The 112662-nt window shown below is 72.5% G+C and carries 101 protein-coding genes (1 of these 101 only partly in view); 64 read left to right on the top strand and 37 right to left on the bottom strand.

Annotated features, from left to right (window positions below; genetic code table 11):
* Together IEZ03_RS26905 and IEZ03_RS26900 are read left to right on the top strand one after the other, a co-directional pair.
* Positions 1–57, top strand: the 3' portion of a protein-coding gene (locus IEZ03_RS26905) for a hypothetical protein (protein ID WP_184879932.1). 381 nt of this gene lie to the left of the window's left edge; 57 of the gene's 438 nt are visible here — the last part of the coding sequence; the start codon falls outside the window, past its left edge; its stop codon occupies positions 55–57.
* A gap of 245 nt (positions 58–302) precedes the next feature.
* Positions 303–1103, top strand: a complete 801-nt coding sequence (locus IEZ03_RS26900; protein WP_184879934.1) for an SAM-dependent methyltransferase — start codon at positions 303–305, stop codon at positions 1101–1103.
* A gap of 33 nt (positions 1104–1136) precedes the next feature.
* Here IEZ03_RS26900 and IEZ03_RS26895 read toward each other — a convergent pair whose 3' ends face one another.
* Positions 1137–2318, bottom strand: coding sequence for a cytochrome P450 (locus tag IEZ03_RS26895; RefSeq protein WP_184879936.1), 1182 nt, complete (start codon positions 2316–2318; stop codon positions 1137–1139).
* A 164-nt stretch (positions 2319–2482) separates the two neighbouring features.
* On the opposite strand from IEZ03_RS26895, the gene IEZ03_RS26890 reads away from it, so the two are divergent.
* Entirely contained in the window at positions 2483–3148 is a 666-nt protein-coding gene (locus IEZ03_RS26890) for a dienelactone hydrolase family protein (protein ID WP_184879938.1), read from the top strand.
* On the opposite strand, the gene IEZ03_RS26885 is transcribed toward IEZ03_RS26890, so the two are convergent.
* A complete protein-coding gene (locus IEZ03_RS26885; RefSeq protein ID WP_184879940.1) occupies positions 3143–4669 on the bottom strand; it encodes a long-chain-fatty-acid--CoA ligase in 1527 nt (508 codons plus the stop codon). The genes IEZ03_RS26890 and IEZ03_RS26885 overlap by 6 nt on opposite strands.
* A complete protein-coding gene (locus IEZ03_RS26880) occupies positions 4656–6014 on the bottom strand; it encodes a PucR family transcriptional regulator (RefSeq protein WP_184879942.1) in 1359 nt (452 codons plus the stop codon). Before IEZ03_RS26880 ends, IEZ03_RS26885 begins: the two co-directional genes overlap by 14 nt.
* Positions 6015–6233: 219 nt before the next feature.
* Between IEZ03_RS26880 and IEZ03_RS26875 the strand changes: the two genes are divergently transcribed.
* The 6 genes from IEZ03_RS26875 to IEZ03_RS26855 all read left to right on the top strand — a co-directional run bounded on the left by IEZ03_RS26875 (position 6234) and on the right by IEZ03_RS26855 (position 11296).
* Positions 6234–6992: an ABC transporter ATP-binding protein gene (locus IEZ03_RS26875; RefSeq protein WP_184879944.1), complete on the top strand. Its 759-nt coding sequence runs from the start codon at positions 6234–6236 to the stop codon at positions 6990–6992.
* Positions 6993–7113: 121 nt separating this feature from the next.
* On the top strand, positions 7114–7242 hold the full coding sequence (locus IEZ03_RS38640; RefSeq protein ID WP_268248562.1) for a hypothetical protein: 129 nt from the start codon (positions 7114–7116) through the stop codon (positions 7240–7242).
* Entirely contained in the window at positions 7239–8024 is a 786-nt protein-coding gene (locus IEZ03_RS26870) for an ABC transporter ATP-binding protein (protein WP_184879946.1), read from the top strand. Before IEZ03_RS38640 ends, IEZ03_RS26870 begins: the two co-directional genes overlap by 4 nt.
* Before the next feature lie 2 nt (positions 8025–8026).
* Positions 8027–8908, top strand: coding sequence for a branched-chain amino acid ABC transporter permease (locus IEZ03_RS26865; protein ID WP_184879948.1), 882 nt, complete (start codon positions 8027–8029; stop codon positions 8906–8908).
* Positions 8905–9975 carry a branched-chain amino acid ABC transporter permease gene (locus tag IEZ03_RS26860; RefSeq protein WP_229808602.1) on the top strand — a complete coding sequence of 357 codons (1071 nt, stop codon included), beginning with the start codon at positions 8905–8907 and terminating at the stop codon, positions 9973–9975. Before IEZ03_RS26865 ends, IEZ03_RS26860 begins: the two co-directional genes overlap by 4 nt.
* Positions 9976–9979: 4 nt before the next feature.
* Positions 9980–11296 (top strand): ABC transporter substrate-binding protein, encoded by a 1317-nt coding sequence (locus IEZ03_RS26855; protein ID WP_184879950.1) that lies wholly within the window; start codon positions 9980–9982, stop codon positions 11294–11296.
* Between the two features lie 94 nt (positions 11297–11390).
* On the opposite strand, the gene IEZ03_RS26850 is transcribed toward IEZ03_RS26855, so the two are convergent.
* From IEZ03_RS26850 to IEZ03_RS26835, 5 genes are all read right to left on the bottom strand, one after another.
* Positions 11391–12998 carry a right-handed parallel beta-helix repeat-containing protein gene (locus IEZ03_RS26850; RefSeq protein ID WP_221480544.1) on the bottom strand — a complete coding sequence of 536 codons (1608 nt, stop codon included), beginning with the start codon at positions 12996–12998 and terminating at the stop codon, positions 11391–11393.
* Positions 12999–13077: 79 nt separating this feature from the next.
* Positions 13078–13959, bottom strand: coding sequence for an oxygenase MpaB family protein (locus IEZ03_RS26845; RefSeq protein WP_229808624.1), 882 nt, complete (start codon positions 13957–13959; stop codon positions 13078–13080).
* A 232-nt stretch (positions 13960–14191) separates the two neighbouring features.
* Positions 14192–15256 (bottom strand): hypothetical protein, encoded by a 1065-nt coding sequence (locus IEZ03_RS38190; protein WP_229808601.1) that lies wholly within the window; start codon positions 15254–15256, stop codon positions 14192–14194.
* 131 nt (positions 15257–15387) lie between these two features.
* Positions 15388–17247 (bottom strand): hydroxysqualene dehydroxylase, encoded by a 1860-nt coding sequence (locus tag IEZ03_RS26840; RefSeq protein WP_184879952.1) that lies wholly within the window; start codon positions 17245–17247, stop codon positions 15388–15390.
* Positions 17248–17373: 126 nt separating this feature from the next.
* On the bottom strand, positions 17374–17961 hold the full coding sequence (locus IEZ03_RS26835) for a TetR/AcrR family transcriptional regulator (RefSeq protein ID WP_184879955.1): 588 nt from the start codon (positions 17959–17961) through the stop codon (positions 17374–17376).
* 156 nt (positions 17962–18117) lie between these two features.
* Here IEZ03_RS26835 and IEZ03_RS26830 point away from each other — a divergent pair, with 156 nt between their 5' ends.
* From IEZ03_RS26830 to IEZ03_RS26805, 6 genes are all read left to right on the top strand, one after another.
* Positions 18118–19590 (top strand): flavin-containing monooxygenase, encoded by a 1473-nt coding sequence (locus tag IEZ03_RS26830; RefSeq protein ID WP_184879957.1) that lies wholly within the window; start codon positions 18118–18120, stop codon positions 19588–19590.
* Positions 19591–19649: 59 nt separating this feature from the next.
* Positions 19650–20732 carry a maleylacetate reductase gene (locus IEZ03_RS26825; protein WP_184879959.1) on the top strand — a complete coding sequence of 361 codons (1083 nt, stop codon included), beginning with the start codon at positions 19650–19652 and terminating at the stop codon, positions 20730–20732.
* Between the two features lie 127 nt (positions 20733–20859).
* Positions 20860–21777, top strand: coding sequence for a phospholipase A2 (locus IEZ03_RS26820; RefSeq protein WP_184879961.1), 918 nt, complete (start codon positions 20860–20862; stop codon positions 21775–21777).
* Positions 21774–22223 (top strand): hypothetical protein, encoded by a 450-nt coding sequence (locus IEZ03_RS26815; protein WP_184879963.1) that lies wholly within the window; start codon positions 21774–21776, stop codon positions 22221–22223. Before IEZ03_RS26820 ends, IEZ03_RS26815 begins: the two co-directional genes overlap by 4 nt.
* Positions 22224–22266: 43 nt before the next feature.
* Complete coding sequence (gene lhgD / locus IEZ03_RS26810) at positions 22267–23466, top strand: L-2-hydroxyglutarate dehydrogenase (protein WP_184879965.1); 1200 nt, start codon at positions 22267–22269, stop codon at positions 23464–23466.
* The gene (locus IEZ03_RS26805; RefSeq protein ID WP_184879967.1) at positions 23463–24386 is read left to right on the top strand and encodes a DUF6282 family protein; all 924 of its coding nucleotides are present in this window, start codon (positions 23463–23465) and stop codon (positions 24384–24386) included. Before lhgD ends, IEZ03_RS26805 begins: the two co-directional genes overlap by 4 nt.
* Positions 24387–24407: 21 nt before the next feature.
* Here IEZ03_RS26805 and IEZ03_RS26800 read toward each other — a convergent pair whose 3' ends face one another.
* Entirely contained in the window at positions 24408–25421 is a 1014-nt protein-coding gene (locus IEZ03_RS26800; protein WP_184879969.1) for a LacI family DNA-binding transcriptional regulator, read from the bottom strand.
* 168 nt (positions 25422–25589) lie between these two features.
* On the opposite strand from IEZ03_RS26800, the gene IEZ03_RS26795 reads away from it, so the two are divergent.
* The 5 genes from IEZ03_RS26795 (at position 25590) to IEZ03_RS26775 (ending at position 31446) form a co-directional block, all read left to right on the top strand.
* The gene (locus IEZ03_RS26795) at positions 25590–26600 is read left to right on the top strand and encodes a zinc-dependent alcohol dehydrogenase (protein WP_184879971.1); all 1011 of its coding nucleotides are present in this window, start codon (positions 25590–25592) and stop codon (positions 26598–26600) included.
* Positions 26597–27151 (top strand): TRAP transporter small permease, encoded by a 555-nt coding sequence (locus tag IEZ03_RS26790; RefSeq protein WP_184879973.1) that lies wholly within the window; start codon positions 26597–26599, stop codon positions 27149–27151. The genes IEZ03_RS26795 and IEZ03_RS26790 overlap by 4 nt, the downstream gene beginning before the upstream one ends.
* A complete protein-coding gene (locus IEZ03_RS26785; RefSeq protein WP_184879975.1) occupies positions 27148–28422 on the top strand; it encodes a TRAP transporter large permease in 1275 nt (424 codons plus the stop codon). The genes IEZ03_RS26790 and IEZ03_RS26785 overlap by 4 nt, the downstream gene beginning before the upstream one ends.
* Positions 28423–28482: 60 nt before the next feature.
* The gene (locus IEZ03_RS26780) at positions 28483–29490 is read left to right on the top strand and encodes a DctP family TRAP transporter solute-binding subunit (protein WP_184879977.1); all 1008 of its coding nucleotides are present in this window, start codon (positions 28483–28485) and stop codon (positions 29488–29490) included.
* 105 nt (positions 29491–29595) lie between these two features.
* Entirely contained in the window at positions 29596–31446 is a 1851-nt protein-coding gene (locus tag IEZ03_RS26775; RefSeq protein ID WP_184879979.1) for a bifunctional sugar phosphate isomerase/epimerase/4-hydroxyphenylpyruvate dioxygenase family protein, read from the top strand.
* Here IEZ03_RS26775 and IEZ03_RS26770 read toward each other — a convergent pair.
* Together IEZ03_RS26770 and IEZ03_RS26765 are read right to left on the bottom strand one after the other, a co-directional pair.
* Positions 31436–32995, bottom strand: a complete 1560-nt coding sequence (locus tag IEZ03_RS26770) for an FAD-binding oxidoreductase (protein WP_184879981.1) — start codon at positions 32993–32995, stop codon at positions 31436–31438. The two genes, IEZ03_RS26775 and IEZ03_RS26770, sit on opposite strands and share 11 nt — an antisense overlap.
* A 127-nt stretch (positions 32996–33122) precedes the next feature.
* Positions 33123–34019: a hydroxymethylglutaryl-CoA lyase gene (locus IEZ03_RS26765; RefSeq protein ID WP_184879983.1), complete on the bottom strand. Its 897-nt coding sequence runs from the start codon at positions 34017–34019 to the stop codon at positions 33123–33125.
* A gap of 116 nt (positions 34020–34135) precedes the next feature.
* Between IEZ03_RS26765 and IEZ03_RS26760 the strand changes: the two genes are divergently transcribed.
* The 11 genes from IEZ03_RS26760 (at position 34136) to paaE (ending at position 46923) form a co-directional block, all read left to right on the top strand.
* The gene (locus tag IEZ03_RS26760) at positions 34136–34816 is read left to right on the top strand and encodes a GntR family transcriptional regulator (protein ID WP_184879984.1); all 681 of its coding nucleotides are present in this window, start codon (positions 34136–34138) and stop codon (positions 34814–34816) included.
* 25 nt (positions 34817–34841) lie between these two features.
* Positions 34842–36065 carry a CaiB/BaiF CoA transferase family protein gene (locus IEZ03_RS26755; RefSeq protein ID WP_184879986.1) on the top strand — a complete coding sequence of 408 codons (1224 nt, stop codon included), beginning with the start codon at positions 34842–34844 and terminating at the stop codon, positions 36063–36065.
* 30 nt (positions 36066–36095) lie between these two features.
* On the top strand, positions 36096–38156 hold the full coding sequence (locus IEZ03_RS26750; protein WP_184879988.1) for a hydantoinase/oxoprolinase family protein: 2061 nt from the start codon (positions 36096–36098) through the stop codon (positions 38154–38156).
* Positions 38156–40054, top strand: a complete 1899-nt coding sequence (locus IEZ03_RS26745; RefSeq protein ID WP_184879991.1) for a hydantoinase B/oxoprolinase family protein — start codon at positions 38156–38158, stop codon at positions 40052–40054. Before IEZ03_RS26750 ends, IEZ03_RS26745 begins: the two co-directional genes overlap by 1 nt.
* On the top strand, positions 40051–40716 hold the full coding sequence (locus IEZ03_RS26740) for an isochorismatase family protein (RefSeq protein WP_184879992.1): 666 nt from the start codon (positions 40051–40053) through the stop codon (positions 40714–40716). The genes IEZ03_RS26745 and IEZ03_RS26740 overlap by 4 nt, the downstream gene beginning before the upstream one ends.
* 138 nt (positions 40717–40854) lie before the next feature.
* Positions 40855–42969, top strand: coding sequence for an MMPL family transporter (locus IEZ03_RS26735; RefSeq protein WP_184879994.1), 2115 nt, complete (start codon positions 40855–40857; stop codon positions 42967–42969).
* A 128-nt stretch (positions 42970–43097) separates the two neighbouring features.
* The gene (gene paaA, locus IEZ03_RS26730; protein ID WP_184879996.1) at positions 43098–44060 is read left to right on the top strand and encodes a 1,2-phenylacetyl-CoA epoxidase subunit PaaA; all 963 of its coding nucleotides are present in this window, start codon (positions 43098–43100) and stop codon (positions 44058–44060) included.
* Complete coding sequence (gene paaB / locus IEZ03_RS26725; protein WP_132046850.1) at positions 44057–44365, top strand: 1,2-phenylacetyl-CoA epoxidase subunit PaaB; 309 nt, start codon at positions 44057–44059, stop codon at positions 44363–44365. Before paaA ends, paaB begins: the two co-directional genes overlap by 4 nt.
* Before the next feature lie 16 nt (positions 44366–44381).
* Entirely contained in the window at positions 44382–45320 is a 939-nt protein-coding gene (paaC, locus tag IEZ03_RS26720) for a 1,2-phenylacetyl-CoA epoxidase subunit PaaC (protein WP_184879998.1), read from the top strand.
* The gene (paaD, locus tag IEZ03_RS26715) at positions 45314–45841 is read left to right on the top strand and encodes a 1,2-phenylacetyl-CoA epoxidase subunit PaaD (RefSeq protein ID WP_184880000.1); all 528 of its coding nucleotides are present in this window, start codon (positions 45314–45316) and stop codon (positions 45839–45841) included. The genes paaC and paaD overlap by 7 nt, the downstream gene beginning before the upstream one ends.
* Positions 45841–46923, top strand: a complete 1083-nt coding sequence (gene paaE, locus IEZ03_RS26710; RefSeq protein ID WP_184880002.1) for a 1,2-phenylacetyl-CoA epoxidase subunit PaaE — start codon at positions 45841–45843, stop codon at positions 46921–46923. Before paaD ends, paaE begins: the two co-directional genes overlap by 1 nt.
* Here the strand turns inward: paaE and IEZ03_RS26705 are convergent.
* Complete coding sequence (locus IEZ03_RS26705; protein ID WP_184880004.1) at positions 46911–47549, bottom strand: TetR/AcrR family transcriptional regulator; 639 nt, start codon at positions 47547–47549, stop codon at positions 46911–46913. The genes paaE and IEZ03_RS26705 overlap by 13 nt on opposite strands.
* A 219-nt stretch (positions 47550–47768) precedes the next feature.
* Between IEZ03_RS26705 and IEZ03_RS26700 the strand changes: the two genes are divergently transcribed.
* A complete protein-coding gene (locus IEZ03_RS26700) occupies positions 47769–48332 on the top strand; it encodes a DoxX family membrane protein (RefSeq protein ID WP_184880006.1) in 564 nt (187 codons plus the stop codon).
* 66 nt (positions 48333–48398) lie between these two features.
* On the opposite strand, the gene IEZ03_RS26695 is transcribed toward IEZ03_RS26700, so the two are convergent.
* From IEZ03_RS26695 to IEZ03_RS26680, 4 genes are read right to left on the bottom strand one after another with little or no spacing between them, the layout of a single operon-like run.
* Entirely contained in the window at positions 48399–49517 is a 1119-nt protein-coding gene (locus IEZ03_RS26695; protein ID WP_229808600.1) for a class I tRNA ligase family protein, read from the bottom strand.
* Between the two features lie 42 nt (positions 49518–49559).
* A complete protein-coding gene (locus tag IEZ03_RS26690) occupies positions 49560–50615 on the bottom strand; it encodes an ABC transporter ATP-binding protein (protein ID WP_184880008.1) in 1056 nt (351 codons plus the stop codon).
* Positions 50612–52123: an ABC transporter permease gene (locus tag IEZ03_RS26685; protein WP_184880010.1), complete on the bottom strand. Its 1512-nt coding sequence runs from the start codon at positions 52121–52123 to the stop codon at positions 50612–50614. Before IEZ03_RS26685 ends, IEZ03_RS26690 begins: the two co-directional genes overlap by 4 nt.
* A gap of 4 nt (positions 52124–52127) precedes the next feature.
* Entirely contained in the window at positions 52128–53162 is a 1035-nt protein-coding gene (locus IEZ03_RS26680; RefSeq protein ID WP_184880012.1) for an iron ABC transporter substrate-binding protein, read from the bottom strand.
* A 152-nt stretch (positions 53163–53314) separates the two neighbouring features.
* Between IEZ03_RS26680 and IEZ03_RS26675 the strand changes: the two genes are divergently transcribed.
* The 5 genes from IEZ03_RS26675 (at position 53315) to katG (ending at position 59892) form a co-directional block, all read left to right on the top strand.
* Positions 53315–54256, top strand: coding sequence for a pirin family protein (locus tag IEZ03_RS26675; protein WP_184880014.1), 942 nt, complete (start codon positions 53315–53317; stop codon positions 54254–54256).
* 30 nt (positions 54257–54286) lie between these two features.
* The gene (gene nhaA / locus IEZ03_RS26670; RefSeq protein ID WP_221480546.1) at positions 54287–56209 is read left to right on the top strand and encodes a Na+/H+ antiporter NhaA; all 1923 of its coding nucleotides are present in this window, start codon (positions 54287–54289) and stop codon (positions 56207–56209) included.
* A 136-nt stretch (positions 56210–56345) separates the two neighbouring features.
* The gene (locus tag IEZ03_RS26665) at positions 56346–56993 is read left to right on the top strand and encodes a lytic polysaccharide monooxygenase auxiliary activity family 9 protein (RefSeq protein WP_229808599.1); all 648 of its coding nucleotides are present in this window, start codon (positions 56346–56348) and stop codon (positions 56991–56993) included.
* A gap of 203 nt (positions 56994–57196) precedes the next feature.
* The gene (locus tag IEZ03_RS26660) at positions 57197–57628 is read left to right on the top strand and encodes a Fur family transcriptional regulator (RefSeq protein WP_184880020.1); all 432 of its coding nucleotides are present in this window, start codon (positions 57197–57199) and stop codon (positions 57626–57628) included.
* Positions 57629–57660: 32 nt separating this feature from the next.
* Positions 57661–59892 (top strand): catalase/peroxidase HPI, encoded by a 2232-nt coding sequence (gene katG, locus IEZ03_RS26655; protein WP_184880022.1) that lies wholly within the window; start codon positions 57661–57663, stop codon positions 59890–59892.
* Positions 59893–59987: 95 nt separating this feature from the next.
* On the opposite strand, the gene IEZ03_RS26650 is transcribed toward katG, so the two are convergent.
* Positions 59988–60413, bottom strand: coding sequence for a Fur family transcriptional regulator (locus IEZ03_RS26650; RefSeq protein WP_184880024.1), 426 nt, complete (start codon positions 60411–60413; stop codon positions 59988–59990).
* A gap of 489 nt (positions 60414–60902) precedes the next feature.
* Between IEZ03_RS26650 and xynA the strand changes: the two genes are divergently transcribed.
* Positions 60903–61913, top strand: coding sequence for an endo-1,4-beta-xylanase XynA (gene xynA, locus IEZ03_RS26645; RefSeq protein ID WP_184880026.1), 1011 nt, complete (start codon positions 60903–60905; stop codon positions 61911–61913).
* Positions 61914–62074: 161 nt separating this feature from the next.
* Here xynA and cynS read toward each other — a convergent pair whose 3' ends face one another.
* Positions 62075–62524, bottom strand: coding sequence for a cyanase (gene cynS, locus IEZ03_RS26640; protein WP_184880028.1), 450 nt, complete (start codon positions 62522–62524; stop codon positions 62075–62077).
* A 297-nt stretch (positions 62525–62821) separates the two neighbouring features.
* Here cynS and IEZ03_RS26635 point away from each other — a divergent pair, with 297 nt between their 5' ends.
* Together IEZ03_RS26635 and IEZ03_RS26630 are read left to right on the top strand one after the other, a co-directional pair.
* Positions 62822–63700 carry a formate/nitrite transporter family protein gene (locus IEZ03_RS26635; RefSeq protein WP_184880030.1) on the top strand — a complete coding sequence of 293 codons (879 nt, stop codon included), beginning with the start codon at positions 62822–62824 and terminating at the stop codon, positions 63698–63700.
* A 106-nt stretch (positions 63701–63806) separates the two neighbouring features.
* Positions 63807–65255, top strand: a complete 1449-nt coding sequence (locus tag IEZ03_RS26630) for an MDR family MFS transporter (protein ID WP_184880032.1) — start codon at positions 63807–63809, stop codon at positions 65253–65255.
* A 39-nt stretch (positions 65256–65294) separates the two neighbouring features.
* Here IEZ03_RS26630 and IEZ03_RS26625 read toward each other — a convergent pair whose 3' ends face one another.
* Entirely contained in the window at positions 65295–66293 is a 999-nt protein-coding gene (locus IEZ03_RS26625) for a sulfotransferase family protein (RefSeq protein WP_184880034.1), read from the bottom strand.
* A 169-nt stretch (positions 66294–66462) separates the two neighbouring features.
* Complete coding sequence (locus IEZ03_RS26620; protein WP_229808598.1) at positions 66463–67809, bottom strand: LVIVD repeat-containing protein; 1347 nt, start codon at positions 67807–67809, stop codon at positions 66463–66465.
* Positions 67810–68069: 260 nt separating this feature from the next.
* Between IEZ03_RS26620 and IEZ03_RS26615 the strand changes: the two genes are divergently transcribed.
* Entirely contained in the window at positions 68070–68708 is a 639-nt protein-coding gene (locus IEZ03_RS26615) for a DUF305 domain-containing protein (RefSeq protein WP_184880038.1), read from the top strand.
* A gap of 9 nt (positions 68709–68717) precedes the next feature.
* On the opposite strand, the gene IEZ03_RS26610 is transcribed toward IEZ03_RS26615, so the two are convergent.
* The 3 genes from IEZ03_RS26610 to IEZ03_RS26600 form a co-directional block, all read right to left on the bottom strand.
* Positions 68718–69233, bottom strand: coding sequence for a flavin reductase family protein (locus IEZ03_RS26610; RefSeq protein WP_131986166.1), 516 nt, complete (start codon positions 69231–69233; stop codon positions 68718–68720).
* A gap of 122 nt (positions 69234–69355) precedes the next feature.
* Positions 69356–69988 (bottom strand): TetR/AcrR family transcriptional regulator, encoded by a 633-nt coding sequence (locus IEZ03_RS26605; RefSeq protein WP_207929243.1) that lies wholly within the window; start codon positions 69986–69988, stop codon positions 69356–69358.
* Complete coding sequence (locus IEZ03_RS26600) at positions 69985–70620, bottom strand: TetR/AcrR family transcriptional regulator (RefSeq protein ID WP_131986164.1); 636 nt, start codon at positions 70618–70620, stop codon at positions 69985–69987. The genes IEZ03_RS26605 and IEZ03_RS26600 overlap by 4 nt, the downstream gene beginning before the upstream one ends.
* A gap of 188 nt (positions 70621–70808) precedes the next feature.
* Between IEZ03_RS26600 and IEZ03_RS26595 the strand changes: the two genes are divergently transcribed.
* The 7 genes from IEZ03_RS26595 to IEZ03_RS26565 all read left to right on the top strand — a co-directional run bounded on the left by IEZ03_RS26595 (position 70809) and on the right by IEZ03_RS26565 (position 78700).
* Positions 70809–72128 (top strand): ABC transporter substrate-binding protein, encoded by a 1320-nt coding sequence (locus tag IEZ03_RS26595; protein ID WP_184880040.1) that lies wholly within the window; start codon positions 70809–70811, stop codon positions 72126–72128.
* An 82-nt stretch (positions 72129–72210) separates the two neighbouring features.
* Entirely contained in the window at positions 72211–73125 is a 915-nt protein-coding gene (locus tag IEZ03_RS26590) for a branched-chain amino acid ABC transporter permease (protein ID WP_184880042.1), read from the top strand.
* Positions 73126–73129: 4 nt separating this feature from the next.
* Positions 73130–74815, top strand: coding sequence for a branched-chain amino acid ABC transporter ATP-binding protein/permease (locus IEZ03_RS26585; protein WP_184880044.1), 1686 nt, complete (start codon positions 73130–73132; stop codon positions 74813–74815).
* Positions 74816–74828: 13 nt separating this feature from the next.
* The gene (locus tag IEZ03_RS26580; RefSeq protein ID WP_184880046.1) at positions 74829–75542 is read left to right on the top strand and encodes an ABC transporter ATP-binding protein; all 714 of its coding nucleotides are present in this window, start codon (positions 74829–74831) and stop codon (positions 75540–75542) included.
* Between the two features lie 94 nt (positions 75543–75636).
* Complete coding sequence (locus tag IEZ03_RS26575; RefSeq protein ID WP_184880048.1) at positions 75637–76164, top strand: PadR family transcriptional regulator; 528 nt, start codon at positions 75637–75639, stop codon at positions 76162–76164.
* Positions 76161–76901 carry an ABC transporter ATP-binding protein gene (locus IEZ03_RS26570; RefSeq protein WP_184880050.1) on the top strand — a complete coding sequence of 247 codons (741 nt, stop codon included), beginning with the start codon at positions 76161–76163 and terminating at the stop codon, positions 76899–76901. The genes IEZ03_RS26575 and IEZ03_RS26570 overlap by 4 nt, the downstream gene beginning before the upstream one ends.
* A 5-nt stretch (positions 76902–76906) precedes the next feature.
* Positions 76907–78700 (top strand): FtsX-like permease family protein, encoded by a 1794-nt coding sequence (locus IEZ03_RS26565; RefSeq protein ID WP_184880052.1) that lies wholly within the window; start codon positions 76907–76909, stop codon positions 78698–78700.
* A 132-nt stretch (positions 78701–78832) separates the two neighbouring features.
* Here the strand turns inward: IEZ03_RS26565 and IEZ03_RS26560 are convergent, their stop codons facing one another.
* Positions 78833–80620, bottom strand: coding sequence for an FAD-dependent oxidoreductase (locus IEZ03_RS26560; protein WP_221480547.1), 1788 nt, complete (start codon positions 80618–80620; stop codon positions 78833–78835).
* A gap of 322 nt (positions 80621–80942) precedes the next feature.
* Between IEZ03_RS26560 and IEZ03_RS26555 the strand changes: the two genes are divergently transcribed.
* A complete protein-coding gene (locus IEZ03_RS26555) occupies positions 80943–81824 on the top strand; it encodes a barstar family protein (protein ID WP_184880056.1) in 882 nt (293 codons plus the stop codon).
* Between the two features lie 89 nt (positions 81825–81913).
* Here the strand turns inward: IEZ03_RS26555 and IEZ03_RS26550 are convergent, their stop codons facing one another.
* Positions 81914–82198: a PDDEXK family nuclease gene (locus IEZ03_RS26550; protein WP_184880058.1), complete on the bottom strand. Its 285-nt coding sequence runs from the start codon at positions 82196–82198 to the stop codon at positions 81914–81916.
* Here IEZ03_RS26550 and IEZ03_RS26545 point away from each other — a divergent pair.
* Entirely contained in the window at positions 82101–82343 is a 243-nt protein-coding gene (locus IEZ03_RS26545; protein ID WP_344205582.1) for an ATP-binding protein, read from the top strand. The genes IEZ03_RS26550 and IEZ03_RS26545 overlap by 98 nt on opposite strands.
* A gap of 149 nt (positions 82344–82492) precedes the next feature.
* On the opposite strand, the gene IEZ03_RS26540 is transcribed toward IEZ03_RS26545, so the two are convergent.
* The 7 genes from IEZ03_RS26540 to IEZ03_RS26510 all read right to left on the bottom strand — a co-directional run bounded on the left by IEZ03_RS26540 (position 82493) and on the right by IEZ03_RS26510 (position 89303).
* Positions 82493–82951, bottom strand: coding sequence for a GNAT family N-acetyltransferase (locus IEZ03_RS26540; protein WP_184880062.1), 459 nt, complete (start codon positions 82949–82951; stop codon positions 82493–82495).
* Between the two features lie 543 nt (positions 82952–83494).
* A complete protein-coding gene (locus IEZ03_RS26535; protein ID WP_229808597.1) occupies positions 83495–84331 on the bottom strand; it encodes a fumarylacetoacetate hydrolase family protein in 837 nt (278 codons plus the stop codon).
* A 5-nt stretch (positions 84332–84336) separates the two neighbouring features.
* Positions 84337–85188 carry an alpha/beta fold hydrolase gene (locus IEZ03_RS26530; protein WP_184880067.1) on the bottom strand — a complete coding sequence of 284 codons (852 nt, stop codon included), beginning with the start codon at positions 85186–85188 and terminating at the stop codon, positions 84337–84339.
* Positions 85185–86360 (bottom strand): acyl-CoA dehydrogenase family protein, encoded by a 1176-nt coding sequence (locus IEZ03_RS26525; protein ID WP_184880069.1) that lies wholly within the window; start codon positions 86358–86360, stop codon positions 85185–85187. The genes IEZ03_RS26530 and IEZ03_RS26525 overlap by 4 nt, the downstream gene beginning before the upstream one ends.
* A complete protein-coding gene (locus tag IEZ03_RS26520) occupies positions 86357–87211 on the bottom strand; it encodes an alpha/beta fold hydrolase (RefSeq protein WP_131980731.1) in 855 nt (284 codons plus the stop codon). The genes IEZ03_RS26525 and IEZ03_RS26520 overlap by 4 nt, the downstream gene beginning before the upstream one ends.
* Positions 87208–88131, bottom strand: coding sequence for a VOC family protein (locus IEZ03_RS26515; RefSeq protein WP_131980733.1), 924 nt, complete (start codon positions 88129–88131; stop codon positions 87208–87210). Before IEZ03_RS26515 ends, IEZ03_RS26520 begins: the two co-directional genes overlap by 4 nt.
* A complete protein-coding gene (locus IEZ03_RS26510) occupies positions 88128–89303 on the bottom strand; it encodes an acyl-CoA dehydrogenase family protein (protein WP_184880071.1) in 1176 nt (391 codons plus the stop codon). The genes IEZ03_RS26515 and IEZ03_RS26510 overlap by 4 nt, the downstream gene beginning before the upstream one ends.
* Positions 89304–89540: 237 nt before the next feature.
* Here IEZ03_RS26510 and IEZ03_RS26505 point away from each other — a divergent pair, with 237 nt between their 5' ends.
* Genes IEZ03_RS26505 through IEZ03_RS26475 form a run of 7 tightly spaced genes read left to right on the top strand, consistent with a single transcriptional unit; the run spans position 89541 to position 96988 of the window.
* Positions 89541–90557, top strand: coding sequence for an isocitrate lyase/PEP mutase family protein (locus IEZ03_RS26505; RefSeq protein ID WP_184880073.1), 1017 nt, complete (start codon positions 89541–89543; stop codon positions 90555–90557).
* Positions 90554–91972 carry an FAD-dependent oxidoreductase gene (locus IEZ03_RS26500; RefSeq protein ID WP_184880075.1) on the top strand — a complete coding sequence of 473 codons (1419 nt, stop codon included), beginning with the start codon at positions 90554–90556 and terminating at the stop codon, positions 91970–91972. Before IEZ03_RS26505 ends, IEZ03_RS26500 begins: the two co-directional genes overlap by 4 nt.
* On the top strand, positions 91966–92742 hold the full coding sequence (locus IEZ03_RS26495; RefSeq protein WP_184880078.1) for an SDR family oxidoreductase: 777 nt from the start codon (positions 91966–91968) through the stop codon (positions 92740–92742). The genes IEZ03_RS26500 and IEZ03_RS26495 overlap by 7 nt, the downstream gene beginning before the upstream one ends.
* 40 nt (positions 92743–92782) lie before the next feature.
* A complete protein-coding gene (locus IEZ03_RS26490) occupies positions 92783–93370 on the top strand; it encodes a cysteine hydrolase family protein (RefSeq protein ID WP_131980743.1) in 588 nt (195 codons plus the stop codon).
* An 11-nt stretch (positions 93371–93381) separates the two neighbouring features.
* The gene (locus IEZ03_RS26485; RefSeq protein ID WP_131980745.1) at positions 93382–94848 is read left to right on the top strand and encodes an FAD-dependent oxidoreductase; all 1467 of its coding nucleotides are present in this window, start codon (positions 93382–93384) and stop codon (positions 94846–94848) included.
* Between the two features lie 2 nt (positions 94849–94850).
* The gene (locus IEZ03_RS26480) at positions 94851–95654 is read left to right on the top strand and encodes an aspartate/glutamate racemase family protein (protein WP_131980747.1); all 804 of its coding nucleotides are present in this window, start codon (positions 94851–94853) and stop codon (positions 95652–95654) included.
* Positions 95651–96988, top strand: coding sequence for an FAD-dependent oxidoreductase (locus IEZ03_RS26475; RefSeq protein WP_184880080.1), 1338 nt, complete (start codon positions 95651–95653; stop codon positions 96986–96988). Before IEZ03_RS26480 ends, IEZ03_RS26475 begins: the two co-directional genes overlap by 4 nt.
* Before the next feature lie 123 nt (positions 96989–97111).
* Here IEZ03_RS26475 and IEZ03_RS26470 read toward each other — a convergent pair whose 3' ends face one another.
* On the bottom strand, positions 97112–98365 hold the full coding sequence (locus IEZ03_RS26470) for an oxygenase MpaB family protein (RefSeq protein ID WP_184880082.1): 1254 nt from the start codon (positions 98363–98365) through the stop codon (positions 97112–97114).
* Between the two features lie 172 nt (positions 98366–98537).
* Between IEZ03_RS26470 and IEZ03_RS26465 the strand changes: the two genes are divergently transcribed.
* Positions 98538–99236: a TetR/AcrR family transcriptional regulator gene (locus IEZ03_RS26465; protein WP_184880084.1), complete on the top strand. Its 699-nt coding sequence runs from the start codon at positions 98538–98540 to the stop codon at positions 99234–99236.
* Between the two features lie 22 nt (positions 99237–99258).
* Here IEZ03_RS26465 and IEZ03_RS26460 read toward each other — a convergent pair whose 3' ends face one another.
* On the bottom strand, positions 99259–99939 hold the full coding sequence (locus tag IEZ03_RS26460) for a TetR/AcrR family transcriptional regulator (protein WP_184880086.1): 681 nt from the start codon (positions 99937–99939) through the stop codon (positions 99259–99261).
* 122 nt (positions 99940–100061) lie between these two features.
* On the opposite strand from IEZ03_RS26460, the gene IEZ03_RS26455 reads away from it, so the two are divergent.
* From IEZ03_RS26455 to IEZ03_RS26445, 3 genes are all read left to right on the top strand, one after another.
* Positions 100062–101864 carry an ABC transporter ATP-binding protein gene (locus IEZ03_RS26455; protein ID WP_184880088.1) on the top strand — a complete coding sequence of 601 codons (1803 nt, stop codon included), beginning with the start codon at positions 100062–100064 and terminating at the stop codon, positions 101862–101864.
* A complete protein-coding gene (locus IEZ03_RS26450) occupies positions 101861–103600 on the top strand; it encodes an ABC transporter ATP-binding protein (RefSeq protein ID WP_184880090.1) in 1740 nt (579 codons plus the stop codon). The genes IEZ03_RS26455 and IEZ03_RS26450 overlap by 4 nt, the downstream gene beginning before the upstream one ends.
* 130 nt (positions 103601–103730) lie before the next feature.
* Positions 103731–105083, top strand: a complete 1353-nt coding sequence (locus IEZ03_RS26445; protein WP_229808596.1) for an MFS transporter — start codon at positions 103731–103733, stop codon at positions 105081–105083.
* A gap of 29 nt (positions 105084–105112) precedes the next feature.
* Here IEZ03_RS26445 and IEZ03_RS26440 read toward each other — a convergent pair whose 3' ends face one another.
* Entirely contained in the window at positions 105113–106435 is a 1323-nt protein-coding gene (locus tag IEZ03_RS26440; RefSeq protein WP_184880093.1) for a metal-dependent hydrolase family protein, read from the bottom strand.
* Between the two features lie 162 nt (positions 106436–106597).
* Between IEZ03_RS26440 and IEZ03_RS26435 the strand changes: the two genes are divergently transcribed.
* The 3 genes from IEZ03_RS26435 (at position 106598) to IEZ03_RS26425 (ending at position 108950) form a co-directional block, all read left to right on the top strand.
* Entirely contained in the window at positions 106598–107329 is a 732-nt protein-coding gene (locus IEZ03_RS26435; protein ID WP_184880095.1) for a helix-turn-helix domain-containing protein, read from the top strand.
* A gap of 53 nt (positions 107330–107382) precedes the next feature.
* The gene (locus IEZ03_RS26430) at positions 107383–107934 is read left to right on the top strand and encodes a hypothetical protein (protein ID WP_184880097.1); all 552 of its coding nucleotides are present in this window, start codon (positions 107383–107385) and stop codon (positions 107932–107934) included.
* Between the two features lie 185 nt (positions 107935–108119).
* Entirely contained in the window at positions 108120–108950 is an 831-nt protein-coding gene (locus tag IEZ03_RS26425; RefSeq protein ID WP_184880099.1) for an SAM-dependent methyltransferase, read from the top strand.
* Here the strand turns inward: IEZ03_RS26425 and IEZ03_RS26420 are convergent.
* Positions 108947–111004, bottom strand: a complete 2058-nt coding sequence (locus IEZ03_RS26420; protein WP_184880101.1) for an AMP-binding protein — start codon at positions 111002–111004, stop codon at positions 108947–108949. The genes IEZ03_RS26425 and IEZ03_RS26420 overlap by 4 nt on opposite strands.
* Positions 110985–112475 carry an APC family permease gene (locus IEZ03_RS26415; protein WP_184880103.1) on the bottom strand — a complete coding sequence of 497 codons (1491 nt, stop codon included), beginning with the start codon at positions 112473–112475 and terminating at the stop codon, positions 110985–110987. The genes IEZ03_RS26420 and IEZ03_RS26415 overlap by 20 nt, the downstream gene beginning before the upstream one ends.
* Positions 112476–112662: the final 187 nt, after the last annotated feature.

Below are 112662 nucleotides of genomic sequence, written 5' to 3'. Positions count from 1 at the left end.
TTCACCGTGCGGCGATCTAGGGAGAGCGAGCACGAGGCCGACAACGTCTACTCCTAGTGGCGCTCGCTTTGACGGATTCCGGCAATTGACGGCGCCCGCATTTGGCAGCGGCTGCATTCGACGCGGCGTCCGCCCCGGGGGTGGCGGGCGCTCCCGTGGGCGGTCCCGGCTCAGGTCAAGGGAGCCGGGACCACCCGTTTCCACCGAATGCGCGGCCGGAATGGGCCGTTTCGGTATTGTGGTGGAGCGGTGTTCCGGCTGGGGATACTGTGGCGTTCTCCTTCCGGGATCACGGAGACTTCGTGCAACTGAATTTGGAACCCGGCGTCCCCAACATCGCGCGGATCTATGACGCCATGCTCGGCGGCAAGGACAATTTCGCCGCCGACAGGGAGGCCGTCGCGCGGCTGACCGAGGTCGAGCCGCTGTCGCCGCTGTACGCGCGCAACCACCGCGAGTACATCGGGCGGGCCGTGCAGCTGGTGGCCGGCTACGGGGTCCGCCAGTTCCTCGACGTCGGCACCGGTCTCCCCACCATGGACAACGTCCACCAGATCGCGTACCGGCACGCGCCGGGCTCGCGGGTCGTGTACGTCGACAACGACCCGACGGTCTGCGCCCACGCCCGCGCATTGCTCACCGGCGATCCCGGCGCGGTCGCGGTCGTCGCGGAGGACCTGCGGCGGCCGGAGCGCATCCTGGAGCACCCCGAGACCCGCCGCCTGATCGACTTCGACGAGCCGCTGTGCGTGCTCGTCACGGGCGTCCTGCATTTCATTCCTGACGAGGACGATCCGCACGCGGCCGTGCGGGTGCTCACCGACGCCATGGGCCCGGGCAGTCATCTGGTCATCTCGCACATAACCGACGAAGAGGTGCGCCGGACGCGGCCCGACGACAACCGCTCGGGAATGGACGTGTTCGCGAAAAGCAACGCCCCCATGCACCCCAGGGCCCGTCGCGATATCGAACGGTTCTTCGACGGCCTGGTCCCGGTCGATCCGGGTCTGGCGTGCATTTCGGAATGGCACGCGCCGGACCCCTCGGACATCCGCGAGGACCTGCGCAACGTCTGGCTCGGCGCGGTGGCCCGCAAACCCTGACCGGCGGCCCGCGACCCCCGGTCCGCTAGCCGGTCAGCGGGTCGTCACCGTCATGGGCAGGGACGCGAACCCCCTGATGTAGATGGACTGGCGGCGCGACCCGGCCGCCGGGTCCAGGTCGTAGCCGGCCACCCGCTCCACCAGCTCCGACAGCACGGCCCGCGCCTCCATGCGGGCCAGTGCGGCGCCGAGGCAGAAGTGCGGGCCGCTGCCGAAGCTCACCAGCTCGCTCGTGTCCCGGTCCAGGTCGTACTCCTCCGCCCGGTCGAAGACCCGCGGGTCCCGGTTGGCCGCGCCGGGCAGCAGCATGACCCGGGCGCCGGCCGGCATCCGGGTCCCGTGCAGCTCGACGTCCTCGGTGAGGGTGCGCAGCTGGGTCGGCGCGGCGGTGTCGTAGCGCTGCGTCTCCTCCACCCACGCGGCGATCCGGCCCCCGAACGCCCTGGCGCGCTGCTCCGGGTGCCGCCAGGCCCAGTAGGCGGCGTTGCCGATGAGGTTCGTGGTCGTCTCGTTCCCCGCCCCGACCAGCAGATGCAGGAACGCGATGATCTCCTCGTCGGTCAGCGGGTCCTCGTCCGCGGCGGCGTCGAGCAGCGCGGACGTGAGGTCGTCGCGCCGCTCCCGGCGCCGGTCGGCCACCAGCGCCGCGAAGTGCCCGACGAGTTCCAGCAGGGCGGCGGCGCCCTCCCGGCTGATCTCCTGCGTGCCCGGCTCCCGGTGCAGCGCGGCGTCGCCGAGCCGGCGCAGCTCGGCGCGGTCGGCCTCGGGGACGCCCGCCAGTTCGGAGATGACGTCGGTGGGCACCGGCGCGGCGATGTCGCGGATCAGGTCGAACCCGCCGCGCTCCAGCGCCGCCGCGACGTGCCGCCGGGCGATCTCGCGGATCCGGCCCTCCAGCTCCGCGATCCGCCGGGGCGTGAACGCGCGGGACACCAGCCGGCGCATCCGGGTGTGCTCGGGCGGGTCCATCGCGATGAACGACATCGCCTTGCGCGCCTGCGGCCCCCAGGCGCGCCGCTCCAGCAGCGGCCCGTTGGCGGAGGAGAACCGGGCCGCGTCGCGGAACGCGGCGACGACGTCGGCGTGGCGGGACAGCGCCCAGAAGTCCAGCTCCTCGTTGCGGTAGACCGGCGCCTCCTCGCGCAGCCGCGCGTACACCGGATACGGGTCCGCGTCGACCTCGTGAAAGTCGTAGGGGTTGAACGTCACGCCCATCTCCGGCCTCCCTGCCGCCTGGGATGCCCAGGTTTTCCCAATTCGTCCCCGCGTTGCCCGCTCATGATCGTCCGCGGCCGATAGCGGTCACCGGCGCCCGGCTCGCGGGGCACGGGCAACGTCGCCCGCGGCATGGGCACCCGGGGGACGGGTACGCCCGCGGCATGGACATCGCCGAGGTCACCATCGATCTTGCGGACGCGTCGCTGCCCGGCGACCTGGCGCTGCCGGACGAGCCGGCCGGCGTGGTGCTGTTCGCGCACGGCAGCGGAAGCTCCCGGCACAGCCCGCGGAACCGGGCCGTCGCCGCCGGCCTCAACGACGCGGGCATCGGGACGCTGCTGATCGACCTGCTCACCGCCCGGGAGGGCGAGCTCGACGCCGGCACCGGCGAGCTGCGCTTCGACATCGGGCTGCTGACCGGGCGGCTGGCGGGGGCGATCGACTGGCTCGCCGCCGCGCCCCCGACGGCGGGCCGCCCGGTCGGGCTGTTCGGCGCGAGCACCGGCGCGGCGGCGGCGCTGGCCGCGGCGGCGGAACGCCCCGGACGCGTCGCGGCCGTCGTGTCCCGCGGCGGCCGCCCGGACCTCGCCGGGGACGCGCTGGAACGGGTCACCGCACCGGTGCTGCTGATCGTCGGCGCCCGGGACCCTCAGGTGCTGCGGCTCAACGACGACGCGGCGGGCCGGATGCGCGCCGCCGAGCACCGGCTGGAGGTCGTCCCGCACGCCTCGCACCTGTTCGAGGAGCCCGGCACGCTGGAGCAGGTGACGGCCATGGCCGCCCGGTGGTTCGACCGGTACCTGCACCAGGGTGCCGCGGTGTCATGACGGCTGGTTCCGGGCCTGGGCGAGCGGGCCGCCGGCGTCGTCCGGCACGGTGAACGTCAGCCCGAGTGCGCGTTTGAGGATCTTGCCGGTGGGGCTGGTCGGCATCTCGTCCACGAACCGGACCCGCCGCGGGTACTTGTACGCGGCGACCCGCTCCTTCACCCACAGGCGCAGGTCCTCCGCGCTAGCCGGGGCGCGCAGCACCACCACCGCGCCGATCTCCTCGCCGACCTCCGGGTGCCGGAACCCGACGACGGCGGCCTGGCGGACCGCGGGATGCTCGTACAGGACCTCCTCGACCTCCCGCGGGTACACCGTGTAGCCCGCCCGGATGATCACGTCGCGGCGGCGGTCGACGAGGAAGAAGAACCCGTCGTCGTCCTCGCGGCCAAGGTCGCCGGTGTGGAACCAGCCGTCGCGGACCGCCTCCGCGGTCGCCGCCGGGTCGTTCCAGTACCCCTTCATCACGTTGGGCCCGCGCACGACGATCTCCCCGATCTCGCCGTGCGGCAGCTCGCGGCCGTCGTCGCCGACCACCCGCATCTCCACCTCGCGGACCGGCCGGCCGATCGACCCCACCCGCCGGCCGGCGCCGCCGCGGTTGGACGCCGACAGCGGGGAGGTCTCCGACAGCCCGTAGCCCTCGATGATCGGGCAGCCGTACCGGGTCTCGTACGCGCGCAGCACGTCCAGCGGCAGCGCCGCGCCGCCGGACGCGCAGACCCGCAGCAGCGACAGGTCGGACACGCCCGGCTGGTCGAGCAGCGCGATGTACATCGCCGGGACGCCGTGGAACACCGTCACGCCGTCCCGCCGGATGACCTCCAGCGCCCGGCCCGCCTCGAACCGGGGGAGCAGGGTGAGCCTGCCGCCCGCCCAGATCGTGGCGTTGAGCGCGCAGGTCTGGCCGAACGCGTGGTACAGCGGCAGCGCCCCGAGCACGACGTCGTCCACCCCGAGCGCGAGCATCCGCGCCGCCGTATCCGCGTTGCTGCCGAGGTTGGCGTGGGTTAACTCGATGCCCTTGGCCCGGCCCGTCGTCCCGGCGCTGTAGAGGATCACCGCGGTGTCGTCCGCGGCCCGGACGGCGGCGTCGTGGTCGGGCGGCATCGTGCGCAGCAGCCTGCGGAACTCGCCGGGCACCACGAACATGTAGTCGGCGCGCGTCCCGGCCGTCCCCGCCTCGACGGTCTCGGCGTACGCGTGCCAGGCGATCACGAGCCGGGCCGCGCTGTCGTCGAGGTAGGCGGCGATCTCCCGCCGCTTCAGCAGCGGATCGAGCGGGACGACCACCGCCCCCATCCGCAGGGCCCCGTAGTACACGACGGCGAACTCGGGCACGTTCGGGAGCATCACCGCGACCCGGTCGCCGGGCCGGATCCCGCGCCGCCGCAGCAGCACACCCATCCGCGCGCTCATCACCTCCAGCGCCCGGTAGCTGAGCTCCTCCCGGTCAAGCGTGAGAACCGTGCGCCCGCCGAGCCGTTCGGCGGCGGCGCGGAGCCGCTCAGCGAGGTTCATGGGCCGACGGTACGTCGGCGGTCCCGTCCGTCTCATTGGTCGCGGAGACCAGTCTTTTTCGCCCGGGATTGTTGGCCGGTGGCAACACGTCCTGGAGGGCGATGGCGACCAGCAGATCCACGAGATCGGTGAAGTGCCGGAGGTTGCGCCCGGTCCGCTCTTGGATGCGGCGGAGCCGGTACTGGGCGGTGTTGTGGTGGATCTGCAGCCGCTCGGCGGCGGCGCGCAGGTTCAGGTCCGCGGCGGCGAACGCGCGGATCGTCGCGGTCAGCACGCCCCCGCGCATCCGGTCCTCCGCGAGCAGGTCGCTGACCCGCGGGTCGACCAGGTGCCGGGCGGTGTCGTCGGCGCGCAGCGCCATGTACTCGAACGGGGAGATCCGCGGCAGTGCCGCCACGCCGCCGTCCTCGGGCAGGTACTCCAGCACGCCCCGGGCCTCCTCGTAGGCGCGGGGGAGCTGCGCCATGGCCTCGACCACGGTGCTGATGCCCATCGCCAGCACGATGCCCTCGGCGAGGAGGTTCTCCTGGACGGACTGGAGCCGGTCGCACAGCCGCTCCGGGTCGCCGCCGGGGCCGAGCGCCGGCACGGCCACGATCTCCGACTGCCGGACGACCGCGAGCGTGCGGTGCTTGCTGATCCCGGACCGGGCGATCGCCGCGCACGCGGCGTGCCGGGCGTCCGCCTTGACGTCCGGCCCGACCAGCACGGCCGCCACCACGACCAGCGGGGAGCGCGAGTCGGGGTTCAGGCCGTGCGCGAGCGCGGTCGCGAGCTGCGGCCCGCGGGTGGGGGCCTCACCGCAGAGCAGCAGCTCCACCAGGTCGCGGCTCTCCCGGACGCTCTCCGCGGCGGCGTACTGCTGGAACTCCGCGTACGCGTTGGCGGCGTGGGTGCTGGCGAAGTCGCAGTACCGCATCAGCGGCGACGCCATCGTCAGCGCCGCCTCGTGCCCGGCGTACGACCGGCCGGCGTGCTCGACCACCGCCTCCCAGAAGACCTGCTGCCCGACCCGGAAGGCGTTGATGTAGTCGGCCAGGTCGAACCCGGACTGGGCGCGGCGCATCGACGCGCGGCGCGTGAAGGCGATGTCCTCGAAGGTGACCGTGCGCTCCTCCATGAGCACGGCGAGCTTGGTGCGGTAGTGCCGGCCCACCTGCTCCCGCACGTCGGCGCGGAACTCCGAGCCCCTCGCCTCGTAGGCGGGGATCTCCCTCCGCATGGTCTCGACGGCCCTGTCCGCCAGTTCGTCGACTGCGTCGAGCAGCTCGGCGAGTATTCGTGCGCGTTCGGTACGGAGGTTCTCCGTATCGCTGAGCGTTCCCGTGCTGAATGCAGCGGACATGTCCGGATGATTGCTGGCTATCCTCCCAGCGTCAACGGTCCGTAACACGTCCGAGACGGACGCTGTGCGGTGCGGACAATACCCAGGTCACATCTTGGGTTCCCGTGCCCAATGTGCGCGCTGAGCGGCGGATTTTACGGTGAGGGCCCCTGCTCCAGAACACCGTTCTGTGGTGACCGCCCGCGGCGCCACCGACGCACCCCGCGCTCAGGAGGCCGGATGCTGGAGGTTCACGATCTTACCGTCCGCTTCGGCGGCATCACCGCACTGGGGGGTGTCGGCTTCGAGGTGCGCGGCGGCGAGATGGTCGGGCTGATCGGACCGAACGGCGCCGGCAAGACCACCCTGTTCAACTGCCTGACCCGCCGCTACGAGGCGGACGCGGGCAGCGTGGCCTACGAGGGCCGGGACCTGCTCGCCGTGCCCCCGCACGCGATCGCGGCGCTCGGCATCGCCCGCACCTTCCAGAACCTCGGGCTCTTCCCGCGGATGTCCGTGCGGGACAACGTCATGGTCGGCGCGCACCACCACGGCCGGGCCGGGTTCGTCAGCGCGAGCCTGCGGCTGCCGTCCGTCCGGAGCGAGGAGCGCAGGCTGCGCGACGAGGCCGACGAGCTGCTCAAGCGGCTGGAGCTCTCGGACGTCGCCGCCCACCCGGCCGCCGGGCTCCCGTTCGGCACCCTCAAGCGGGTCGAGCTGGCCCGCGCGCTGGCCGCCCGGCCGCGGCTGCTCCTCCTGGACGAACCCGTCAACGGCCTCAGCCACGGCGAGATCGACGAGTTCGCCGGCTGGCTCCAGTCGATCCGCACCGACTTCGACGTCACCGTGATCGTCGTCGAGCACCACATGGGGTTCGTGATGGGGACCTGCGACCGGGTCATCTGCCTGGACTTCGGCAAGAAGATCGCCGAGGGCTCGCCCGAGGACGTCCAGCGCGACCCCGCCGTCATCGAGGCCTACCTGGGGACCGCCGCATGAGCGAGCCGGAGGGGCGCGGCGTCGCCTGGACTGAGGAGCGCAGGGAGCGAGGGACGAGCGACCGGAGCGACGAGGGAAGGCGGCGCCGAGAGGCGCCCCGGAGGCTCGCGGGAGGCACGGCATGAGCGAGCCGGAGGGGCGCGGCGTCGCCTGGACTGAGGAGCGCAGGGAGCGGGGGACGAGCGACCGGAGCGACGAGGGAAGGCGGCGCCGGGAGGCGCCCCGGAGGCTCGCGGGAGGCACGGCATGAGCGAGCCGGAGAACGGCCCGAAGGCCGAGGAGGAGCAGGGCGCGGTCAGCGCGGCGGGAGGCGACCGGGACTTTCTGGTGGTGGACGACCTGCACGCCGGCTACGGCGCCGTGCGGGTGCTGCACGGGGTGAGCCTGCGGGTCGGCGAGGGTGAGATCTGCGCGATCCTCGGCCCGAACGGGGCGGGCAAGACGACGCTGCTGCGGGCGCTGTGCGGGATGGTCCGCGGGCGCGGCTCCGTCCGGCTCGACGGGACGACGCTGTCGGGGCGCTCCCCGGACACCGTCGCGCGGCGCGGGGTGGCGCACGTCCCCGAGGGCCGCGGCACGTTCATGCCGCTGACGGTCGAGGAGAACCTGCGGCTCGGCGCGTACGCGCGGCGGAACCGGGCCGAGGTCCAGGCCGACCTGGAACGGGTGTACGGCCACTTCCCGGTGCTGAAGGAGCGGGTCAAGCAGGCGGCGGGCAGCCTCAGCGGCGGCGAGCAGCAGATGCTCGCGATCGGGCGGGCGCTGATGTCGCGGCCCCGGGTCCTGCTGCTGGACGAGCCGTCCCTCGGCCTGGCCCCCATGGTGACCAGGGAGCTGTTCGGCATCGTCCGATCGATCAACCAGGAGGAGCGGACCACCGTGGTCGTCGTGGAACAGAACGCCCATCTCGCCCTGGACATCGCCGGGCAGGCGCACGTCCTGGAGAGCGGCCGGATCGTGCTGTCGGGGTCGGCGGGCGAGATCAAGGCCGACGAGCAGGTCGCCCAGTCCTACCTCGGATACCGGATCTAGCCATGGCCGACTTCGTGCAGCAGTTCGTCGGGGGCCTGGGCGCCGGCGCGATCTACGCGAGCCTGGCGCTCGCGCTCGTGCTGATCTACCAGTTCACCGGCATCGTCAACTTCGCGCAGGGCGAGCTGGCCATGTTCGCGACCTATATCGCGTGGACGTTCATCGACGCGGGCCTGCCGTTCTGGCTCGCGCTGGTGCTGACGCTGGCGATCTCGTTCGTCGGCGGCATGCTGATCGAACGGGTGATCATCCGGCCGGTCGAGGGGGCGCCCGAGCTGACCCTGGTGATCGTGACCGTGGGCCTGTTCATCTTCGTCAACGCCGCGGCCGGCTGGATCTGGTCGTTCCTGATCAAGGACTTTCCGAATCCGTTCCCGGGCGGCGCGCTCCAGGCCGGCGGCGTCAGCCTCGCCTACTCCACGCTCGGCGTCCTCGCCGTGGTGGGCGGCGTGATGGGCCTGCTGTACCTGATGTTCCGCTACACCAAGATCGGCCTCGGGATGCGGGCGGTCGCCACGAACCCCGAGTCGGCCCGGCTGGTCGGCATCCGCGTCGGCTGGACGCTGGCGTTCGGCTGGGGCCTCGCCGCCCTGGTCGGCGCCGTCTCGGGGGTCCTCGTCGCGCCGCTGCTGTTCCTGGAGCCCAACATGATGGGCGGCGTCCTGATCTACGCGTTCGCCGCGGCCACCCTCGGCGGGTTCGACAGCCCGCTGGGCGCGGTGGTCGGCGGCCTGATCGTCGGCGTGGCCGAGACCCTGGCCGGTTCCTACGTGGACTTCATCGGCTCCGATCTGAAGATCGGCGTCCCGCTGGCCATCATCCTCGGCGTCCTTCTGCTGCGCCCCCAAGGCCTGTTCGGACGAGCGGTGGTGGAGCGAGCATGAGTGAGTCCACGGACACTACGGAGACCACGGAAGCCGCGGGGGCCGCAGAGGCCGTCAAGGGGGGCTCCGGTACGCCGCCGGGAGTGGCGGGGTACGCCGTGCGGAACTGGCGGATGCTCGCGCTCGGGGCGCTGCTGCTGCTGGCCGTGGCGGCGCCGTTCCAGCTGGTGCCGTTCCGGGTCTTCCAGCTCACGATGGTGATGGTCTACGCGGTCGCGCTGGTCGGGCTGAACCTGCTGGTCGGCCATGCCGGGCAGATCTCCCTGGGGCACGGGGCGTTCTTCGCGGTCGGCGCGTACTCGACGGCCGTCATGATGTACCACTGGGACCTGCCCTACCCGGTGACGTTCCCGCTCGCGGCCGCGGTGGCGTTCGTGCTCGGGTACGCCTTCGGGGTGCCCGCGACCCGGCTGCGCGGGCTCTACCTGGCGCTGGTGACGCTGGCGATAGCGATCTTCCTCGTCCCGCTGCTCAAGCGGTTCGAGTCGGTGACCGGCGGCTCGATGGGGCTGACCCTGGAGAAGCCGGAGCCCCCGGCGTGGACGGGCCTCGCCCAGGACCAGTGGCTGTACTTCCTGGCGCTGGCCGGGACGGTCCTGGCGTTCCTGGTGGTGCACTACCTGCTGCGCTCCCGGGTCGGCCGGGCGATGCACTCCGTCCGCGACAACGAGACGGCGGCGGAGGTCATGGGCGTGCGGCCGGCCTCCTACAAGCGGCGCGCGTTCGCGTGGAGCTCGATGATCGCGGGCGCGGCCGGCTGCCTCTACACGTGGACGATCGGGTTCGTGTCCCCCGACTCGTTCACCGTCAACCTCTCGATCACGCTGCTTGCCGGGATCGTGGTCGGCGGGCTGGGGTCGACGTGGGGACCGCTGCTCGGCGGGCTGTTCGTGATGTTCGTGCCGAGCTGGTCCCAGGACATCAACAAGGCGGCGCCGGGGGTCATCTTCGGGCTGCTGATCATCGCGGTGATGTACGTCGCCCCGACCGGGCTCGCCGGGCTGGCGGGGCGTGCCGCGCACTGGTTCAACAAGACCCGCTCTAACAGGATCCTCCGGAAGGGGTAAGGGCATGCGTCGACCATTGGGAAGCGGCCGATCAGGAAACGGCGGCAGGCTGCGGCGGGGGACGGCGGTGTCGGCGGCCGTGCTGCTGGCGGCGACCACCGCGGCGGCCTGCGGCGGACGGGACGACGGTGACGACGGCGGCACCGCCACCGGCGCGTGCGAGGGCCAGCAGACGACCGGCATCACCGACTCGTCGCTGAAGCTCGGCGGCATCTACCCGCTGTCCGGCCCGGCCTCCGCGTACGGCGCCATTCCGAAGGGCATCAAGGCGTACTTCGACTACGTCAACAAGGAGAAGGGCGGCGTCGACGGCCGGCAGGTGGAGTTCGTCGTCCGCGACGACGGCTACCAGCCGCCGAAGGCCGTGGAGGAGGCGCGCCGGCTGGTCGAGCAGGAGCAGGTGTTCGCGCTGTTCCAGACGCTCGGCACCCCCTCGACGACGGCGACGTGGGACTACACCAGCCAGCGGAAGGTGCCGCAGATCTTCGTGGCCACCGGCGCCAGCAAGTGGGGCACCGACGACAAGCACCCGTGGACGATCGGCTGGCAGCCCAACTACGTCTCCGAGGCCCGGGTGTACGCCCAGCACCTCAAGCAGGAGAAGCCGAAGGCGAAGGTCGCGGTCCTGTTCCAGAACGACGACTTCGGCAAGGACCTGCTGGACGGCTTCAAGAAGGCGATCGAGGGCAGCGAGATCAAGATCGTCCAGGAGGAGAGCTACGAGGTCACCGACCCGAGCGTGGAGGCGCAGATGCGCGACCTCGCGGGTTCGGGCGCCGACGTGTTCCTCAACGTCACGACGCCGAAGTTCGGCTCGCAGGCGCTGGCCGCGGACGCGAAGATCACGGACTGGAACCCGCTGCACATCCTGAACAACGTCGCCGCGTCCGTCACGGTGCTGGAGCCGGTCGGGTTCAAGAACGTGCAGGGCGTCGTGTCGTCCACGTACTACAAGGACCCGAACGACCCGCAGTGGGCGGACGACGCCGAGATGAAGCTCTACCGGGACAAGATGAAGCAGTACTCGCCGGGCGCCGACCCGAACGTCCCGTACCACGCGTTCGGCTGGGCGGTGGCGACCAGCTTCCACAAGACGCTGGAGGCCGCCGAGTGCAAGACCCGCGAGGGCCTGCGCGACTCGATGCGCAACCTCAAGGACGTCGAGGTGCCGATGCTGCTGCCCGGCGTGAAGATGAGCACCGGCCCCGATGACGGCTTCCCGATCGAGGCGATGCAGATGATGAAGTTCGAGGGTGAGCGCTGGACGCTGACCGGCGAGGTCATCGACACCCGCAAGGTCTTCGGCCCCCTCGGAGACTGATCCCTCCCGTCCCGCCCCGTCCCACCCCCGGCACCGGCCCGGCCGCCCCGCGCGGCCGGGCCGGTGCGCTATTCCTGGCTGGATTAGGTCCTTGTCACGGGGTGGGGCGCGGGGGTGTGTCGAACCAGTCGCAGCCTTCGGGGCGGGGCTTGTCGCGGCCGTACTCGGAGCAGGGGAGGGCGGCCAGGACCTTCAGGAGGTTGCCGAAGGGGGAGAAGATCGTCCAGCCGGACGGATGGGCGCAGTCCGGGAGGGTGGCCGGGTCGGATCTGACCGTGCCCCAGGACGAGGTGTTGCCCTGCCAGCAGTTGCCGTCGCCCTGCTCGTCCCACCAGACGTCCAGGCCGTTGGGCAGGACCCTTCCGTCCGGCGCGACGCCGAAGGCGTTGCCGGTGTAGCGGTTGCGGTGCGAGGTGTCGCGGAACTTCAGCAGGTCGTTCTCGCCGCGGAGCGGGGCCGGCACCCAGATCTGCCGGAAGCCGCTGCGCCAGTTGTCGTACAGGCGGTTGTGGGCGTAGTTGTTGTCGTTGCCGCCGCCCAGCAGGAGGCCGGTGCCGACCGGGACCGGCGGGGCGGGGCACACGACGCCGCGTTCGTGGCCGCGGTCCCGGGGGAGCTTGGCGCAGGTGCCGTCCCAGACGTTGCCGTAGTAGTTGACGTTGTTGCTGTAGATCAGGTTGTTCTCGAACGTCGCGTGGTTCTGCGGCAGGCCGGGGTGGCCGGGGAAGGCGCTGTCCATCGAGACGCCCGCCGAGTTGTGGTGGAACGTGTTGTCGTGCGCGTAGACGGAGTCCCCGGCGGTGCCGGAGTAGCCGAGCGCGTTGTGGTGGGAGTCGCAGCGCTGGATCTCGATGGAGTGGCGGCGGCCGTTGAGCGGTGAGGCCGACCCCGGGTAGATGCCGGCGTCGCCGTTGCCGTGGCCTTCGCAGTCGGTGTAGAGGCCGTGGTCGCTGGCGAAGGTGAGGAAGCCGTACTCCTCGTTCCACCGGGCCAGCGCGCGGTCGATCACGAAGCCGTCCTGCTCCAGGATGTACACCCCGTTGAACTCGAACAGCTGGGTGGTGATGTTGCGCAGGTAGAAGCCGTCGGCGCGGTCGGCGCGGATTCCGTTGAGCTTCGCCCACGTCCCGTCGGACTGGAACCCGCCCTCGATGACGACGTCGGTCATCTCGCGGCCGGTGCCCTCCAGCTGGAGGTCGCAGCGGGGGCTGTCGCACGTGCGGTCGTCGTCGCCCGGCGTCTCGTCCCCGAAGACGGCGACGAGCTGCTGGAGGTTGGGGCAGGCGTACTGCTCGGCGTAGCTGAGCAGGTCCTTCCCTTCCAGCGGGGCGCACTCCGGGCTCGGTTCGGCGCGGCTCGGCTCCTCGCGGTACGTGCCGGGCAGCACGTAGATCGTCGTGCCGCGCTCGGTGACGTCGTTCACCGCGGCCTGGATGTGCCGGTACGAGCACTCGGCGAGGAGGCGTTCGTTGAGCGTCCGCAACCACCCCGAATAGCTCTCGATCAGCCCGGCGGACTCCGGTTTGCACACCACCAGCCTTGGCGATGCCGGCGCCGTGCGGTACGTCGGGACCTTGCCCGTCCCCGCCGGGAATCTGACCTCGCGCTCGGCGTGGCCGAGGGCCGGGGCCGCCATCAGCCCCAGGGCCACGGCGAACGCGAGTGCGGCGACTGCGGTGCGCGAGACGCGCTTGCCCATCATGACCGGGAATATGAACGCCTTTCGGGATCTTGCCCAGACCCATCCGACCCATCGGCCACATCGGGCCACCGGCGCGACGTCAGGCGCCCTTGAGGGCCCGGCCCCCGGGACTGCGGCCGTCCATGCGGCTGTGGGTGCGGTCGCCGTGCTGTTCCAGCAGCATGCGCCGGATGAGCGCGGTGCGGCGGCGCTGCCCGATGCGTTCGCTCAACCGGGTGGCCGCGGGCACCACCCGCCGGACGCTCTCCAGGGCGAAGACCGCGGTGGAGGTGCCGAGGACGGCGGCCCGGTACGCCTTCTGGTCGGGCGCCCCCAGGAAGTCGGCGTTGCGTTTGCCGAGGACGATGCGGCTGTAGGAGAACAGGTAGTTCGTCAGCAGGCGCTGGGCGAGGGGGGAGTCCTTCAGGCGGGGCGGGAGCAGCAGCGGGGCCGCCGCGTCCCGCAGCGACCGGGCGAGCCGCCGCGAGTCGTCGTCCGGCATGAACTCGGTGGCGCCCTCCAGCCAGAGCAGCCGCCAAGCGTCGGCCTCCGTGGCGGGGAGCAGGTCGTGGTGGACGCCCATGAGGTGGCCCACGTAGCGCCACAGGTGCATGGCCGCGGCCCGGTCGGCTGCGGAGAACTGGAGCCCGAGGGCGCGCGAGCCGAGCAGCATCACCAGGGAGAACAGCAGCAGTGTCCCGGCCATCTGGACCTGGTTGATGGGCGCGTCCCACGCCTCCTGGTCCCAGTCGTCGCGCCGCCGCATCGCGGCGCGCACCTGCGCGTGCATGATGCGGACCCGGAGTGTCTGCTTGAAGCCGGTGTCGAACCTGCCGAGCCCGCCGGGGGTGGTGACGTCCACCCACCAGCTCGCCGTCTCGGCCAGCCGGCGCGGCGCCATGGAGTCGAGGTCGCCGGTGCGGACGAGGGTCTTGTTGGCGCGGGAGGCCAGGTAGCCCCCGTAGAGGGACGTGCACGGCATCACCATCGCGAGCCCTAGCAGGCCGGTGCGGGCGATGACCCTGGCGCCGCGTTCGAGCCGGTCGGCGTCCACCCAGTACGGGACGGCGTCGACCTCGGCGAAGAAGGCCACCAGCTCGCGCGGCGGGTCGTCGACGGCGTCGATGCCCTCGTGCAGGGCGCGTTCGAACAGCCGCCGGCCGGTGCCGCCGGGGAGTCTCGCGATCATCTCCGCGACCGCGTCCGCCGGCGGGTCACCCGCCTCGGCGAACGACCGGAACACCGTGAGCTGCGCGGGAGTCGCCCGGATGTCCCCAGAGGCCAGATGACGCAGGACGAGGGGCCACGGAGGTTTCGACATCCAGGCGGGGTGCTGCAGGCGCTGCTGGTGGTCCATGCGGTCCATGCGTTCCTTCCGGTCGTTCGGCCGAATCTCGGACGGCGGTGTCTCGGGGTGCGGTGTCTCGGGGTTCGTGGTGCGGGACGGCGGCGATGGCCAGGATCGTCAGCGCCAGGGCCAGTGCCGCTCGGTCGCCTTCGGAAGGCCACGGGTCCCCGTAGAGGGGTGTGGCCAGGAGGAGCAGGTAGGTCTTCGCCGTCGCGGTGGCGACGAGCCCCACGACCACCAGGCGGCTGCGCTGCAGCGCGATCTGGAGCTGGCCCATCGCCAGCGGCGCCGCGACCGCGAAGATGTACAGGTAGGGAGTCCCGGCAAGGGCGCCGGGACCGTCGGTGAGGGGTGCGGCCCCCCGCAGCATCAGCTCGTTGGTTCCGGTGAGCAGCCCCACGTTGATGGCGAGCGCGACCCCCGTCAGCGGCCGGGCGTGGGCGCCTCTGCGGGCCCGGTCGCTCGCCAGGAACATGATGCAGGGCACCAGCAGCGAGGGCAGGGCGACGGCCACGACCAGCGGCGCCGGAGGCGTTTCGCCGCCGGCCGCGGCGTCGCCCCCCGGGGTGGCGCTCAGGAGCAGGACGGCCGCCGCGGCCAGCAGCCCCGCGCAGCCCCATTCGCGCGCGGTGAGCCGTTCGCCGAGGACCAGTACGGCGAGGGCGACCAGCACGCCCAGCCCGGCCAGGAACAGCGGCAGCGCCTCGGACAGCGACAGGCCGGTCAGCGCCGCCACCTGGACGGCGGCTCCGGCGCCGAGCACGGCCGCGCCGGTGACCCAGGCCCCGCTGGTGAGCAGGGTCCGGGCCAGGTGCCACGGACGGCTCCCCTGGAGGGGAGGCATCTCGGCCGCGGCCTTCTTGAAGAAGGCCAGCCCGGCGAAGTAGACGCCGGTGGAGAGGAACGCGAGGAGCTGGTACTGGACGGACATGGCGAAGCCCTCCGTGCCGCCCGCGGCCCGGCCGGTTGGCGCGCGGAGCCGGGCCGCGGGCGGCGGCATCGGGTGGGGTGGGGTGGGGGTGCCGGTGACCGGCCGGGTGGCGGGTCAGGGCTTGCCGGGGATCACGGCTTGACCGGGTCCCAGAGGTCGAACGCGTTGGCCTCGCCGCGGTCGAAGCGGCGGTCGTCGTCGTCGTAGAAGCCCTTGAACTCGTTGGGCAGGTACATCTTGAAGAGCTTGGCGGGGGTCTCGTTGACTCCGGACGCCTCCAGGATTCCGTTGGCGGCCTTGCGTCCGGCCTCGTTGGCGCCCTCCATGGTCGCCAGGTTGATGTCGGCCTTCACGTAGTCGGAGGCCAGGAACAGGTTGGGCAGGGCGGTGGTGGCCTCGGGGCGGTGGTTCCAGGAGCCGGGCTTATTGATCAGCAGCGGCTCCTCGTTGGCGACGTTCGGGGTGCCGTTGCCGGTGATGGCCGGGTCGATGAAGTACGAGTGGATGTTGAAGTCGTTGAGGACGATCGGGCCCCACGGGATGGCCGCGCGGAGCTGGGCCTTGACCTCGTTGAAGATCTGCTCGTGGGTGCACTCGCGGGCCGGCTTGCCGTAGAGGATGCCGGGGACGTCCCAGGCCGAGATGCACATCGACAGGATGTCGTTGACCTCGCCGTTGCCGTAGGTGCGGCTGATGTTCGTGTTCTTCCAGAACTGCCCCTGGTTGATCGAGGTCAGCGCCCAGGGCTGGGCGGCGTAGGCGACATGGCCTCTGCCGAGGTTGATCGGCTGCCGCAGGTAGAACATGATGCCGTTCATCCAGTCGGTCGTCAGCTCGCGCAGCGACCGCAGCGACGGGTCGACGGCCATGACGTCGTCGTTGAGCAGCGGGAGCGCGCGTTCGAGCGGCACCGCCAGCACGTAGTAGTCGGCCTGGACGTCGACGACGCCGCTCGCCCCCCGGACCCGGGCACCGGCGATCTGCCGGTCCTGGACGGTGAGCTGCTCCAGCGTCGCGTCGATCTGGAAGGTGACGCCCAGCGAACGCAGGTAGTTCATCCACGGGTCGATGAGCGACTCGTTGGTGGGGGCGTTGAGGAGCCGGTCGGGCTCCTTGTAGCCGCCGAGGCCCAGGGTGCTGTAGACCCAGGCCTCCGCCATCTTGCCCATGGTGTGGGCGCCGGCCTTGTCGGCCTTGGCGGCGACGAGGGTGCCGGTGAACATGTCGACCAGCAGCTCGTTGTAGGGCTTGGACATCTTCTGGGCGTTGACGAACTGGGAGAAGCTCATGTACTCCCACTGCTGGAACCGGCGCTTCGGACCGCTGGTGACGAAGGCGATCATCTTCTGCAGGAAGTAGCCGACCTCCCAGGCCGGGACCTTGCCGAGCACGTTGATCCCGGTGCTGAGGAAGTTCAGCAGCGACTCGGGGCTGAGCGTGCCGATGATGCTGCCGGCGGCGGGCAGGACGACCTTGGTCCCGTTGTAGTAGGCGCTGACCTCCTTGCCCGCCACCAGGTTCTGGGCGACGTTGCCGCCGCCGGGCAGCGGGATGCGGCTCATGGTGTCGGGCAGGTTCTGGTAGAAGCCCGGGAAGAACCGGAACCCGTGCTCGCCCGGGAGGTCCTTGCGGCCTCCCGTGCCGGTGTTCGGCACGGGGATGCTGCGGTTCTTGCCGCCCCACGCCTTGCGTTCGTAGACGGTGACCTGGAATCCGCGCTCGGCGAGCTCCTGGGCGGCGCTGAGCCCGCCCATGCCGCCGCCGAAGATCGCGACGCGGCGGCCGGCGGCGAATCTGCGTGTTCGCCCGGCGTGCTGGGCGGCGGGGGCGGCCGCGTGCGCGGTGCCTCCGCCCAGCGCCCCGCTCGCCGCGACCGCGCCGGCCGCCGCGATCGCTCCGGTGACGAACTCGCGGCGGCCGACGCCGCTCCCGCCGCTGTTCTCTTTCGGCTCGGGCTGCGATTCGGGCTGCGATGGGGTCCTGTCCTCCACGGCGCACTCCTCACGGGGTGGGGGTTAACCGACACTCGTGTCGGTTACGAGTGGACCCCAACTATGCGGAAGCCACCGGGGGGCGTCAAGCCCCGCGGTGGCCGGAAGATGCCAGAAGTGCCCGCGCTATTCGGCGTTGCCGAGACCCGTCCAGAGGACGCGCATCGCCCCTTCGACCAGCGTCGATCTGGGCATGTCCGGGTGGCGTTCCCACCATTGGGCGACGCCGTCGAGACCGGTGATGAGAAGTTCCACCATCGCCTCGGCGATCGGCTCGTGCGGGTCCCGGCCGACCGTCGTGCGGATGTCGTTGCCGAGCAGGGCCGTCACCGCCCTGGTCCGCGCCTCCCGGATGCCCTGCCGGACGGTGGTGATCTCCGGATCGTCCTCGTTCGCGCGGTCGAACAGCAGCTTGCGCGCGGCGGGCCTGCTCTGCGCGAAGCTGAAGTAGGCGTCGATGGTCGACCGCATCCGCTCCCGGGGCGGGCCGGCGCCGGTGATCCGCGCGCCCACGTACTCGACCAGCGCGGTGTTCTGCTCCTGCACGACCGCCAGCAGCAGCACCCGCTTGGACGGGAAATGGTCGTACAGCACCGTCCGCGCCACGCCCGCCGCCTTCGCGATCTCGCCGAGCGAGGTGGCGTGGTAGCCCTTGTCTGCGAATATCTCCAGCGCGGCCTCGGTGATGAGCGCCTTGCGGGCCGGGCCGCGCATTCTCGTTTTGGGATTTGTTTCCGCCACCGTCTTGACTCCCTCTCGCCTTGCCTTCACTCTAACCGACAGAAGTGTCGGTTATCGGCGTGCGCCGGTGCGGCCTGCCGCGCCGGCGCGGGCGCCCGCCGGCGAGCCGGGAAGAGCAGGGAGCCGCGCATGGGACGCAGGGAACCGTCCATCGCCATCGTCGGGAGCGGGTTCAGCGGGATCGGCCTGGCCATCGGCCTGCGCAGGGCGGGCTTCACCGACATCACCGTGTTCGAGAAGGCCGACGACCTCGGCGGCGTCTGGCGCGACAACACCTACCCCGGTGCCGCCTGCGACGCCCCGTCCCACCTGTACTCCTTCTCCTTCGAGCCCAAGCCCGACTGGTCCCGCCGCTTCGCCGAGCAGCCGGAGATCCTCGGCTACCTGCGGCACTGCGCCGTCAAGTACGGCATCCTCCCGCACATCCGGTTCCGTGCCGAGGTCGCGCACGCGGAATACGTGCCGGGAGCGGGGAACTGGCGCGTGCACCTGCGCGACGGGGCGTGGCACGACTTCGACCTCCTGGTCGCGGCGTGCGGGCAGCTCAGCAACCCCGCCGTCCCCGAGCCGCCCGGCCTGGACTCCTTCGCCGGCACCGTCTTCCACTCCGCCCGCTGGGACCATGGCCACGACCTGCGCGGGAAGCGGGTCGCGGTCGTCGGCAACGGCGCGAGCGCCATCCAGTTCGTGCCGCTCATCGCCCCGGACGCGGCCGAGACGACGATCTTCCAGCTGGAATCCCACTGGATCAGCCGCAAGCCCGACCGCGTCTACCCGCGCTGGCGGCGCGCCCTGAACCACCGCCTCCCGGCCGTGCAGAAGCTCTCCCGGCTGGGCATCTTCCTGTGGTTCGAGCTGCTGCTCAACCCCGCGCTGGTCGCGCCGCGCGGCCGCCGCCTGCTGTCCGCGCACATCCGCGCGATGTGCGGGTTCGCGCTCCTGTCGGTGCGCGACCGGGGCCTGCGCGAACGGCTGCGGCCCCGCTACGAGCCCGGCTGCAAGCGGATCCTGACCTCCAGCGACTACTACGCGACCCTCAACCGGCCCGACGTGCGGGTCGTCGACAGCCCCATCACCGAGGTGGCGCCGGACGGCCTCCGCACGGGGGACGGCGGGCACCATCCCGCCGACACCCTCATCTGGGCGACCGGGTTCCGCTCCCAGGACTTCGTCGCGCCCATGCGCGTCATCGGCCTGCACGGCCAGGAACTGAACGCGGCCTGGAAGGACGGCGCCCGCGCCTACCTCGGCATGGCCGTCACCGGCTTCCCCAACTTCTTCCTCATGTACGGGCCCAACACGAACGTCGGCTCCGGCTCCATCGTCCACATGCTCGAAAGCCAGATGGCCTACATCGTCCAGGCCGCCCGCCTGCTCGCGGACGGCGCCAAGTCGCTGGAGGTCCGCGCCGACGTCCTGGACGGGTTCGACTCCGCCGCGCAGCGCAGCCTCAGCACGTCGGTGTGGAACCAGGGCGGCTGCGACAGCTGGTACCTCGACGCCGACCGCCGCAACACCAACAACTGGCCCGGCTTCATGACCGGCTACCGCCGCCGCACCCGCCGCCTCGCCCCGTCCGACTACCACGTGGAGCCGGTGTGAGGGGCCGGTGCGTGGGGGCCGACTGGACGGGGCGGTGCGGCGGCGGATAGGAGGGACACATGTCCCTTCCCCGTTCGCGAAGTGCCACCGATCGCGCTGACGTCCAGGTGCGCGTCCACGAGATGCTTCCGGCCCGTGTGCTGGTCGGGCCGGGCGCCGTCCGGCTCGTCGGCGGCGAGGTGGAACGGCTCGGGGCGCGGCGGGCGCTGCTCGTCGCGACCCCGTCCGCGTCCGCGCCCGCCGGGGAGATCGCCGGGGACCTCGGCCCGCGGCTGGCGGCGCGGTTCGACCGGCCCGCGCCGCACACGCCGGTGGCCGTGACGGCGGAGGCCATGGCGGTCGTCGAGGAGGCGAGCGCGGACTGCGTCGTCGCGATCGGCGGCGGGTCCGCGATCGGCCTGGCGAAGGCGGTGTCGGCGCGGACGGGGATGCCGCAGGTCGCGGTGCCGACGACGTACGCCGGCTCGGAGATGACCCCGGTCCTCGGCGAGACCGAGGACGGGGTGAAGACCACCCGCCGGGACCCCGCCCTCGCGCCCGGGACGGTCGTCTACGACCCCGCCCTGACGCTCGGGATGCCGCGCGGCCTGACCCGGACCAGCGCCATGAACGCGCTCGCCCACGCCGTCGAGGCGCTGTGGGCCCCGGACGCCACGATGGTCAGCGACGCGCTGGCCACGGAGTCCGTCACCGGCATCCTGGCCGCGCTGCCGGAGGTCCTGGACGATCCGTCCGGGACGGAGGCCAGGGCGCGCCTCCAGTCGGCCGCGTGGCTGGCGGGGATCTGCCTGGCGCGGACGCGGATGGGCCTGCACCACCAGCTCGCGCACGTCCTGGGCGGCGCGTTCGACCTCCCGCACGCCGAACTGCACACGATGCTCCTGGCGCACGTGATGGCGTTCAACCTGCCGGCCGCGCCCGCCGCCGCGTCCAGACTCAGCCGGATCACCGGGACCGGGGACCCGGCCGCGATGGTCGCGGAGCTGGCCCGCGCCTACGAAGGCCCGACCCGCCTCTCCGAGCTGGGCGTGCCCCGGGCCGGGCTGCCCGGCGTCGCCGAGCGGGTCGCGGCCGCCCCGTATCCGAACCCCCGCCCGCCGACCGCGGCCGAGGTGCAGGACCTCCTTGAGGCGGCCTGGTAGCCGCCCTGCTTTGTTGACAGCGTCTGCTGGCGAAATAGGCCCCCCGATTGGGTCCGCGGACCCGTGTGCGGCGTAGGAACCGGACTTATCGTTACCGGCACCCGTCACCGAACCGAGGCGGTGCGCCATGCACACGTCCACTCGGCACACCCGGTGGGAACGCCGGGACGGCGGCGCCGCCGCCTCCGAGTACGCCGCCGTGCTGCTCGTCGCGAGCTGCGTCGTGATGGCCCTGATGGGTTCGGCCGTGCGGACGGTCGGCGACGAAGTCCAGCAGGCCATCTGCAGCCTCTTCCGCGACGACTGCGACCCGCCGCCCCGCGTGGCCGCCCCGTCCGGGGAGGACGAGCCGCCCACCGCGGGTGGGCAACCGGCCCAGCCGCGAACCCCGGTGCAGCGGCACTCGCTGCGTTCCTGCAGCGACGATGCGGCGGCCGGCGGCGTGCCCGGATGGGAGGGGTGCGGGCCGCCTCCCGGGACGATCCCGGCCGGCGAGACCCCGCCGAGGATTCCGGAGGAGCCGGAGCAGCCGGAGAGTCCGGAGGATCTGGGACGGGCCGCCGGCAGGGCGGCGGGGGAGCTCATCCGGTGGTGGCCGAGCATGCTGCACCCGGACGACCTGCTGAGGTTCGTCTACGGGCACGACAGCGTCTGGACGGACTTCCCGGCCGAGATGGGGTACACCCCGGAACGCGTGGAGACCGACGCCGGCACGCGGATGATCAATCCGGAGGGCAGTTGCTCGACACCGGAGCTGCCGGTCATCGGCCAGGCGCCACCGGGAAACACCGGTCGCACCTTCGACTTCACCGACGCATGCCTGGCGCACGACTACGCCTACGACATGATGCGCTTCTACGAGCGGATGGGCATCCCCCACGACCCGGAGGCCAGGAGGGCCGCGGACACGCTGTTCGAAGCGGACCTCTTCGCGCACTGCGACACCCGCAGCGGCGGGGACCGCTCGGCCTGCCGGAGGTGGGCCACCGTCTACGCCGCCGCGGTGTTCGTCAACTCCGACCGCCAGAATTTCGGTGTCCCGTGAACCCGGCCCGGCTGCGCAGGGGCGCGGTGCTCTCGCTGTTCTCGGCGACGGCCGGTTTCGTGGCGGTCATCGTCTACGACACCGTCGCGTACGGCTCGGACGGCGAGGCGGGCATCAGCGTCGTCCTGACCGAGATGGCGCTCTTCGCGGCGATCGTCTTCGCCGGGGTCGTCGCGGCGACGCACGTCTCGGTACGGCACGTCCGGCGCATCGTCCGCCAGGGCGCGGTGGCAGTCCCGCTGAACTGGGCGGCCGCCGTCGTCCCCGCCGCGCTCGCCTTCTCCCCGTTCCTCGGCGGCCTCGGCCGCGCCGTCGACCTCGTCCTCGCCGCCGGCCCGTTCCTCCTGCCGGGCCAGCTGGCCGCCGTCGCCGTCACCGTGATCGTCAACGCCCGGTCCCGCGCCGCCGCCCCCGGCCGGGACGGGGACGGCGGCTACGGGGTATGAAGGAGCGGTCTCGCAGGGCACCAGGGGATGGGCGGGGACGTGCATGGCTGACGAGGTCGTCGGGATCGTCGGGGCGGGGATCATCGGGCTCGCGATCGGCCGGGAGATCACCCGGCGGCGGCCGGGGACGCGGATCGTCGTCCTGGAGAAGGAGGACCGGGTCGCCGTCCACCAGACCGGGCACAACTCCGGGGTCGTGCACGCGGGCATCTACTACAAGCCCGGCAGCCTGAAGGCGGAGCTGTGCACGCGCGGCCGGGCCATGCTGCGCGAGTACTGCGCCGAGCGGGGGATCCCGTACGACGAGTGCGGCAAGCTCGTCGTCGCCGTCGACGAGGACGACGCGGCCCGCCTCGGCGACCTGGAGGCGCGGGCGGCCGAGAACTCCGTGCCCGGGATGCGGCGCCTGGACGCGGCGGGCATCCGGGAGATCGAACCGCACGCGGCGGGCCGCGCGGCGCTCCACTCCCCGCACACCGCCATCACCGACTTCACCCGCGTCGCCGAAGCGTTCGCCGACGACATCGCCGCCGCGGGCGGAGAGGTCCGCTTCGGCTTCCCCGTCACCGGCGTCCGGACCTCCGGCACGGGGGTGGAGGTCGTCTCGGGGGAGCAGCGCGTCCGGGTCGGCCACCTGGTCGTCTGCGCGGGCATCCACGGCGACGTCGTGTCCGGCCTCGCGGGCGACGACCCGGGGCCGCGGATCGTCCCGTTCCGGGGCGAGTACATGACGATCGTCCCGGCGAAGGCGCACCTGGTGCGCGGCCTCATCTACCCGGTCCCGGACCCGCGCTACCCGTTCCTCGGCGTGCACTTCACCCGGCGGGTGTCGGGGGACGTCGAGGTCGGCCCCAACGCCGTCCTCGCGCTGGCCCGCGAGGGGTACCGCCGCTCGGACGTCTCGCTGCGGGACCTGCGCGACATCGCCGGCTGGGCCGGGTCGTGGCGGATGGCGCGGCGGCACTGGCGCACCGGCGTCCGGGAGGTCCACGGGTCGCTGTCGAAGCGCGCCTACATGAAGGCGGCGCGGCGATACGTGCCGGAGGTCGGGCCCGGGGACGTGGTCCGCGCGGGCGCCGGGGTGCGCGCCCAGGCCCTCGACCGCGACGGCGGCCTGGTGGACGACTTCCGCATCCACCGGCTCGGCGCGGTCACCGCCGTCCGCAACGCCCCCTCGCCCGCCGCGACCTCGTCCATGGCCATCGCCGAGTACATCGCCGACGTCCTCGAAGGGAAGAAATGAGCGAGCATCCGAAGCCCTCCGCCCGTGCGCGCGACCTCGTCCGGGGCGCCTACGACCTGCACGTCCACGTGGCCCCCGACGTGGTGGAACGGCTCATCGACGACCTGTCGGTCGCGCCGCGGTTCGCGGCGGCGGGGCTGGGCGGCTTCGTGCTGAAGTCGCACTACTTCTCCACCGCGGAGCGCGCCGCCGTGGTGCGCGCCGCCGTCCCCGGGGTCGACGTCGTCGGGGCGATCACGCTGAACGGCCCGGTCGGCGGCATGAACCCCCTCGCGGTGGAGCTCGCCGCCCGCGCCGGCGCCCGGTTCGTGTGGCTGCCGACCGTCGACAGCGCCAACCAGCGCGCCTGCACGGCGAGCGCGCCCGAGGGCGCCCGGCCGCCGATGTGGGCGCAGCTCCAGGACGAGCTGCGCGCCGAGGGGATGGCGGCCGACCCGGTCGACATCGTCGGCGGCGACGGCGGGATCACCGAGCCCACCCGCCAGGTGCTCCGGGTGATCGCCAAGTACGGCATGACGCTGGCCACCGGCCACCTCAGCGCGGACGAGATCGGCACCGTCGTGGACGCGGCGGTCGAGGCGGGCGTGCGGCGCATCGTCGTCACCCACCCCGAGTTCACCTCCCAGCGCGTCGCCGTCGACCGGCAGCGGGAACTCGCGGCGAAGGGCGCCCTGATGGAGCGCTGCTTCACCACCGCCTACACCGGCAAGGTCTCCTGGGACGTCTGGCTGGAGAACATCCGCGCCGTGGGGCCCGAGCACTCCGTCCTGTCGAGCGACCTCGGCCAGCCCTTCAACCCGCCCGTCGAGGACGGCATGGCCCTGATGGCCGACCGCCTCCTGGCAGAGGGCTTCACCGAGGACGAGGTGCACCGGATGGCCGTCCTGAACTCCCGCCGCCTCGCCGCCGCCGACGGCTGAACCCCTTGTCCGAGAGCCCCGTCAGCGCGGGGCGGGGCCGGTGGAGCGGCGGATGGCGAGGTGGGACGGGAGGACGACCCGGGCGCGGGGCGGGCGGATGCCGTCGCGGTCGCGCATCGCGAGCAGCATGTCGACGGCGGTCCGGCCGGACTCCTCGTACTTGCCGGCGAGGGTGGTCAGCGGCGGGGAGCAGAAGTCCGCGCCGAAGATGTCGTCGTAGCCGACGACGCTGAGGTCCGCGGGGACGGACACGTCCCGCTCGGCGCAGCGGCGCAGGACGCCGATGGCGAGCAGGTCGTTGTGCGCGACGGCGGCGGTGGCGCCGGTGCCGAGCGCGGCGTCGGCCGCGGCGGCGCCGCCGGCCATGGTCGGCGGGAACGGCCCGATCCGCCGGGCGGCGATGCCGTGCCGGTCCGCCGCCGCGACCAGCGACTCCCAGCGGCGGGCGCCCAGCCAGGAGCGGGGCGGCCCGCCGAGGAACACGATCGAGCGGTGGCCCAGCGAGGCGAGGTGCTCGACGATCTGCCGGGTGCCCTCGGCATGGTCGACGATCACGCTGGGCACCTCGCCGACCTGCCGGCTGATCAGCGTGAGGCGGTGCCCGGCCGAGAGCTTGACGATCTCCTCGTCGGACATGCGGCTCGCCGCGATGACGTAGCCGTCCACCGACGGGCCGAGCCGCTCGATGTTGCGGGCCTCGACCTCGGGCGACTCCTGGGTGTCCCCGACGATGAGCGTGCAGCCCGCGGCGCGGGCCTGGTGCTCGGCGCCGCGGATGACCCCGAAGAAGTGCGGGTTGGTGATGTCGGAGACGAACAGCGCGAGGGTGTCGGTCCGGCCCGAGGGCAGCGCGCGGGCGAGGGTGTTCGCGCGGTAGCCGAGCCGGGCCGCGACCTCGGCCACCCGGGCGGCGGTCACGGCGTTGACGCGTCCGGGCTTGGACAGCGCCCGCGACACCGTGGACGGCGACACCCCGGCGTCCTTCGCCACGTCGTAGATCGTCGGCCGTCCGCCGCCCGCTTTTCCCTCGGCCATCCGCCGCCCCTCCGCTCGGTCCGCGTGCGCCGGGACAGTCTCGCAGATGGAAACTTTTGGCAACCGCTTGCCATCCCGCGACCAGCCATTTTAGTGTCAACGGCACATTGCAGACATGTGGTGGGGGTCACAACGCGGCCCGCCACCCGCGAGCGAAGAACGGATCACATGCGGGCGATCGTGCTGACCGGACCACGGCGCATCGAGGTCGTGGACTCCTGGGCCGAACCGGAACCCGGGCGGCAGGACGTGGTCGTCGAGATGGGGGCGGTCGGCCTGTGCGGGTCGGACCTCGGCGTCCACGACGGCACCCGCCCCACGCCCGCGCTGCCCTGGGTGCCGGGACACGAGGGCGGCGGCCGGATCGTCGCCGTGGGGCCGGACGTCCGCGACCGCCGGGTGGGCCAGCGGGTGGTGGTGGAGCCCAACTACTGCTGCTTCTCCTGCCCGCCGTGCGCCCGCGGCATGACGTCCGGGTGCGAGAACCGGCTGAGCCCCGGCATCACGGTCCCGGGGCTGCTCGCCGAACGGGTCGCCGTCCCCGCGCGGTTCGCCTGGCCGCTGCCCGCCGCGCCCGGTGGCGAGGTGGGCGCCGAGGTGCTGGCGTGCGTCGAGCCGTTCGCGGTCGCCCGGTCGGCGGTCCGCCGCGCCGGCGTGGCCCCGGGCACCGACTGCCTGGTCGTCGGCGCCGGATCGCAGGGCCTGCTCACCTGCCTGTCGCTCGCCGAGGCCGGGGCCCGCGTGTACGTCACCGACCCGCGCGCCGACCGGGTCGCGGTGGCCGAGCGGATCGGGGCCCGGCCCGTCCCGCCGGACGGCGGACGCGCCTTCCCGTTCGTGTTCGACACCGCCGGGGTCCCCGCGGCCTGGGAGACCTCGGCCCATAGAGTCGCGACCGGCGGGACCGTCATGGTGATCGGCATGAGCGGCGAACCGGTCGGGCTGTCGACGATGGAGCTGACCCGGCGGCAGCTCCAGGTCCGCGGCTCCCTCATCTACGACCACCCGGACGACTTCGCCGCGACCGTCGCGGCGGCCGCCGGGGCGGCGCCCCGGCTCGCCGGGCTGCTGCGCCCGGGCGTGCCTCCGGCCCAGGCCGAACGCGCCTTCGCCGAGGCCCGGACGGCCCCCGGCAAGACCTGGATCGACCTGTCCGACTGGGGAGAGGACCCCCGATGACCTCTGCCGCCGCCGCGCCGCCGGGCCGCCGTCCCGGCCGCCTCCTGCGGGCGCTGTCCACGGCCGAGGCCGTCACCGGCAGCGTGCTGCTCGCGGTGATCGGCCTGCTCACGCTGCTGCAGGCCGTGCAGCGCTACCTGCCCAGCGGGGGCTGGGTGTGGACGGGCGAGCTCGCGCGGTTCGCCTTCGTCTGGCTCACCTTCGCCATGTCGGGCTACCTCGCCGCGCGCGACGGCCACATCGCGCTGAAACTGGTCGACATCGTCGCCGGGCCCCGGCTGCTGCGCCTCGTCGGCATCGTCGCCAACGTCACCGTCGCGATCGTCTGCCTCAACCTCCTCTACGAGGCGTGGGTGCTGGTGATGGAAGACGACGGGCAGACGTCGCCCGCACTCGGCATGCCGATGCGCTTCTTCTACCTGATCCCGCTCGCCGGGCTGCTCCTCACGATCGTCCGCTCGGTCGTCGCGATCTTCCGGCCGGAGCCGGAGATGGACGAACCCGGCCCGGCGGACGAGACCCACCCGACGCACGAGGCGGATGAGACATGAGCATGGTGCTCCTCGGCGCGGCCATCGCCGCGCTCCTGCTGCTGCGGGTCCCCGTGGCGTTCGCGCTGCTCGGGCCGTGCCTCACCTACGTCTCCTTCGAGGGCTACTCGGCGGGGCTGAGCGTCCGGCAGGCCACCGAGGCCGTGAACAGCTTCCCGCTGCTGGCCGTCCCGCTCTTCATCCTGCTCGGCGTTGTCGCCAACCACGCCGGCATCGCCGACCGGCTGTTCGACTTCGCGCTCGCCGCCATCGGCCGGGTCAGGGGCAGCCTCGGCTACGTCAACATCGGGGTGAGCCTGGGGTTCTCCTGGATGAGCGGCTCGGCGCTCGCCGACGCCGCCGGCCTCGGCAAGGTCGAGGTCCCCGCGATGACCCGCAACGGCTACCCGCCCCGGTTCGCCGTGGGCATCAGCGCCGCGTCCAGCCTGCTCGGGCCGGTCATGCCGCCCAGCATCCCCGCGGTCGTCTACGCCGGCATCGCCGGAGTGTCGACCGGGGCGCTGTTCGCCGCCTCGGTCGCCCCCGCGTTCCTCATGGCGATGGGCCTGGCCGCCGCCGTGTACTTCCTGCTGCGCCGCCGGAGCGACCTGCGCGGCGAGCCCTTCTCCTGGGAGGTGCTCCGCCGCACGGGGGTGCGCGTCATCGGCCCGCTGGGCGCGCCCGTGATCATCCTGGGCGGCATCCTCGGCGGCTGGTTCACGCCGACCGAGGCGGCGGCGGTCGGCGCCGCCTACGTGCTCGTCCTCGGCGCCGCCTACCGCCGCATCACCTGGCGGGACCTGTTCCCCATCGCGAAGGAGACCGCGGCGACCACCGCGTCGATCACCCTGATCGTCGGCGCGTCCGGGCTGCTCGCCTGGATCCTCGCCCGGGAGCGGGTCCCCCAGCACATCTCCGAGACGATGCTCGGCCTCACCGACAACGCGCTCGTGTTCCTGCTGCTGGTCAACGTGCTGATGATCCTGCTGGGCGCCATCCTGGAGGGCATCTCCGTCCTGGTGATCACGGTGCCGATCCTGCTGCCGATCGCCGCCGAGTTCGGCGTCGACCCCATGCACTTCGGGGTGATCATCATCATGAACCTGATGATCGGGCTGCTCACCCCGCCGATCGGCGCGGTGCTCTACGTGATGAGCCCGGTCGCGCGGATGCCGGTCCACGAGGTCTTCCGCGGCACCCTCCCGTTCCTGCTCCCGCTGCTGGTCGTCCTGCTGCTGGTGACGTTCGTGCCCTCGATCGTCACCTTCCTGCCCCGGCTGCTCGGCCTGTAGCGACCCGGGCCCGTCACCACCCGCGACCCGATACCCCCACCCCCGTGAGGAGCAAGGCAGATGGCTAGAACACCCACCGTGAGACTGGCGGTCCTGGCCGCCGCGTCGGTCCTGGCGGCCGGCTGCAGCGCGATGAACAGCGGCGACGACGGCGGGACGGTCACGCTGTCGTTCGCCAACAGCTACACCACCCAGCATCCGCACAGCCGCTGCGGCATCCAGGCCGTCGCCGACGCGGTCAACGGCCAGGACCTAGGCGTGAAGATCGAGACGTTCCCGAACAGCCAGCTCGGCAACGACGCCACGCGCTTCACCTCCGTCAGGTCCGGCGACCTCGACATGGACGTGCAGGGCTCGTCCGCGCTGGCCGCGAGCCACGCCCCGATCGGCGTCCTGGACATGGCCTACGTGTTCGACGGGCCGGACCACCTGTTCTCCTTCTTCGACGGGGAGCAGGGCAAGCGCCTGAAGGCGGAGTTCGCCGAGGCCACCGGCACCCGCATCCTGGACGTCTGGTTCTTCGGGATGCGGCACTTCAGCGCCAACTCCCCGATCCGCGAGCCCGGCGACTTCAAGGGGCTGCGGATGCGGTTCCCCGACTCCAAGGTCTACCTGGAGAACGCCAAGGCGATCGGCGCCAAGCCCACCGCGGTCGCGTTCGAGGAGCTGTACCTCAGCCTCCAGCGCAAGATCATCGACGGGCAGGAGAACCCGATCCCGACGATCGCCGAGAAGAGCCTCGACGAGGTGCAGACCCACGTCAGCCTCACCGGCCACCAGACCGGCTCCCAGATGATCGTCATCAACGACGGCAGCTGGAAGAAGCTGAGCACCGAGCAGCAGGCGGCGCTGCAGAAGGCCGTCTCGGAGACCCGGGCGGGCAACCGCAAGTGCATCGAGGAGGACGAGAAGAAGATCCTCGCCGAGTGGAAGGGCAAGGGCGAGCCCGCGGTCGTCGAGGACGTCGACCGCACCGCCTTCGCCGAGAAGGCCAGGAAGTACTTCGGCGAGACCCTCGAAGGGGAGCAGGCCGAGCTGTTCAAGATGATCCGCTCCACCGCCCCCTGACCGCCCGCGCCCGGCTCGCCGCGACCGCCCCCGGGACCGCCCCCGCGGCGGCCGGTGAGCCGGGCACCGACCTGAACCGGCCGCCCGGGAACGGAGGAACGCCCCATGCGACGGTCGATCGCGACGGTGTGCCTGTCCGGCACGCTGGAGGACAAGCTGGCCGCGGCCGCGGGCGCCGGGTTCGACGGCGTCGAGATCTTCGAGAACGACCTGCTCGCCTGCCCGCTCACCCCCGAGGAGATCGCGGGACGCTGCGCCGACCTCGGCCTGGCGGTCGAGCTCTACCAGCCGTTCCGTGACTTCGAGGCCGTCCCGGAGGAGCTGCACCGGCGCAACCTGCGCAGGGCGGCGCACAAGTTCGCGCTGGCGCGGCGGCTCGGCGCCGACACCGTCCTCGTGTGCTCGTCGGTCGCGCCCGAGGCCGTCGATGACGACGCCCTTGCCGCCGCGCAGCTGCGCGCCCTCGGCGAGCTGGCCGCCGAACACGGCGTGCGGGTCGCCTACGAGGCCCTGGCCTGGGGGAAGCACGTCCGGACGTGGGAGCGGTCGGCGGAACTCGTCCTGCGGGCCGACCACCCCGCGGTGGGGCTGTGCCTCGACAGCTTCCACGTGCTGTCACGCGGCGGCGACATCGCGGGCATCACGGAGTTCCCCGCCGAGAAGCTCTTCTTCCTCCAGCTCGCGGACGCCCCGCACATGCGCATGGACGTGCTCCAGTGGAGCCGCCACCACCGGCTCTTCCCCGGGCAGGGCGCGTTCGACCTCGCCGGATTCACCTCGCGCGTGCTCGCGGCCGGCTACGAGGGCCCGCTGTCGCTGGAGGTCTTCAACGACGTCTTCCGGCAGGCGCCCCCGGGCCGCGCGGCCGTCGACGCGATGCGCTCCCTGATCGTGCTCGAGGAGGCGTGCGTCCGCCGCGCCCCCGCGACAGCGGACACCGCGGAGGCCCGCCGCTTCGCCGAGCCGCCCCCGCCCGCCCCCGCGCCGGAGGGGTTCGCGTTCGTGGAGCTGGCGGTCGACGCCGAGTCCGGCACCGAGGTGGCCCGGACGCTCGCCGCCACCGGGTTCGCGCACATCGGGCAGCACCGGTCCAAGCCGGTGGAGCTCTGGCAGCAGGGCGACGCACGGGTCCTGCTCAACGCCACCGGCTCGTCCCGGGCCGCGATCGGCGCCTTCGCCGTCGAGACCGGCGACCCCGAGGGCGCGGCGCGGCGCGCCACTGCGCTGCTGGCCCCCGCGCTGCCGCGGACCCGCGGCGCGGCCGAGGCCGACCTGACGTCGGTGGCCGCCCCGGACGGCACCGCCGTCTTCTTCTGCCGGACCGGCGCCGCGGACGGCTGGCTCGGCGACTTCATCCTCTCCGGCTCCCCGGGCCCGGGCCGGACCGGCATCACCGCGATCGACCACCTCGGGCTCGCGCAGCCCTTCGACGCGTTCGACGAGGCGACCCTCTTCTACCGCTCGCTGTTCGGCCTCGCGCCCGAGCACGACGCCGAACTCGCCGCGCCGTTCGGGCTCGTCCGCAGCCGGGCCGTCACCGACCCGCGCCGCAGGCTGCGCCTCCTGCTCGACGGCACCGTGCTGCGGCGCGGCTCCTGGGCGCCGGCCGTCCCCGACCCCCAGCACGTGGTGTTCGCGACCGGCGACATCTTCCGCACCGCGCGGGCGCTGCGCGAGCGCGGCGCCCCGGTCCTGGACGTCCCGGCGAACTACTACGACGACCTGGACGCCCGGCTCGCGCTCGACCCCGGGCTGCTCGCCGCGCTGCGCGAGCACAACGTGTTCTACGACCGGGACGGCGACGCCGAGTACTTCCACCTCTGCACCCCGATCCTCGGATCGCGGGTCTTCTTCGAGTTCGTGCAGCGGTCTCCCGGCTACCACGGCTACGGCACCGCCAACGCGCCCGTCCGCATGGCCGCCCACCGCGCGGCCCACTCCTGCGCTAGGGGATGAGGACGCCGGGGTTGAGGACGCCGGACGGGTCCAGCGCGGACTTGGCGGCGGTCAGCGCGGCGGCGAACGGGCCGGGGCGCTGCCGGTCGTACCAGGGGCGGTGGTCGCGGCCGACCGCGTGGTGGTGGGTGATCGTGCCGCCGCTCGCGGCGATCGCCTCCGACACCGCGGCCTTGATCTCGTCCCACTGGGCGACCATGCCGCCCCAGCGGCCGGGCGCGTAGACGCCGAAGTACGGCGCCGGGCCGTCCGGGTAGACGTGGGTGAACCGGCACGTCACGACACCGTCGCCCGCGACCGCGCGGACCGCCTTCCGGGCGGCGTCGGTGACGGCGGCGTGCAGCTCCGCGAACCGGTCCCAGGTGCACGCCGTCTCGAACGTCTCGGCGATCACCGCGTGCCGGGCCAGCGCGTCCCGCTGGTAGGGCATCCGCAGGAACGACGACCGCCAGGTGTCGCCGGTGCTCTCTCCGGCGGGCTCCTCCCGGACCTCGCCGCCGTGGTCGCGGCACAGCTCAAGGGCCCGGTCGAGGGACGCCTGGACCGGGTGGCCGGCGGACTCGAACGCCAGCAGCAGCACGCCGCCCTCCACGGCGACGCCCGTGTTGATCAGCGCTTCGGCGGCGTCGAGCAGCCGGCAGTTCGCCGGGTGCAGCCCGCTCTGCGCGACCGCCCGGGTCGCCGCCACCGCGGCGGTGTAATCGGCGAACCGGACGGACGCCCTGGCCCGCCAGCGCGGCCGCTCCTGGACCCGCATCCAAGCCTCGGTGATGATCCCGAGAGCGCCCTCGCTGCCGAGGAACAGCCGGTCCGGGGCCGGTCCGGCGCCCGAGCCGGGCAGCCGCCGCGACTCGGCGACCCCGGCCGGCGTGACCACGCGCATCGACTCGACCATGTCGTCGATGTGGGTGTAGAGGGTCGCGTAGTGGCCGCCGGAGCGGGTGGCCAGCCAGCCGCCGAGCGTGGAGAACTCGAACGACTGCGGGAAGTGCCGCAGCGTCAGCCCGTGCGGCCTGAGCCCCGCTTCGAGCCGCGGCCCGAACACACCCGCCTGGACGCGGGCGGCGCGGCTCACCGGGTCGACCTCCAGGACACCGTCCAGCTGCGCGAGATCGACCGTCACCGCGGGACGGTCCTCGAACCGCGGCTCGACGCCGCCGACCACGGAACTGCCCCCGCCGTACGGGATCACGGCGATCCCGTCGCGGGTGCACCAGTCGAGCAGGTCGACCAGGTCCGTCTCGTCGCGGGGCCGGGCGACGAGGTCGGGCACGTGCCGCAGGTCGCCGTGCAGGTTGCGGACCACGTCCCGGAACGCCTTGCCGTGCGCGTGGGCGGCGCGGTCGGCAGGGTCGGCGGAGCACAGCGCGGCGAGCGCCTCCGGCGGGCTCACCCTGGGGGCCGGCAGGTCGAGCGAGCCGACGTCCGGCGGCTCGTGCCCGGTCAGCTCCCCGGACGTCAGGGCGCGCACCCGCGAGAGCAGCGACTCCAGTTCCGCGCCGCTGACGGCGTCCTCGACGTTCCCCCAGCCCCACCACGAACGCGCCATGACCGTCCCTCCAATTTCGGACCACCGTAGCGACCCCCGCCCGAAACCCCGTCGACTTGCGGCGTGTTGTTGTTATGGAGCGCTCCGTAACAACAACACGCCGCAAGTCGACGAAACTTGGTGGGGGTTAGGTGGGGAAGGGGCCTGCGCGGCCTAGGAGGGCCTGCACCGGGCTGTCCAGGCGGTCGGACAGCCAGGCGGCCGTCTCGGTCACCTGGGCGATCTCCACGCCGGTCGGTACGCCGCTGCGGTCCAGGGCGTACACGAGGTCCTCGGTCGCGATGTTGCCGGTGGCGGCGGGCGCGAAGGGGCAGCCGCCGAACCCGCCGGTGCTGGCGTCCAGCGCGCTCACCCCGTGGTCGAGCGCGGTGAGGGCGTTGGCGTACCCGGTGTTGCGGGTGTTGTGGAAATGGCAGCGCAGCGGGATGTCCGGGGCGATCTCCCCGGCGCCCTCCAGGAGGGTGCGGACCTGGGCGGGGACGCCGACGCCGATCGTGTCGGCGATGGCGATCTCGTCCGGGGGCTCGCTCTCGGTGATCCGCCGGACGAGGTCGAGGACCTTGTCGGCCGGCACCTCGCCCTCGAAGGGGCAGCCGAACGAGGCGGCGAGGGTGACCGAGACGAAGAGCCCGGCCTCGTGGGCCCTCGCGGCGATGGCGGCCCAGTTGGCGACGCCCTCGTCGACCGTGCAGCCCTGGTTGCGCCGGCTGAACTCGTCCGTCGACACGACCACGACGTTGACCTCGTCGACCCCGGTCGCCAGCGCCCGGTCGAGCCCCCGCGGGTTGAGGACGAGGCCGGCGTAGCTGACGCCGTCGACGCGTGGGACGCCCTCCATCACCGCTTCGGCGTCGGCCATCTGCGGCACCCGCTTGGGGTTGACGAAGCTGACGGCCTCGATCCGGCGCAGCCCCGCGGCGATGCTGCGCTCGATGAGCCGCACCTTGTCGGCGGCCGGGAGGATCGCGGCCTCGTTCTGCAGCCCGTCCCGAGGGCCGACCTCGATCACTTCGACTTCCGCCATCCAGGTCCCCTTGTATGCAATCTGTGGGTGGTATGTCGAATTTACACAGGTCACACCTTGTGTCAAGCAGGTTCGAGTGTCTATGTTGCATGCAATCGACCCCAGAGGAGGTTCGGATGGCCCGAGCCGTGGACCGTGTGTACACACGGCTGCGCGCCGACATCCTGGACGGCGTCCACCCGGCCGGCGCGCGGCTCGGCGAGGCGGAGCTGGCCGGGGCCACCGGCTCCAGCCGCACGCCGGTGCGGGAGGCGCTGCGCCGGCTGGAGGTCGAGGGGCTCGTCGAGATCCTGCCGCACCGCGGCGCCCGGGTCCCGGACTGGACGCCGGAGGACCTGGAGGAGATCTACGACCTGCGGATGCTGCTGGAGGGCGCCGCCGCCCGCCGCGCCGCCACCCGGATCGAGCCCGAGGACACCGCCCGCATGGCGGAGCTGTGCGAGCTCATCGAGCGGTGCTGCGCGCCCGGCGGCGCGCAGGACCTCGACCGGGTCGCCGAGCTGAACGCCGAGTTCCACGGCATCGTCCGCACCGCGTCCGCCAGCGGCCGGCTGGTGTCGATGCTCAACAGCGTCACGCAGCTCCCGCTGGTGATGCGCACCTTCCACCGCTACTCGCCCGGCGACCTCGACCGCAGCTGCGCCCACCACCGGGAGCTGGTCGCCGCCCTCCGCGCCGGCGACGGCACCTGGGCCGAGTCGGTGACGCGGGCGCACGTGCTCGCCGCCAAGGCGGTGCTGCTGCGCGCCGCCTCCGCCGAGGTGAGCGCCGAAGAGACGTCCCCCCGAAACGACTGAACACACGGAAACGAGGACCCGCCAGATGTCCATCGATGACGGCGCCGCCCAGGCCGCCCGAGGCCCCCTCTCCGACCTGCGCGTGGTGGAGATGGGGCAGCTGCTCGCCGGCCCGTTCTGCGGGCAGCTCCTCGGCGACTTCGGCGCCGAGGTGATCAAGCTGGAGTCGCCGGGCGCCGGCGACCCGATGCGCCAGTGGGGACGGGAGAAGCCGCACGGCAAGTCCCTGTGGTGGCCGGTGGTCGCCCGCAACAAGAAGTCGGTGACCTGCAACCTGCGCACCGAGGAGGGCCAGGACCTCGCCCGGCGGATCATCGAGCGGGCCGACATCGTCGTGGAGAACTTCCGGCCCGGGACGCTGGAGCGCTGGGGCCTGGACTACGAGCGGCTGCGCGAGATCAACCCCGGGCTGGTGCTGGTGCGCGTGTCCGGCTTCGGGCAGACCGGCCCCTACTCGCCCCGGGCCGGGTACGGGTCGATCGGCGAGGCGATGGGCGGCATCCGGTACGTGACCGGCGACCCGGGCAACGCGCCGTCCCGCGCCGGGATCTCGCTCGGCGACTCGCTCGCCGCCGTGTTCGCCACGATCGGCACGCTGGTGGCGGTGCACAACCGCACCCGCACCGGGCGGGGCCAGGTGGTCGACTCGGCCATCTACGAGGCGGTCCTGGCGATGATGGAGTCGCTGCTGCCCGAGTGGGCCGTGGCCGGCTACCAGCGGGAGCGCACCGGCTCCGTGCTGCCCAACGTGTCGCCCAGCAACGTCTACCCGACCGCGTCCGGCGAGATGATCCTCATCGCCGCCAACCAGGACACCGTGTTCGCGCGGCTCGCCAAGACGATGGGCCGCCCCGAGCTGAGCGACGACCCGCGCTACGCGGGCCACGCCGCCCGGGGCCGGAACATGGCGGAGCTGGACGACATCATCGCCGCCTGGTCGGCCGGCGTCGAGACGGCCGAGCTCCTGCAGACCCTGCACGACAACGGCGTCCCGGCGGGCCGCATCTACACCGCCAAGGACATGTTCGAGGACCCGCACTTCGCCGCCCGCGACGCGATCGTGCGGCTCGCGCACCCCGACTTCGGCGAACTGCCGATGCACAACGCGTTCCCCAAGCTCAGCGAGACCCCCGGCGCGGTACGGCACCCCGGCCCGGGACTCGGCGAGCACAACCAGGAGGTCTACGGCGGCCTCCTGGACCTGGACCAGGCCCAGATCTCCGCGCTGTCGGAGCGCGGAGTCATCTGACCGTCAACGACGACAACCCGGGAGGCCAGCATGGGCTATCGCCTAGGCGTTGATGTAGGAGGCACGTTCACCGACGTGCTGCTCGTGGACGAGGAGACCGGCGTCAGCCATCGGGCGAAGACCGCGTCCACTCCGGAGGACCAGTCCCTGGGCGTCCTCAACGGCATCCGCAAGGTGTGCCGGGACGCCGGGATCGACCTCACCGAGGTGGCGCACGTCCTGCACGGCACCACGGTCGCGACGAACGCGATCCTCCAGGGGAAGGGCGCGCGGGTCGGCCTGGTGACGACCGAGGGCTTCCGGCAGGTCCTGCAGATCGCCCGGTCGTACGTGCCGGGCGGCCTGGCCGGCTGGATCATCTGGCCGAAGCCCGAGCCGCTCGCGAAGCTGGAGCACACGGTGGAGGTCCCCGGCCGGATCGCCTCCGACGGCTCGGTGGTCGCCCCGCTGGACGAGGAGCGCGCCCGCGCCGAGCTGCGCCGCCTCGCCGGCGGCGGCATCGAGGCGCTGACGATCGCGCTGATCAACTCGTTCGCGAACGACGGGCACGAGCGGCGGGTCGCCGAGCTGGCCGCCGAGGAGCTGCCCGGCGTCCCGGTGTCGCTGTCCAGCCGCGTCCTGCCGGAGATGCGGGAGTACGAGCGCACCGTCACGACCGTGGCGAACAGCTATGTGCAGCCCGAGGTGTCCCGGTACGTCAACAATTTGGATCGTTCCCTGACCGGCAGCGGGATCACCGCGCCGCTGTCGGTGCTGCGCAGCGACGGCGGACTGACCCGGGCGGCCAAGGCGGCCGAGGACCCGGTGGCGCTGCTGCTGTCCGGCCCCGCCGGCGGCGTGACGGGCGCGGTGTGGTTCGCCGAGCAGGCCGGGTTCAAGGACTTCCTCACGTTCGACATGGGCGGCACGTCCACGGACGTGGCGCTGGTCCTCGGCGGGCAGCCCCGGATCGGGCGGGAGACGAGCGTCGGCGACCTGACCGTCCGGGCGACGAGCGTCGACGTGCGCTCGGTCGGCGCGGGCGGCGGGTCGATCGCGCACGTCCCCGAGCTGACCAAGGCGCTGCGCGTCGGCCCCCAGTCGGCGGGCGCCGACCCCGGGCCCGCCGCGTACGGGGCGGGCGGCACCGAGCCGACCGTCACCGACGCCAACGTCGTCCTCGGGTACCTGCCGCAGGACCTCGCCGGCGGGGAGATCTCGCTGGACGCCGAGGCCGCCCGCAAGGCCGTCCGCGGCGTCGCCGACGCGATGGGCCTGCCGAGCGTGGAGGCCGCGGCGGCGGGCATCGTCGACATCGTCAACGAGAACATGCTCGGCGCGCTCCGGCTGATCAGCGTTCAGCAGGGCTTCGACCCGCGTGAGTTCGCGCTCATGTCGTTCGGCGGCGCCGGGCCGCTGCACGCCAACGCCCTCGGCCGGCTCACCGGCTCCTGGCCGGTGATCGTCCCGCCGTCGCCGGGCGTGCTGTGCGCGTACGGGGACGCGACGACCTGCCCCCGCGACGAGGCCGCCCGCACGATGGTGCGCCAGTTCTCCACCTTGGACAACGCCGAGCTGCGCACCGCGCTGCGGGAGCTGGCCGACACCGCCGCCGCGCGGCTGGAGTCCGAGGGCGTGCCGCGCGACGTCCAGACGCAGACGTACCAGATCGACCTGCGCTACCACGGGCAGGGCTTCGAGATCCCCGTCGAGGTGGACCGCGCGGCCGTCGACGGCGACCTGCTGGCCGAGCTGGGCGCCGCGTTCGACGCCGAGCACAAGCGGCTGTTCTCCTTCCTGCTCGACAACGAGCGCGAGGTGATCAACCTGCGCGTCACCGTGAGCGGCCCCCGCCCGGAGGTCGCCTGGCGCACGCTGCCCGAGGGGTCCGGCGACCCGTCCGCCGCGCTGGTCCGCGAGACCGAGGTGTGGATGGACGGCGAGACCCGGCGCGCGCACATCTACGACCGTTCCAAGCTGCTCGCCGGGGACGTGGTGACCGGCCCGGCCATCGTGGTCGAGATGGACTCCACCACGCTCGTGCTGCCCGGCCACGCCGCGACCGTGCACCCGAGCGGCAGCCTGCTGATCCGTCCGACGGAGGAGAGCTGATGGCCGAGATCCTGCAGACCAACACCGAGCCGGTCGGCCGGGTGGACATCGACCCGGTCACCCTCGACATCATCGAGAACGCGCTGCGCAACGCGCGCTACGAGATGGACGAGGTCCTCTTCCGCACCGCGCTGTCGCCGGGCATCCGCGAGCAGCACGACGAGTTCCCGCTGATCGCGAACCCGGACGGCAAGATGGTCGTCGGCCAGTTCGGGCTGTCGGTGCCGGACTTCCTCGCCAACTTCGACGGCACGATCGGCGAGGGCGACATCCTGATGACGTCCGACCCGTACGCGTGCGGCGCCGCGATCAGCCACGCCAACGACTGGCTGCTGGTGGTGCCGATCTTCCACGAGGGCCGGCTGGTCGGCTGGGCGTCGATGTTCGGCCACATGTCGGACGTCGGCGGCAAGACGCCGTGCTCGATGCCCGCCGACGCCCGCACGATCTACGAGGAAGGCGTGATCGTCCCGCCGTTCAAGCTGTACGAGGGCGGCGTGCTGAACGAGGCGGCGCTCGGCATCATCCTCAACCAGGTGCGGATGCCCGAGTGGAACCGCGCCGACCTGAACGGCCTCGTCGCCGCCTGCACCACGGCGGCGCGGCGGGTGACCGAGCTGTGCGACCGGTTCGGCGTCGAGGCGTACCTGTCCGCGCTGGACGACCTGCTCGACCGCAACTACCAGGCCATGAAGGTCCTGCTGGCGACGCTGTTCGAGGACGGGCAGACGCTGGAGTTCGCCGACTACATCTGCGACGACGGCTGCGGCTACGGCCCCTACGAGCTGAAGATCTCCCTCACCCGGCACGGCGAGAAGATCCATCTGGACTTCTCGCACGCCGCGCCGCAGGCGGTGGGGCCGGTCAACTACTTCATCAACGAGAACCTCGTCCGGATGTTCTTCGGCATCTACGTGATCACGGTGGCCGACCCGCAGATCCTGTGGAACGACGGCTTCTACCCGCTGATCGACGTGACGATCCCCGAGGACTCGTTCTGGAAGCCGCGCCACCCCGCCGCGCTGAACGCCCGCAACCACGGCATCGGCCGGGTGTTCGACCTGTTCGGCGGGCTGCTGGGGCAGACGAACCCGGAGATCCTGAACGCGGCCGGGTTCTCGTCCTCGCCGCACTTCATGTACTCCGGCCACTACACCTCGGGGCCGCGCGAGGGCGAGTGGTTCCAGCTGTACTCGATCGGGTTCGGCGGGGTGCCGGGGCGCCCGGTCGGGGACGGCCCGGACGGGCACTCGCTGTGGCCGTCCTTCCGCAACATCCCCTGCGAGTACCTGGAGTCGTACTACCCGCTGCGCATCGAGCGGTGGGAGACCATCGCCGACTCGGGCGGCGCGGGCCTGCACCGGGGCGGCAACGGCGTGGACGTCGCGTACTGCTTCGAGGAGCCGGGCACGATCGCGATCCACGACGACCGCTGGCTCACCTACCCGTGGGGCGTGAACGGCGGCCGTCCGGGGGAGCGGGGCCGCAAGTGGATCGACCGGGCGGACGGCACCCGCGAGGTGCTGCCCAGCAAGATCCACGACGTGCCGGTCGGCCCCGGCGACGTGCTCCACTTCGTCACGTGGGGCGGCGGCGGGTGGGGCGACCCGCTGCAGCGCCCCGCCGAGCTGGTGGCACTGGAGGTGCGGCGCGGCCTGGTGACCGCCGAGGGCGCCCGCGACTACGGCGTCGTCTGCACCGCGGACGGCACCCTCGACGAGGCGGCCACCGAGCGGCTGCGGGCGGAGATGGACGAAGCGCGGGCGGAGGTCCCCGTGTTCGACATGGGTCCGCCGCTGGCGGAGATCCTCGACCGGTGCGAGGAGGAGACCGGGCTGCCCGCGCCCCGGCCGCCGGTGGACGTCCGCTCCGCCGCCGCGCTGCACGGCCGGCGATGAGCGGCGGCGGGCCGGCGCGGGAACCGGTGCAGGACCTCGCCGCGGACTACCGGGACTCCGGCTTCGGCGCGAGCCTCGGCTGCGGCACCGCCCCCGCGGTGCTCGCGATCGACCTCGCCCGCGCCTACCTGGTGGACGGCTCGCCGCTGCGCGCCCCGGTCGAGGGCGCGGTGGCCGCGGCCGGCACGCTGATCGGGGCGGCGCGGGCGGCGGGCCTGCCCGTCCTGCACACCCGGGTGGTCCTGCAGCCCGGGGGCGCCGACGGCGGCCTGTTCGCCCGCAAGGTCCCCGCGCTGCGGGTGTTCGAGGAGGGCAGTCCCCTCGGCGGCTTCGCCGAGGGGGCCGCCCCCGAGCCGGGCGAGACCGTGGTCACCAAGCAGTACGCGAGCGCGTTCCACGGGACGTCGCTGGCGGCGACGCTGACCTCGGCCGGCATCGACACGCTGCTGATCTGCGGGCTCACCACGAGCGGCTGCATCCGCGCCAGCGCGACCGACGCGCTGCAGCACGGGTTCCGGCCCCTGGTGGTGGACGAGGCGTGCGGCGACCGCGACCGCCGCTTGCACGAGGCCAACCTGCTCGACCTGGAGGCCAAGTACGCCGACGTCCTTTCCCTCGACCGGGCGCTGGACACCATCAAGACGGCGAGCGCAGGCCCCTGACACACCACTGAGGCACCGCGGAAGAGTCAAGCGAGAAGCGGCCGTCCCCGCCTGAGGGGGCGGCCGCTTCAGGTTTCGTGTTGCGGAGGCGGGAACACCTGGATGGCAATCCTCGCCTGACTCGACGCAAGGGAACGCATGTCCGCACCGCGAGCCGTCCGCTGGGTCCTCCCGGCCGCGCTGGTCGTCGTCTGGCTCGCCATCGGCGGCTTCCTGGGACCCTACGCCGGCAAGCTCGGCGAGGTCACCACCAACGAGCAGTCGTCGTTCCTGCCCAGCAGCGCCGAGTCGACGCAGGTGCTCGAACGGCAGGCCGCGTTCGAGTCGGACCAGACGACCCCCGCCATCGTCGTGTGGGAGGCCCGGGACGGCCGGATCACCCCGGACCAGCGGGCGGCGGCCGGGCAGGCGCTGGAGTCGCTCCGCGGCGCGCCGTTCATCCCGGAGGCCCCGTCCCCGGCCATCCCGTCGGAGGACGGCGCGGCGCTCAGCGGCGTCGTGCCGGTCGGGTCGGACGCGGGCGAGGAGATCGGCAGCGTCATCGACCGCGTCCGGGAGGCCGCGGAGCGGGTGCCGGGGACGAGCGTCCAGGTCGGCGGCCCCGCAGCCACCCAGGCGGACTTCTCCGACGCGTTCGCGGGCATCGACACCCTCCTCGTCCTCGTCGCCCTCGGCGTGGTGCTGGTGATCCTGCTGCTGGTGTACCGCAGCGTGCTCCTCCCCTTGCTGATCATCGTCGGCTCGATCCTGGCGCTCGGGTTCGCCAGCGCGGTCGCCTACGCCCTGGCCGACGCCGGCGTCGTCACGGTGGACGGCCAGGTGCAGGGCATCCTGTCGATCCTGGTCATCGGCGCCACCACCGACTACGCCCTGCTGATGTCGGCCCGGTTCCGGGAGGAGCTCTCGCTCGGCTCCGACCGGATGCAGGCCATGCGGACGGCGTGGCGGCGCTCGGCCGGGGCCATCCTCGCCTCCGGCGGGACCGTCGCCGCCGGCCTGCTCGCCCTGCTGCTCAGCGACCTGTCCAACAACCGGGCCCTCGGCCCGGTCGGCGCGCTCGGCATCGGCTGCGCGCTGCTGAGTGCGCTCACCTACCTGCCCGCGGTCCTGGTGATCTTCGGCCGGACGGCGTACTGGCCCGCCCGCCCGCACCCCGAGCGCCCGGACGCCTCCAGGCACGCCGTCTGGGAGCGCATCGCGCGGCTGATCGACCACCACCCGCGCCGCATCTGGGCGGCCTGCCTGATCGTGCTGCTCGCGGGCGCCGCGTTCATGCCGACCCTGCGCACCGACGGGGTGCCGCTGAGCGAGACGTTCGTCGGCGAGGCGTCGTCGGTGACGGCCCAGGAGGCCCTGGACGAGCACTTCCCCGGCGGGTCGGGCAACCCCGCCATCGTGATCACCGACGCGTCGGCGCTGCCCCCGGTGCTCGCCGCGGCGCAGCGGACCGAGGGCGTGTCCGGCGCCCGGCCGCGCACCGGGGAGGGCGGGCAGCCCGTGGTCGTGGACGGCCGCGCCATCGCCGAGGTCACGCTGAGCGGCGCCGCCGACAGCGACGCGGCCCGGCGGACGGTCGACCGGCTGCGCGGCAACCTCCACGGCGTCGCCGGGGCCGACGCGCTCGTCGGCGGCTACACGGCCCAGCAGGTCGACACCCAGGCCGCCGCCCAGCGCGACCGCAAGGTCATCATCCCGGTCGTGCTGGCGATCATCATCGTGATCCTGGTGGCCCTGCTCCGCTCGGTGCTGATGCCGGTGCTGCTGGTCGCCACCGTCGCGCTCAACTACCTGGCGACCCTCGGCGTCGCCGCGCTGGTGTTCCAGCACCTGCTCGGCTTCACCGGCACCGACCCGTCGGTGGCGCTGTACGGGTTCGTCTTCCTCGTCGCGCTCGGCGTCGACTACAACATCTTCCTGATGACCCGCGCGCGAGAGGAGTCGCTGCGCCACGGGGTGCGGCGCGGCGTCCTGGAGGGCCTGACCGCGACCGGCGGGGTCATCACGTCCGCCGGCGTGGTGCTCGCGGCGACCTTCGCGGCCCTGGTGGTCATCCCGCTCTCGTTCCTCGTCCAGATCGCCTTCATCGTGGCGTTCGGGGTCCTGATGGACACGCTCCTCGTGCGCTCCCTGCTGGTCCCGGCCCTGGTCCGCGACGCCGGGCCGGTCGTCTGGTGGCCGGGCCTCCTGTACCGGCGCGGCCGCGACGCGGCCAAGCCCGGGGTGCGGATCCGGGAGACGGTCGGCAGGAGCTGACCTCCCGGGGCCGAGCCGATCTCCCGAGAGTCTCCGCAACCTTGACCGCGGCCTGTTGCGCCGTCCCGGGGCGCCGTGCGACCCTATTACTGACCGAGCGATAAGTAATTGCGCCGCGGAGGGGACGGATGACCACGACTCCGGTGGAGCCGGAACTGGAGGAGCGGCTCCAGGCGGCCTTCGACGCGACGATCGCGCGCCACGACCGCATCGAGCCCCGGGACTGGATGCCGGACGCCTACCGCAGGACGCTCGTGCGGCAGATCGCCCAGCACGCGCACTCCGAGATCATCGGGATGCAGCCCGAGGGCAACTGGATCGGCCGCGCCCCGTCCCTGCGCCGCAAGGCGATCCTGCTGGCCAAGGTCCAGGACGAGGCCGGGCACGGCCTCTACCTGTACTCGGCGTGCGAGACGCTCGGCGTGTCCCGCGCCGAGCTGACCGAGCTGCTGCTGTCCGGCCGGCAGAAGTACTCCTCGATCTTCAACTACCCGACGCTGTCCTACGCCGACGTCGGCACGATCGGCTGGCTCGTCGACGGCGCCGCGATCGTCAACCAGGTGCCGCTCTGCCGCACCTCCTACGGGCCCTACGGCCGCGCGATGATCCGCATCTGCAAGGAGGAGTCGTTCCACCAGCGGCAGGGCTACGAGCTGCTGATGACGATGATGCGCGGCACCGGCGCCCAGCGGGAGATGGTGCAGGAGTCGGTCGACCGGTTCTGGTGGCCGTCGCTGATGATGTTCGGGCCGCCGGACGCCGCGTCCCCCAACAGCGCGCGGTCGATGGCGTGGGGCGTCAAGCGCAACTCCAACGACGAGCTCCGGCAGAAGTTCGTGGACATGACCGTCCCGCAGGCCGAGGCGCTCGGTGTGACGCTGCCCGACCCCGGCCTGCGCTGGAACGAGGAGCGCGGGCACTACGACTTCGGCGAGCCGGACTGGGAGGAGCTCGCCGCGGTCATCGCCGGGAACGGGCCGTGCAACGCGCAGCGGATGGCCCACCGCCGCGCCGCCCACGAGGACGGCGCCTGGGTGCGGGAGGCGGCCACCGCGTTCGCGAACCGCTCGACCGAGGGAGGTGCCGCATGACCGGCGGCAGCCAGGGCGCGGACCGGCGGGAATGGCCGCTCTACGAAGTGTTCGTGCGGGGCAAGCGCGGGCTCAACCACGTCCACGTCGGGTCGCTGCACGCCCCCGACGACACGATGGCCCTGCGGCACGCCCGCGACGTCTACACGCGCCGCAACGAGGGCGTGAGCATCTGGGTCGTGCGCGCCGACGCCATCACCGCGTCGAGCCCGGACGAGAAGGACCCCCTCTTCGCGCCGAGCGGCGACAAGGTCTACCGGCACCCGACGTTCTACGAGATCCCCGGGAACGTCCCGCACATGTGACCGGAGGGCACCGCACATGACCAACGACCCGCACCTGACCCACGACGAGGGCAGCATCTTCGACGGGTTGATCGAAGGCGGGGACGACTCCCGGTGGGCGTTCGGCACCGACTTCGAGGACCCGCTCGCCGGGGTCGACACGACCGTGCCGGACGGCGTCGACCACGCCGGACTCGCCCGGTACTGCCTCATGCTCGGCGACGACGCGCTGATCATGTCGCAGCGGCTGTCGGAGTGGTGCAGCCGCGCGCCCGACCTCGAAGAGGACATCGCGCTGGCGAACATGGCCCTCGACCTCCTCGGCCAGGCGCGCCTGCTGCTGGCGCGGGCCGCCGCCGCCGACCCGGGCGCCGTGCCGCCGCTCCCGGACGGATCGCCCGTCCCCGCCGAGGACGCGCTGGCGTTCTTCCGGGAGGCCGAGCAGTTCCGCAACGTGCGCCTCACAGAGGTGGCGAACGGCGACTTCGCGCACGTCGTCGTCCGGCTGCTCCTGTTCTCGGTGGCCCGGCTCGCGCTGCTCGAACGGCTCCGCGCGAGCAGGGACGCGGTGCTGGCGGCGGTCGCGGCCAAGGGCGTCAAGGAGGTCACCTACCACCGCGACTGGGCGGGCCGCTGGTTCCTCACCCTCGCGCAGGGCACCGAGGAATCGCGCCGCAGGCTCCTCACGGCCCTGGACGAGTTGTGGCCGCTCAAGCCCGAACTCGTCTCCCCGCACCCCCTGGAGCTCTCCCTCGCGGAAGCGGGCGTCGGCGTCGACCCCGCGTCGATGGCCGGCGAGGTGGACGCCGTCCTCGACCAGGTCTTCGCCGTGAGCGGCGTCGACCGCCCGGACCGCCCGGCGCTGGCCGGTGTCGGCGGTCGGACGGGCCGGCACGGCATGCACACCGAGGCGTTCAGCCTGCTCCTCGCCGAGATGCAGGTGGTCGCCCGCGCGCACCCGGAGGGCCGATGGTGACCGTCCCGCACCTACCCGCGAGGGAACGCGCCGCCGAGGCCGCCGCGCAGGTCCGCGACCCGGAGATGCCGATGCTCACCCTCGCCGACCTCGGCGTCCTGCGCGACGTCGCGGTGGAACGCGGGGACGGCGGCGAGGTGGTCGTCGCGTCGATCACCCCCACCTACACCGGCTGCCCGGCCATGGCCACCATGCGCGACGACCTCGTCCACCGGCTGAACGGCGCCGGGTTCCCCCGGGTGGAGGTGCGCGTCGTCCTCTACCCGCCCTGGTCGAGCGACTGGATCTCCGAGCGCGGCCGGGCCGCGCTGCGGGCGGCCGGGCTGTCCCCACCCGGCCCGGCGCGCCGCGCGGACGGGCCGGTCGGCATCAACCTCGGGCCGACGCGCCGCGCCCTCGCCTGCCCCCGCTGCGGCTCCGCGAACACCCGGCTGACCTCGGAGTTCGGCTCCACCGCCTGCAAGGCGCTCTACCGCTGCACCGACTGCCTCGAACCGTTCGAGCACGTCAGGGAGATCTGATGACCACTCCGGCCCCCGCGCGGACCCGGCCGGCCACGGGGTTCCACACACTGACCGTGGCGGCGGTCGAGCATGTGTGCGAGGACGCCGCGGCGATCACGTTCGACGTGCCCGCCGAACTACGCGAGGCGTACGCGTTCGAGGCCGGGCAGTCGCTCACCCTGCGCCGCTTCGTGGACGGGGTGGAGCACCGCCGGTCCTACTCGATCTGCGCCGCCGCCGGGGAGGCGCCGCGCATCGGCGTCCGCGAGATCCCGGACGGCTTCTTCTCGTCCTGGCTCGTCCGCGAGGTCGTGCCGGGGACCCGGATCGAGGTGCAGCCGCCGGCCGGCTCCTGGCGAGCGGACCCGGCGACCGGTGAGCGGCACCTGTGCATCGCCGCGGGGTCGGGCATCACCCCGATGCTGTCGGTCGCGTCCACGGTCCTGACCCACCCCGGCGCCCGGGTCTCGCTCCTGTACGGCAACCGGACGAGCCGGACGGTGATGTTCGCCGAGGAGCTCGGCGACCTGAAGAACCGGTACGGCGCCCGGTTCCAGCTGGTCCACGTCCTGTCCCGCGAGCCGCGCGACGTCGAGCTGTTCTCCGGTCGGCTGGACCGGGACCGCCTGCGCCGCCTGCTCACCGACCTCCTGCCTGCGGAGACGTACGACCACGTCTGGCTCTGCGGGCCGCTGCAGATGATCGAGGACGCGCGGGCGGTGCTCGGTGAGCTCGCCGTCCCGGCGAAGGTGCACGTCGAGCTGTTCTACGTGGACGAGCCCCCGCCCCAGCCGCGGCGGGCCGCGGACGTCCCGGCGGGCGCGACGACGGAGCTGACCATGATCCTGGACGGCCTCCGCACGACGTCGGCCGTCCCCCGCGACACGACCCTCCTCGAGGGCGCCCAGGCGTCGCGCGCCGACCTGCCGTTCGCCTGCAAGGGCGGCGTGTGCGGGACGTGCCGCGCCGTCGTCCGCGAGGGCGAGGTCGACATGCGCCGCAACTACGCGCTGGAGGAGTCCGAGCTGGCCGCCGGTTTCGTCCTCACCTGCCAGACGTTCCCCGCCGCCGACCGGGTCACGATCGACTACGACGCCTGAAACCCGTGCCGGGCCAGGCCGTCGAAGGCCATGGTCGTGATCGCCCCGGCGACGGTCGCGGTGTCGTACGCGCCGTCCGCCCGGTACCACTCGACCAGCGAGTTCACCATGCCGAACAGCAGCCGGCTCACCAGCGCGGGCGGCACGTCGTCGCGCAGCGCGCCCTCCTTGACGGCGTCGGCGACGAGCGCGGCGAGGCGGTCGTCGAGCCAGCGGCGCCGCTCCAGCGCGGCCAGCTCGACCGGGCTGTTCCCGCGGACCCGCAGCAGCAGCGTGACGGACGGCTGGTGCGCCACGAGCACCTCGACACTGCGCCGCACCACCTCGCGCAGCCGCTCGTGCGCGGTCGTCCCGGCACGCTCGCGGGACGCCTCGGCCACGACGGCGGTGAGCTCGTCGAGGGCGTCGTCCAGAGCGAGGCTGAGCAGCTGCTCCTTGCCCGCGACGTGGTGGTAGATCGCCGGCTTCGTCAGCCCCAGCTCCTTGGCCAGGTCGCCCATGCTCGTGGCGTCGTACCCCCGGCGGTTGAACAGCTCCACCGCCGTCCGCAGGATCGTCTCCTGGTCGTATCCGGGACGCCCGCGCCGCCGCCGCGCAGGCGGTCCCCCAGCCCCGGTCGTCGTCACACCCGCAGCATCTCACGGGCACCGGGGCTCCATCCGGCGCGGCTTCGTCGGGCATGGAGTGGTGGGCCGCGCGGAGTGCCCGGTCGTGGTCGTTCCGCATCGCTGAGCCGTAGGGACCTTGGTCCCGATGATCGTGCGCCTATCGGATCTACGGCCCAGGTGGCGGCGGGGATTGACTGAAGGCGAAGCAAAAGGCGATGCGATGGAAGGTGAGAGGCGATGGCACTCTCGGAACACAAGACGTCTGCGGGACGCGGCGCCCGGGTCCGGGTGGTGGCCGCCAAGCCGCTGACCGAGTCGCCCGCGGCGCGGTATGTGTGGGCGGTGGCCCGGCTGGCGCTGGGCTGGATCTTCGCCTGGGCGTTCGTGGACAAGCTGTTCGGGCTGGGCTACGCGACCCCCGCGGACAAGGCGTGGATCGATGGTGCCAGCCCCACCGAGGGGTTCCTGGCCAACGCGCCGCAGGGCCCGTTCGCCGGCCTCTACAACGACCTCGCCGGTGCGGCCTGGGCCGACTGGCTCTTCATGATCGGCCTGGCGGGCATCGGCGCCGCGCTCATCCTGGGCATCGGGATGCGGATCGCCGCCGCCGGCGGCGCGCTCTTGCTGGTCCTGATGTGGACGGCCGTCCTGCCCCCGGAGAACAACCCCTTCATGGACGACCACCTGATCTACGCGATCGTCCTGATCGGGCTCGCGCTGGTCAAGGCCGGCGACACCCTCGGCCTGGGCGAACGGTGGAGCGGCACCCGCCTGGCCCAGCGCTTCCCCATCCTCAAGTGACCTGACCGAACCGCACGCGAAGGGCGTCCACCACGGTGGGCGCCCTTCGGCGTGTTCGGGGGAGCCTCAGCCGAGCGCCAGCACGTGGAGGACCATGCGGGCGGTGCTGCCGCCCTCCTCCTCGGCGATCGCCAGCGCAGTGCCCACGTCGAGGTCGTCGAGCAGGGCGCGTGTCGCCGCCGCCTCCGCCGCCGGGGACGAGGCGCGGCGGCCCGCGCCGGCGCGGAGGGCGTCCAGGCGGGCGACGGCGGCGTCGAGGGCGGCGGGCGTGCAGTCCCAGTCGTCCCGCCAGGGGGCGGTGATCAGCATGAGCCGGACGGCGGTGGCGGGACGGCTCTGCAGCAGCTCGGAGACCAGGACGAGGTTGCCGGTCGACTTGGCCATCTTGGCGCCCTCGCGGCAGACCATGCCGATGTGCAGCCAGGCGCGGGAGAACGGCCGCACGCCGGTCAGCGCCTCGGTGAGCGCGGTCTCGTAGGCGTGGTGGGGGAAACGCAGGTCGGTGCCGCCGGAGTGCAGGTCGAGCGCGGGCCCGAACGTCGCCATGGCCATCGCGGCGCACTCGGCGTGCCAGCCGGGCCGGCCCGGGCCCCACGGGCCGGGCCAGGCGGGCTCCCCGGCGTGCGACGGCCGCCAGACGGCGACGTCGAACGGATGCTCCTTGCCCGGGTTGCCGGGCTCGTCGCCGTACTCGGCCATCAGGTCATGCGCCCGCTCGTCGTCGACCCCCGCGCGGCCGGGGACATCGGCGCCGCGGAAGTAGACCGCCCCGTCCCGGACATAGGCGTGGCCGGACGCGAGGAGCCCCTGGGCGAGCGCGACGACCTCCCGGACGTGGGTGTGCGCCCGAGGCCGGTGGTCCACCGGGTGGACGCCGAGCGCGTCGAGGTCGCGCTCGAAGTAGAACTGCTGGACGGCGGCGAAGCTGTCGTACGGGCTGCCCGCCCGGTGCGCGGCCTGGTTCAGCACGTCGTCGACATCGGTGACGTTGCGGCACACGCGCACCTCACCGCCCGCGTGCCGCAGGACCCGGGCGGCCACGTCGGCCCAGACGAACGTCCGGGCGTGCCCGAGGTGGGTCGCGTCGTACGGGGTGATCCCGCAGACGTACATGCGGGCCGGGCCCACGACCGGCAGCGGACGCCCGCCGATCCGCAGTGTGCGGTCTGGTGCGTTGAGCTCCACTGGATTGTCGTACCCAGGGCGCGGCCGGGGGAAAGGTGCGGCTCAAGGCCGCCCGGGATGGAAGCCCGCCCGCCCCGTGACCTGCACGCCCGCACGGTCGCCCGGCCGGAACGGCGAGTGGCCGGCGACGCGGATGTCGACGGGCGTGTCGACGCCGTCGGCGACGACCGTGACCATGGCGTCGTGCCCGTAGTAGCGGACGTCGGTCACCGTCGCGCCGTGCACGGTCCCGCCGGTGTCGCCGGTCCCGCCGGGTTCGGTGAGCCGCAGCTGCTCGGGCCGCAGTATGACGGTGCCCTCCGGCACGGCCGCGGGCGTGCGCAGCTCAACGCTGCCGAGCGCGGTGGTGGCGGTGCCCGCGGCGGCGTGCGCGGGCAGCAGGACGGCGTCGCCGACGAACCCGGCGACCCAGGGGTCGGCGGGCCGGGTGTAGACCTCGTGCGGGGGACCGCACTGGGCGATCCGCCCGTCCCGGACGACGGCGACGAGGTCGGCGGTGGACAGGGCCTCCTGCTGGTCGTGGGTGACGAGGACGGCGGTGGCGCCGGTGGCGCGCAGCGCCGCGCGGATGTCGGCCCGCACTCCGGCGCGCAGCGCGCTGTCCAGCGCGTTGAACGGCTCGTCGAGCAGGACGAGCGCGGGCTCGGGGGCGAGGGCGCGGGCCAGGGCGACGCGCTGCTGCTGCCCGCCGGACAGCTCGTGCGGCATCCGGTCGCCGTATCCCGCGAGGCCGACCAGGTCGAGCATCGCCGCGGCGCGGCGGCGGCGCGCGGCCCGGTCGGCGACGCCGAAGGCGACGTTGCGGGCCACGCTGAGGTGCGGGAACAGCGCGCCCTCCTGCGGCACGATGCCGATGCGGCGGCGTTCCGGCGGGACGTGCGTCCCGGGCCCGGCGAGAAGGCGGTCCCCGACGGTGACGGTCCCCGCGTCGGCGCGCAGGAAGCCCGCGATGACGCGCAGGAGGGTGGTCTTGCCGCAGCCGGACGGGCCGAGCACGGCGGCCAGCGACCCGGCGGGGACGGTGAGGTCGAGCCCGTCCAGGACGGTGGCGTCCGGGCCGTACGCCTTGGTCAGGCCCTCGATCCGCAGTTCGGTCATGTGCGATGCCTCCCGAGGAGGTACGAGGGGACCGCCGCGAGCAGGATCAGCACGGCGGCGTAGGGCGCGGCGTCGGCGTAGGCCCCGACGCCGGTCTCCGTCCACAGCCGGGTGGCGAGGGTGTCCATGCCCGTGGGACGGAGCAGCAGGGTGGCCGGCAGTTCCTTCATGCAGACCACGAACGTGAGCGCGGCGCCCGCCGCGACGCCTGGTGCGGCGAGCGGCACGGTGATGGTCCGGAGCACGCGCAGCGGGCGGTGCCCGAGCGAGCGGGCGACGTCCTCCAGCACGGGCGGGGACTGCAGGACGGCCGCGCGGGTGGCGGTGACCGCGATCGGCAGGAACAGCACCGCGTAGGCGCAGACCAGCAGCGGCAGTTCCTGGTAGATCGGATGGACGTAGCGGACCGCGAAGAAGACCAGCGCGAGGGCGACGGTGATGCCGGGCAGGGCGTGCCCGGCGTAGGCCGCCTGCTCCAGCAGTTCCGCGGCGCGTCCCCGGTAGCGGGCCGCGACCACGCCGACCGGCAGCGCGAGCGCGGTGGTGAGCAGGGCCCCGGCCGCGGCGGCGCCGAGCGTGGCGCCCGCGGTCTCGGCGAGCCTGGGGAGGTCCCACGTGGAGCGCTGCCCCGTCAGCAGCCAGTAGGCGAGGGTGGCCAGCGGGAAGACGACGGCGGCGGAGACGGCCGCCCCGCACCAGGCCAGCGCGGGCGCCGTCATCCGCCCGAGGGGCACCGGGACGGGCGGACGGGCGGTCCCGGAACCGGTCCTCGCGTGCCGGCGCCGCCCCCGGGTGCGCGTCTCCAGCGCGACGAGTCCCACGGTCATCAGCACGAGGACGACGCTCAGGGCGGCGGCCGGGGTGCGGTCGAAGCTCGCCTGGTAGGAGACGTAGATGCCGCGGGTGAACGTGTCGTACCGCATCAGCGACACCGCGCCGAAGTCGGACAGGACGTAGAGCGCGACCAGCAGCCCGCCTCCGGCGGCCGCCGGGCGCAGGTGCGGGAGGACGACGCGGGCGAACGTGGCGACCGGCCCGAGTCCGAGGGACCTGGCCGCCTCCTCGTGCGCCGGGTCGAGCCCGCGCAGGGCGGCGGCGACCGGCAGGTAGACGTAGGGGTAGCTGACCAGGGTGAGCGCCACGGCCGACCCGGTGAAGCCGGCGAGGCCCGGCACCGCCGACAGCCAGGCGAAGGCCGCGACGTAGCTCGGCACGGCCAGCGGCAGGGTCGCCGCGACCGCCCACGCGCGGACGCCGGGGAGCGCGGTGCGCACGGTCAGCCAGGCCAGCGAGATCCCCAGGATCAGGCAGGCCAGCACCACCGCGAGGGCGAGGGCCAGGCTGCGGCCCATGAGCTGGGCGGTGCCCTCGGTGGTGACGACGCTCCAGGCGAAGCCGGGGCCTCGCTCCAGCGCGCGCACGGCGAGGTAGCCGAGCGGCAGCAGAGCGAGGGCCCCGGCCAGGCACGCCGGCCCCAGCAGGACCCAGGGCGCGCGTCCTCCGGTCATCCGGTCAGACCATCCCGGCTTCCTGCAGCATCGCCAGCGTCTCCTGCAGCGACTCCAGCTTGCCGAGGTCGATCTCCGGGGCCTTGAGCGACTCCAGGGGCGGCAGGTCCGGGACCTTGCTCGTGACCCCGGCGGCCAGCGGGTACTCCTTGGTCTCGTCGCTGAAGTAGGTCTGGGCCTCGGCGGAGAGGAGGAACTCGGCGGCCTTGAGCGCGGCGTCCCGCTGGCCGCTGCCCTTCAGCAGGCCCACGCCCGCCACGTTGACCAGCGCGCCGGGGTCGCCCCCCGGGAGGAAGTGCAGCTTGGCGGTGACGCCGTCCGCGCCCTTCTCCGCGACCTTCTCGTACCAGTAGTAGTGGTTGATGAGCCCGACGGAGACCTCTCCGGAGTCCACGGCGTCCAGCACGGCGTTGTTGTTGTCGTAGGCCTTGACGCCGTTGTCCTTCATGCCCTTGAGCCACTTGCGGGTGGCGTCCTCGCCGTCCAGCACCCGCATGCCGGTGACGAACGCCTGGAAGGACGCGTTGGTCGGCGCGTAGCCGACCTTGCCCTTCCACTCCGGCTTCGTGAGGTCGCGGACCGAGTCGGGCGCCTTGTCGACCTTGTCGGGGTTGTAGGCCAGGACGCGGACCCGCCCGGAGACGCCGACCCAGTCGCCGCCGCTTCCGCGGAACTGCGCGGGCACCTTGCCGAGCACCGGCTCGGGCAGCTTGTCCAGGCGGCCCTCCTTGGCCAGGGCGCCGAGGGCTCCGGCGTCCTGCGAGAAGAACAGGTCGGCCTCCGTCTTGTCGCCCTCCTCGAGGAGTTGGGCCGCCAGTTCGGCGCTGCCGCCGTAGCGGACTTCGACGCCGGTGCCGACGGCCTTCTCCAGCTTGTCCAGCAGCGGCTGGACGAGCTTCTCGTTGCGGCCCGAGTAGACGACGATGCCGGCGTCGTCGGAGCCGGCGTCACCGTCCTCGCCGCCGCAGGCGGTCGCGAGTGGCGTGAGGAGGGCCGCCACGGCGAGGACGGAGGTGAAACGGCGCAGGGGGTTACGCATGACTGCCTCTGAGGTCGCAAAACAGGACGTGACGTAATCAGGTTAGCCTTGCCTAAATTGATCCCGCGAGCGACCCTCGTCCCCGGTCGCATCGGAGGCGCCGCGGCGGGGAAGGCTACGCTGGCGGGTCCGGCGAGTAGCGAGGTGTTCCGATGAGCGGTCCGGTGAGCAGCGTCGACGCCCCGGCGACGCAGGCCGAGGGGAGCCACGCCACCGCGCCGTGCGTGGAGGTGACCGACAGCCGCGAGGCGACGGTCGGGGAGTTCCGGGTACGCCGCGCGCTGCCGCGCCGGGGGCGCCGCACGGTCGGCGCGTGGTGCTTCGCCGACCACATGGGGCCCGCCGACGTCACCGAGGAGAGCGGCCTCGACATCGGCCCGCACCCGCACATCGGCCTGCAGACCGTCACCTGGCTCACCGACGGGCAGGTGCTGCACCGCGACAGCCTCGGCTCGGAGCAGGTGATCAAGCCGGGCCAGCTGAACCTGATGACGTCCGGCGGGGGCGTCTCCCACTCGGAGGAGGCCACCGGCCACTACCGCGGCACCCTGGAAGGGATCCAGCTCTGGGTGGCGCTCCCCGAGGCGACCCGGCACGGCGCCGCCGACTTCGAGCACCATGCCGAGCTTCCGCGCACCGGCCTGGAGGACGGCGTTGCGACGGTGCTGGTCGGCGAGTTCGGCTCCCTCGCCAGCCCCGCTAGGCACGACACCCCGCTGGTGGGCGTCGACCTCGACCTGAGGGCCACCTCGACGGTGCCGCTGCGCACCGACTTCGAGTACGCCGTGGTGGTCCTCGAAGGCGCCGTCGCCATCGACGGCAAGCCCCTGCGGCCCGGGAAGCTGGGCTACCTCGGGGAGGGGCGGGACGAGCTGCGCGTCGAGGTGCGCGAGCCGTCCCGCGCGATCCTGCTCGGCGGCGAGCCGTTCGAGACGCCGATCATGATGTGGTGGAACTTCGTCGGCCGCACCCAGGACGAGATCGACGCCGCCTACGCCTCCTGGTCCGCCCAGGACGACCGGTTCGGACGCGTGCGCAGCTCCCTGCCCCGCATCCCCGTGGGGCCGCCCCCGTGGCGGCAAGCCGATCGCTGACGGCGGTCCGCGGCCTGGTTGGATGGCCCGGTGAGGTGGCGGAAGAAGCGCGAGGACTCCCAGACCCGGGTCAAGCGGCAGGCCCTGCTGGCTCAGCTGTCCGGCCCGGTACGGCAGTTCCTGGCGACGGAGGTGGGCAGCGCCGGGCTGCTGCTCGCGGCCGTCGTGGTGGCCATGGCCTGGGCCAACTCCCCCTGGTCCGAACACTATGAATCGCTCTGGGCGACGGAGGTGTCGCTGACGTTCGGCGGCGCCGGGCTGTCGATGGACCTCGCGCACTGGGTCAGCGACGGCCTGATGGCCCTGTTCTTCTTCGTGATCGGCATGGAGGTCCGCTACGAGCTCAGCGTCGGCGAGCTGACCAGCCGCCGCCGCGTCGCCATCCCGATCGTCGGCGCGGTCGGCGGGATGGTCGTCCCCGCGCTCCTGTACCTGCTGGTCGCGCCCGGGGGAGAGGCCGCGAACGGGTGGGGCATCGTGATCGGCACCGACACGGCGTTCATGCTCGGCGCGCTCGCCGTGGTCGGCCCCAGGTTCGCGACGCAGCTCCGCGTCTTCCTGCTCGCCCTCACGGTCATCGACGACATCGTGGCCGTGACCGTGATCGGCGCGGTCTACTCCGGTGACGTGCACCTGGGGCCGCTGGTCGTCATGCTCGGGCTGTGCGCGGTGCCGGTGCTGCTGAACCGGCTGGACGTGTGGCGCTCGGCCCCCTACGTCCTGGTCGTCGTGGCGCTGTGGGTCGCCACCGTGGAGGCTGGCTTGCACGCGTCCATCGCCGGGATGCTCGGCGGTCTCCTCATCCCCGCGCATCCGCGCGCCCGGGAGGCGGTCGAGCGGGCGGCCCGGCACTTCCGCGCGTTCCGGCAGTCGCCCATGGCCGACCTCGGGATGTCGGCGCGGCTGGGGCTGCAGCGCGCCGTCTCGGTCAACGAGCGGCTGCAGACGGTCCTGCACCCGTGGACGAGCTATGTCGTCGTCCCGGTGTTCGCGCTGGCCAACGCGGGGGTCGACCTGCGCGGCGGCGTCCTCGGCGACGCGCTCGCGTCGCCGGTCACGTGGGCCGTGATCGTCGGCCTCGTCGTCGGCAAGCCCGTCGGCGTCGGGCTGAGCGCCGTCCTCGGCGCGCGGTTCGGCCTCGGGAGCCTGCCCCGGGGGGTCAGCGCCGAGCAGGTGTTCGGCGGCGCCGCCCTGTCCGGGATCGGGTTCACCGTCTCCCTGCTGATCGCCCGGCTGGCCTTCAGCGACCAGGCCCTCCGCGACGAGGCGATCGTCGGGGTGCTGCTGGGGGCGCTGCTCGCGACCGTCCTCGGCTGGGTGGTGTTCCGCGCGGCGATGGTCCTGCGCGGCCAGACGGAGGCGGACCTCCCCCGCATCCTCGACCGGCCGGTGGACCCGGAGTACGACCACATCAAGGGCCCCCGCGACGCGCCGCTCACGCTCGTCGAGTACGCCGACTTCGAATGCCCGTTCTGCGCCCGCTCCACCGGGGTGGCCGCCGAGCTGTGCGCCCGCTTCGGCGACGACCTGCGGTACGTCTTCCGCCACCTGCCGCTCCCGGACGTGCACCCGCACGCCGAGTTCGCGTCCCGCGCGGCCGTCGCCGCCGACGCGCAGGGGCGCTTCTGGGAGATGCACGACCTGCTCTTCGAGCATCAGGGCGAACTGGAGTACGAGGACGTCGCCGGCTACGCCGCCGATATCGGGCTCGACATCGAGAAGTTCCTGCGCGACGTCGACGAGGAGAGCACGGCCGCCCGGGTGCGGGCGGACGTGGCCAGCGCCGAGGCGAGCGGCGCGAGCGGAACGCCGACCTTCTTCATCGGCGGGCGGCGCCACACCGGCGCCTACGACGCGGAGACGCTCGCGCGCGAGCTGCAGCGCTCGGCCGGCCCCGGCGCGCAACTGTCCACCGCGCGGGAGGACCAGCCCGGAGGATCGACGCCCGGGTAGCGGGGCCCGCGCCCGGCGAGCCGCGGCGTGAAAGGTTTTCACGCCGAAATGACTCGGAGTGCGGCGCGGTCTAACATCCGTTGCGGGAGCGCTCCCATCCGGCCATACCCCCGCAACCGGAATGGAGACCTCGCAGATGCACAACCGAATACGCCGTGCCGTGACGATCCTGTTCGCGGCGATCCTCCTGCCGCTCCTGTGGGTCGACACGGCCGCCGCCCACGGCTCGGTGATCGACCCCGCGTCCCGCAACTACGGGTGCTGGGACCGCTGGGGCAGCGACCACCTCAACCCCGCCATGCAGCAGCAGGACCCGATGTGCTGGCAGGCGTGGCAGGACAACCCCAACGCCATGTGGAACTGGAACGGGCTCTACCAGAACAACGTCGGCGGCGACCACCGCGCCGCGGTGCCCGACGGCCAGTTGTGCAGCGGCGGCCACGCCGAGGGCGGACGCTACAGGTCCCTGGACGCCGTGGGCCCGTGGAAGACGACCGACATCGGCGGCAACTTCACCATCAACCTCTACGACCAGGCCAGCCACGGCGCGGACTACTTCCGCGTCTACGTCACCCGGCAGGGCTACGACGGCCTGAACCAGCCGTTGCGCTGGAGCGACCTGGAACTGGTCCGCGAGACCGGCAGGTACGGTCCGAGCAACAACTACGTCATCGGCAACGTCAGCGCACCCGGTCGCAGCGGCCGCCACGTGGTCTTCACCATCTGGCAGGCGTCGCACATGGACCAGGTGTACTACATCTGCTCTGACGTGAACTTCCGCTAGTCCCCCCGCCTCCCGATCCCGTCCCGCCGGATGCCGCACGGCATCCGGCGGGACGTCCCATTTGCGGGTGCACCAGGGCCTTTACGGGGAACGGCGGCGGATGCGATGATCATCCCGGCCGATGGCGATCGCTCGCAAAACGACACAAACTTGATGGCTTCCCATTCTTGACTGACTCCAGATACTGAGCCAGTCTGTCCGACGTGGCGACACCGTCGGACTACCAGCGACTGCTCCGCGGGGCCGCGCTGCGCGTGACCGGGCCCCGCGTCGCGGTGCTGAGCGCGGTCCACGCGCATCCGCACGCCGACACCGACGGGATCATCGGTGCCGTGCGCCGGGACCTGCCCAAGGTGTCCCACCAGGCCGTCTACGACTCGCTGCGGACGCTGACCGCGGCGGGTCTGGTGCGGCGCATCCAGCCGTCCGGCTCCGTGGCGCGCTACGAGGCGCGGGTCGGCGACAACCACCACCACGTCGTGTGCCGGTCGTGCGGCGCCATCGCCGACGTCGACTGCGCCGTCGGCGAGACGCCCTGCCTGACCGCCTCGGACGGCCGAGGCTTCTCGATCGACGAAGCCGAGGTCATCTACTGGGGCCTGTGCCCCGACTGTTCCACCGGCCAGAACTTCTGAACCATCTCTCGCACAGCCCTTGGAAGGATCCCATGTCGGAGAAGCAAGAGTCGATCGTCAACGACGCGAACGCACAGGGTGAAGGCGGCTGTCCGGTCGTCCACCAGCGCGCTCCCCACCCGACCCAGAGCGGCGGCAACCACGGCTGGTGGCCGAACCGGCTCAACCTGAAGCTGCTCGCGAAGAACCCCGACGTCGCGAACCCCCTCGGCGGGGACTTCGACTACGCCGCGGCGTTCCAGGGCCTGGACCTCGCCGCCGTGAAGCGGGACATCGCCGGGATCCTCACGGACTCGAAGGACTGGTGGCCCGCCGACTTCGGCCACTACGGCCCGTTCATGGTCCGGATGGCGTGGCACAGCGCGGGCACCTACCGCGTCAGCGACGGGCGCGGCGGCGCCGGGTCCGGCCAGCAGCGCTTCGCGCCGCTCAACAGCTGGCCCGACAACGGCGGCCTCGACAAGGCCCGCCGCCTGCTGTGGCCGGTCAAGAAGAAGTACGGCCAGGCGATCTCCTGGGCCGACCTGTTCATCCTGGCCGGCAACGTCGCCCTGGAGTCGATGGGCTTCAAGACGTTCGGCTTCGCCGGCGGGCGCGAGGACGTCTTCGAGCCGGAGGAGGACGTCTACTGGGGCCCCGAGAGCGCCTGGCTCGACGACCAGCGCTACAGCGGCGACCGGGACCTCGAGAACCCGCTGGGCGCCGTGCAGATGGGGCTCATCTACGTCAACCCGGAGGGCCCGAACGGCAACCCGGACCCGGTCGCCGCGGCCCGCGACATCCGCGAGACGTTCCGCCGCATGGCGATGAACGACGAGGAGACCGTCGCCCTCATCGCCGGCGGCCACACGTTCGGCAAGACGCACGGCGCGGGCCCGGCCGACCACGTCGGCCCCGAGCCCGAGGCCGCCCCGCTGGAGCAGATGGGCCTCGGCTGGAAGAGCACCTTCGGCACCGGCAAGGGCGGCGACGCGATCGTCAGCGGCCTCGAGGGCATCTGGACCGACACCCCCACCCAGTGGGACAACAGCTTCTTCGAGATCCTCTTCGGCTACGAGTGGGAGCTGTTCAAGAGCCCTGCGGGCGCGTGGCAGTGGCGGCCGAAGGACGGCGCCGGGACCGACACCGTCCCCGACGCCCACGACCCGTCCAAGCGCACCCACCCGACGATGCTCACGACCGACCTGTCGCTCCGCTTCGACCCGGTCTACGAGCCGATCTCGCGGCGCTTCAAGGACAACCCCGCCGAGTTCGCGGACGCCTTCGCCCGCGCGTGGTTCAAGCTGACCCACCGCGACATGGGGCCGATCGCCCGCTACCTCGGACCCGAGGTCCCGAGCGAGACGCTGGTCTGGCAGGACCCGATCCCCGAGCGGACCTACGAGCTCATCGACGCCGGCGACATCGCCGCGCTGAAGGCGAAGCTCCTCGACTCGGGGCTGTCGGTCTCCCAGCTCGTGTCCACCGCGTGGGCGTCGGCCGCGTCCTACCGCGGGTCCGACATGCGCGGCGGCGCCAACGGCGCCCGCATCCGGCTCGAGCCGCAGAACGGCTGGGAGGTCAACCAGCCCGACGAGCTGGCGCGGGTGCTGCGCGTGCTGGAGGGCGTCCAGGAGTCCTTCAACGCGGCGCAGACCGGCGGCAAGCAGGTCTCGCTCGCCGACGTGATCGTCCTCGGCGGGTGCGCCGCCGTGGAGAAGGCCGCCCAGGACGCGGGCCTCGACATCGAGGTCCCCTTCACCCCGGGCCGGACGGACGCGTCGCAGGAGCAGACCGACGTGGAGTCCTTCGCCGAGATGGAGCCGACCTCGGACGGGTTCCGCAACTACCTCGGGAAGGCCAACCCGCTGCCGGCCGAGTACTCGCTGATCGACCGGGCGAACCTGCTCACGCTCAGCGCGCCGGAGATGACGGTCCTCGTCGGCGGGCTGCGCGCCCTCGGCGCGAACCACGGCCGGGCGGAGGGGCTCGGCGTCCTCACCGACCGGCCCGGGACGCTGACCAACGACTTCTTCGTCAACCTGCTCGACATGGGCACGACGTGGAAGCCGACCACGGAGGAGGCGGAGGTCTTCGAGGGCCGCGACGACTCCGGCGCGGTCCGCTGGACCGGCAGCCGCGTCGACCTCGTGTTCGGCTCGAACTCCGAGCTGCGCGCCATCGCGGAGGTCTACGCGGCCGACGACGCGCGGGAGAAGTTCGCGCGCGACTTCGTCGCCGCGTGGGACAAGGTGATGAACCTCGACCGGTTCGACATCGCCTGAGGACGGCGCCTGAACGGGTCCGTCAACCGTGAGTGAGAGTCCAGGCCGGCCCATCGGGCCGGCCTGGTCCGTTTCGGCGGCCGCTCAGGGGCGGCTCAGGGGCGGCACTCGGGGCACAGGCCCCAGAAGGTGACGTCGGCCTCGTCGACCAGGTAGCCGGCCTCGTCGACGGGGTCCAGGCAGGGCGGGTGGCCCACGACGCAGTCGACGTCCTTGACCGCCCCGCAGTTGCGGCACACCAGGTGGTGGTGGTTGTCGCCCACGCGTCCCTCGAACCGGGCGGCGCTGTCGCCGGGCTGGATGCGGCGCACGAGCCCCGCGGCGGTGAGCGCGTGGAGCGCCTCGTAGACGGCCTGGAGCGAGATGTGGCCCACGCGATCGCGCACCCCGGAGGCGATCGCCTCCACGCCGAGGTGGTCGCCGTCCCGGACCGTCTCGAGCAGCGCGACGCGGGCGGCCGTCACCCGGAGGCCGGCCCCGCGGAGCTCCCCGGCCGTCGTCGTGGTCTGGGATGCGGTCATTTCGCCGGACCTGCCTTCGTGAAGGATTTAAGACAACGAGCAACCCAAGTCTAGTCGGATGTGGTATGAGTCCGGCCTTGGGCACCGGTGAGACATACCGGAGTCGTTTCGAAAGTTTCGGAATCTTCACTCGCGACTTGATCGTACTCTGCCGCCCGCTGTGGACACCATTGAACTGGACTCTCTGGACATTGCTCTTGACCAGCTCGAATGTCCTCGCAATCGGGAGAATCTTCTCGAAATTTTTCGAAAACCGTTGACACGCCATCGCGTGCGGCCAACACTGCTGGCATCGACAGACCCGCTGTCGATCCGGGTCACCTCCCGGAGACCGCCCCCGCCCCTCCACCACCCCACCCCCCCCCGCCGCGCAGGACCGCGCCGACCGTGCCGACGCCGCGGTGCGCCTCTCCCGGACCACCGGCGTCCCGCCGGTCGTGCCGTCCTGCCCGGCGAACCCCCGCCCGCGTTCCCGAGGAGGAAGAACGCATGAACACACTGGCGAAAGCCCCCATTCGCCGCACGAGACGCCGGCGCGGCCGCGGCCGCCTCCGGTCCCTCTTCGCCGTCGCGTCCGCCGCCGTGCTGGTCGCGGCGCTGCCCGGCGTCGCGAGCGCGGCCGTGACCACCAACCAGACCGGCAACCACGGCGGCTACTTCTACTCGTTCTGGACCGACAGCCAGGGCACGGTCTCCATGGAGCTGGGGTCCGGCGGGAACTACAGCACCTCCTGGCGCAACACCGGGAACTTCGTCGCCGGGAAGGGCTGGGCCACCGGCGGGCGCAGGTCCGTGAGCTACTCGGGCAGCTTCAACCCGTCCGGCAACTCGTACCTGACCCTCTACGGATGGACGCGCAACCCGCTCGTCGAGTACTACGTCGTCGAGAACTGGGGCACCTACCGGCCGACCGGCGACTACATGGGCACCGTCACCAGCGACGGCGGGACGTACGACATCTACCGGACGATGCGCTACAACCAGCCGTCCATCGAGGGCACCGCGACGTTCCCGCAGTTCTGGAGCGTCCGGCAGTCGCGGCGGACGGGCGGCACCATCACCGCCGGCAACCACTTCGACGCCTGGTCCCGGGCCGGGATGAACCTCGGCAACCACGACTACCAGATCATGGCGACCGAGGGCTACCAGAGCAGCGGCAGCTCCAACATCACGATCGGCGGCTCCGGCGGCGATCCCGGCGACCCCGGCGACCCAGGGGACCCGGGCAACCCCGGCGGCTGCACCGCGACCCTGTCCGCCGGGCAGCAGTGGAGCGACCGGTACAACCTCAACGTCTCGGTGTCCGGCTCCAGCAACTGGACCGTGACGATGAACGTGCCGTCCCCGGCCAGCATCCTCGCGACCTGGAACATCAGCGCCAACTGGCCCAGCTCCCAGGTGCTGACCGCCCGGCCCAACGGCAACGGCAACAACTGGGGCGTCACCATCCAGCACAACGGCAACTACAACTGGCCGACGGTCTCCTGTAGCGCGAACTGACCCCGGCCCACCCGGACCCGCCCCCTGTGGCGCGGCGGCACACGTGCCGCCGCGCCACGCCGCGTGTCAGGGCGCCGCGTGTCAGGGCGGCGCCTGTCAGGGTGGAGAGCCGCCGCCCGTGCCGCGCAGGTCACCCGGCCGGGACGGGGTTCCGGCCGGGCTCACCACCTGTAGTCGAGGAACTTGCCGTCGAAGGTGACGACGACGCGGTCCCCCTCGGGGTCGGGGACGCGGGAGAAGCCGACGCGGAAGTTGATGGCGCTCATGATCCCGTCACCGAACTCCTCGTGGATGAGTTCCTTGAGCGCGGGCCCGTAGACGGCCAGCGCCTCGGTGAAACGGTAGATCGTGGGGTCGGCCGCCAGCGCCGGGTCGGGGCCGCGAGCGGGCTGCCGCTGCAGACTCTCGGCGACCGATTCGTCGAGCGTGAGGAGGCGGCAGGCCCGCTCGGCCTGCTCCGCCGTCATCGGGTGCTGGCCGAGTAGCGCTGCGGTCGTCCACACGAGCGGGGCGCCGACCTCCTCGGCGATCTCGGACCAGGACAGGCCGAGCCGCGTCCGGGCGGCGACCACCAGGTCGGCGGCCTCGGACCTGCTCATGATCGGGTTCATGTCGGGCTCCCTGCGATCGGTGGGACGACCAGGCTCCCGCCCGGTGAAACAGGAAGCCATCCGCAGCAGATCGCCGACACGAACTTTTAACGTACGACGCCGCCTGATTTCGGGTGCGATGCCGGTACGTTACATCCGCATGGCGACGGAATACCGGACAGTCCGCCGCCGAGTGAGTACCAGGTCACAAAACACACCCTCCTTCGTCACAGACGGGAAATCCGCGCTGACCAGACTCGGCTGGCGATGCGGGGCCGCCCTCCCGCGGCCCTCAGCCGCCTGAACGAAGGAGATGTCATGTCCTACCTGAGTCCAGCCGAATTCTCCAAGAAGATGGTGGACGCCGGTGAGGCCAAAGTCTTCATGTCCACCCGGGATACCGTGATCCGGGCATTCATGGCCGGTGCCATTCTCGCGCTGGCCGCCGCGTTCGCGATCACCGTCAGCGTGCAGACCGGGGAGCCGCTCGTCGGGGCCCTGCTCTTCCCGGTGGGCTTCTGCATGCTGTACCTGCTGGGGTTCGACCTGCTGACCGGTGTGTTCACGCTGGTGCCCCTCGCGCTGATCGACAGGCGCCCGGGGGTCACGGTGCGTTCGGTCCTGCGCAACTGGGGGCTGGTCTTCGTCGGCAACTTCGCCGGCGCCCTCACCGTCGCGCTGCTGATGGCGGTGATCTTCACCTTCGGGTTCTCCACGGACCCGGACGAGGTCGGCCGGACCATCGGCACGATCGGCGAGGGGCGGACGGTCGGCTACGCCGAGCACGGCGCCGCCGGGATGCTGACCCTCTTCATCCGCGGCGTGCTGTGCAACTGGATGGTCTCCACCGGTGTCGTCGCCGCGATGATGTCGACGTCGGTCTCGGGCAAGGTGATCGCCATGTGGATGCCGATCCTGGTCTTCTTCTACATGGGGTTCGAGCACTCGATCGTGAACATGTTCCTGTTCCCGTCCGGCCTGATGCTCGGCGGGGACTTCTCCGTCGCGGACTACCTCCTGTGGAACGAGATCCCCACCGTGGTCGGCAACCTCGTCGGGGGCCTGACGTTCGTGGGCCTCACGCTCTACGCGACCCACGCCCGCACCGGTGCGGTCCGGCGCCGCCCCGAGGAGCCGCTGGAGCAGGGGGAGCAGGGGGAGCAGGAGGCCGACCCGGTGGCCGACCTCGTCAGGTGACACCCGGGGCACCGCCCCCCGGGGACTCATCCCCGGGGGCGGGCGATGAGTTCCCGGGGTGGCCGGGGTCTAATACGGCATGCCCCTTGAACCGACAGCCACCGAAATGAAGCAGGCCCCCGAGGCCCGGCGGACGCCCCCCGTGATCCGCCTCCTGGTGATCGCCACCTTCGTGGTCATCCTCAACGAGACGATCATGATCAACGCGATCCCGCGGCTGATGACGGACCTGCAGATCACCGAGCAGGCCGCGCAGTGGCTCTCCACCGCCTTCATGCTGACGATGGCCGCGGTGATCCCGGTGACCGGCTGGTTCCTGCAGCGCGTCACCACCCGCCGCGCCTACGCGCTCGCCATGGGCGTCTTCCTCGGCGGCACCGCGCTGGCCATCGTCGCGCCCGTCTTCGAGGTGCTGCTGGTCGCGCGGATCGTCCAGGCGACCGGCACGGCGGTGATGATGCCGCTGCTGATGACGACCCTGATGACGGTCGTGCCCCCGCGGGAGCGCGGGCGCGTGATGGGCAACGTGACGCTGGCGATGTCGGTCGCCCCGGCGATGGGCCCGGCGGTGTCGGGCGTGCTCCTGCAGCTCGGCTCGTGGCGGTTGCTGTTCGCGGCCGTGCTGCCCATCGCGGGCGTGGTCACCTGGCGCGGCCTGGCCCGGCTGGAGAACGTCGGGGAGCCCGGTACGGGCACCATCGACTGGTTCAGCGTCGTCGCCGCGGCGGCCGGGTTCGGCTCGCTGGTCTACGGGCTGAGCCGGTTCGGCGAGTCCGGCGGACCGGTGATCGTCGCGGTCGGTGCGGTCCTGATCGCGGTGTTCGTGCTCCGCCAGCTCCGGCTGCAGCGCCGCGACGCCCCGCTGCTGGACCTGCGCGTCCTCCGCCACCCCACCTACACCCTGGCGCTGCTGCTGATGTCGCTCGGGTTCATGACGATGCTCGGCGCGATGATCCTGCTGCCGCTCTACCTGCAGAACCTGCGCGGCCTGTCGCCGCTGGAGACCGGGCTGCTGGTGATGCCCGGCGGCCTCGCGATGGGGCTGCTCGGCCCGGCCGTGGGCCGGCTGTTCGACCGCTTCGGCGGCCGGGTGCTGATCGTGCCCGGGTCGGCGGGCATCGTCCTCGCCCTGGCCGGCTTCACCCAGGTCTCGATGACGATGCCGTACTGGCAGCTGCTCGGCCTGCACGCGCTCCTCATGATCGCGCTGGCCGCGACGTTCACGCCGGTCTTCACGCTCGGCCTCGGGGCCCTTCCGGCGTCGCTGTACTCGCACGGCAGCTCGATGCTCGGCACCCTCCAGCAGGTCGCCGCGGCCTTCGGCACCGCGCTCGTGGTCACCGTGATGGCGGCCCGGACCGACACCCGGCTCGCCGCCGGCGCCACCGAGGCCGTCGCGCAGCTCGACGGGATGCGGCTGGCGTTCTTCGTCAGCGCCGCGCTGTCCGTGGCGACGGTCGCGCTCGCCTTCGTGCTGCCGAAGCGCCTGCCCGCCATGGACGAGCCCGCCGGCGAGCCGGAGGAGGCCGGAGCGGCTCTCGAACCGGTGACCTGACGGGGAACCGGATGCCGGGCGGCCGGGCCCGCCGGCCGCTCAGCCGCCCGGCCGGACGGCCAGGTGGACGACTTCGGCGACGTTGTAGCCGAGGAGACTCGCCACGTCGGCCAGTCCGGGAGTGCTCAGGACGGCGTTGGCCTCACCCGCGTCGAGGCTGCGGTGCCAGCGGGTGTCCTCCTTCGGCTTCCCGTCGTTCCAGTACTTCCGCGCGTGCTTCACGAACTCCTGTGCCGCCGCGCGCCCTTCTTCGCCGAGCCGCTCGATGTGCTGTTCGAGCTGCTCCCTCCCCACGTAGGGGACGAAGGAGCTCCAGTTGCCGCCGGTGTCGTGGAGGCCGGTGGTGTCCGGCTCGTCCTCCAGCGGCAGGTGCAGGTAGCCGCTCAGGCGCTCCAGCGAGCGGCCCGGGTCCGCCATGTGGTCCTCGTACCGGACGACCAGGCTCGGGAGCCCGTGCGTGTTGGCGGTCCGGAGGGCGTCGACGTAGGTGTCCCGCCAGATGCCGGCTCCCCGCCACAGCGGCTCGCCCGTCCGGTTCCGGTGGCTGATCGCGAAGGCGATCGGGTTCCGCACCGTCACGAGCACGCTCACCCGGGAGCGGTGCCCCGGGGCGCCGCTCCGCCGGTCGAGGGCGTGCCGGAGCCAGGCGACGTACTTGCTGCCGTCGATGATCGTGGAGGCGTCCAGCGACCGCGCGAGCTGCTCGTGCATGCCGAGGATGTCGTCGTAGGTCACGCGTTCCCGCAGCGCGTCATTGAAGTGCCGGCACTGCCGGCCGAGCAGTGAGCACGGCCCGCAGGCCCGCCCGGACTCCCGGTGGCTGAAGCCGGGGAACTGCGTGAAGTTGTTCAGCTCGCCGACGTAGTGGGCCTTCCGGACGCGGGTGGTCAGGTCACGCCCGATCAGGGTCGAGCCGGAGAACAGGGTGCCGACGACGAAGACCGAGGCCGGCGGACGGTCCTGCGCCTTGTGGAACCTGGACCGGAGGTTCGCGGACCTGCCGGACCGCGCGGGGGCCTCGTGGGTGTCAGCGTCCATGTTCGTTCCACGGGATGGTCTGCGAGATCCGTGTGCCCTCCTGCCGGACATTGTGCCGCTTGCCCGCACGAGCTTCGAACGGTTCGTCCCTTGCGCCGGACGGGGGAAAGGCGGACCCCCGCCCCGCCGGGCCGATCGCCGGGCGGGACGGGGGATCCGTTCGTACGGGTCAGTCGAAGTAGTTCGGCTGGGACTGCGCGTTCAGCTCGTCGAGCCTGATGCGCTTGGCCTTGTCCGTACGGCGGTCACGGATGTCGATGACGTCCAGGCCCAGCTGGATGTCGCTCGAGTAGATGTAACCGTTGTAGTAGTACGCGGACCAGCTGCCGGCGATGCCGAGCTCGTCCGACCACGGGCCGCGGTCGAACCAGCCGATCTCCTTCGGCTTGCGGGAGTCGGTGAAGTCGATCACCGAGATGCCGCCCTGGTACCACGCCTGGACCATGATGTCCTTGCCCTTGACCGGGATCAGCGAGCCGTTGTGGGCCACGCAGTTCTCGGTCTCGGCGTTGTGCCGCGGGATCTTGAAGTAGCTGCGGAACTTCAGCTTGCGGTGCTTGCCCTTGCCGACGATGTCGTAGATGGCGTTGGCGCCCTTCTCGGGCCCGATCTCCGCGGTGCAGGTGGCCGCGCCGCCGCCGCCCAGCTCGTCGGTGAAGACGATCTTCGAGGCGCTGTTGTTGAACGTCGCCGAGTGCCAGAACGCGAAGTTCTCGTCGTCGCGCACGGACGTGATCGTGCGCGGCTTCAGCGGGTCGGAGATGTCGAACAGCACGCCGTCGCCCATGCAGGCCCCGGCCATCAGGTCCTTCTCCGGGTAGGCGGTCAGGTCGTGGCAGCCCGAGGTCGCGCGGGTCTCGTTCGGCCACTCGGTGCCGGGCGGGTCACCCGGGTTGCCGCCGTCCGGGAAGAGGACCGGCTCGGACGCCACGCGCGCGGCGGCCGGGTTCCGCAGCGGGACCTCGACGATCGAGATGAGGTCGTGCGGAGGCTTGCAGTCGGGGAAGGTGTCGTTCGGGGAGTACGACGACACGTAGATGTAGGCGGTGCCGCGCTTGCCGGGGACCAGCGTGTTGGTGTGGGAACCGCACTTGGTCTCGACGGCCTTGACGTAGCGCGGGTTGCGGACGTCGCTGATGTCGAAGATCTTGATGCCCTCCCACGCCGACTTGTCGGTCGCGGACTTGGGCACCGACTGGCACGAGTCGTCGCTGCGCGAGCTGTCGGTCGACAGGAACAGCAGGTTCCCGGCGATCGACACGTCGTTCTGCGAACCGGGGCAGTGCACCACGGAGACGACCTTCGGCCGCGACGGCCGGCTGATGTCGTAGACCGTGAAGCCCTCGTAGTTGCCGCCGAAGGCGTACTTGCCCTGGAAGGCCCAGTCGGAGTTGTACGCGCTCTGTCCGGCGAGCGGCCCCTGCTTGGGGATGTTCGCCAGATGGTGCATGTTCCCGGTCTTGGTGATGCCGTCGTCGTCCGGTCCGCGGTCGGCCGAGGCCGGCGGAACGGACATCGCGGAGACCACCAGCGCGATGCCTGAGAAGACCCCCAGCAGGGCCCTGCGTCTCGTTCTTCGCCTAGGTCCTGTTGCCACCCTGACTCCCTTGTCGATATGGCCCCCGAGCAGAGTTACTGATCATCCGGAGTATGTAACGTTTTGGGGTCGATGCATAGACCTGGATCCCTATCTGATCGTCTTGACATCGGAAGGTCTTTTGTGACACCTCCTTCCGTTGGATACGGTCGGGTCGCCGGCCGAACGTGGGAGGTTCGATGCGGAACCGGGTCGCGGTGGTGATCACGGCGGTCGCCATGGCCGCGGGCGTCCTGTCGGGGTGCAGCTCGGACGGCGGGACGGAGGCGGCGCCCTCGAAGACCGTGCTGGTCCCGGGCCGTCCCGGTGAGCCGAACAAGACCCGGGTCGCGGGGCCGAGCAAGCCCGCGGAGCCGACCGCGGCGGAGGTCGGGTTCGTGCAGATGATGATCCCGCACCACGCGCAGGCGCTGGAGATGTCGGCGCTCGCGCCCGACCGCGCGGCCTCCGGGAAGGTCCGGTCGCTCGCCTCCCGGATCGAGACGGCGCAGAAGGTCGAGATCGCGGCGATGCGGTCGTGGCTGAAGCAGCACCCCGATGCCGTCCTGAAGGCGCACGGGCGCAACCACGGCGGGCAGCACGCGGACATGCCGGGAATGGCCACCCCTGAGCAGCTCAAACGGCTGCGGGGGGCCCGTGGCGAGGCGTTCGACAAGCTCTATCTGGACCTGATGATCATCCACCACCAGGGTGCGCTGACCATGGTCAAGGACGTGCTGTACAAGGGCACCGACGTCACCGTCCAGCAGCTGGCCCGGGACGTTGAATCCACCCAATTGGCCGAAATCGGCCGAATGAAGGACATACTCGCAGGCTGAGCCCCCTGCTCAGTGCGCGACGAACGTGCCGTACGAGCCCCGGTGGAACAGCAGCGGCGTGCCGCCGTCGCCCTCCTGCAGATGCAGGACGCGGCCGACGACGATGTAGTGGTCCCCGGCGTCGTGCATCTGCTCGGTGACGCAGTCCATCCAGGCGACCGCGCCGTGGATGACCGGGTTGCCGCCGGGGGAGGGGCGCCAGCCGATGTCGTGGAACTTGTCCGTCTTGCGCATCGCGACGGCGCGGCACACGTCCTCCTGCCCGGCCGACAGGACGTTCACGCAGAACCGCTCGCCCGACTCGCGCAGGGCGCGCCACGAGCTCGAGCCCTTGTTGGGCAGGAAGGCCACCAGCGGCGGGTCGAGCGAGACCGACGTGAACGTGCCGACCGTCATGCCGATGGCCGTGCCGGCGGCGTCGAGCGAGGTCACGACGACGACGCCGGTCGGGTAGTGGCCCAGCACGTGCCGGAGGCGGGCGGGATCGATGGCCGGCGTGCCGGCCTCGCTGGCTGTCAGCCGCATGGCGGGACTCCTCCCTGTAGTGATCGCTACAGAGACTGCCATGTGGGACCCCGGCCTGACAACCGTCCGTTTCCGGAGCGGCCGCCCCGCCGGGGCCGGCGCGCACCTCGGCCTCGGGTGGCTCAGCCGGCGGCGACCGCCTGCTCGACGATGGCGACGATGATCTCGATGAAGTCGTCGGGATCCCATTCGTCGTCGATCTGATGGGCCAGGAAGAGCCCGTCGGTCGAGGCGATGACCATGCGGGCGAGGTCCATCGCGAGCTCGGGCCGCCTGGCCTGCAGCTCGGTGTCGAAGTGCGCGGAGAACCAGGCCGCGATGTTGTTGGCCACCGCGTCCCGGGTCGCGAGGAAGTACCGGCGGGCCTCCGCCTCCACCTCGCGGGACTCCAGCAGCAGCATGTGCCCGATCCGGAGGAAGTCGGGGGCGCCGGGCAGGGTCCGCACCGACCGCGACAGGATCGCGCGCAGCCCCTCCGCCAGCGGGCGCTCGTCGCGCGGATCGCGCTCCCAGCGCGGCTGGGCGGCGATCCACTGCTCGAAGCTGTGCCGCAGGACCTCGGCGATCAGGTGGTCCTTGTCGCGGAAGAACCAGTACACGGAGCTGGCCGGCAGGCCGGACCGCTTGGTGACCTTGGAGATCGTGGTGCCCTCGTAGCCGCACTCCGAGGCGATCTCGGCGGCCGCCCGCAGGATGCGGACCCGGGAGATCTCCCGGTCGTCGGCGGACCCGGCGCCGGGCGGGGCGGCGCTCACGCCGCCTCGCCGAGCCAGGCCACGGCCTGCGCGTGCACGCCGGCGGCGATCAGGTCGACGAGCCGCTCCAGGTTCCAGTCCCGGTCCGAGCGGACGCCGATGTAGAGCCCGTCCATGACGGCGAGGTGGAACCGGGCCATCCGGTCGGCGACCTCCCGCGCCCGCCCCGGGGCCCCGCCGGGGAGCACCTGCTCCCACCACTCCCGGATCGCGGTGCGGGTGTCGGCGCGGACCTCGATGTAGCGGCGCCGCGCGGCCGGCTCCTTCGGGCGGTTCTCCAGGCCGAGCATCAGGCCCAGGCGCCAGAACTCCGGACGGGTCGTGATGGCGCGCGAGGCCCGGTGGAGCCGGTCCCGGATCTCCTCGGCGGGGTCGGAGATCCCGACCCGCTCCTGCCACGTCGGTGCGGTCTCGCGCCAGCGCCGGTAGCTGAACTCCAGGGTCGCGGCGAGCAGCTCGTCCTTGTTGCGGAAGTGCCAGTAGACGGAGCTGGCCGGCAGCCCGGTCGCCTCGGTGACGCGGGCGATGGAGGTGCCGTCGTAGCCGCGCTCGGCGGCGATGGCGAGCGTCGCCTCCAAGATCTTCAGCCTCGACTCCTCACCCTGCTGGTGGCGTCGCGCCGTCTTGCGCATGTGCGGTTGCTCCTCTGGCCTTCAGAAACTCGGTTTCCGCGGGGGGTTGTGTCGACCATCACATCATGGGTACCTTCGCAGGGCGTCCCTGTAATGATCGCTACATTCAATGTAGTGATCAATACGGATCCTCGGGGCGTGTTCGGTCCTGGCAGCGCTCGGCGTTGGTCAGTGAAACGGAGAAGAAGATGCCCACCCCTTCCAGGAAACTCCGCCCTTGGCGGCTGATCGTTCCCGCCGCGGCCGCGGCGGCCGCGGCCACGGCCCTCGCCGCCTGCGGCTCCGGCGACCCCGCCGTCAGTGCCGCGGACGCCAGGACCCAGGCCGCCGACCTCGTCAAGGTCCTCAAGATCCAGGACGGCGCCGACCTCGGCGGCGACGTCACGTTCAAGCTCGGTGCGGCGCTCACCCTCTCCGGCCCGTCCGCGAGCAACGGCGAGTCGATGCAGAACGCGATGAAGCTCGCGGTTAGCCAGATCAAGGCGGCCGGCGGGCCCACGATCGAGCTGAGCGTCAAGGACATCAAGGGCCCCGACCCCGTCGCCGCCAAGCAGGCCGCGTCCGAGCTCGCGTCCGAGGGCGTCCCCGCGAAGATCACCTCGATGGGCGACGGGCTCGGCGCGATGCTCGCCGACACCGACAAGAGCCGGATCCTCAGCCTCGACGGCGTGGGCGGCGCCCAGGTCTTCACCAAGGGCACGGAGTACTTCTACGGGACGCGGGCGGTCGCGCCGTCCGACGCGGTCCCCGGCGCGCTGGAGTGGTTCAAGAAGGCGAACCCCGACGGGCGGACGGTCGGCTTGGTCGGCGTCGACCTCGGCCCGCTGAACGCGGCCATCCAGGCCGACATGAAGGCGAAGTTCGAGGCCGCCGGCCTCACCTTCAACGGCCTGTGGGAGACCGTCGCGCCCACCTCCCAGGACTACGCGAGCATGATCTCGAAGGTCAAAGAAAACGAGCCCGACCTGCTCTGGGTCGCGTTCGGCGGCGCCGCACCCGGCGCGTTCGCCGCGCAGGCGAAGAGTTCCGGGATCAAGAGCCAGCTCCTCGGCATCGAGTTCACCGACGAGGCGGTCAAGGCGTCCAAGGGCGTCCTGGACTCGGACGGCTTCACGTTCGCGATGGACTACTTCAACGCGTCCGAGCCGGCCAACCCGCTCGCGAAGCTCTTCGTGGACGCCTACGAGAAGGCGTACGGCTCGAAGCCCGACTTCTACGCGGCGAACGCCTACGAGGAGACGCTGCTGATCTGGGACCTCGTCCGCCGCGTCGTCGCCGACGGCGGCGACCCCGGCGACAGCGCCAAGCTGAAGGCCGCGCTGGAGAAGGACCCGGTGTTCGCGTCGGTCTACGGCGGCGATGCCGCCACGGCAGGGGAACTCGAGATCGACCTGAAGACGCACGGCGTCTCCCGCCGCCCGATGGGCGTGTTCGAGTACCGGGACGGCAAGGTCAGGGAACTCGCCGCCTACAACGTCAACGGCGAGGACTTCCGCATGGCGTCCTGACGGCCGCTTCGTGTTCCGGGGGACGGCCCGCGCCGGGCCGTCCCCTCCCTCGAATCCGGCTCCCCTCGAATCCGGAGGACGCATGCACGACCTGCTGGGCGCCGAACTCTGGCAGCTGACCGCCAACGGCCTCGTCCGAGGCGCCTTCTACGCCGCGCTCGGCGCCGGGCTGGCCCTCGTCATCGGGGTCACGACCCGCTTCCACTTCGCCTACGCGCTCACCTACACCGTGGCGCCCTACGCCGCCTTCTGGGTCATGGACGGGCTGGGCGCGCCGTTCTGGCCCTCGGCGCTCGCGGGTCTCGGCGCGGCGGTCGCGCTCAGCGTGCTGCTGGAGACCGCCGTGTACGAGCCCGTCGCCCGCCGCGCCGCCGACCGCGCGATGCTGGCGGTGCTCGTCACCTCGATCGGCGTCAGCACCGCGGGCATCGCGCTGCTCCAGCTCAAGTTCGGGACCAGCAGCCTGCCTTTCTACGGGCCGCAGACGCAGCGACACGAGATAGGGCCGGTGCAGGTGTCCGGCTTCGAGCTCCAGCAGGCGGCGACGTGCGTGCTCCTCGTCCTCGTCCTCACCGTGTTCCTGGCGCGCACGCCGATCGGCCGCTCGATCAAGGCGGTCCGCAGCAACCCGGCGCTGGCCGCCGTGCTCGGCATCGGCGTCCGCCGGGTCAACCTCGTCTGCTTCGCCGCCGCGGGCCTCATCTCGGGCGCGTGCGCGCTCTGGTACGGCCTGCTGTACACCGTCCAGCCCACGATGGGCGATACGACGGTCATCTACGGCTTCGTGGTGGCCTTCCTCGCGGGCACCCGCGCGTCCCCGCTGCGCGCGCTGCCGGTGGGCGTCGGGCTCGGGCTGCTCGAACAGTGGGCGTCGAACTGGCTGTCGCTCCAGTGGACGAGCACCGCCGTCTTCGTCGTCCTCACGGGCTACCTTGCGTTCCTCGCGGTCAGGGACCGGCTCCCGCGGCTCCGTCCCGTGTCGTTGAAGGGGGCCTGACGCCATGTGGGTCAACTATCTGGACCAGGCGCTGCTGCTCGCGGCGCTCGCCGTCACCGTCAACCTGCTAGTCGGCTACGCCGGGCAGGTCTCCGTCGCCCACGCCGCCTTCGCGGGCGTCGGCGGCTACACCATCGCCTACCTCTCCGGCGTGCACGACTGGCCCTACCTCGCTTCGCTCGCCGTCGCCGTCTTGATCGCCACCGCGTTCGGTGTCGTGATCGGGCTCATCGCCCTGGGGCTCGAGCAGGAGTACCTCATCCTGATGACGCTGGCGTTCTCGCTGGGGATCATCGGGGTCTTCGCGACGTTCGACTCCCTCGGCGGCGTCATGGGCCTCACCGGCGTGGACGGTCTGCGGCTGTTCGGCCTGGAGCTGGAGGAGCCCTCCGACTGGCTGATCCCATCGGCGGTCGTCCTCGCGCTCGTCTTCGCCATCTGCCGGCGCCTCGGCGAATCCCCCTACGGCCGGATCCTCAAGGGCATCCGCGAGGACGCCGTGGCGACCCGCGCGCTCGGCAAGAACACCTTCGGCCACAAGATCGGCATCTTCGCGATCACCAGCGGGCTGACCGGCCTGATCGGCGGCGTCTACTCCGGCTGGCTCGGCCAGGCGACCCCGTCGGCGTTCGGTTTCCCGCTCGCGATGGCGGTCTTCGCCATGGTCATCGTGGGCGGCAACGCCAACCTGCCCGGCTCGATCGTGGCGGGCGTCGGCCTCACGATGATCGAGCCGGTGCTGCGCGGAGTCCTCGGCTTCCAGAGCACCCAGGCCGCGCTGCTGCAGGTCGTGCTGTACGGCGCGCTGCTGGTGCTCGTCATGATCGTCCGCCCCCAGGGCCTGTTCCCCGAACGCTCCAAGCGGGTCGCCGCGCCCACCGCCCGCGCGACGGTCGCACCCCGCCCGGAACGTCCCGACGAGCACGCCGCCGACGTGGTCCTGCGCGCGGAGGGGCTGTCCAAGCGGTTCGGGGGGATCGTGGCGGCCAGGGACATCTCCCTGGAATTGCGGCGCGGCACGGTCACGGCGCTCGTCGGCCCGAACGGGGCGGGCAAGACGACGGTGTTCAACCTGCTCACCGGCACCATCGCCCCGGACGCCGGCTCGGTGACGCTGAACGGCGCGGAGCTGGTCGGCATGCGTCCGGACCTGGTCGTCCGCGCCGGGCTGGTCCGCACCTTCCAGGACGTCCGGCTCCTGAACCGGCTGACGTGCCTGGAGAACGTGATGCTCGCCGTTCCCGACCAGCAGGGCGAGCGCCTCGGCCGCCTCTTCGTACCGGGCCGCGCCATCTCCCGGGCAGACCGGGGAGTCGCCGCCCAGGCGCTGGAGTGGCTCGACTTCGTCGGCATGGCCGACCAGGCCGCGACCCCGTCCGACGCCCTTTCCTACGGCCAGTCCAAGCTCGTCTCACTCGCTCGGGCACTGGCGACCCGGGCCGACGTCCTGCTCCTGGACGAACCGGCCTCCGGCGTGGACGCGGCCTGGGTCGAGACCATGCTCTCCATGGTCGCCGCCGTCCGCGACGAGGGCCGCACCGTCTGCCTGGTCGAGCACAACCTCGACGTGGTGCGCGAACTGTCCGACCACACCTACTTCATGGAGTTGGGCGAGATCACCGCCTCGGGCACGCTCGCCGAACTGACCGGCTCCGCCCGGCTCGCCGAGGCGTACTTCGGCGCCCAGTGACAGGAGAACGGACATGACCGACGCGCCCCTGCTCGAGGTGAGCGACCTGGTGGCGGGCTACGGCCGCAAGGAGGTCCTGCACGGCGTCGGCCTCCGCGTCGACGCGGGCGAGATCGTGACGCTGATGGGCCACAACGGCGCTGGGAAGACGACCACGATCCGCTCCATCCTCGGCGCGGTCCGCCCACGCGCCGGGACGGTCCGGATCACCGGCCGCGACACCACCCGCCGCCCGGTCCGCAGGGCCGTCGCGGCGGGCGCGGCGATGATCCCGTCCGAACGCTTCGTGTTCCCCGACCTCTCCGTCCATGACAACCTGCTCCTAGGCGCCGCCAACGCACCGTCCGGCACCGACACAGCCGAGCGCCTGGCGACCGTCCGGGACCTCTTCCCGATCCTTGAGGATCGCGCGAAGCAACCGGCCGGCTCGATGTCCGGCGGCCAGCAACGGATGGTCAGCCTGGGCATGGCCCTGATGGCGTGCCCGAAACTGCTCCTACTGGACGAACCGTCCCTGGGCCTGGCCCCTTCGGTAGTGGAGACCATCTTCGGCCGCCTACGCTCCCTGGCCGACCACGAGGACCTGGGCATCCTCCTCCTCGAACAGAACATCAAGCAGGCCCTGCAGATCACCGACCGCGCCTACGTCATGCGCTCCGGCCAGATAATCCTCGAAGAACCCGCAGCCAAGATGCGCCAACGCCCCAACTTCTGGGACCTCTTCTGACGAACCGGATCGGGTGGACGTCCCGGCGCCCTCCCGCCGATTTGACGGACCCATTAGCTAACGGCTAGGTATTAGCTAGCCGTTAGGGGGGTGCATGCAGGACGCGTTGCTGGCGATGCTCGCGAAGGAGCCGTCGCACGGGTACGGGCTGCGCATGCGGCTGCGGCGGGCTCTCGGGCCGCTCGGCGAGTCGATGAACGCGGGGCAGGTCTATGTGACGCTGGCCCGGCTGGAGAAGGCCGGCCTGGTCGTCGGCGAGCGCGCGGACGGGTTCCCCGACCGGCCGGACCGCAAGGTGTACGCGCTGACGCCGGCCGGGCAGCAGCGCGTGGCGGCCTGGCTGGCCGAGGTGAACTGGCCGAAACCGAACCTGGCGGAGTTCCACCTCAAGCTCGCCGCCGCGGCGGCGGCCCGGCTCGCCGACCCCGTGGAGCTGGTGGACGCGCAGCGCCGCGAGCTGCTGCGGCGCCTCGGGGAGGTGCAGCGCGCGGTGCTGGCCGAGCCGGACGGCTCCACCGCCGGCCTGCTGCTCGAAGGGGTCGCGCTGCGGCTGCAGGCGGACCTGCGCTGGCTGGAGGCTTGCGAGCGCCTCTGGTCGAGGACCGGGAACGAGGGCGCATGAACGAATCCGGCGGCGTGCTGCGGGTCCGCGGCCTGTGCAAGGAGCACGGCGAGGGGCAGGGCCTGGTCCGGGCGGTCGACGAGGTCGACCTGGACGTTCCGGCGGCGCAGACGCTGGCGGTGATGGGGCCCAGCGGCTGCGGGAAGTCGACCCTGCTGCACCTGATGGGCGGCCTGGAGCGTCCCACCCGCGGGGAGGTGCGGCTGGACGGACGGCGGATCGACACCCTGAGCGAGCGGGCGCTGGCCCGGCTGCGGCGCCGGTCGGTGGGCTTCGTCTTCCAGGCGTTCCACCTGGTGGAGGAGCTTTCGGCGGCGGAGAACGTGGAGTTGCCCGCGCTGCTGGCCGGGTGCTCGCCACGTGCGGCCCGGCGCCGCGCCGCCGCGCTCCTGGAACGGTTCGGGCTGGCCGACCGCGCCCGTCATCTGCCCTGGCAGCTGTCGGGAGGGCAGCGGCAGCGGGTCGCCATCGCCCGCGCCATCGCCAACGAGCCGCTCGTCCTGCTGGCGGACGAGCCGACCGGCAACCTCGGCACCGGGGCGACGCTCGACGTGCTGCGGCTCTTCTCAGAGCTGCGAGCCGCCGGGCAGACCCTGGTGATCGTCACGCATGACGAGCGGGTCGCCTCCACCGCGGACCGGCTGATCTCCATGCGGGACGGGACGTTCGTCGACGACACCCGGCTGGCGGGGAGCAACACCGGGCGGCTCGGCGGGATGATCGGGCTGGGGGACTGACCGCCGTGGGCCGCGTCCTGCTCGTCCTCCGCCTCGTCGCGGCCGACGTCCGGCGGCATCCGGCCCAGGCCGCGATGCTGCTCGTCTCGATCACCACCGCCACCGCCATGCTGAGCCTGGGCGTGGCGTTGCACGGCGCGACCGAGAAGCTCTACCAGAACACGCGGGAGGCCACGGCCGGACCGGACGTGGTCGCCTACTCACCCGACACGCGCCGGACCACGATCACAGCCTTGCAATCGCTGAGGCAGGCGCCCGGCGTGCTCGCGCACAGCGGGCCCTACCGCCAGTACTACACGACGCTCACGGCGCACGGCGCCACGGGAGCCGCGGTGGTGCAGGTCGCCGACCCGGCACCGGGCCCGGTCGACCGTCCGCTGCTGACCTCGGGCGGCTGGGTCCGTCCCGGAGGCGTCGTGGTCGAGCGCGGCTTCGCCACCGCGCTGGACGTCCGCGTCGGCGACCACGTCACCGTCGCGGGCCGCCCGCTTCCCGTCACCGGGATCGCCGTGACCGCGGCACGCGCGGTCTACCCGTGGGCGCCGGGGATCGGTCCGCACGGCGGGCCGAGCGACGGCGGCGGTCTGGTCTGGGCGGCCGAACGGGACACCCGGGCACTCAGATCCCCCGACGTCCCGGTGACGTCCTTCATCAACCTGAAGCTGCGGGATCCCGGCACGGCACGGGCGTTCACCACCCGCGACCCCGCCATCGCCCCGGCGTTCGAGCACACCTGGGTGAACGTCCGGGCCTGGCAGGACGTGGCCCGGCAGGACTCGGTCATGCTCAGGGACAGCCAGCCGATCCTGGTCATCGGCAGCTGGCTGATCGCCTTCCTGGCCATCGGCGGCCTGGCCACGCTGGCCGTGGGACGCGCCACCGCGCAGACCCGCCGGGTGGGGCTGCTCAAGGCGGTCGGCGCCACTCCCGGCCTCATCGCCGCCGTCCTGCTCGCCGAATACGTGACGCTGGCGCTGCTCGCCGACGCGCTGGGACTGGTCGCCGCCCGCCTGATCGAGCCCGCTATCGTCAATCCCAGCGCCAGCCTGCTCACCACCGCCACCGGACCGGCCGGCGGCACCGTCGCCGTCACGACGGTCGTCGCCCTGGCGGTGGCGGGCCTCACCACCCTCGGCCCGACCGTCCGGGCTCTGCGCACCGAGACCGTCGCCGCCCTCGCCGACGGCGCCCGTCAGCCGCGGCACCGGGCCCACCTGACGAGGATCTCCGCGCTGCTGCCGACCTCGCTCCTGCTCGGGACACGCCTGATCGCCCGCCGCCCCGGCCGCGCCTTCCTGCACGCCTGCACCACCGCCGCCACGATGACCACGGTCACCGGCCTGATCGTGATCCACGCCCAGACCGCGACGGGATACCCGGGCTCTCCCATGGCGAACGATCTGCGGGACGCCCAGCAGCACCATGTGATCCTGGCCGTCACAGCCGCAATGATCGTCCTCGCCGCCGTCAACACCCTCACCGCCGCCTGGACCACGGCCGAGGAGGCCCGCCGCACCATGGCCGTCGCCCGCGCACTCGGCGCCACCCCCGGCCAGGTCACCGCCGGGCTGTCCGCCGCGCAGGTGCTGCCGACCCTGCCCGGTGCTCTGGCCGGCGTCCCCCTGGGCCTCCTCGTGTGCCTGCTCTTCTCCGGCCCGGACACGACCTGGCCCCCCGCGTGGTCCCTGCTCGCCGCCGCTCTCACCGTGCTACCGGTGACGGCCGCCCTCACCGCGATCCCCGCCCGCATCGCGGCCCGCCGCCCGGTGGCGCCGACCCTGAGCGCCGAGGCGCCCTGAAGGGAGTCCACGCAGCCCGTCCCGGGACCCACCGTTGAAGGCTCAACGGAAGGTGTGCTCCATCTCGCCTATGCCTCCGCCCAGTGCCGCGATCTTCGTGGCTCGTGGTGGGCGAGGACGTCGGTGATCTGCTCACGTGTCGTGTGAGCTTCGGGAGGCTTCTCGTCCGGCTAGGTAACCGAATACCAGGCCGAGGGAGATGGTTCCCCCGGCGCCTCCGTAGAAGCCCTTCAGCGGGGCGCCGCCTGCGTTGCCCGCGGCGAACAGGCCGGGGATGACGTTCCCTTCCGTGTCCAGCGCACGGCCGGCGGCGTCCGTCCTTGGGCCGCCGACGGTGCCGAGTGCGCTGGCGTGGATTTCGAGCGCGTAGTACGGCGGGGTGTCGACCGGTCCGAGCACGCTCGACTTCGGGCTCTTCAGCACCGGCCGGATGATCTTGACCAGGGGGCCGACCACGATGGCGCGCATGCGCTCGGGGTCGTTCTTCCTGGCCATTCGCCCCGCGAGCCTGCTCACGACCGGGCCGATCGCCGCGGCGACGGTCGCGCGGGCCTTGGCGGTGGCGGCGGGGAAGCGGGCGTCCGGCGAGAACCGGCCCAGCCTGGGGTAGAACGCGCCGAAGTAGCGGTCGAACAGCGTGTCGCCGCGGCCGAACTCCGGATCGCGGGCCCGTCGCGCCTCGGGGTTGAACCGGTCGACGGTGCGGAGCAGTCCCACGTCGTCGACCCCGATCTCGGACGCCAGCTCCGAGAGGCTGTCGGCACGGTGGAGGTAGTCCGGCACGTCTCCCCCCGCGGGGACGCCGAAGATCCCGAACTTCGTCCAGTACTCGTGGTCGAAGATCAGCCACGCCGTGGCGTTCGGCATGGTGCCCGTCTCCGGGTCGACCTCGCGCATGATCGCCCCGAACTGGTCGTAGGCCAGCGCCTCGTTCGCGAAGCGCCTGCCCGAGCGGTTCACCATGACGCTGTGCGGCAGGGCCCGCTCACCCAGGAAGACCCGGCTCAGCGGACGGCCTTCCAGCTCCTCACCGGGCAGTTGCACACCGGGCATCCACCAGGCGTCCTCCATGCCGGTCAGGTCGGCTCCCACCTCCTGGGCCAGCTGCACGGCGATGCCGTCATGGCCATTGGGCGAGACCTGCACGCCGAAGGGCGCGTCGAGGTAGGTCCCGGTGAGCTCGCGCGAGCTCTCGAACCCGCCGCTGGCCAGCACCACGCCCTTGGCGGCGCGCACCGTGTGCTCGGCGTCGTCCGCGCGGACGACGATCCCGCGCACCTCGGACCCTTCGGTGACCAGCCGGGTCGCGGGCGCCTCGACCCGCACGTCGACACCGTTGCGCAGGCCGGCCTCCAGCAGGGCTCCGATGAGGGCCGGTCCGGCGAGCCAGACGTCGTCGATGCCGATCCCGCCCAGCAGCCAGAACGGGAGCGGGTTCTTGGCCATGCCGGTCGTCAGGGCGGGGCGCACGTACCTCGCGGCCTCGCCCAGCCCCTCGGGGGAGTAGGGGCCGGGGAAGAGCGACCGGCCCACGGACGCCCCCTCGATGTCGGAGCGGTAGTCCGGCCAGATCGTCGGGATCCAGCCGAAGGAGGTGTGCTCCTCGATGAACCGGGCGACGCGGGGGCCGGTCTCCAGGAACTTCTCCACCAGGTCGTGGTCGAGGACCTGGTCGCGTCCCTGGCCGTAGATGTAGCGCCGGGCCTGGTCCAGGTCGTCGTCCACCTTCAGGTCCTCGGTCGAGAATCCGTGGTCGGGGATCCAGGCGGCACCGGCCGAGATGCCGGTGGCACCCCCGACGATCTCGCGGGACTCGACCACGAGTACCCGCGCGCCCTCCTTCGCCGCGGTGAGCGCCGCCATCAGCCCCGCGCCACCTGACCCGACGATCGCCACGTCCACCTCGTGGGGCAGGCCCATCCCGGACGCACTTCCTATGGAGCCGCTATGCCGAACCGCACTGGTACCCATGATCTCCCCCGAACTTTCTGATCCTTCAGAGCCCTGCAGGATGGAGAGCGCGCACGCCTGAGAAGTCAGTCGCCTGCTGCCCTACCCGTTCGTGTCGCATTTGTGCGGGCGACGCGCGGGCCCATGAGTCGCGTCGCGGTGAACGAGTTCGGTGGCTCGGAGGGCGGCGACGGTCCGCCACGTAGCGGCTGTCAATGCCCGAGAGGTATGCCGTCCACAATGGCCCCGTGTGCACGGGAAGCGGCTCTCGGACGCCTGTACGTTCGGGTAGATGACCGACTGTCTGGGCCGAGCCGACGATCCGTGGCAGCGGCGGTGGACGTGGGACTCGGGCTTCCCGCCGCGTTGGCTGCTCATCGGATATACCGGCACGCCGCAGTACCCGGGAGAGGATGCCGTGGCGCTATGCGCCGACATCACCGGCCTCTTCCGGGAACTTGCGGGGCCGCCGGTACAGCACATCACCCTGGTCGGTTGTCGGGCGGAGCCGCCGCTGCTGGACGCGATCGCCGCGGCGGACCAGACGACGAGGGCCGGCCTGCGACGCCGCCGGGTGTCAGCGGACGTGGGAGCCGTCGCCGCCGACGGCTCCGTGGTGCCCCTGGTCGCCGGTGCCGTGTCCGGCATGGTTCTGTCGAGTGTCCCGTCCGAGCTCGACACCGGCCTCCTCGACATCACCATCGACGGTGATGCACGTGAACCACTCCCGGTGGGAACTCGAAGCATCCTGGACCTGTGGTTCACCGGTCGGCCCACCAAGCGCAATATGTGGGCGCGCTACGACCGGATGCTGCGGCGCGAGTGGCTCCGCTTGGGCTCGGCCCACCACCGCCGGAGCCCCGACCAGCCAGCCGGAACCGTCTTTCACCTCGACGGTCGTTTCGTCACCGACATCGAGGGCTTCTACTGCGCCATCGGTGAGGCGATCAACGGCCCGGGAGGCTACTTCGGTTGGAACCTGGACGCCCTCGACGACTGCCTACGCGGGACGTGGGGCGCTGCGGCTCCCTTCCGGTTGGTTTGGCGCGACTCGGGGGTTGCCCGCCGCCGCCTCGTCGCCGACCACGGCCGGCATCGGCACACGCCGGTGGTCACCCTCGACACTCTCCTGGAGACGCTGATCGCTCACGGCATCGAGGTCGACCTGCGCTAAAGGCCTTCCAATGCGCTGCCAAAGCTACGATCCGTCCTCCGCATACGCCGCTGATGGTGCGCTGTCGATCTGGGCGGATCTCCCGAGGGTCAGAAGTCGCGGGTGGGGAGGACGCCTTCGAGGGGCGCGGGGATGGGCAGGTCTTCGCCGAGAACGACCGAGGTGCTGTGCGCGTACTCGTCGCCGCGCGGCTCGGAGAAGATCGTCGCCTTGCCGTCAAGCCGGTCGATCAGGAGGTACAGCGGGATGTCGGCGGCGGCATATCCGTGCGAGGAGATCCGGCTCCAGCTCAGCCGGGACGAGCACGGCGTCATCATCGCCGTCTGGGACGCGGCCCACGCGCTGCCCCAGGCCAAGCCGATGGCCGAGCTCACCCTCGAAGACCTCGACCTGTCCGAGGATGCGTTCGACGACAACGGCGGCTGGGGCCTGCACATCGTCCAAGCCCTGTCCACCAAGTGCGGGGTCATCCGCGACCCCGCCGGCGGCAAATGGGTCTGGTCCCGAATGCGTCCGTAGTGGCCTGAACCTGCCGTCACCGGCCGCCTCTGGCGGTCCGGGCGCGAGCGCCTCGACGGGAGGTGGCGCGGTAGTGGCCACCGATCAGGCCCGGGGCCGGGAAGTTGCTGGTTCCCGGCCCTCGGGGTCATCGGGTGTCGACTCTCGGGTCAGTCAGGGCGGTACAGCGACAGGCACACCATGTCGCGTTCGAAGCCGAGTGCCTGCCAGAAGCGGTGGTCGTCGGTGGCGTCGGCGCAGGACAGGTAGCGGATCGTGTGAACGTCCTGGTCCCGCAACCACCCGATCGCGGCTTCGGCGAGCGAGCGGCTGATTCCCTTGTCACGCTGCTCTGGGACGACGTACAGCGAGTCGATCTCGCCGGTCAGGCCGGGCAGCAGCCCGTCCTCATCGGTGGTGCGGCCGTTGACGAAGCCGATGATCCGGTCGTTCTCCACGGCCACGAGGCAGAACGCGTCGCGGTGCCATGCGGACATCGCGAGCATGCGCGACAGGTTCCGGCGCCCCTGCTCGGTGAGCGGACCACCGTCCTCGATCTCGCGGCACATGCGGTCCCACAGACCGCCGACCGTCTCGCCTTCGCCTTCGTGGATCCGTCTGATCTCCATGGTCTTCCTTCCCTTCGGGGACGAGTCGTCCTGGAACAGGGAAGGAAGGGCGGAGCCCGAGGCCACAGAGCGGCACGGAGTCTCTAGCGTCAACCTGGCATGCCGCCACGATAACCCGCCGACACCACGAATCGGCGGCTTCCTGATCTTTCAGGGCGGATGATCGCCTACGTCACGACCGGCTACTCCGGGCCGCGCTCGGCGGGGGAAGTCGGAAGCCACCGCTGGACCATGCGCCAGGGCGGTGGTGCTCCCACCAGGGATTCGAGCGGCTCGCTCTTGCGGTCCAGTGACCGCCTGGCCTCGTTGACGAATCTCTGGAGAACCTGAGGTGCTGCAAAGTCGGTTGTGCGGCCTTCCGAGTCGCAGCAAGGCCGGAGGTTGGTGCCCTAGATGGTGCGGGCCGTCACCCTTGGGCGCTCGCGTGCACAGGGCGCGCACACCCCGGAAAGTGACTGGGACGCGCACAACTCCTACGTTCGCGGTGGTCAGGCCGTCGAGGTGGCGCCTGTTCGAGTCCGCACGTTGATCGGGGGCCGCGGCTCAGCGGAAGGTGTGCTCCATCTCGCCTATGCCTTCTACCCAGGTGTGTAGGGTTTCGCCGGGTTGTAGGAAGCGTTGCGGGGTCATGCCCAGGCCCACCCCGTCCGGGGTGCCCGTGAAGATCACGTCGCCGGGGTGCAGGGTGATGACCTCGGAGAGCTTTGCGATGGTGCGGGGGATGGAGAAGATCAGTTTGGACGTGCGACCGTCCTGCACCCTCTCTCCGTCGATCGCGCAGCCGAGGGCAAGGTCTTCGCGGTCGGGGAGTTCGTCGGGGGTCACCAGCCAAGGGCCCATGGGCGCGAACCCCGGGTAGGACTTGGCGAAGCCGAACTGGGGTGCCTCGCCCACGAACTGCAGGATGCGTTCCGAGAGGTCCTGGCCTACCGTCAGGCCCGCCACGTGGTCCCACGCCTCGCCGGGTGTGATGCGGTGGGCCGGGCGGCCGATGATCGCTACTACCTCGACCTCCCAGTCGGTGTTGCCTCCTTCCGGGAGTCTGATCTCGCCGTACGGGCCGGTGATGGACGACGCGAACTTGGTGAAGACCGGCGGCAGGTCTTTCGGCGGCGCGAAACCGGCCTCGGCCGCGTGGTCGGCGTAGTTCAGCCCGATCGCGACCACCTGGGACGGGGCCGGGGACGGTGACTCGAGCCGGCTCTTGTCGATGTCGACGTCCGGCACCGGGGTGGTGGTCGCCGCCCAGGCCGTGAAGGCGTCCCAGTTGTCGTAGACGCTCTGCGGGTCGGGGCCGAAACGGTCGTTCGAGGCAGTTGCGATGTCCGCGCCCTTGCCGTCGGAGACGACCAGGACGGCGCGGCCCGCGTGGTTGGCCATGCGCATCAGATCCGGCCGTCGATCAGGCCCACGAGGAGCTTCTCGAACGTCTCGGGGTGCTCGATCTGCGTCCAGTGGCCGCACTGCCCGATGACGTAGAGGTTCGCGTTGGGGAGATGGTCGGCGAAGTAGCGGCTCGCGGCGACCGGGATGATCCGGTCGTCGCGGCCGTGGACGCAGAGCACCTCGTGGGGGATGGCTGCGAGCTCCTCGGGGGTGAAGAAGCGGCGGGGGCCGTCCGGGTCGAACGACGCCTTGTGGGACCGGCGGACGTCCTCCCGGTTCACGTACTCCATCCGCTCGGCCACCACGCGGTCCACGGTGCCGCGCATGGGTTCGAGGTCGTACACGAACTCGTTCAGCAGGCCCCTGAGGTTCTCCGCGCTGGGGCTCGCGTAGAACTCGCGCAGGTGCTTGAGGCCGGGGCTGACCGGCATGTCCGGTGCGCCCCCGCTGCCCATCAGCAGCACCTTCCCGACGAGGTCCGGGCGGGCCAGCGTCATCAGCAAGGCGAGCTGGCCGCCCATCGAGTTGCCGATCAGGTGGGCCTTCTCGACGCCGAGGGCGTCCAGCAGTGCCAGGAGCGCCTCGGCGCGCAAGTCGTTGAACGGGCCCATCCCGCGCGGCGGGTCCAAAGGGTGCGTGGAGTCGCCGAAGCCGATCTGGTCCGGCGCGAGGCACCAGTAGCGGTGCCCCAGGTCGGTGATGGTCTGCTCCCAGTTCGACAGGCCGGTGGCGCCGGGGCCGGAGCCGTGCAGGAACAGCACGGCCTCCGGTCCGCGCTCGCCGGTCTCGTGCAGCCGGAACGTCAGCTCCCCGCCGCGCGCCTTGACGGAGACATCGGTCGAGGTGATCACAGGTGCACCTCCGCGAGCTTCTCGGCGCCGAGGTGGCGACCGCCCCACGCCTTGGCCAGTGGGTCGTCGAAGAGGAAGGCGTGGCTGCCGGCTGCGACGGCGTCCTGGAACTTCGCCTGGAGCGGGTGGTCGATGAAGGCCGAGCGGCCGGACGAGACCCGCATCAGCGCCTGGACGGCGTCGAGTGCCGCGTTCGCCGACCGTGCGATGTCCCAGCGCCAGAACGCGCGCTGCTCCAGGGACGGGATCTCGCCGCGCTCGGCGTGCTCCATCAGCTCGTCCGCCGCCCGCTTCACCTTGAGGACGGCGGCGTCGAGCTGCCAGGCGGCCTCGGCGAGGTGGTTCTGCACGCCGGGCTCCTCGCGGAGCAGCTGACCGTAGTTGGTGCGGCGGCCGCGGGTCTCGCTCACCCACTGGTCGTAGAAGCCGAGGCAGGCGCCGAGCGCGCCCGCCGCGATGATCAGGTTGAAGGTGACCGCCCACGGCGCCCGGTACAGCGGCCCGTCGTTCAGCTCCTGGCCGGGCAGCGGCGTGCCGAGGCCGTGCGTGTAGTAGACGTGCGACTGGCCGCGGTGCCCGGGGACGAAGACGTCGTCCACGACGATGTCGTTGGAGCCGGTGCCGCGCAGGCCCGCGACGTTCCAGGTCTCCTCGATCCGGTAGTCGCCGGCGTCCAGGATCACCGACGTGAAGTCGGGGTACTCGGTCCCGTTCAGCTCGCGTCGACCGGCGATGCCGCCGAGGATGACGCCGTCGCAGATGCCGCTGCCGGACGAGAACGACCACCGGCCGGAGACGCGGTAGCCGCCGTCCACCTTCTCGATCTTGCCGGTCGGGGTGTAGGACGAGGCGATCCTGCGCGCCGGGTCCTCGCCCCAGATCTCCTTCTGCGTCTCCTCCGGGAAGAGGGCGATCTGCCAGGGGTGGACGCCGACGACGGAGGCCACCCAGCCCGCCGACGCGGAGGCGCGCCCGATCTCGATCACCGTCTCGGCGTACTCGGCGAGGTGGACCTCGCCGCCGCCCCACCGGGCCGGCTGGAGGGCGCGCAGCACGCCCGTCGACTCCAGTGCCGCGACGGCCTCGCCGGTCAGCCGCCCCAGCTTCGCGCCTTCCGCGTCGGCCGCGGCCAGGGCCGGTGCCACAGCCCGCGCCCGTTCGATCATGCTCATCTGTCCTCGTCCCCGTTCCCCACGAATGTCCGCACGATCGCCTGGAAGCGCGCGGCCTGCTCGATCTGCGTCCAGTGGCCGCACTTGTCGATCACGTATAGGTCCGCCCGCGGCAGGTGCTCGGCCAGGTAGTAGCCGCACTCCAGCGGGACGATGACGTCCTGGCGGCCGTGCACCACCAGCGCCGGCATGTCGATCTTCGCGAGGTCGTCCGGCTCGAAGACGAGCATCTCGGGGCCGAACATCGCCCGGTGCCCCGCCTCGATGTGCGGCCGCCGCACCATCGGCATCCGCTCGGCCGCGACGGCCTCGACCGTGTCGCCGAAGGCGCTCTTGTCGTGGACGAACTGGATCAGCAGGTCGGCCATCGCCTCCACGGTCGGGTCGTCGAAGTAGGTGATCAGCTTGATCAGCTCCGGGGTCGGCTGCAGGCCGGGCATGCCGCCCGAGCCCATCAGCACGATCCGGTCGACGAGCTCCGGCCGGAGCTGGGCCATCCGCAGCGAGTACATGCCGCCCATCGAGTTGCCGACCAGGACGACCTTTTCCAGGCCCAGCTTGTCCACGAGGTCGAACAACGCCTCGATGCGCACTTCCGCCTGCGCCGCGAAGCCCTGCGGCTGCGGGTCCGGATGGCTGGAATCGCCGAAGCCGAGGATGTCGGGGGCGATGCAGTGGTAGGTGTCGCCGAGGCCCTCGATGACCTTCCGCCAGTTGGACGCGGCGGTCACGCCCGGCCCGGAGCCGTGCAGGAACAGCAGCGCCGGCCGGCCCGGGGTGCCGCTCTGGTTGACGCGCAGATGCCGGCCGCCGCCGATCTCGACGTCCGCGACGCGGATCCCGGCGCTCATCCGCCCGTCCCCTCTGCCGCGACCGTGCGGAAGATCCCGGGAGGCCCGTCCAGATACGCCTGGGAGCGGTGGTGCCCCCAGATCGACGGCAGGTCGTGGTTGCCCGCGACCCAGGTCAGGTCGTCCACGGTGATGCCGCCGTGCCCGTACTCGATCTGCATCGAGGACGGCGTCTGCACGTAGATCGACGTCATCAGGTCGTTGGTGTGCCGGCCGAGCGACAGCAGGATCTCCCGGTCCGGGTCGGCGGTGAACAGGTCGATCGCGGTGCCGAGGTCGTCGAACGACTCGACCTCCAGCATCAGGTGGTTGATGCCGGTCATGCCGGGGATCTCCGCGACGGCCAGCGAGTGGTGGCGGCCGTTGCAGTGGTAGAACCGCAGGTTGAAGATGTCGCTCTTCACCCGGTCGGACAGCCGGAAGCCCAGCGTGTCGGCGTAGAACGCGTTGGCCCGTTCGAGGTCGGGGACGATGAGCACGATGTGGCCGAGGCCGAGGTCGCCGGTGACGAACCGGCCCCGCATGGGACGGCCGGGGAAGAACGAGTTCGGCTGGGAGAACTGCCCCCAGACCAGCTCGTGGCGGTTGCCGAACGGGTCGGCGAACCAGTGCAGCTCGGCGACCTGCCGTTCCTTCAGCTCGTCGGTGCCGCCCTCGTGCAGCTCGACGCCCTTGCCGCGCAGCTCGGCGACGTAGGACCGCAGCGCGGTCTCGTTGCCGCAGTCCCAGCCGACGTACCGCAGTTCGTCCTGCTCGGCCGGATGGACGGCGACGCGGTAGCCCTTGTCGTCCACCTTGACCCGGACCGCGCCGTCCGGGCCGTCCTCCGCGATGACGGCGCCGAGCAGCCGGGTGGCGTAGTCGCGCCACTCCGCGTACTTCGGCGACGCGATCCCCAGGTAGGCGAGTTGCGTGATCAAAGCATGACCTCCGGAGCGGACGAGTCGAGCAGCGCGGCGCCGTAGTACTGGCCGACGCCTTCGGAGACCAGGAACGCGTGGCCCAGTTCGGCGATCACGTCCTGGTAGATGCGGTGCAGCGGGTGGTCGACGAAGACGGTGCGGCCCGAGGCGACCCGCATCAGCTTGTTGATCGCGAAGCCGGTCTCCTGGCAGCCCTTGGTGATGTTCCACCGCATCCGGGCCCGCTCCCGCTTGTCGAGGAACACGCCGCTCTCGGCGGCCTCGGTGATCGTGTCGATCGCGTCGTACATCTTCAGGACGGCCGCCTCGTGCACCCATTCGGCCTCGGCGAGGTGCATCTGCATCAGCGGGTCGTCGGCGTAGGAGCCGCCCCAGTTCGCCTTGCGGACGCGGGTGTCGGCCGTCCAGTCGTCCAGGACGCGGCGGGCCAGCCCGAGCATCGGCGCGACGAGGACGAGGTTGAACATGACCGCCCACGGCACCTTGTAGAGCGCGGACGGGTTGGTCTCCATGCCGGGTGCGGGACGGTCGGGGTTGTACTCGTACAGCGGGCTCGACAGGAAGCGGCGCTCGGGGATGAAGGCGCCGGCGACGACGATGTCCTTGCTGCCCGTGCCGCGGGAGCCGCGGACGTGCCAGGTGTCCTCGATGGCGTACTGGTCGCGGTCCAGCAGCGCGGACCCGTAGTTCGGCACCTCGACGCCGGGCGCCGCCTCGACCTTCCCGGCGAAGCCGCCGAGGATCACGCCCTGGGCGTGGTCGCAGCCGGAGGAGAACGACCAGCGGCCGGAGACGCGGTAGCCGCCGTCGACGGGCTCGATCTTCCCGGTCGGGGCGTACGAGGAGGAGGCGTTCCAGTCCGGGTCGGACTCCCAGACCTCGGCCTGCGTCTCCTCGGGGAACAGGGCGATCTGCCACGGGTGCGACCCCATGACCCCGGCCACCCAGCCCGCCGAGGGCGCGATCCGGCCGAGCTCGTAGACGGCGGTGAGGTGCTCGCGCAGCGACAGCTCGGCGCCGCCCCAGCGCTTCGGCTGGAGCCCGCGCATGAGGCCGGTCTCCCGCATGTACGTGAAGGCCCGGCCGGTCAGCGTGCGCTGCTCGGCCGACAGGTCCTCCTCGGCGCGAAACTCCGGCTCCAGCCGGCGGATCTCGTCCAGGACGGTCATCGGCGTCAGTTCCTTCGGTAGTGCAGATCGGCAGGGAGGCGTGACCGACATCTCTGTAACAGTCACTACGCGGAACCGTAGAACGAGCACTCCAGAGAAGGCAAGAGGGGTGCCGAAATTTCGTGACGGCGACCACAGCGGCCGATCATCTTCCCCAGATCGCACCCCTCCTCAGGTTGTCGGGGTTGCGTTCTCGCGGCGGCTGATGTCACGGTAAGGCTCTGTAGTAATCACTACATGGAGGAGTCGACCGTGCCGCTCACGCAGCCCTGGGAGTCGGGCCTGCTCTCGTCGCTGACCGGGGTCGGCCCCGGCCCGAGCGCCCGCGACAAGCGCGTCGCGCTGCGCTCCGCGCTGGCCGCGGCGACGGCCGTGCCCGGCCGGGGCGACGCCCTCGAACCGCTCGTGCTGCCGGGCGCGACCGACGCGCTCGGCGCCCGGCTCGTGGAGGAGGCGGGGTTCGCCGCGGTCTACGCCACCGGCGCGGGGCTGGCCAACGCCGGCTTCGGCCTGCCCGACATCGGCCTCGTCTCCCAGACGGAGGTGGCCGACCACGCCGGACGGCTCACGGAGGCGACCCGGATCCCGCTGATCTGCGACGCCGACACCGGCTACGGCGGCCCGCTGTCGGCCATGCGCACCGTCCGGCTGCTGGAGCGCGCCGGGGTCGCCGGTCTCCAGCTGGAGGACCAGGAGACGCCCAAGCGGTGCGGGCACTTCGACTCGCACGCGCTCATCCCGTCCGGCCACATGCAGACCAAGATCGCCGCGGCGTGCGCAGCGCGGGGCGCGGAGCCGGGCGCCGCCGACGCGCTGGTGATCATCGCCAGGACGGACGCCCGCTCCGCGCACGGTATCGACGAGGCGATCGCCCGCGGCCGCGCGTACGCCGAGGCCGGCGCGGACGCGTTGTTCGTCGAGGCGCCCCGGACGGTCGAGGAGCTGGCCCTGGTCGGCCGCGAGCTGGCGGGCGTCCCGCTGATCGTCAACGTGGTCGAGGGCGGCAAGACCCCGCAACTGGAGCTCGCCGAGTACGCCCGCCTCGGGTTCGGCGTCGTGCTGTTCGCCAACTACCTGATGCGGTCGATGCACCTGGCCGGCCGGGAGGCGCTCGCCCATCTGCGCGAACGCGGTGAGACCGCGTCGCGGGCCGGCCGGATGGCCACCTGGTCGCAGCGGCAGAACCTGTTCAACCTGCCCGCGTTCAGCGCCGCCGAAGCCGCGCTGGACCGCGAGCCCGGGGGCGCCAAGTGAGCCTCCGGGACGGCGCCGTGCCCGGCCTGCCGGTCGAGACCGAGCTGCCCGAGCGCGTCGGCGTCCTCGTCCTCGGCGCCGGGCTCGCCGGATGCGCCGCGCTGCTGGCGGCCGCCGAGGCGGGCCGGTACGCCCTGCTGCTGGAGAAGACCGGCGAGATCGGCGGGTCCACCGTGAAGTCCGCGGGGCTGTCCGCTTTCGCGGGGACGGACGAACAGGCGGAGCAGGGCATCGCCGACTCCGTCGACCTGATGCGCAAGGACCTCCTCGAAGTCGGCAAGGGGCGCAACGACCCGGCGCTGGTCGACCTCTACTGCGAGCACCAGCTGGACGCCCACCGCTGGCTCAAGGGCCACGGCGTCCGGTACGGCGAGATCCACGCGGCCTCCGGGCAGTCGGCGCCGCGCAGCCATCCCGCGGACACCACCCGCATGCTGGAGCTGCTGCTCAAGGCGGCCGGCGAGCTGGGCGCCCGGATCATGTGCGACGCCCCGGCCGCCCGGCTGCTGCACGACGGCTCCAGGGTGACCGGCGTCCGGCTCGCCGACGGCCGGGAGGTGCGGGCAGACGCCGTCGTCCTCGCCACGGGCGGCTTCTCGATGAACCCGGAGCTGCTCGCCGCGTTCGCGCCGCAGATGGAGCACGCGCTGCGGCAGGGGGGCGACGGCAACGAGGGCGACGGCCTCAAGATGGCCATGGCGCTGGGCGCCGGGCTGCGCGACACCCCCTACATCAAGGGCACCTACGGGCACTACTACACCGAGCACCCGGACGAGGACGGCACCGGCGTCCTCGCGGTCTACAAGGGGGCGATCGCGGTCAACCGCGAGGGCCGCCGGTTCGTGGACGAGTCGAAGAACTACAAGGAGATCGGGGACGCCGCGCTCGCCCAGCCCGGCGTGACCACCTGGCAGGTCTTCGACGCCCGGACGATGGCCCAGGCCAACGACGAGGTGCCGATCTACGGGTTCGGCGGGCGCGAGCGCGCCGGGATGCTGCTCAAAGCCGACACGATCGCGGCGCTTGAGGCCGCGATCGGCCTCCCGGAGGGCTCCTTGCGGCGCACGGTCGCCGAGTACAACGCGGCGATCGAGCAGGGGCGGCCCGACCCGTTCGGCCGGGCCCGCCTGTCCGGGGGAGTGGGGCGCCCGGCGCCGATCGACCGGCCGCCGTTCTACGCGCACCCGTCCGGAACCGTCGTGCTCGCGACGTACTGCGGGCTCACCGTCGACACCCGGATGCGGGTCCTCGACTGGTGGGGCGACCCGATCGGGCGCCTCTACGCGGCGGGAGAGATCACCGGCGGCTTCCACGGCGCCGGCTACATGACCGGCACGTCCATCGGCAAGTCCGGCGTCTTCGGCCGGCTCGCCGGACGGAACGCCGCGGCAGAGGAAAGCGAGCTCCAATGGTGAAACCGTCGAACCCGTTCGACCTGTCCGGCCAGGTGGCCCTGGTGGTGGGCGCGTCGGCGGGGGGCCTGGGCGAGCGCGCCGCGCACGCCCTGGCGGACGCCGGCGCGCGGGTCGCCGTCGCCGACCTGGCGTCGCGCGCCGCCGACCTCGCCGCCACGGCACGGGCCCGCGGCGCGAGCGAACACGAGGTGGACGTCACCGACGAGGCGTCCGTCGCCGCACTCGTCGACGCCGTCATCGGCGCGCACGGCCGGCTGGACGTCGTCGTCAACGCCGCCGGGGTCATGCTGCGCAAGCCCTACGACGAGACGTCGCTGGAGGAGTTCGAGCGGGTCGTCCGCGTCAACCTCACCGGGACCTGGCTCGTCGGACGCGAGGCCGGCAAGGCGCTCACCCGCCGAGGCCGGGGCGGACGCATCGTCAACCTCACCACCGTGTACGCCGAGCGCGTGGGGCCCGTGCCCGAGTCGGCGTACTACTCGTCCAAGGCGGGCGTCGTCAACGTGACCCGGGCGCTCGCCGCCGAACTCGGCCCGCACGGCGTCAACGTCAACTGCCTCGCGCCCGGCGTCTTCTACCCCACCCAGATGACGGCCGCGCTCGGCGCCGAGCCCGACCGGCTGAAGTGGTTCGGCGACCGCACGATGCTCGGCCGGCTCGGCGATCCCGGCACCGACCTCACCGGCCCGCTGCTGCTGCTCGCGAGCCCGGCCGCCGCGTACATGACCGGCCAGGTCGTGTACGTCGACGGCGGCTGGTCCGCCTGGTAGCCCCGGCCGTTCCCCATCCCGATCAGAAGGAGAGACCTCGATGACCACCGCCAAGAAGGCCCTGCTCATGCTCGACTACCAGGTCGCGCTCTGCGAGGAGGGCCCGCACCTGCGGATGCCGCCGCTCGCCGCGCAGATCGCCGAGCGCGGCGTCCTGGCGACGGCCGAGCGGGTGCTGGCCGCCGCCCGCGCCGCCGGGACGTTCGTCGCCCACGTGCGGCTCGCGTTCGACCCGTCCTACCGGCTGCGCACCAACCGGCTGCCTCGCTTCGACCCCTACGAGGAGCAGCGCGCGATGCTCGCGGACTCCCCGGAGGCGCAGATCGTCAAGGCGCTGGCGCCGGTCGCGGGCGAGCCGGTCGTCGACAAGGGCTGCGTCGACCCGTTCGTCGGGACGCCGCTGCGCGAGGTCCTGGCCGCGGAAGGCGTCACCGAGGTCGTCCTCGGCGGCGTCGCCACCAACCTCGTCGTAGAGTCGGCGGCGCGGCACGCCTCGGACTCCGGGCTCCAGGTGACCGTGGTCGAGGACATGTGCGCCTCCTTCCGCCCGGACTTCCACGAGTTCTCCGTGACGCACATGCTCCCGCTGTTCGGCTCCGTGACCGGCTCCGCCGACCTCCGGTTCTGAGGGACGCCGCCATGACCGAGCAAACCCATCGCTACGACGTGGTCGTGGTCGGCGGCGGCGTCGCCGGCCTGTCGGCCGCGGTGTCGGCGGCCGAGGACGGCGCCCGCGTCGCGGTCCTGGAGCGCGCCCCCGAGGCCGAGACCGGCGGCAACACCCGCTACACCGAGGCGTTCCTGCGCATGAAGTCGCTGGACGAGGTCGCGGACGGTTTCGCCGACGCCCTCGTGGACGACTTCATGGGGCACCCCGACCCGTCCATCGTCAACGACGCGGCGCTCCCGGCCCGCAGGCAGGGCGCGCTCTACCGCGCCGCCCACACCGTCGACCCGGACTACGTCGCCGCGCTCGCCGAGAACGCGCCGGGAGCGCTGCGCTGGATGGCCGGGCACGGCGTCCGGTTCGACTTCGTGCCGACCCCGTTCCTCACCCGGTCCACGACCCGGATGGCGCCGGTCGGCGGCGGCCTCGCCATCGTCGAGACGATGGGCGGAGCGGCCCGGCGGCTCGGGGTGGAGTTCCACTTCGAGACCACCGCCCGCGGGCTCGTCCGCTCCGGACGCGGCGTCGCCGGCGTGGTCGCGCACACCGCCGAAGGCCCCGCGGTCTTCGAGGGCGCCGTCGTCCTCGCCAGCGGCGGCTACCAGGGCAACTTCGAGCTGATGGCCCGCTACCACGGCGAGCGGGCGCTGACCTGCCGTCCCGTCGCAAGGGGCGGCAACTACAACAAGGGGGAGGGGCTGGAGATGGCGCTGGCGCTCGGCGCGGCCACCGCAGGGAACTTCTCGCTCTTCCACGCCGAGCCGGTCGACCCGCGCAGCGGCGCGCCCGAGGCCGCGATCTTCTGCTTCCCCTACGGCGTGCTGGTCAACCGGGAGGGGCGCCGGTTCGTGGACGAGGCCCGCGGCACCGTCGACGCCTGGTACGAGCGGACGACCCGCGCGATCCAGGACCAGACCGGCGGGATCGCCTGGGTGATCCTCGACCAGCGGGGGCTGGCGGTGCCGAACCTGATGGCGGGCGTCCGCACCGACGTCCCGCCCGTCACCGCGGACACCGTCGGCGACCTCGCGCGCCGGCTGGAACTCCCCGCCGCGGACGTCGAGGCGACGATCGAGGCGTACAACGCGGCCTGCCCGCCGCCGGACGGTTTCGACCCCACCGCGCCGGACGGCCTCGCGACCCGCGGGCTCGTCCCGCCGAAGTCGAACTGGAGCCGCCCCGTCGACCGGGGCCCGTTCGCGGCCTACCCGATCATGGCGGCCAACGTATTCAGCTTCGGCGGCCTGAAGACCACCTCGGCCGCCGAGGTCGTGGACCGCGACGGCCGTCCCATCGCGGGCCTGTACGCGGCGGGGGAGCTGACCGGGCTGTATTACACCAACTACACGGGCTCCACCTCGGTGCTGCGCGGCGCGACGTTCGGCCGGATCGCCGGCGCCGGCGCCGCGGCCCGCGCGCGGTCCCTCGCGGGAGCCTGACGATGCGGATCTGGCACCAGTCCTTCACGGTCCTCGACGACGTCCCGCACTACCGCGACGCGCTCGCCCGCCACCTGCGGTCGCAGGCCGCCCCCGGCACCGGGATCGACCTCCACGGGATGAAGCCCGGCACCTACCCGTCGGACTACCCGGGCACCCACATCGGGTACGCCTACCTCGCCGGCCTGCACCGGGAGCAGTTCGCGCACGCCGCGCTGCGGGCGCAGGACGAGGGCTACGACGCGTTTTTGATCGCGACCATCCCCGACACCGCGTACGAGGAGGTCCGGACGCTGGTCGACATCCCGGTGATCGCGTTCGGCCAGACGTCGGTGCTGATGGCGGGCGCGCTCGGCGACCGCGTCGGCATCGTCAACTTCATCGGGGCCCTCGAACCGCAGCTGCGCCGCAACCTGCGCAACTACCGGCTGGACGCGCTGGTCGGGCCGATCGTCCAGGTGGAGGCCGGGTTCACCGACGTCATGGCGGCCTACGCCGACCCGGGGCCGCTGCTCGACGCGTTCACCCGCGCGGCGCGCCGGGCGATCGAGGCCGGCGCGAACGTCATCGTCCCCGGTGAGGGGCCGCTCAACGTGTTCCTCGCGGACCAGGGCGTGTCCCGGGTCGACGACGTGCCGGTCCTCGACTCCCTCGGCACCTGCGTCCGCGTCGCGGAGCTGCGCGCGGCGCAGTACCGCGCCACCGGGCTCGCTCCGGCGCGAACCGGGTTCTACGGGGCCCGCCCGCCCCGCCCGCTGGTCGACGCGGCACGCGACTTCTACGGGACGAACAGGACGCTGACGTGACCGCGCCGGCCCCGCACGCGTGGGACGCGGAGGTCGATGTCGCCGTCGCGGGCGGCGGGGCGTGCGGCGTGATGACCGCCCTCCGCGCGGCACGCGACCCCGGCCTGACCGTCGCGGTCTTCGAGAAGTCCACCCGCGACGGCTGCAACGCGGCGATCTCCTCCGGCTCCCTCGCCGCCGGAGGGACCCGCTGGCAGGCCGCGGCCGGCGTGGAGGACTCGCCGCGCCGGCACGCCGACGACATCATCCGCGCCGGCGGCGACGAGGAGTGGCGTCCGGTGGTGGAGGCGCTCTGCGCGGCGGCGCCGGACCTCGTCCATTGGATCGCCGACACCGGCTACCCCGTCGAACTCGGCCTCGACATGCCCCGGGCCGGGATGGCCGCGCGGCGGCTGCACACCGACACCGGGCGGCTCGGCGGCGCCCGGCTCATGCGCCACCTGCGCGGCCTCCTCGACGGGTACGGCAACGCCGCCTTCGTGGACGAGGCGCCCGTGGTCGACCTCGTGACCGGCGACGGCGGGGTCACCGGCGTCGCCGTCTCCCAGAACGGCGTCCTGCAGCGCGTCCGGGCCCGCAGCGTCGTCCTCGCCACCGACGGCTTCGCGAACAACCCGGCGCTGGTCGGGGAGCACCTGCCGCATCTCGGCACACCCTTCTACGGCGGCGTCTCCACCTCGACCGGGGACGCGCTCGGCTGGGCGCTGCGGCTGGGCGCGCGGCTGCGGAACATGGGCGCCGGACTGCGTTCCGGCCTGGTCGTCGCCGGCCACGGCACCCGGGTGTCCCCGGCGCTGCCGTTCAACGGCGCCGTCCTAGTCGACCGCGACGGCGAGCGCTTCGTGGACGAGGAGTCCAAGGGCTACTCGTCCATGGCGGGCGTCCTGCGGCGGCGGCCGGGCGAACGCGCCGCGATGGTCTGGGACGCCGCCGCGATGGCCGCCACCCGCGAGTCCGAGATGATGCGCGAATCCCTCGCCGCTGGCGCCGTCCGGGACTGCCCGACGATCGAGGACCTGGCCGGGGCGCTGGGCCGCACGGTCGAGGAGACCGAACGCGCCCTGACCCCGCTGCCGGGACGCCGCCGCCTCACCGCGCCGTACCACCTCGCGTGGGTCACCCACGGCCTGCTGACCACGCAGGGCGGCCTGGTGATCGACCCGGGCGGCCGCGTCCTGGACGGCGCCGGCCGGCCGATCCCCGGCCTGTACGCGGGGGGCGGCACGGCCTGCGGCCTGGCCGGCCCCCACTCCGACGGCTACCTGTCCGGCAACGGCCTCCTGTCCGCGTTCGGCATGGGCTGGATAATCGGCAACGCCCTGGCGGGCCGTTAGGCCGGGGGCGGATTTCAGATCTGCCAGATCATCTGGAAATGGCTTCGGGCTTGGAATCGGAGGGGGGATTCCAAGCCCGAATGCGCGGGTGCCGACCGAGCGGTTGAGGTCAGGCGGTCTTGATCACTCGTAGTCCGGGTTGTTGCCGGTGGGGATCTCGATGCTGATCGGGTAGTCCGCGCCGGACAGCACCAGCAGCGCGGCGACGCGGAGGATCTCGTCGAAGGCCCAGTAGGAGGCCTGGACGATCCCCGGCGCGTCCTCGAGCTCGAGCAGGCCCTCGCGGATGCGGACGAAGGGCTCCCAGCCGACCTCGAAGATCGTGTCCCAGAGCGGGTACCGGCGGATGTTCAGCCAGCCGGCGATCTCGTCGCCGAGCACGTAGCGGGTGAGCGCGCCGAGGATCGGCTTGGTGACGTACCGGAGGGGGCCGCCCGGGACGATCGTGGCGAGGTTCAGGAGCATGTCCGCGAGCTTGATGCCCTCGGGCGTGGGAGCCAGGATCGGGTCGAGGACCTGCTTGGCCTGGGAGTTGGCCTCGGACCACGAGTTGGGGATGTACTCGTCCTTGATGCCGAGCATGTGGGCGCAGACCTGCCACGAGTGCAGGAACGCCTCGGAGTCGGCGGCGGGGATCGGCACCTTCCACTTGACCAGGTTCTGCATGACGGTCGTGGGCAGGCTGTGCCAGGTGACCATCATGTCGGCCTGGCTGATCGGCTTCTCTTCGTCGGCGACACTGGTCCAGTGCGGGGACTGCGGCAGCAGGTGCCGCACGCCCGCGTGGGCCAGCCGGGTCTTGACGCAGGTCACGATCATCTCGCCGTTGGCGCCGTAGGCGTTCGCGGTCCCGATGTCGTACCCGAGCTTGGCGGTCTTGGTGATGCGGTCCCGCATGTCCGCGCCACCCTTGGAGTAGTACACGGCGCGCGCCTCGCGCGGGATGACCGTGCTCATCATCCCGCTGGCGAACCCGTAGGTCACCCCGAGGTAGAGTCCTCGCCTCTCATTGAAGTCGACCGCCTGGGTGAGCTTGGCCTGGTCGGTCCATGACGGCAGCTGCCGGGCGCGCTCGATGAAGTCGCGCAGGTCCGCGGGCAGCCCGCTCGGGAGCGTCTGGCCGTTCTTGGTCCACTGCGCCAGCTTCCGGTTGACGTCGGGGACGACGCCGCGCTCAAGCAGGGAGGCGACCAGCTGGTCGGCCTCGTCGTCCCAGACGCCCTTAGGGTCGGCGCCGGCGCCGGCACCCGCCACCGAGCCCGTGGGAGACCACGTCCACAATGAGGACGCTTGTGCGGGGGTTGCCACGCTCAGTGCGCCGAGTGCGCCGACGGCGCCACCCGTGATCAGCACGTTGCGTCTGCTGGGGTTTTCCATGCCTTGCTCCTCCTCGGGGTGGAAGAGCACCAGCTTGATACGGTGAAACGTGGATCGCTTCCGTGTATCATCGGTGCTGGACACAATGTCAGCACACTGTCTCGGCCTTGACAAGACCTAGCGTGACGTTGGCCGGAGAGTCAGGCAGAATCGGTCATCTCGGGAGGCGATCATGGAACGTGCGCTGTCGGCGCTCATGGGCAATTCGGGCCAGGAGTCGCTGCTCGAACGCGCGTACACCGACGCCGTCGAGCAGGTCGACGAAATGGACGAGACCCGCGCGAGCGTGCTCGACGCGGCCTATGAGCAGTTCTCGCGGATGGGCATCCAGCGCTCCACCATGGAGGACGTGGCGCGGCGGGCCGGCGTCTCCCGCATCACGGTCTACCGGCGGTTCGTCACCAAGGACGCCCTGGTCGAGCAGGTGGTGCGCCGCGAGTTCCGCCGCTACTTCGACCGGTTCCTCGACGAGATCAAGCAGGCCGAGACCGCCGCCGACCGGGTCGTGCTCGGTTTCGTGAGCTCGTTGCGCGCCATCCGGAGCAACCCCCTGATCGGCGGGCTGAGCGCCGCGGAACCGGACCTGCTGATGGCCTCCACGATCAGCGACGACGGCCGCACGCTCGCCATCGTGCGGCAGTTCGTCGCGGGCCAGCTCCGCCGCGAGCAGCGCGCGGGCAACGTGTCGCCCGACCTGGACATCGACTTCGTCGCCGAGATGATGGTCCGGGTCTCCGGTTCCTTCCTGGCGATCCCGACCGAGCTCATCGACTTGGACGACGACGAGCAGGCGGCCGCCCTGGCAAGGCGGTTCCTCGTCCCCATGCTGGACGCCCCGCCCCACCCCATGGAGCGCTCGCAGCCCAGCTGACAAGCCGCGAGTCAACGGACTGTCAGCCCGGGGTCGGTCCGGTCTGGGCTAGCAGGCCGTCCACCAGTGCGCGGAGCCCCATCTCGTAGGTGTCCCGCTGGGCTACCGCCGCCCACTGGCCGGCGCCGACGGCGGCGAGGCGCGGCAGCCGCGACCCGTCGATGTGGTCCAGGGAGAACGGGCCCAGGACGCCGGCCCGCCGGCGCGCGGTGTTGGCGCGGACGAGGATTTCGCCGGCGGTGTAGTACCAGATGCTGCGGAAGATGTAGACGGCGTCCGCGGGCGTGCAGCCGTGGTCCTCGGCGCCGGCCAGGACCTCGTCGACCATCCACAGCGCCGACTCGTCGAGGAGGCCGACGAAGCCGTCCGTCGTGACGATCTCCACGGCCCACGGCCAGGCCGCGGCCGCGTCGTGCATCGCGGTGGCGGCCGTGATGATGCGCTCCCGCGGGTCGCCGGGCGGCGGCGGGCGCTCGACCTGCCCGAGATAGTGGTTGAGCACCAGGACCAGCAGGTCCTCCTTGCTCCGCACGTGGTGGTACAGGGTCGTCGCCCCGATGCCGAGCTCGGCGGCGAGCCCCCGGACCGTCAGCTTCTCCCAGCCGTCCCGCTCGATGATCCGGCGGGCCGCCGTGACGATCTGCGCGCGGGACGTCACGGGCGGGCGGCCGGTGCGGCCGTGCGGTGCGGGCGGACGGGACATCGTCCCATCATGCCGTCCCGCCGCCCGCCGCCACCAAACCCGTCGACAGCCGGACGGACGCGGTGCTACTTTCGGAACATGTTCGGAAAGTCCGCCGGCCGCAGGGGAGGGCATCGGAGACGATGAAGACGGCAGAAGGGGAACCCGCGGGCACCGTGGGTCTGGGGGAGTTGCTGAGCCCCGTCCGGCGGCGGCTCGGCATGGCGATCGCGCTGCGTGCCTTGGCGGCGGCATTGGCCGTCGTGCCGTTCGCGGCGGTGGCCGAACTGGCCAGGGTGCTGCTCGCGGAAGGCCCGGCCGACCGCGGCCGGGCCTGGACGGTGACCGCGGTCGCGGCCGGCGCGCTGCTCGCCTGGCTGCTGCTGACCGCGGTGGCGGGAACGCTCGCCCACAACGCGGACCTCGATCTCCAGCTCTCGGTCCGGCGCCGCCTGGTCGACCGGCTGGGGCGCGTACCGCTGGGGTGGTTCACCGACCGGGGCGCGGGCGGCATCGGCAAGGCGGTCCAGCACGACGTGGACGCGATGCACCACCTCGTGGCGCACTCCCTGCTGGACCTCACCGCGGTCGTCGTGACGGCGCTGGTGACGCTCGGCTACCTGTTCTGGGTCGACTGGCGGATGGCGCTGATCCTGCTGGTCCCGCTCGTCGTCGGGATCGCGCTGTTCGCCCGGCGGATCACGAGCATGACCGCGGAGATGGCCGCCTACGACCGGGCACTGCAGCGCATCATCGGCAGCGTCGTCGAGTTCGTCGAGGGCATCGCCGTGGTGAAGATGTTCGGGCAGGCGAAGCGCGCGCACCGGCGGTACGCGCGGGCAGCCGACGACTTCGCGGAGTTCCTCGACGCGTGGCTCTCGCGGAGCTACCGGGCGGGCGCCGCCTCGGCCGTGGTGCTGAGCCCGGTCACCATCCTGCTCGCGGTGCTGGTCGGAGGGACGGCCCTGGTCTCCGCCGGGCACCTGGACGCGGTCGACCTGCTGCCGTTCGTGATCCTCGGCCTGGGCCTGGCCGCGCCGCTGCAGGCGATGGACTTCCACGGCGAGGACATCGAGACGGCGAACACGGCGGCGAAACGGGTGGGCGCCCTGCTCGCGGCGCCGGAGCTGGCGGTCCCCGCCGAACCGCGAAGCCCCGATCTCGGCGGCGGACCGAGGGTCGGGATGTCCGGGGTGGAGTTCGGCTACGACGCGGACCGGCCGGTGCTGAGCGGCATCGACCTGGTGCTGGAGCCGGGCACCGTGACCGCGCTCGTCGGAGCGTCGGGCTCGGGCAAGACCACGCTGGCGAAGCTGCTGCCGCGGTTCTTCGACCCGACCGCGGGAAGCGTCGCGATCGGCGGCGTCGACGTGCGCGAGATCGCGCCGGACCGGCTCTACCGGCTGGTGTCGTTCGTCCTGCAAGACGTCCAGTTGCTCGACGCAAGCGTGCGCGACAACATCCGCCTCGCCCGTCCCGACGCGGACGACGAGACGGTGCGCCGCGCGGCGCGGGCCGCGGCCATCGACGACCGCGTCCGCGCGCTGCCCCGCGGCTACGACTCGGTCGTCGGCAGGGACGTCCGCTTCTCCGGCGGGGAGGCGCAGCGGCTGTCCATCGCGCGGGCGATCCTCGCGGAGACCCCGATCGTGGTGCTGGACGAGGCGACCGCCCACGCCGACCCGGAGGCGGAGGCGTCGATCCAGGACGCGCTGTCGGAGCTGGCGGCCGGCCGGACCGTCCTCGTCGTCGCGCACCGGCTGGCGTCGGTGGCCGGCGCCGACCGGATCGTCGTGCTCGACCGCGGCCGGATCGCCGAGCAGGGCACGCACGCGGAACTGCTCGCCGCCGGCGGCCGCTACGCGCGGATGTGGCGGCTCCAGAACCCGACCCACGAGAACGACGCCTATGCCGGGATCGGCGCGGGCGAGGAGGGGGAGCGATGATCCGCCGGCTGTTCGCCGCGCTCGGGCCGGAGCACGACAGCGCGCTGCGCCGCGTGCTGGCCCTGTTCACCGTCGCGGCGCTGCTGCAGGGGGCGGCGTTCGTCCTGCTGGTGCCGATCCTGCGCGAGGTGCTCGGCGACGACCCCGGACGGGCCCGGCCGTGGCTGCTCGCGCTCGCGGTGCTGTGGGCGGGGTACGCGGCGGTGAACCACCGCGCGACGGTGGCCGGGTACCGGGCCGGCACGCGCCTGAGCCGCGACCTGCACCACCGCATCGGGGACAAGGTCGCGCAGCTGCCGCCCGCCTGGTTCACCGGCGACCGCGTCGGCGAGCTGGGGCGGCTGGCCTCGCAGCGCGTGGTCGACATCATGTCGGTGCCCGCGCACCTGCTCCGGCCGCTGGTCGACGCCGTCGTCACGCCGCTGGTCGTGCTGCTGGCGATGGTCGCCTTCGACTGGCGGCTGGCGCTCTCGATGGCCGTCGCCGCGGTCGCGGTGGCGGTGGCGTACCGGCTGGCGAGCCGCGGCATGCAGGCCGCCGACCGGCACGCGGACGCCGTGCACGCCGCGGCCGCCGGGCGGATCGTGGAGTTCGCGCGCGCCCAGCCGGTGCTGCGGGCCTTCGGCCGGACGGCGGAGGGGCACGCCGCGCTCGACGGCGCCCTCGCCGCGCAGCACGCGGCCGGCCGCCGGACGCTGCGCGCCGGGATGCCCGGCATCGTCGCGCTCGGCTTCATCGCGCAGGCGTCGTTCGTCGTCCTGCTGGCCCTCGGCACCTACCTGGCGCTCGACGGCTCGGTGGGCACCGCCGAGCTGATCGCCCTGCTGGTGCTGGCGGCCCGGTTCGCCGAGCCGGTGGCGTTCGTCGCCGAGCTGGGCGGCGCGATCCGGGTCGCGCAGAACGCGGTGACGGAGATCGACACGCTGCTCGGCACCGCGACGCTGCCCGAACCGGACGTGTCGCGCCGGCCGGACGGCACCGACGTAGAGCTCGACGGCGTGCGGTTCGGCTACGACGGCACCGCTGTGCTGGCCGGGCTGTCGATGCGGGTGCCGCAGGGCCGGATGACCGCGCTGGTCGGCCCGTCCGGGGCGGGCAAGACGACCGTGATCAAGCTGATCGCGCGGTTCGCCGATCCCGCCGCCGGCGCGGTGCGGGTGGGCGGCGTGGACGTCCGCGAGATGCGCACCGAGGACCTCACGTCCCTCATCTCGGTCGTCTTCCAGGACGTCTACCTGTTCGACGGGACGATCCTCGACAACGTCCGCGTCGGCCGCCCCGACGCCACCGACGAGGAGGTCCGCGCGGCGGCCCGCACGGCGCGGGTGGACGACATCGCCGAGCGCCTGCCGGGCGGCTGGGAGGCGCGGGTCGGGGAGGGCGGCGGCCGGCTGTCCGGCGGGGAGCGGCAGCGCGTCTCGATCGCGCGTGCGCTGCTCAAGGACACCCCGATCGTCCTGTTCGACGAGGCGACCGCGGCGCTGGACGCCGAGAACGAGCACGCCCTGCAGCAGGCGATGGCCGCCCTGTCGCGGGACCGCACCGTCCTGGTGGTCGCGCACCGGCTGCACACGCTGCGCGAGGCGGACCACATCGTCGTCCTCGACGGCGGACGCGCCGTGGAGGAGGGCACCCACGAGGAACTGGTCGCCCGCGACGGCCGGTACGCCCGCTACTGGCGGGAGCGCGAGCGCGCGCAGGGCTGGCGCCTGACCGGCCCGGCCGCCATCCACTGACCCGTAACCGATCGACATTCCGTGGGGAATTCTCATGTCTAATTTCGGAACACGTTCGAAAAGTAGCCCGCCGGACGCGGAGCCCGCCTCGGGCGGTCCGGGCGGCCGGCCGGGACTGACCCTCGCCGCAGTGGCCGTCGTGCAGTTCATGGTCTCGCTCGACCTGTCCGTCGTGAACGTCGGCCTTCCGCAGATCGCGGCCGGGCTCGGCTTCGGCGAGGTGGGCCTGACCTGGGTGATCCACGCCTACGCCCTCACCTTCGGCGGGCTCCTGCTCCTCGGCGGCAAGGCCGCCGACCGGTACGGCCGCAAGCGGGTCCTGCTGCTCGGGCTCGGCCTGTTCGGCCTCGCCTCCCTCGCCGGCGGCTTCGCCCAGGAACCCGGGCACCTGGTCGCCGCGCGGGCCGCGCAGGGCGTCGGGGCCGCCGCGCTGGCGCCGGCCGCGCTGGCGCTGCTGGCCGCGACGTTCCCGGCGGGCCGGGCCCGCGTCCGGGCCTTCGGGGTGTGGAGCGCGATGAACGCCGCGGGCGGGGCGCTCGGCGTGCTGATCGGCGGCGTGCTCACCGAGTACGCCGGGTGGCGCTGGGTCATGTTCGTGAACGTGCCGATGGCCGCCGGCGCGCTCGCCCTCGCCTGGCGGGGCGTCGCGGCGGGCCCGCCGCCGTCGCGCGGCGGACGCCCGGACGTGCTCGGCGCCGTCCTCGCGACGGCGGGCATGGGCCTGCTGGTGTTCGGCGTCGTCCGCACCGACCAGTACGCGTGGACGTCCCCGGTCACCCTCGCGACCCTGGCGGGCGCCGCCGTGCTGCTGGCCGCGTTCGTCCAGGTCGAGCGGACCACCACCCGCGAGCCGCTCGTCCGGCTCGGGCTGTTCGCCAACCGCTCCGTCAGCGGCGCGAACGCCTACAACCTGCTGGTGGGCGCGGCGATGGCCGCGGCCTTCTACTTCATGTCGCTCTACCTGCAGCGGGTCCTGGCGATCGGGCCGGCGCCGGCCGGGCTCATGTTCCTGCCGTTCGCCCTCGCGGTGGTCGCCGGGTCCGTGCTCGCCGTGAAGCTCGGCTACCGCCTCCCGCCGCGGACCCTGCTGGTGGCCGGCGGGCTGCTGACCGCGACCGGGTTCGCCTGGTTCGGCCTGATCAGCCCGGACGGCGGCTTCGTCACCGACGTCCTCGGGCCCTCGGTCATCGCGGGCACCGGTTTCGGGCTCTGCCTGGGGCCGGTCGTCTCGACCGCCACCGCCGGCGTCGCGTCCCACGAGACCGGCACCGCCTCGGGCCTGCTGAACAGCTCGCGGCAGATCGGCGCCTCGCTCGGGCTCGCCGCCCTCGGCACCGCGGCCCACAACCGCACCGGGGGGACGGTCACGCCGGAGACCCTCAACGACGGGTACGCGTTCGGCCTGACCCTCAGCGCGGCGCTGCTGGTCGCCGCAGCCCTCGTCGCCCTCACCGTGCTGCGCCGGACGGACCCGCCGGCGTGAGGGCGCCTCGTCCGCTACGTGCTCGTCCGCTACGTGAGGGTGTTCTTGTGGACGCGGCCGTCCTTGATGATCACCTTCAGGTTGGCGGCGGGGTCGGCCAGCAGCCCTAGGTCGGCCGTGGGGTCGCCGTCGACCAGGAGCAGATCGGCCCACGCCCCCTCGGCGATGACCCCGAGGTGGGCGAGGTGCGGCTTGTCCCCGTACGCGGCCACGTCGGCGGGAGTCGGTATCTGGTACGGGTCGCGGGCCCCGGCCCTCCGGAACAGGGCGGCGTTGCCGAACGTGGCGATCCGCAACGCCGCCAGGGGGCCGCCCGCGAGCCGGGCCATGCGGACGAGCATCTCGCTCTGCTTGGCGCTCCCGGCCGGGTCCAGCATCAGGTCGGTGCCGAACGCGATCCGCAGCCCGTGCTCCAGGGCCCAGCCGAAGACGCGGTCCACCCCCTCGCACACCCGCCGGTTCTTCTCCGCCGACGCAGGGTCCGGGTAGTGGTGGTCGCTCTCCGCGAACGGCTGGAGGCACAGCACGACGCCGTGGTCGGCCATGAACCGGACGTCGTCCTCCTCGGCCAGGTGCCCGTGCTCGATCACGTGCACCCCGGCCTCGACCGCCCGCCGGATGCCGTCGCCGGTGTAGACGTGCACCGCCACGTAGGTGCCCCAGTCGGCCGCCGCCCGCACCCCGGCGCGCAGCTCCTCGGCGGTGTACTGCAGGACGTCCAGGTGGTCGTAGGCCGAGGCGACGCCGCCGCCCGCCATCATCTTGATCTGCGAGGCGCCCTTCCGCAGCTGCTCCCGCACGCCCGCCAGCACCTGCGCGGTGCCGTCGGCGACCCGCATGAGCCCGAGCCGCTCGACGCGCGTCGCGGTCCCGCCCAGCGCGGTCGGCACGTCGTAGACCATCCCGAAGTCGCCGTGCCCGGCGGTCTGCGACAGCCCCGCCTGGCTGGGATAGATGCGCGGACCCGGCAGCGCGCCCGCGTCGATCATCCGCTTGAGGTCGCCGGTGTCGCCCGCCATGTCGCGGACGGTGGTGAACCCGCGCATCAGCATCGCCCGCGCCTCGGCCGCGCCCTTCAGCTGCCCGAGCCCGGCACCGCCGAGCAGCAGCTCGCTCTGGGTGGCGCCGGCCAGGATGAGGTGGACGTGGGCGTCGCTCAGCCCGGGAATCAGCGTCATCCCGCGCCCGTCGATGACCGTGGCCGGTCCGGCGGGCGCGGGCGGCTCCCCGTCGCCCACGGTCCTTATCTTGGTCGCCTCGGTGACCACGTGGCCGGAGCGGAGCCGGTCGCTCAGCCCGTCGAATATCCGCACGTCGCGCAGGACGACCGGCCCGGACGCCTGTTCGCTCACGACCGGGTGCTGCCCGCTGCGCGGCCGCCGAACGGCCCCCGGCGAAGGGTTTGCGAAGGTTTACCAAGCGCCTGAAACGGGGGACGGGGCCGGGGGGTCGTCGCTAGAGTGGGGGCGACTTGGCCGGTTGTGCCCGAATCGGGGCAAGGTCCAGGCGGAGGCGTGGCCATGGTTGACGACCTGTCGTTCGCGGCGGTTCTGGACGACCTGTGCCGGCGGCCCCCCGGACGCCGCCGCCCGTTCTCCAACGTCGAGCTGGCGCGGGCGGTCACCGACCTCGGCGGCGACATCACCGACGGCTACATCTCGCACCTGCGCAAGGGGCACCGCGACAACCCGACCCTGCAGACGATCCAGGACCTGGCCGCCGCGCTCGACGTGTGCCCGGCCGCGTTCGTCGGCGGACGCTACGAGCGGGAGGGCGAGGAGTGCCCGCGCCGCACGTTCCCGGCCAAGCTGCGGCACCTGTTCGAGGCCGTCTACCCGCCCGCGCAGGGGCCGTACACGCCCGAGGACGCCGCCGCCGCGATCAGCGCGGACGGCCGGTACGGGTCGATCTCGGCCAGCCACATCCGGGAGCTGCTGCACCCGGCCGCGCTGCCCAACCCCCGGCTCAAGCACATGCTGGCGCTGGCCGGCCACTTCGGCCTGACCGGCGACGACGGCGTCCCGCAGGCCGCGTACTTCCTCGACGACCGGCTCGCCGCCGCCATCGACGCGGAACTCGCCGACCTGAAGGCGCTGCGCGACGCCGGCGTGGTCGAGTTCGCGGCGCGGGTGGTCGAGCACGCCTCCACGTGGAGCCCCGAACTGCGCAGGCAGGCCGTCGAGGCGATCACACAGGCGGTGGAGTCGGGGGAGACCCGCTGGGTGTTCCCGCTGGGACGGGAGTGACCGATGACCAGGCCGGCGCGCGGCACGAGCGGAGGCGGATCACGATGAACCGCATGACCAGGCGCGAGCGCGGCGAGCTCTGCGACGAGGTGATGGCGCGGTTCCGCGGGCCGGGCGGGGCGACCCACCGGGAGCTGTGCCGCCGCACGGGCGAGGTGATGAGCGAGCTGCTCGGCGCGCGGGTCGAGCTGCGGTTCGTCGCGCTGCGCGACGCGCCGTTCAGCGGGGCCACCGTGCGGCTGGCCGACGGCGGGTACGTGGTGTTCTGCGCGAAGTCGCGGTCCTGGTACCACCGCTTAGGCATCCTGCTGCACGAGCTGGCGCACGTGGTGCTGCACCACCGGCTCGACTCCGCGTCCGGCGCCGAGGGCCTGCGCCGGCTCGCGCCGCACCTACCGGGGCAGGCGGCCCGCATCATCGCGGGACGCAGCGACCACGCCGTGGACGAGGAGCAGGAGGCCGAGGAACTGGCCGACCTCCTCCTGGAGCGGCTGACCGAACAGGGCGACCGGGCGGCCGAGCTGCCGGCGGCCGACGTCACGCCGCACGTCCGGCGCATCGCCGAGGGGCTGGTCCACTACCCGGCCAAGGACGCCCGGCGGTGATCCGCCGTCATACTGCTCTGGAATAGCGGCCCAATTTATCCGCATTTGAGTTGAAGTTGTCCTTGCGTGCTGGCTACGCTCCGAAGCGGCGCTACTGCCACCACGAGAGGGCGGGTCTGCATGCTTCTTGAGTATGACCGGGCTCGGTGGCGTGGCTCCCGCCGCCCGCTCGGGGGGCCCGCGCCGTGAGCCTGCACGCGGTCGGGAGCCGCCGGCGGGGGCTCGGCGGATACGTCGCCGACATCCCCAACGTCGCCCGGATGCACAACTACCTCCTCGACGGCAAGGACCACTACGCGGTGGACCGGTCGGCCGTCCAGGACGCCCTGGAGTACGCGCCGGAGCTGTACGGGCTCGCCCGCGCCGAGCGGCTCTTCCTGCTGCGCGGCGTGCGGTGGCTGGCGGAGCGAGCGGACATCGACCAGTTCCTCGACCTCGGCTGCGGGATGCCGATCGGGCGGGCCGTCCATGAGAGCGCCGCCAGCGGCGCCCGGCGGGGGCGGCGCCCCCGCGTCGTCTACGTCGACAACGATCCGGTGGTGGTGGCGCACGGGCGGGCGCTGCTGGACGAGGGCGACTCCGTGGTGACCGTTCCCGGGGACGTCCGCGACCCGAAGCGCCTGCTCACCGAGTCGCGGGTGGCGGACGTCCTGGACTTCCGGCGCCCGGTCGCCGTGCTCTGCAGCGCGGTCCTGCACCACCTCGATGACGGACGGCCCCGGGAGGTCGTGGCCGCCCTCCGCGACGTGCTGGCCCCCGGCAGCGCGCTGCTCGTCAGCCACATGTGCGGCGACCACGCCGCACCGCACATCACCGGCATGCTCCGGGAGGTGTACGCCACCGCCAGCGCGCCGCTGACCCTGCGCACCCGCGAGCAGATAGCCGGCCTCTTCGACGGCTTCGACCTGACGACACCCGAGGTGACGGACGTCGCCCACTGGCCGAACGCCCGCCCCCGCGCCGGCCGCCGCACGGTCACGTCCTACGGCGGCATCGCCAGGCGCCCCTGCGCCTAGGGGCGGGGCGGAAGCGCCCGCCGGAGCGCCTCCTTGTCGACTTTGCCGGTGGCCAGCAGCGGCAGCCCGTCGACGATCTCGAAGTGCTTGGGGACCTTGTGGGCGGCCAGCCGGGTGCGGCAGTGGCGGTCCAGGTCGTCCGGGCCGGTCCCGGCGCCCGGACGCGTCATGACGAACGCGGCGCCGACCTCGTGGAACACCGGGTCGGGCATGGCGACCACGGCCGCCGCGGCGACGTCCGGATGCGCCTCCAGGGCCAGCTCGATCTCGCGGGGATAGACGTTGTAGCCGCCCGACTTGAACATCTCCTTCAGGCGGCCGACCAGCGTCAGGGTGCCGTCCGGGCGTTCCACGGCCACGTCGCCGGTGCGCAGGAACCCGTCCGGCGTGAAGGCCGCGGCGGTCGCGTCCGGCGCGCCGAGGTAGCCGCTCATCAGGCACGGGTTGCGCAGCTGGATCTCGCCGGGCGTGCCGGGCGCCACCGGCGTCCCGTCCGCGCCGGCGAGCCGCAGTTCGAGCCGGGGGTCGGGGCGGCCGATCGTGGTGGCGAGCGTCTCGTCGTCGGCGTCCGGGTCGTTGTAGGCCACCGCGACGCAGCTCTCCGTCAGCCCGTAGACGGAGGTGAGGCGCGCACCCGTCGCCCGCAGCGGCGGCACCAGCTCGCGGGGCAGCGGCGCGCCGCCCCACGCGACGTACACCAGCGACGACAGGTCCGCCTCGGCGAACTCGGGACGCGCCATGACCATCTGGAACATGGTGGGTATCTGGCCCCAGATGGTGACCCGCGCGCGTTCGACGGCCGCCGGGATCGCGGCCGGGTCGAAGTCCTCCATGAAGCAGACGGCGCCGCCCATGGCCAGCGGGACCGACACGACGTCCATGACCCCGCCCACATGGCTGACCGGGAGGTTGGCCAAGGCCGCGGCGGGCGAGTGGTGCAGCCGCGTCGCCTGGAGGCGGCACCCTTCGGCGAACGCTCGGTGGCTGATGACGGCGCCCTTGGGGCGGCCCGTCGTCCCGGACGTGTAGATGACCAGCCCGGGGTCGTCATCCGAGCCTTCCGATGACGACTCGCCTGAGGGCTCGCCGGCGCGGGCGACGAACTCCTCGAACGGCACCGCGCCCGGGAACGCGCCCGTCAGCGCCACCGTCTCCCGGACCGAGCCGGCGGCGTCCCGCAGCGCGGCCATGTCCGCCGCGTACGAGCGGCCGTCGTGCTCGGCGAGCGAGACGAGCAGCACCGGTTCGCTGTCGGTCACCACGTGCAGCAGCTCGTCGCGCGTGTACCGGGGGTTGAGCCCGACCCACACCGCGCCGATCCGGGAGAGGGCGAGGAACAGGGTGAGGAACTCCGGGCGCGGGGTCGTCAGCACGGCCACCCGGTCGCCGTGCCGCACCCCCGAGGCGCGCAGCGCGGCGGCGCAGCGGGCCACGTCGTCCGCGGCGTGCCCGTAGGTCCGCGGGGCGCGGCCGGTGCCGTCGAGCTCGTCCAGCGGGGCGTCGGGGGTCCGGGACGCCCAGTGGTCCAGGTAGCCGGCCACCCTGCCCACCCGCGGCACGACCTCCTCGCCGGGCAGTTCGGGCATCGCCGGTCCTTCCTCCTCCGGGGCGACGAACAAGGAGATCCAGTCGGCGACCATCGCGGGGGTGTCGGCGTCCTCGACCTCCAGGACGTTGCGGGTGAGCACGCGCACCCGTCCCGGCTCCTTCTCGCGGGCCTCGACCAGCCGGGCACGGAGCCGCACGCGCTCCCCGGCGAGCACCGGGCGGAGGAACCGCACCTTGTCGACGCCGTAGTTCAGCCCGTAGGCGCCCTGCAGATCGAGGTCCAGCTCCCGCTTGTGGAAGGCGACGAGCAGCGACAGCAGCAGGAACCCGGAGATGAGCCGGTCGCCGTACGGGTCGCCGTTCGCCGGCGGCGCGCCGAGGAAGTCCTCGCGCAGGAAGGAGGCGTCGGCGAAGGCCCGCTCGTCGTCGGCGCCGAGCCGCACCCAGTCCGAGCAGAACAGTTCCTTCCCGGTGAGTTCGTGCAGGTCACCGAGCGTGCGAGCCATCGGCGTCCCCCGTTCGGGGCGGTGTCAGGGCATCGGCGGGCGTCGCGTCCGCGGTGTCGGGGCGCGACGCGCCGATCCTGGCATAGCGGTCAGGGTCGGTGCCACGCAGCCGCAGCGCGTACAGCGCGGCGCCCGCCGCGAGCAGCATCGCCAGGTACGGCAGCGTTTTGATCGCCACGGCGTCGCTGTGCGCCAGCGTGCCGAAGTTGGCCAGCAGCAGGACGGTCGCGGTGACCAGCCCGACGCAGCCGGCGAGGGGGAGGACGAGCGTACGCAGGAGCCGCGGGTCGCGGCGGCGGCGGAAGTAGACCACGCAGGCCACCGCCGTCAGCATCTGCAGCAGCACGATGCCGAGCGTCGACAGCCCGCTCATCACGGTGACGAGGTTGCGGTACGGGTCCAGCCCGGCGACCGCGAACGCGGCCACCACCACCAGCGTGAACCCGGACTGCGCGATGCTCGCCGCGTACGGGGAGCGGTGCCGCGGGTGGACGCGGCCCAGCCGGGTGAAGACCAGCCCGTCGCGCCCCAGCGAGTACAGGTAGCGGCCGGCCGCGTTGTGGGCGGCCAGCAGCGAGGCGAAGATGCTGGTGATGACCAGGAGCCCGAACAGCGCCTCGGCGGTCGCGCCGAGGAGGTCCGAGGTCAGGTTGAGCATGAGCTCGCCCTCCTGGTCGTCGGCGACCCCGCGGGCCCGGTCCGCGCCCAGCGCGCCGACCGTCAGCCAGCTCGTCAGCGTGTAGAACACCCCGATCACCAGCACGGCCGCGTAGGTGGCCCGCGGCACCGCGCGCTCCGGGTCGCGGCTCTCCTCGGCGTAGATCGCGGCCGCCTCGTACCCGACGAAGGAGCCGAACGCGAACATGAACGCCACGCCCGGTGCCCCGGACAGCACCGTCGCCGGATCGAACGACGCGGCGGGGAAGGCGGCCGTCCCCCGGTCGGCCAGGATCGCCAGGTCGACGGCGAGCAGCATCCCGATCTCGCAGGTCAGCAGCACCGCCAGCACCTTGGCCGACAGGTCGACGGCGCGGAACCCCAGCACCGCCATGATCGCGATGCCCGCCGCGCTGTAGAGCCACCACGGTCCGGGCGCGCCGCCCTCGATGGTCAGGAAGTAGCCGATGCCCCCGGCGAGCGCCGCGACGAGGCCGTTGTAGCCGAGCAGGGCGAGCACCGCGCCCGCGGCGGCGGGCGGACGGCCCAGCCCGCGGGCGACGTAGGCGTAGAAGCCGCCCCCGCCGGTGATCGTCCGGGCCATCGCCGCGTACCCCGCCGAGAAGCACAGCAGGGTGAGCGTGGCGACGAGGTAGGCGCCGGGCACCCCGGCCCCGTTCCCCACGCCCATCGACAGCGGCACCGTGCCCGCCATCGCCACCAGCGGCGCCGCGGCGGCGACCACCAGGAAGACGATCTTGGTGGTGCCCAGCGTGCGGCCGAGCCCCACCGGCTCATCGATATCGGCTGCCATGCGCCCCCATTTCCGGACCCCCGTCTCACCTAGCACTCAGATTTTTCACATCTGCGACAAACCGGCAAGGCGTTCGGGCGCACGGGCGGCGGGGAAATCGATTACCGGGTTTCCCGGAGGATGCTCCGGTGTTCAGGCCGGGGAGGAATCCGGTCCCCCGCGCAGCGGGTCAGGGAAAGCCGGTCCG

This window comes from Actinomadura livida (assembly GCF_014648675.1).
Classification (GTDB): domain Bacteria; phylum Actinomycetota; class Actinomycetes; order Streptosporangiales; family Streptosporangiaceae; genus Spirillospora; species Spirillospora livida.
Note: the sequence above shows the minus strand (reverse complement) of the source record. Positions and strands in the feature narration are given on the sequence as shown.

Excerpts from the sequence above, each read along its gene's own strand:
- IEZ03_RS26770 (WP_184879981.1), bottom strand. The coding sequence starts at position 32,995 with ATGGCGCGTTCGTGGTGGGGCTGGGGGAACGTCGAGGACGCCGTCAGC.
- IEZ03_RS26870 (WP_184879946.1), top strand. The coding sequence starts at position 7,239 with ATGAGCGAGCCGGAGAACGGCCCGAAGGCCGAGGAGGAGCAGGGCGCG.
- IEZ03_RS26450 (WP_184880090.1), top strand. The coding sequence starts at position 101,861 with ATGATCCGCCGGCTGTTCGCCGCGCTCGGGCCGGAGCACGACAGCGCG.
- katG (WP_184880022.1), top strand. The coding sequence starts at position 57,661 with ATGTCGGAGAAGCAAGAGTCGATCGTCAACGACGCGAACGCACAGGGT.
- IEZ03_RS26765 (WP_184879983.1), bottom strand. The coding sequence starts at position 34,019 with ATGGCGGAAGTCGAAGTGATCGAGGTCGGCCCTCGGGACGGGCTGCAG.
- IEZ03_RS26745 (WP_184879991.1), top strand. The coding sequence starts at position 38,156 with ATGGCCGAGATCCTGCAGACCAACACCGAGCCGGTCGGCCGGGTGGAC.
- paaA (WP_184879996.1), top strand. The coding sequence starts at position 43,098 with ATGACCACGACTCCGGTGGAGCCGGAACTGGAGGAGCGGCTCCAGGCG.
- IEZ03_RS26865 (WP_184879948.1), top strand. The coding sequence starts at position 8,027 with ATGGCCGACTTCGTGCAGCAGTTCGTCGGGGGCCTGGGCGCCGGCGCG.
- IEZ03_RS26480 (WP_131980747.1), top strand. The coding sequence starts at position 94,851 with ATGCGGATCTGGCACCAGTCCTTCACGGTCCTCGACGACGTCCCGCAC.
- IEZ03_RS26465 (WP_184880084.1), top strand. The coding sequence starts at position 98,538 with ATGGAACGTGCGCTGTCGGCGCTCATGGGCAATTCGGGCCAGGAGTCG.
- IEZ03_RS26800 (WP_184879969.1), bottom strand. The coding sequence starts at position 25,421 with ATGGCCGAGGGAAAAGCGGGCGGCGGACGGCCGACGATCTACGACGTG.
- IEZ03_RS26805 (WP_184879967.1), top strand. The coding sequence starts at position 23,463 with ATGAGCGAGCATCCGAAGCCCTCCGCCCGTGCGCGCGACCTCGTCCGG.
- IEZ03_RS26615 (WP_184880038.1), top strand. The coding sequence starts at position 68,070 with ATGCGGAACCGGGTCGCGGTGGTGATCACGGCGGTCGCCATGGCCGCG.
- IEZ03_RS26785 (WP_184879975.1), top strand. The coding sequence starts at position 27,148 with ATGAGCATGGTGCTCCTCGGCGCGGCCATCGCCGCGCTCCTGCTGCTG.
- IEZ03_RS26635 (WP_184880030.1), top strand. The coding sequence starts at position 62,822 with ATGTCCTACCTGAGTCCAGCCGAATTCTCCAAGAAGATGGTGGACGCC.
- IEZ03_RS26890 (WP_184879938.1), top strand. The coding sequence starts at position 2,483 with ATGGACATCGCCGAGGTCACCATCGATCTTGCGGACGCGTCGCTGCCC.
- IEZ03_RS26895 (WP_184879936.1), bottom strand. The coding sequence starts at position 2,318 with ATGGGCGTGACGTTCAACCCCTACGACTTTCACGAGGTCGACGCGGAC.
- IEZ03_RS26415 (WP_184880103.1), bottom strand. The coding sequence starts at position 112,475 with ATGGCAGCCGATATCGATGAGCCGGTGGGGCTCGGCCGCACGCTGGGC.
- IEZ03_RS26630 (WP_184880032.1), top strand. The coding sequence starts at position 63,807 with ATGAAGCAGGCCCCCGAGGCCCGGCGGACGCCCCCCGTGATCCGCCTC.
- paaC (WP_184879998.1), top strand. The coding sequence starts at position 44,382 with ATGACCAACGACCCGCACCTGACCCACGACGAGGGCAGCATCTTCGAC.
- IEZ03_RS26610 (WP_131986166.1), bottom strand. The coding sequence starts at position 69,233 with ATGCGGCTGACAGCCAGCGAGGCCGGCACGCCGGCCATCGATCCCGCC.
- IEZ03_RS26650 (WP_184880024.1), bottom strand. The coding sequence starts at position 60,413 with ATGACCGCATCCCAGACCACGACGACGGCCGGGGAGCTCCGCGGGGCC.
- cynS (WP_184880028.1), bottom strand. The coding sequence starts at position 62,524 with ATGAACCCGATCATGAGCAGGTCCGAGGCCGCCGACCTGGTGGTCGCC.
- IEZ03_RS26560 (WP_221480547.1), bottom strand. The coding sequence starts at position 80,620 with ATGGGCCTGCCCCACGAGGTGGACGTGGCGATCGTCGGGTCAGGTGGC.
- IEZ03_RS26880 (WP_184879942.1), bottom strand. The coding sequence starts at position 6,014 with ATGTCCGCTGCATTCAGCACGGGAACGCTCAGCGATACGGAGAACCTC.
- IEZ03_RS26700 (WP_184880006.1), top strand. The coding sequence starts at position 47,769 with ATGGCACTCTCGGAACACAAGACGTCTGCGGGACGCGGCGCCCGGGTC.
- IEZ03_RS26600 (WP_131986164.1), bottom strand. The coding sequence starts at position 70,620 with ATGCGCAAGACGGCGCGACGCCACCAGCAGGGTGAGGAGTCGAGGCTG.
- IEZ03_RS26470 (WP_184880082.1), bottom strand. The coding sequence starts at position 98,365 with ATGGAAAACCCCAGCAGACGCAACGTGCTGATCACGGGTGGCGCCGTC.
- IEZ03_RS26790 (WP_184879973.1), top strand. The coding sequence starts at position 26,597 with ATGACCTCTGCCGCCGCCGCGCCGCCGGGCCGCCGTCCCGGCCGCCTC.
- IEZ03_RS26740 (WP_184879992.1), top strand. The coding sequence starts at position 40,051 with ATGAGCGGCGGCGGGCCGGCGCGGGAACCGGTGCAGGACCTCGCCGCG.
- IEZ03_RS26775 (WP_184879979.1), top strand. The coding sequence starts at position 29,596 with ATGCGACGGTCGATCGCGACGGTGTGCCTGTCCGGCACGCTGGAGGAC.
- xynA (WP_184880026.1), top strand. The coding sequence starts at position 60,903 with ATGAACACACTGGCGAAAGCCCCCATTCGCCGCACGAGACGCCGGCGC.
- IEZ03_RS26665 (WP_229808599.1), top strand. The coding sequence starts at position 56,346 with ATGCACAACCGAATACGCCGTGCCGTGACGATCCTGTTCGCGGCGATC.
- IEZ03_RS26885 (WP_184879940.1), bottom strand. The coding sequence starts at position 4,669 with ATGAACCTCGCTGAGCGGCTCCGCGCCGCCGCCGAACGGCTCGGCGGG.
- IEZ03_RS26420 (WP_184880101.1), bottom strand. The coding sequence starts at position 111,004 with ATGGCTCGCACGCTCGGTGACCTGCACGAACTCACCGGGAAGGAACTG.
- IEZ03_RS26555 (WP_184880056.1), top strand. The coding sequence starts at position 80,943 with ATGACCGACTGTCTGGGCCGAGCCGACGATCCGTGGCAGCGGCGGTGG.
- IEZ03_RS26580 (WP_184880046.1), top strand. The coding sequence starts at position 74,829 with ATGACCGACGCGCCCCTGCTCGAGGTGAGCGACCTGGTGGCGGGCTAC.
- IEZ03_RS26520 (WP_131980731.1), bottom strand. The coding sequence starts at position 87,211 with ATGAGCGCCGGGATCCGCGTCGCGGACGTCGAGATCGGCGGCGGCCGG.
- IEZ03_RS26835 (WP_184879955.1), bottom strand. The coding sequence starts at position 17,961 with ATGCGCGGCCCGGCCCGCAAGGCGCTCATCACCGAGGCCGCGCTGGAG.
- lhgD (WP_184879965.1), top strand. The coding sequence starts at position 22,267 with ATGGCTGACGAGGTCGTCGGGATCGTCGGGGCGGGGATCATCGGGCTC.
- IEZ03_RS26845 (WP_229808624.1), bottom strand. The coding sequence starts at position 13,959 with ATGCCGTGCACGTCCCTCTACGGGGGCTACCTGGCCTCCCGCGCCAAC.
- IEZ03_RS26760 (WP_184879984.1), top strand. The coding sequence starts at position 34,136 with ATGGCCCGAGCCGTGGACCGTGTGTACACACGGCTGCGCGCCGACATC.
- IEZ03_RS26535 (WP_229808597.1), bottom strand. The coding sequence starts at position 84,331 with ATGGCCAACCACGCGGGCCGCGCCGTCCTGGTCGTCTCCGACGGCAAG.
- IEZ03_RS26570 (WP_184880050.1), top strand. The coding sequence starts at position 76,161 with ATGAACGAATCCGGCGGCGTGCTGCGGGTCCGCGGCCTGTGCAAGGAG.
- IEZ03_RS26875 (WP_184879944.1), top strand. The coding sequence starts at position 6,234 with ATGCTGGAGGTTCACGATCTTACCGTCCGCTTCGGCGGCATCACCGCA.
- IEZ03_RS26750 (WP_184879988.1), top strand. The coding sequence starts at position 36,096 with ATGGGCTATCGCCTAGGCGTTGATGTAGGAGGCACGTTCACCGACGTG.
- IEZ03_RS26430 (WP_184880097.1), top strand. The coding sequence starts at position 107,383 with ATGACCAGGCGCGAGCGCGGCGAGCTCTGCGACGAGGTGATGGCGCGG.
- IEZ03_RS26825 (WP_184879959.1), top strand. The coding sequence starts at position 19,650 with ATGTCCCTTCCCCGTTCGCGAAGTGCCACCGATCGCGCTGACGTCCAG.
- IEZ03_RS26485 (WP_131980745.1), top strand. The coding sequence starts at position 93,382 with ATGACCGAGCAAACCCATCGCTACGACGTGGTCGTGGTCGGCGGCGGC.
- IEZ03_RS26460 (WP_184880086.1), bottom strand. The coding sequence starts at position 99,939 with ATGTCCCGTCCGCCCGCACCGCACGGCCGCACCGGCCGCCCGCCCGTG.
- IEZ03_RS26820 (WP_184879961.1), top strand. The coding sequence starts at position 20,860 with ATGCACACGTCCACTCGGCACACCCGGTGGGAACGCCGGGACGGCGGC.
- IEZ03_RS26755 (WP_184879986.1), top strand. The coding sequence starts at position 34,842 with ATGTCCATCGATGACGGCGCCGCCCAGGCCGCCCGAGGCCCCCTCTCC.
- IEZ03_RS26575 (WP_184880048.1), top strand. The coding sequence starts at position 75,637 with ATGCAGGACGCGTTGCTGGCGATGCTCGCGAAGGAGCCGTCGCACGGG.
- IEZ03_RS26590 (WP_184880042.1), top strand. The coding sequence starts at position 72,211 with ATGCACGACCTGCTGGGCGCCGAACTCTGGCAGCTGACCGCCAACGGC.
- paaD (WP_184880000.1), top strand. The coding sequence starts at position 45,314 with ATGGTGACCGTCCCGCACCTACCCGCGAGGGAACGCGCCGCCGAGGCC.
- IEZ03_RS26795 (WP_184879971.1), top strand. The coding sequence starts at position 25,590 with ATGCGGGCGATCGTGCTGACCGGACCACGGCGCATCGAGGTCGTGGAC.
- IEZ03_RS26625 (WP_184880034.1), bottom strand. The coding sequence starts at position 66,293 with ATGGACGCTGACACCCACGAGGCCCCCGCGCGGTCCGGCAGGTCCGCG.
- IEZ03_RS26505 (WP_184880073.1), top strand. The coding sequence starts at position 89,541 with ATGGAGGAGTCGACCGTGCCGCTCACGCAGCCCTGGGAGTCGGGCCTG.
- paaE (WP_184880002.1), top strand. The coding sequence starts at position 45,841 with ATGACCACTCCGGCCCCCGCGCGGACCCGGCCGGCCACGGGGTTCCAC.
- IEZ03_RS26620 (WP_229808598.1), bottom strand. The coding sequence starts at position 67,809 with ATGTCCGTTCCGCCGGCCTCGGCCGACCGCGGACCGGACGACGACGGC.
- IEZ03_RS26860 (WP_229808602.1), top strand. The coding sequence starts at position 8,905 with ATGAGTGAGTCCACGGACACTACGGAGACCACGGAAGCCGCGGGGGCC.
- IEZ03_RS26510 (WP_184880071.1), bottom strand. The coding sequence starts at position 89,303 with ATGACCGTCCTGGACGAGATCCGCCGGCTGGAGCCGGAGTTTCGCGCC.
- IEZ03_RS26855 (WP_184879950.1), top strand. The coding sequence starts at position 9,980 with ATGCGTCGACCATTGGGAAGCGGCCGATCAGGAAACGGCGGCAGGCTG.
- IEZ03_RS26780 (WP_184879977.1), top strand. The coding sequence starts at position 28,483 with ATGGCTAGAACACCCACCGTGAGACTGGCGGTCCTGGCCGCCGCGTCG.
- IEZ03_RS26585 (WP_184880044.1), top strand. The coding sequence starts at position 73,130 with ATGTGGGTCAACTATCTGGACCAGGCGCTGCTGCTCGCGGCGCTCGCC.
- IEZ03_RS26690 (WP_184880008.1), bottom strand. The coding sequence starts at position 50,615 with ATGACCGAACTGCGGATCGAGGGCCTGACCAAGGCGTACGGCCCGGAC.
- IEZ03_RS26490 (WP_131980743.1), top strand. The coding sequence starts at position 92,783 with ATGACCACCGCCAAGAAGGCCCTGCTCATGCTCGACTACCAGGTCGCG.
- IEZ03_RS26455 (WP_184880088.1), top strand. The coding sequence starts at position 100,062 with ATGAAGACGGCAGAAGGGGAACCCGCGGGCACCGTGGGTCTGGGGGAG.
- IEZ03_RS26525 (WP_184880069.1), bottom strand. The coding sequence starts at position 86,360 with ATGAGCATGATCGAACGGGCGCGGGCTGTGGCACCGGCCCTGGCCGCG.
- IEZ03_RS26685 (WP_184880010.1), bottom strand. The coding sequence starts at position 52,123 with ATGACCGGAGGACGCGCGCCCTGGGTCCTGCTGGGGCCGGCGTGCCTG.
- IEZ03_RS38190 (WP_229808601.1), bottom strand. The coding sequence starts at position 15,256 with ATGTCCGTCCAGTACCAGCTCCTCGCGTTCCTCTCCACCGGCGTCTAC.
- IEZ03_RS26675 (WP_184880014.1), top strand. The coding sequence starts at position 53,315 with ATGAGCGGTCCGGTGAGCAGCGTCGACGCCCCGGCGACGCAGGCCGAG.
- paaB (WP_132046850.1), top strand. The coding sequence starts at position 44,057 with ATGACCGGCGGCAGCCAGGGCGCGGACCGGCGGGAATGGCCGCTCTAC.
- IEZ03_RS38640 (WP_268248562.1), top strand. The coding sequence starts at position 7,114 with ATGAGCGAGCCGGAGGGGCGCGGCGTCGCCTGGACTGAGGAGCGCAGG.
- IEZ03_RS26735 (WP_184879994.1), top strand. The coding sequence starts at position 40,855 with ATGTCCGCACCGCGAGCCGTCCGCTGGGTCCTCCCGGCCGCGCTGGTC.
- IEZ03_RS26830 (WP_184879957.1), top strand. The coding sequence starts at position 18,118 with ATGGGACGCAGGGAACCGTCCATCGCCATCGTCGGGAGCGGGTTCAGC.
- IEZ03_RS26495 (WP_184880078.1), top strand. The coding sequence starts at position 91,966 with ATGGTGAAACCGTCGAACCCGTTCGACCTGTCCGGCCAGGTGGCCCTG.
- IEZ03_RS26595 (WP_184880040.1), top strand. The coding sequence starts at position 70,809 with ATGCCCACCCCTTCCAGGAAACTCCGCCCTTGGCGGCTGATCGTTCCC.
- IEZ03_RS26540 (WP_184880062.1), bottom strand. The coding sequence starts at position 82,951 with ATGGAGATCAGACGGATCCACGAAGGCGAAGGCGAGACGGTCGGCGGT.
- IEZ03_RS26850 (WP_221480544.1), bottom strand. The coding sequence starts at position 12,998 with ATGATGGGCAAGCGCGTCTCGCGCACCGCAGTCGCCGCACTCGCGTTC.
- IEZ03_RS26680 (WP_184880012.1), bottom strand. The coding sequence starts at position 53,162 with ATGCGTAACCCCCTGCGCCGTTTCACCTCCGTCCTCGCCGTGGCGGCC.